This window comes from Halalkalibacter hemicellulosilyticusJCM 9152 (assembly GCF_000513115.1).
Lineage (GTDB): Bacteria > Bacillota > Bacilli > Bacillales > Bacillaceae_D > Halalkalibacter > Halalkalibacter hemicellulosilyticus.
In genome coordinates this window covers 57,672-159,476 of the sequence record NZ_BAUU01000006.1, presented here as the reverse complement: position 1 = coordinate 159,476, position 101,805 = coordinate 57,672, and the positions used below count along the sequence as shown (strand labels likewise).

The 101,805-nt window shown below is 39.5% G+C and carries 81 protein-coding genes and 8 pseudogenes (1 of these 89 cut by a window edge); 17 read left to right on the top strand and 72 right to left on the bottom strand.

Translation table 11 applies throughout. From position 1 onward, the window contains the following. Nucleotides 1-223: 223 nt before the first annotated feature. The 3 genes and pseudogenes from hemQ (at nucleotide 224) to gerQ (ending at nucleotide 2,102) form a co-directional block, all read left to right on the top strand. Nucleotides 224-969 (top strand): annotated as a pseudogene (hemQ, locus tag JCM9152_RS05205) (hydrogen peroxide-dependent heme synthase). A 154-nt stretch (nucleotides 970-1,123) separates the two neighbouring features. Next, entirely contained in the window at nucleotides 1,124-1,555 is a 432-nt protein-coding gene (locus JCM9152_RS05200) for a cell wall hydrolase (protein WP_035341672.1), read from the top strand. 40 nt (nucleotides 1,556-1,595) lie between these two features. After that, nucleotides 1,596-2,102: a spore coat protein GerQ gene (gene gerQ, locus JCM9152_RS21760; protein WP_081727898.1), complete on the top strand. Its 507-nt coding sequence runs from the start codon at nucleotides 1,596-1,598 to the stop codon at nucleotides 2,100-2,102. A 279-nt stretch (nucleotides 2,103-2,381) separates the two neighbouring features. Here gerQ and JCM9152_RS05190 read toward each other — a convergent pair whose 3' ends face one another. From JCM9152_RS05190 to JCM9152_RS05165, 6 genes are all read right to left on the bottom strand, one after another. Next, nucleotides 2,382-2,753 carry a DUF423 domain-containing protein gene (locus JCM9152_RS05190; RefSeq protein ID WP_035341670.1) on the bottom strand — a complete coding sequence of 124 codons (372 nt, stop codon included), beginning with the start codon at nucleotides 2,751-2,753 and terminating at the stop codon, nucleotides 2,382-2,384. Between the two features lie 183 nt (nucleotides 2,754-2,936). After that, a complete protein-coding gene (locus JCM9152_RS05185; RefSeq protein ID WP_035341668.1) occupies nucleotides 2,937-3,254 on the bottom strand; it encodes a YxeA family protein in 318 nt (105 codons plus the stop codon). Nucleotides 3,255-3,276: 22 nt separating this feature from the next. Then, on the bottom strand, nucleotides 3,277-5,187 hold the full coding sequence (locus tag JCM9152_RS05180; RefSeq protein ID WP_035341666.1) for an FtsX-like permease family protein: 1,911 nt from the start codon (nucleotides 5,185-5,187) through the stop codon (nucleotides 3,277-3,279). Then, nucleotides 5,184-5,963, bottom strand: coding sequence for an ABC transporter ATP-binding protein (locus tag JCM9152_RS05175; protein ID WP_035341664.1), 780 nt, complete (start codon nucleotides 5,961-5,963; stop codon nucleotides 5,184-5,186). Before JCM9152_RS05175 ends, JCM9152_RS05180 begins: the two co-directional genes overlap by 4 nt. 185 nt (nucleotides 5,964-6,148) lie before the next feature. Then, nucleotides 6,149-7,186: a sensor histidine kinase gene (locus JCM9152_RS05170; protein WP_035341662.1), complete on the bottom strand. Its 1,038-nt coding sequence runs from the start codon at nucleotides 7,184-7,186 to the stop codon at nucleotides 6,149-6,151. 8 nt (nucleotides 7,187-7,194) lie between these two features. Next, on the bottom strand, nucleotides 7,195-7,872 hold the full coding sequence (locus JCM9152_RS05165) for a response regulator transcription factor (RefSeq protein WP_035341660.1): 678 nt from the start codon (nucleotides 7,870-7,872) through the stop codon (nucleotides 7,195-7,197). 142 nt (nucleotides 7,873-8,014) lie between these two features. Here JCM9152_RS05165 and JCM9152_RS05160 point away from each other — a divergent pair, with 142 nt between their 5' ends. Then, a complete protein-coding gene (locus JCM9152_RS05160) occupies nucleotides 8,015-8,635 on the top strand; it encodes a GNAT family N-acetyltransferase (RefSeq protein ID WP_035341658.1) in 621 nt (206 codons plus the stop codon). On the opposite strand, the gene JCM9152_RS05155 is transcribed toward JCM9152_RS05160, so the two are convergent. The 5 genes and pseudogenes from JCM9152_RS05155 to JCM9152_RS05135 all read right to left on the bottom strand — a co-directional run bounded on the left by JCM9152_RS05155 (nucleotide 8,632) and on the right by JCM9152_RS05135 (nucleotide 12,292). Next, nucleotides 8,632-8,919: a DUF5327 family protein gene (locus tag JCM9152_RS05155; RefSeq protein WP_035341656.1), complete on the bottom strand. Its 288-nt coding sequence runs from the start codon at nucleotides 8,917-8,919 to the stop codon at nucleotides 8,632-8,634. The genes JCM9152_RS05160 and JCM9152_RS05155 overlap by 4 nt on opposite strands. A 94-nt stretch (nucleotides 8,920-9,013) precedes the next feature. After that, nucleotides 9,014-9,253: pseudogene (locus JCM9152_RS05150) on the bottom strand (MerR family transcriptional regulator); the annotation flags it as partial. Nucleotides 9,254-9,282: 29 nt separating this feature from the next. After that, nucleotides 9,283-10,020, bottom strand: coding sequence for an exonuclease domain-containing protein (locus JCM9152_RS05145; RefSeq protein ID WP_052015610.1), 738 nt, complete (start codon nucleotides 10,018-10,020; stop codon nucleotides 9,283-9,285). Then, entirely contained in the window at nucleotides 10,017-11,012 is a 996-nt protein-coding gene (locus tag JCM9152_RS05140; RefSeq protein ID WP_158318424.1) for a DUF294 nucleotidyltransferase-like domain-containing protein, read from the bottom strand. The genes JCM9152_RS05145 and JCM9152_RS05140 overlap by 4 nt, the downstream gene beginning before the upstream one ends. An 11-nt stretch (nucleotides 11,013-11,023) precedes the next feature. Continuing rightward, nucleotides 11,024-12,292, bottom strand: coding sequence for an ammonium transporter (locus tag JCM9152_RS05135; protein ID WP_035341652.1), 1,269 nt, complete (start codon nucleotides 12,290-12,292; stop codon nucleotides 11,024-11,026). A gap of 391 nt (nucleotides 12,293-12,683) precedes the next feature. Between JCM9152_RS05135 and JCM9152_RS05130 the strand changes: the two genes are divergently transcribed. The 3 genes from JCM9152_RS05130 to JCM9152_RS23145 are packed head-to-tail and all read left to right on the top strand — an operon-like array spanning nucleotide 12,684 to nucleotide 15,563. Next, complete coding sequence (locus JCM9152_RS05130; protein ID WP_035341650.1) at nucleotides 12,684-13,376, top strand: response regulator transcription factor; 693 nt, start codon at nucleotides 12,684-12,686, stop codon at nucleotides 13,374-13,376. Further along, nucleotides 13,354-14,343, top strand: a complete 990-nt coding sequence (locus JCM9152_RS23150) for a hypothetical protein (protein ID WP_052015607.1) — start codon at nucleotides 13,354-13,356, stop codon at nucleotides 14,341-14,343. The genes JCM9152_RS05130 and JCM9152_RS23150 overlap by 23 nt, the downstream gene beginning before the upstream one ends. After that, on the top strand, nucleotides 14,295-15,563 hold the full coding sequence (locus JCM9152_RS23145) for a sensor histidine kinase (protein WP_052015606.1): 1,269 nt from the start codon (nucleotides 14,295-14,297) through the stop codon (nucleotides 15,561-15,563). Before JCM9152_RS23150 ends, JCM9152_RS23145 begins: the two co-directional genes overlap by 49 nt. A gap of 617 nt (nucleotides 15,564-16,180) precedes the next feature. Here JCM9152_RS23145 and JCM9152_RS05115 read toward each other — a convergent pair. After that, nucleotides 16,181-16,861, bottom strand: coding sequence for a uracil-DNA glycosylase (locus tag JCM9152_RS05115; RefSeq protein WP_035341646.1), 681 nt, complete (start codon nucleotides 16,859-16,861; stop codon nucleotides 16,181-16,183). Further along, the gene (pgmB, locus tag JCM9152_RS05110; protein WP_035341644.1) at nucleotides 16,854-17,534 is read right to left on the bottom strand and encodes a beta-phosphoglucomutase; all 681 of its coding nucleotides are present in this window, start codon (nucleotides 17,532-17,534) and stop codon (nucleotides 16,854-16,856) included. The genes JCM9152_RS05115 and pgmB overlap by 8 nt, the downstream gene beginning before the upstream one ends. A 173-nt stretch (nucleotides 17,535-17,707) precedes the next feature. Here pgmB and rarD point away from each other — a divergent pair, with 173 nt between their 5' ends. Next, nucleotides 17,708-18,634, top strand: coding sequence for an EamA family transporter RarD (rarD, locus tag JCM9152_RS05105; protein WP_035341642.1), 927 nt, complete (start codon nucleotides 17,708-17,710; stop codon nucleotides 18,632-18,634). Between the two features lie 164 nt (nucleotides 18,635-18,798). Here rarD and JCM9152_RS05100 read toward each other — a convergent pair whose 3' ends face one another. From JCM9152_RS05100 to JCM9152_RS05055, 10 genes and pseudogenes are all read right to left on the bottom strand, one after another. Continuing rightward, nucleotides 18,799-19,437, bottom strand: a complete 639-nt coding sequence (locus JCM9152_RS05100) for an ABC transporter ATP-binding protein (protein WP_035341640.1) — start codon at nucleotides 19,435-19,437, stop codon at nucleotides 18,799-18,801. A 1-nt stretch (nucleotide 19,438) separates the two neighbouring features. Next, the gene (locus JCM9152_RS21270; RefSeq protein WP_052015604.1) at nucleotides 19,439-20,305 is read right to left on the bottom strand and encodes a hypothetical protein; all 867 of its coding nucleotides are present in this window, start codon (nucleotides 20,303-20,305) and stop codon (nucleotides 19,439-19,441) included. Further along, nucleotides 20,298-21,071, bottom strand: coding sequence for a hypothetical protein (locus tag JCM9152_RS21265; RefSeq protein WP_052015602.1), 774 nt, complete (start codon nucleotides 21,069-21,071; stop codon nucleotides 20,298-20,300). Before JCM9152_RS21265 ends, JCM9152_RS21270 begins: the two co-directional genes overlap by 8 nt. Next, nucleotides 21,068-22,243: a hypothetical protein gene (locus JCM9152_RS05085; protein ID WP_035341638.1), complete on the bottom strand. Its 1,176-nt coding sequence runs from the start codon at nucleotides 22,241-22,243 to the stop codon at nucleotides 21,068-21,070. The genes JCM9152_RS21265 and JCM9152_RS05085 overlap by 4 nt, the downstream gene beginning before the upstream one ends. Before the next feature lie 79 nt (nucleotides 22,244-22,322). Beyond that, nucleotides 22,323-22,718, bottom strand: coding sequence for a hypothetical protein (locus tag JCM9152_RS05080; RefSeq protein WP_035341637.1), 396 nt, complete (start codon nucleotides 22,716-22,718; stop codon nucleotides 22,323-22,325). 400 nt (nucleotides 22,719-23,118) lie between these two features. Next, a complete protein-coding gene (glnA, locus tag JCM9152_RS05075; protein WP_035341635.1) occupies nucleotides 23,119-24,477 on the bottom strand; it encodes a type I glutamate--ammonia ligase in 1,359 nt (452 codons plus the stop codon). A 564-nt stretch (nucleotides 24,478-25,041) separates the two neighbouring features. After that, nucleotides 25,042-26,519: pseudogene (gene cshA / locus JCM9152_RS05070) on the bottom strand (degradosome RNA helicase CshA). A 301-nt stretch (nucleotides 26,520-26,820) separates the two neighbouring features. Next, nucleotides 26,821-27,999 carry a Ger(x)C family spore germination protein gene (locus JCM9152_RS05065; protein ID WP_035341633.1) on the bottom strand — a complete coding sequence of 393 codons (1,179 nt, stop codon included), beginning with the start codon at nucleotides 27,997-27,999 and terminating at the stop codon, nucleotides 26,821-26,823. Next, a pseudogene (locus JCM9152_RS05060) lies at nucleotides 27,983-29,085 on the bottom strand (spore germination protein). Before JCM9152_RS05060 ends, JCM9152_RS05065 begins: the two are co-directional and overlap by 17 nt. A 29-nt stretch (nucleotides 29,086-29,114) precedes the next feature. Next, nucleotides 29,115-30,683 (bottom strand): spore germination protein, encoded by a 1,569-nt coding sequence (locus JCM9152_RS05055; protein WP_035341631.1) that lies wholly within the window; start codon nucleotides 30,681-30,683, stop codon nucleotides 29,115-29,117. A gap of 386 nt (nucleotides 30,684-31,069) precedes the next feature. On the opposite strand from JCM9152_RS05055, the gene JCM9152_RS05050 reads away from it, so the two are divergent. Then, the gene (locus JCM9152_RS05050; RefSeq protein WP_035341629.1) at nucleotides 31,070-32,602 is read left to right on the top strand and encodes an FAD-dependent oxidoreductase; all 1,533 of its coding nucleotides are present in this window, start codon (nucleotides 31,070-31,072) and stop codon (nucleotides 32,600-32,602) included. Between the two features lie 380 nt (nucleotides 32,603-32,982). On the opposite strand, the gene JCM9152_RS05045 is transcribed toward JCM9152_RS05050, so the two are convergent. From JCM9152_RS05045 to JCM9152_RS04945, 21 genes and pseudogenes are all read right to left on the bottom strand, one after another. Then, nucleotides 32,983-33,222 (bottom strand): LPxTATN C-terminal sorting signal domain, encoded by a 240-nt coding sequence (locus JCM9152_RS05045; protein ID WP_035341627.1) that lies wholly within the window; start codon nucleotides 33,220-33,222, stop codon nucleotides 32,983-32,985. After that, nucleotides 33,209-35,893 (bottom strand): lipocalin-like domain-containing protein, encoded by a 2,685-nt coding sequence (locus JCM9152_RS05040; protein ID WP_148296435.1) that lies wholly within the window; start codon nucleotides 35,891-35,893, stop codon nucleotides 33,209-33,211. Before JCM9152_RS05040 ends, JCM9152_RS05045 begins: the two co-directional genes overlap by 14 nt. A 406-nt stretch (nucleotides 35,894-36,299) precedes the next feature. Beyond that, nucleotides 36,300-36,698, bottom strand: coding sequence for a VOC family protein (locus tag JCM9152_RS05035; protein WP_035341625.1), 399 nt, complete (start codon nucleotides 36,696-36,698; stop codon nucleotides 36,300-36,302). A gap of 156 nt (nucleotides 36,699-36,854) precedes the next feature. Next, nucleotides 36,855-38,966: pseudogene (locus tag JCM9152_RS05030) on the bottom strand (glycoside hydrolase family 52 protein). A 33-nt stretch (nucleotides 38,967-38,999) separates the two neighbouring features. Beyond that, nucleotides 39,000-39,713: an SDR family oxidoreductase gene (locus JCM9152_RS05025; RefSeq protein WP_035341623.1), complete on the bottom strand. Its 714-nt coding sequence runs from the start codon at nucleotides 39,711-39,713 to the stop codon at nucleotides 39,000-39,002. Continuing rightward, nucleotides 39,714-42,386, bottom strand: coding sequence for a family 43 glycosylhydrolase (locus JCM9152_RS23940; protein WP_081727896.1), 2,673 nt, complete (start codon nucleotides 42,384-42,386; stop codon nucleotides 39,714-39,716). 132 nt (nucleotides 42,387-42,518) lie between these two features. Next, the gene (locus JCM9152_RS05015; protein WP_035341621.1) at nucleotides 42,519-44,066 is read right to left on the bottom strand and encodes an extracellular solute-binding protein; all 1,548 of its coding nucleotides are present in this window, start codon (nucleotides 44,064-44,066) and stop codon (nucleotides 42,519-42,521) included. Between the two features lie 58 nt (nucleotides 44,067-44,124). Then, nucleotides 44,125-44,982 carry a carbohydrate ABC transporter permease gene (locus JCM9152_RS05010; RefSeq protein ID WP_035341619.1) on the bottom strand — a complete coding sequence of 286 codons (858 nt, stop codon included), beginning with the start codon at nucleotides 44,980-44,982 and terminating at the stop codon, nucleotides 44,125-44,127. 12 nt (nucleotides 44,983-44,994) lie between these two features. Beyond that, entirely contained in the window at nucleotides 44,995-45,951 is a 957-nt protein-coding gene (locus JCM9152_RS05005) for an ABC transporter permease (protein ID WP_035341617.1), read from the bottom strand. Between the two features lie 289 nt (nucleotides 45,952-46,240). Next, nucleotides 46,241-47,179 carry an AraC family transcriptional regulator gene (locus JCM9152_RS05000; RefSeq protein WP_052015600.1) on the bottom strand — a complete coding sequence of 313 codons (939 nt, stop codon included), beginning with the start codon at nucleotides 47,177-47,179 and terminating at the stop codon, nucleotides 46,241-46,243. A 176-nt stretch (nucleotides 47,180-47,355) separates the two neighbouring features. Continuing rightward, nucleotides 47,356-49,404, bottom strand: a complete 2,049-nt coding sequence (locus JCM9152_RS04995; protein WP_035341615.1) for an alpha-glucuronidase family glycosyl hydrolase — start codon at nucleotides 49,402-49,404, stop codon at nucleotides 47,356-47,358. A 19-nt stretch (nucleotides 49,405-49,423) separates the two neighbouring features. Next, a pseudogene (locus JCM9152_RS04990) lies at nucleotides 49,424-52,838 on the bottom strand (glycoside hydrolase family 2 TIM barrel-domain containing protein). Between the two features lie 371 nt (nucleotides 52,839-53,209). Next, nucleotides 53,210-55,374 (bottom strand): annotated as a pseudogene (locus tag JCM9152_RS04985) (DNA topoisomerase III). Between the two features lie 50 nt (nucleotides 55,375-55,424). Further along, the gene (locus JCM9152_RS04980; protein WP_035341709.1) at nucleotides 55,425-55,736 is read right to left on the bottom strand and encodes a CHY zinc finger protein; all 312 of its coding nucleotides are present in this window, start codon (nucleotides 55,734-55,736) and stop codon (nucleotides 55,425-55,427) included. A gap of 62 nt (nucleotides 55,737-55,798) precedes the next feature. Next, the gene (locus JCM9152_RS04975; protein ID WP_158318423.1) at nucleotides 55,799-57,115 is read right to left on the bottom strand and encodes an ABC transporter substrate-binding protein; all 1,317 of its coding nucleotides are present in this window, start codon (nucleotides 57,113-57,115) and stop codon (nucleotides 55,799-55,801) included. Between the two features lie 157 nt (nucleotides 57,116-57,272). Next, on the bottom strand, nucleotides 57,273-58,085 hold the full coding sequence (locus JCM9152_RS04970; protein WP_035341611.1) for a putative bifunctional diguanylate cyclase/phosphodiesterase: 813 nt from the start codon (nucleotides 58,083-58,085) through the stop codon (nucleotides 57,273-57,275). Between the two features lie 79 nt (nucleotides 58,086-58,164). Beyond that, the gene (locus tag JCM9152_RS04965) at nucleotides 58,165-59,922 is read right to left on the bottom strand and encodes a GGDEF domain-containing protein (protein WP_035341609.1); all 1,758 of its coding nucleotides are present in this window, start codon (nucleotides 59,920-59,922) and stop codon (nucleotides 58,165-58,167) included. Between the two features lie 166 nt (nucleotides 59,923-60,088). After that, the gene (aguB, locus tag JCM9152_RS04960) at nucleotides 60,089-60,964 is read right to left on the bottom strand and encodes an N-carbamoylputrescine amidase (RefSeq protein ID WP_035341607.1); all 876 of its coding nucleotides are present in this window, start codon (nucleotides 60,962-60,964) and stop codon (nucleotides 60,089-60,091) included. Between the two features lie 36 nt (nucleotides 60,965-61,000). Next, on the bottom strand, nucleotides 61,001-62,044 hold the full coding sequence (locus JCM9152_RS04955; protein WP_035341707.1) for an agmatine deiminase family protein: 1,044 nt from the start codon (nucleotides 62,042-62,044) through the stop codon (nucleotides 61,001-61,003). A 100-nt stretch (nucleotides 62,045-62,144) separates the two neighbouring features. Further along, nucleotides 62,145-63,125, bottom strand: a complete 981-nt coding sequence (locus tag JCM9152_RS04950) for a Gfo/Idh/MocA family protein (protein WP_035341605.1) — start codon at nucleotides 63,123-63,125, stop codon at nucleotides 62,145-62,147. Nucleotides 63,126-63,307: 182 nt separating this feature from the next. Next, the gene (locus JCM9152_RS04945) at nucleotides 63,308-63,721 is read right to left on the bottom strand and encodes a GNAT family N-acetyltransferase (protein WP_052015598.1); all 414 of its coding nucleotides are present in this window, start codon (nucleotides 63,719-63,721) and stop codon (nucleotides 63,308-63,310) included. A 127-nt stretch (nucleotides 63,722-63,848) separates the two neighbouring features. Between JCM9152_RS04945 and JCM9152_RS04940 the strand changes: the two genes are divergently transcribed. After that, on the top strand, nucleotides 63,849-64,388 hold the full coding sequence (locus tag JCM9152_RS04940) for a YpiB family protein (RefSeq protein WP_035341603.1): 540 nt from the start codon (nucleotides 63,849-63,851) through the stop codon (nucleotides 64,386-64,388). A gap of 275 nt (nucleotides 64,389-64,663) precedes the next feature. Here the strand turns inward: JCM9152_RS04940 and JCM9152_RS21260 are convergent, their stop codons facing one another. The 5 genes from JCM9152_RS21260 to JCM9152_RS04925 all read right to left on the bottom strand — a co-directional run bounded on the left by JCM9152_RS21260 (nucleotide 64,664) and on the right by JCM9152_RS04925 (nucleotide 71,170). Beyond that, nucleotides 64,664-66,541 (bottom strand): carbohydrate binding domain-containing protein, encoded by a 1,878-nt coding sequence (locus JCM9152_RS21260; protein WP_052015596.1) that lies wholly within the window; start codon nucleotides 66,539-66,541, stop codon nucleotides 64,664-64,666. 68 nt (nucleotides 66,542-66,609) lie between these two features. Then, nucleotides 66,610-67,758, bottom strand: coding sequence for a glycoside hydrolase family 26 protein (locus JCM9152_RS21255; protein WP_052015594.1), 1,149 nt, complete (start codon nucleotides 67,756-67,758; stop codon nucleotides 66,610-66,612). Next, a complete protein-coding gene (locus JCM9152_RS23640) occupies nucleotides 67,701-68,078 on the bottom strand; it encodes a glycosyl hydrolase (RefSeq protein WP_052015593.1) in 378 nt (125 codons plus the stop codon). Before JCM9152_RS23640 ends, JCM9152_RS21255 begins: the two co-directional genes overlap by 58 nt. A gap of 314 nt (nucleotides 68,079-68,392) precedes the next feature. After that, nucleotides 68,393-70,582 carry an NEAT domain-containing protein gene (locus JCM9152_RS21245; protein WP_052015591.1) on the bottom strand — a complete coding sequence of 730 codons (2,190 nt, stop codon included), beginning with the start codon at nucleotides 70,580-70,582 and terminating at the stop codon, nucleotides 68,393-68,395. Between the two features lie 186 nt (nucleotides 70,583-70,768). Next, on the bottom strand, nucleotides 70,769-71,170 hold the full coding sequence (locus tag JCM9152_RS04925) for a hypothetical protein (protein ID WP_035341601.1): 402 nt from the start codon (nucleotides 71,168-71,170) through the stop codon (nucleotides 70,769-70,771). A 557-nt stretch (nucleotides 71,171-71,727) separates the two neighbouring features. Between JCM9152_RS04925 and JCM9152_RS04920 the strand changes: the two genes are divergently transcribed. Continuing rightward, complete coding sequence (locus JCM9152_RS04920) at nucleotides 71,728-71,988, top strand: hypothetical protein (protein ID WP_035341599.1); 261 nt, start codon at nucleotides 71,728-71,730, stop codon at nucleotides 71,986-71,988. A 106-nt stretch (nucleotides 71,989-72,094) separates the two neighbouring features. Here JCM9152_RS04920 and rpiA read toward each other — a convergent pair whose 3' ends face one another. Then, entirely contained in the window at nucleotides 72,095-72,589 is a 495-nt protein-coding gene (gene rpiA, locus JCM9152_RS04915; protein ID WP_235715629.1) for a ribose 5-phosphate isomerase A, read from the bottom strand. 53 nt (nucleotides 72,590-72,642) lie between these two features. Next, complete coding sequence (locus tag JCM9152_RS23140; protein ID WP_235715626.1) at nucleotides 72,643-72,792, bottom strand: hypothetical protein; 150 nt, start codon at nucleotides 72,790-72,792, stop codon at nucleotides 72,643-72,645. Between the two features lie 153 nt (nucleotides 72,793-72,945). Here JCM9152_RS23140 and JCM9152_RS21745 point away from each other — a divergent pair. From JCM9152_RS21745 to fumC, 3 genes and pseudogenes are all read left to right on the top strand, one after another. Next, nucleotides 72,946-73,074 (top strand): annotated as a pseudogene (locus JCM9152_RS21745) (IS1595 family transposase); the annotation flags it as partial. 32 nt (nucleotides 73,075-73,106) lie between these two features. Further along, entirely contained in the window at nucleotides 73,107-73,490 is a 384-nt protein-coding gene (locus JCM9152_RS04910) for a hypothetical protein (RefSeq protein WP_035341597.1), read from the top strand. A gap of 232 nt (nucleotides 73,491-73,722) precedes the next feature. Beyond that, complete coding sequence (fumC, locus tag JCM9152_RS04905) at nucleotides 73,723-75,099, top strand: class II fumarate hydratase (protein ID WP_035341595.1); 1,377 nt, start codon at nucleotides 73,723-73,725, stop codon at nucleotides 75,097-75,099. A gap of 242 nt (nucleotides 75,100-75,341) precedes the next feature. On the opposite strand, the gene bioB is transcribed toward fumC, so the two are convergent. The 7 genes from bioB to JCM9152_RS04875 all read right to left on the bottom strand — a co-directional run bounded on the left by bioB (nucleotide 75,342) and on the right by JCM9152_RS04875 (nucleotide 82,845). Then, the gene (gene bioB, locus JCM9152_RS04900; protein ID WP_035341593.1) at nucleotides 75,342-76,355 is read right to left on the bottom strand and encodes a biotin synthase BioB; all 1,014 of its coding nucleotides are present in this window, start codon (nucleotides 76,353-76,355) and stop codon (nucleotides 75,342-75,344) included. A gap of 103 nt (nucleotides 76,356-76,458) precedes the next feature. Next, the gene (locus tag JCM9152_RS04895) at nucleotides 76,459-77,112 is read right to left on the bottom strand and encodes a FusB/FusC family EF-G-binding protein (protein ID WP_035341591.1); all 654 of its coding nucleotides are present in this window, start codon (nucleotides 77,110-77,112) and stop codon (nucleotides 76,459-76,461) included. Nucleotides 77,113-77,336: 224 nt separating this feature from the next. Next, on the bottom strand, nucleotides 77,337-77,978 hold the full coding sequence (locus JCM9152_RS21240) for a hypothetical protein (protein WP_052015589.1): 642 nt from the start codon (nucleotides 77,976-77,978) through the stop codon (nucleotides 77,337-77,339). Nucleotides 77,979-77,989: 11 nt separating this feature from the next. Then, nucleotides 77,990-80,026 (bottom strand): ABC transporter ATP-binding protein, encoded by a 2,037-nt coding sequence (locus tag JCM9152_RS04885; RefSeq protein ID WP_035341589.1) that lies wholly within the window; start codon nucleotides 80,024-80,026, stop codon nucleotides 77,990-77,992. Further along, the gene (locus tag JCM9152_RS04880) at nucleotides 80,026-81,774 is read right to left on the bottom strand and encodes an ABC transporter ATP-binding protein (RefSeq protein ID WP_035341587.1); all 1,749 of its coding nucleotides are present in this window, start codon (nucleotides 81,772-81,774) and stop codon (nucleotides 80,026-80,028) included. The genes JCM9152_RS04885 and JCM9152_RS04880 overlap by 1 nt, the downstream gene beginning before the upstream one ends. Nucleotides 81,775-82,055: 281 nt before the next feature. Further along, entirely contained in the window at nucleotides 82,056-82,322 is a 267-nt protein-coding gene (locus JCM9152_RS23935) for a hypothetical protein (protein WP_369384524.1), read from the bottom strand. Beyond that, the gene (locus JCM9152_RS04875; protein WP_369384523.1) at nucleotides 82,297-82,845 is read right to left on the bottom strand and encodes an RDD family protein; all 549 of its coding nucleotides are present in this window, start codon (nucleotides 82,843-82,845) and stop codon (nucleotides 82,297-82,299) included. Before JCM9152_RS04875 ends, JCM9152_RS23935 begins: the two co-directional genes overlap by 26 nt. A gap of 335 nt (nucleotides 82,846-83,180) precedes the next feature. On the opposite strand from JCM9152_RS04875, the gene JCM9152_RS04870 reads away from it, so the two are divergent. Further along, complete coding sequence (locus tag JCM9152_RS04870; RefSeq protein ID WP_035341585.1) at nucleotides 83,181-84,158, top strand: stage II sporulation protein M; 978 nt, start codon at nucleotides 83,181-83,183, stop codon at nucleotides 84,156-84,158. A gap of 421 nt (nucleotides 84,159-84,579) precedes the next feature. Here the strand turns inward: JCM9152_RS04870 and JCM9152_RS04865 are convergent, their stop codons facing one another. The 7 genes from JCM9152_RS04865 to JCM9152_RS04835 form a co-directional block, all read right to left on the bottom strand. Continuing rightward, complete coding sequence (locus JCM9152_RS04865) at nucleotides 84,580-85,938, bottom strand: DUF58 domain-containing protein (protein WP_235715625.1); 1,359 nt, start codon at nucleotides 85,936-85,938, stop codon at nucleotides 84,580-84,582. Beyond that, nucleotides 85,889-86,818: an AAA family ATPase gene (locus tag JCM9152_RS04860; protein ID WP_035341583.1), complete on the bottom strand. Its 930-nt coding sequence runs from the start codon at nucleotides 86,816-86,818 to the stop codon at nucleotides 85,889-85,891. The genes JCM9152_RS04865 and JCM9152_RS04860 overlap by 50 nt, the downstream gene beginning before the upstream one ends. Further along, a complete protein-coding gene (locus JCM9152_RS04855) occupies nucleotides 86,815-87,945 on the bottom strand; it encodes a DUF4350 domain-containing protein (protein WP_035341581.1) in 1,131 nt (376 codons plus the stop codon). Before JCM9152_RS04855 ends, JCM9152_RS04860 begins: the two co-directional genes overlap by 4 nt. Before the next feature lie 7 nt (nucleotides 87,946-87,952). Continuing rightward, a complete protein-coding gene (locus JCM9152_RS04850) occupies nucleotides 87,953-88,594 on the bottom strand; it encodes a DUF4129 domain-containing protein (protein ID WP_035341579.1) in 642 nt (213 codons plus the stop codon). 15 nt (nucleotides 88,595-88,609) lie between these two features. After that, on the bottom strand, nucleotides 88,610-89,530 hold the full coding sequence (locus tag JCM9152_RS04845; RefSeq protein WP_035341577.1) for a glycerophosphoryl diester phosphodiesterase membrane domain-containing protein: 921 nt from the start codon (nucleotides 89,528-89,530) through the stop codon (nucleotides 88,610-88,612). 389 nt (nucleotides 89,531-89,919) lie between these two features. Then, nucleotides 89,920-90,978 carry a dual-specificity RNA methyltransferase RlmN gene (gene rlmN / locus JCM9152_RS04840; protein WP_035341575.1) on the bottom strand — a complete coding sequence of 353 codons (1,059 nt, stop codon included), beginning with the start codon at nucleotides 90,976-90,978 and terminating at the stop codon, nucleotides 89,920-89,922. Nucleotides 90,979-92,023: 1,045 nt separating this feature from the next. Continuing rightward, nucleotides 92,024-92,725, bottom strand: a complete 702-nt coding sequence (locus JCM9152_RS04835) for an inositol monophosphatase family protein (protein WP_439644191.1) — start codon at nucleotides 92,723-92,725, stop codon at nucleotides 92,024-92,026. 205 nt (nucleotides 92,726-92,930) lie between these two features. Here JCM9152_RS04835 and JCM9152_RS04830 point away from each other — a divergent pair, with 205 nt between their 5' ends. Beyond that, nucleotides 92,931-94,994, top strand: coding sequence for a methyl-accepting chemotaxis protein (locus JCM9152_RS04830; RefSeq protein ID WP_035341573.1), 2,064 nt, complete (start codon nucleotides 92,931-92,933; stop codon nucleotides 94,992-94,994). 64 nt (nucleotides 94,995-95,058) lie between these two features. On the opposite strand, the gene JCM9152_RS23930 is transcribed toward JCM9152_RS04830, so the two are convergent. The 3 genes from JCM9152_RS23930 to JCM9152_RS04820 are packed head-to-tail and all read right to left on the bottom strand — an operon-like array spanning nucleotide 95,059 to nucleotide 96,934. Further along, a complete protein-coding gene (locus tag JCM9152_RS23930) occupies nucleotides 95,059-95,940 on the bottom strand; it encodes an MATE family efflux transporter (protein ID WP_369384522.1) in 882 nt (293 codons plus the stop codon). Further along, nucleotides 95,934-96,470, bottom strand: coding sequence for an MATE family efflux transporter (locus JCM9152_RS23925; protein ID WP_369384521.1), 537 nt, complete (start codon nucleotides 96,468-96,470; stop codon nucleotides 95,934-95,936). Before JCM9152_RS23925 ends, JCM9152_RS23930 begins: the two co-directional genes overlap by 7 nt. Then, nucleotides 96,470-96,934, bottom strand: a complete 465-nt coding sequence (locus JCM9152_RS04820) for a MarR family winged helix-turn-helix transcriptional regulator (RefSeq protein ID WP_035341571.1) — start codon at nucleotides 96,932-96,934, stop codon at nucleotides 96,470-96,472. Before JCM9152_RS04820 ends, JCM9152_RS23925 begins: the two co-directional genes overlap by 1 nt. Nucleotides 96,935-97,373: 439 nt before the next feature. Between JCM9152_RS04820 and JCM9152_RS04815 the strand changes: the two genes are divergently transcribed. Then, nucleotides 97,374-97,580, top strand: coding sequence for an NUDIX hydrolase (locus JCM9152_RS04815; protein ID WP_035341569.1), 207 nt, complete (start codon nucleotides 97,374-97,376; stop codon nucleotides 97,578-97,580). A 127-nt stretch (nucleotides 97,581-97,707) separates the two neighbouring features. Here the strand turns inward: JCM9152_RS04815 and JCM9152_RS04810 are convergent, their stop codons facing one another. The 4 genes from JCM9152_RS04810 to JCM9152_RS04795 all read right to left on the bottom strand — a co-directional run. Then, the gene (locus tag JCM9152_RS04810; protein ID WP_081727901.1) at nucleotides 97,708-98,460 is read right to left on the bottom strand and encodes a carbohydrate ABC transporter permease; all 753 of its coding nucleotides are present in this window, start codon (nucleotides 98,458-98,460) and stop codon (nucleotides 97,708-97,710) included. A gap of 65 nt (nucleotides 98,461-98,525) precedes the next feature. After that, nucleotides 98,526-99,416, bottom strand: a complete 891-nt coding sequence (locus JCM9152_RS04805) for a carbohydrate ABC transporter permease (protein ID WP_081727900.1) — start codon at nucleotides 99,414-99,416, stop codon at nucleotides 98,526-98,528. A gap of 191 nt (nucleotides 99,417-99,607) precedes the next feature. Further along, nucleotides 99,608-100,951 (bottom strand): ABC transporter substrate-binding protein, encoded by a 1,344-nt coding sequence (locus JCM9152_RS04800; protein WP_035341564.1) that lies wholly within the window; start codon nucleotides 100,949-100,951, stop codon nucleotides 99,608-99,610. 227 nt (nucleotides 100,952-101,178) lie between these two features. Beyond that, nucleotides 101,179-101,805: the 3' end of a response regulator transcription factor gene (locus JCM9152_RS04795; RefSeq protein ID WP_035341562.1), read on the bottom strand. 963 nt of this gene lie beyond the right edge of the window; 627 of the gene's 1,590 nt are visible here — the last part of the coding sequence; its start codon lies off the right edge, out of view — the gene reads right to left on this strand; the stop codon is at nucleotides 101,179-101,181.

Here is a 101,805-nt window from a genome sequence, read left to right as displayed (position 1 = left end):
TATGAAAAAGTGTGATATATTAAAGGAGCCTATTCAAAAATACCAAAAAATGTGGCAATGGCTCCGTTCGCTACGTGCCTTGTGGTCAGAAAACCGCTCACCACAAGACTTTTAAAAAGATGTAGCGACTACGCTCATTGCTTCGGTGGCGTTCAAAAGGGAAAAACACCCTTTTTGAACAACCTTTAAAAGTAATTTACAGAAGAAGAGGAGTGTGTATATCATGAGTGAAGCAGCAGTAACATTGGATGGATGGTATTGCTTACATGATTTTCGGACAATGAATTGGCCGGCTTGGAAAACTCTTACTCAAGAAGAACGTAATGAAATTTTAGATGAATTCCATTCGATGATCGCTTCTTGGCAAGAAACAGAAGAACAAGAAAAAGGAAGTCATGCCCTCTATTCAATAGTCGGTCAAAAGGCTGACTTGATGATGATGATTTTACGTCCTACAATGGAAGAATTAAACGAAATCGAAACAGCTTTTAATAAATCAAAGCTAGCTGAGTTCACGATTCCAAGCTATTCGTACGTCTCGGTTGTTGAATTAAGCAATTATATGGCTGGCGATAGCATGGTGACCCTTATCAAAATCCTCATGTCCGTAGTAGACTATACCCGATTTTACCAAAGGCCAATCATATTTGCTTCTATCCAATGGACAAGCGCCGTGAAGGAAATGACAATTGGTATATGCTCCCGATGGAAGAGCGACGTTCCCTTATGAGAAGCCATGGCTTAATTGGCCGAAGCTACGCTGGTAAAGTGAAGCAAGTCATTACAGGTTCTGTCGGCTTTGACGATTGGGAATGGGGCGTGACATTATTCGCTGACGACGTTCTTCAATTTAAGAAGCTTGTTTACGAAATGCGCTTTGATGAAGTATCAGCTCGCTATGGAGAATTCGGCACTTTTTATGTCGGAAATCGATTAGATGTCGAGCGTCTACATACGTTTATGAACTAAACTATTCTCTATTTTGAATAAGTCCACTTAAACAGATAACGGTTTAAGTGGACTTTTTTGCATAAAGAAAAGAAGTCAGTCATATAGTGAAGTAACTGTACAGCCTGCGTCATATCCAACGTAGATTGACAACTTTTGAATGAGGGGTGAGTAGATGGCAGTTATCAAAACAAATTCAAATGATATTGATACACTTGCCCGTTTAATGAGAGCGGAAGCAGAAGGCGACGGCGAGATGGGAATGCTGACTGCAGGAAACGTTATGGTCAATCGCGTCCGAACACGCTGTCTTGATTTTGGAGATATTAACTCGGTTCAAGCGATGACCTTTCAATCACCAGGGGGGTTTGAAGCTGTCCAGAAGAGTTACTTTTACCAAAGTGCGCGGGAGCGAGATAGACGATTAGCTCAGCGGGTAGTCAACGGAGAGCGCTTTCGACCTGCCGAGAATTCATTATGGTTTTTTAGACCTGATGGCGCTTGTCCTGAACAGTGGTGGGGACAGTGGAACTCAGGTCGCTACAAAGCTCACTGCTTTTATTCACCATTAGCTTCAGAATGTCCAGATGTGTATCGTACTTATTAACTTTTCACGACAATGAATACTTAACAAAGGAGAGGTATACATGAGCCAACAATGGTATCAACAGCAAGGACAGCAGCCTATGCAAGCTCAAACTCAGCAAGGTCAGACTCAGCAAGGTCTACCAGGGCAACCAGGGGGAGTGCCTTATTTCTCATCTCAGCAATATCAAACTCCAGGCTTTGCTCAAGCACAGCAATTCCAACCATTAGGTGGAGCGGTTCCAGGGTATGCACAGCCTCAGCAAACACCAGGCATGCTACCGATTGAACAATCCTACATCGAAAACATTCTACGCCTCAACCGCGGGAAGGTAGCTAGCTTTTATATGACATATGAGAATAATGAGGAATGGAACGCGAAAATTTTCAGAGGCATTGTTGAAGAAGCAGGCCGGGATCATATTATTGTCAGTGAAGTTGATGGAAGTCATTATTATATTTTGCTAATGGTAAATCTTGATTACGTGGAGTTTGACGAGCCGATTGAATATGACTATCCTTTTGCTTACGGACCAGTTTTAACACAATACTCTCCACGTCCTGAATAAGAGCCTTTATGCGAAGAGACTGGGACAAAAGTATATGAACAACTACAGAGCGGTGCACATGAACCGCTCCTGAAATATACTTCGCTTTCCGTCGGAAGTCGGTGAACCTCCTCGTGCTACGCGAGGCCACTGAAAAAGTGCAATTTTCACTTTTTCAGTGGCCTCCTTTTCATCCCACAGAAGTCTGCGTATATTTCACCCGCTACGTTCTCTACATGCTCAGATTCCCAGCTAAACACTTTTGTTATACCCCAGCCTCTTAACCTATACGCATACCTATCATATGTATCGCAGTACGGCAATTCCTAATAAGACCCAGCCTACGATAAAAGCCAACCCACCAATAGGTGTAATCGCACCTAGCTTTGTGATCCCCGTTAGAGCCATGACATATAAACTACCTGAAAACAGGACAATCCCCACGACAAAGCTCCATCCTGCTCCTGTTAATACGCCACTCGTCATTTTCAACGCTAATAACCCTACTACAAGCAATCCAATACCATGAATCATATGATACTGCACACCCGTTTGGTAGTTCTTCATCATTCTCTCTGAGAGCTTCCCTTCTAACCCATGGGCACCGAACGCTCCAATGACAACAGATAACGCCATGATCATACTACCTAAGAACAAAAATAATTTCGCCATATTTCTATACACTCCTTCTTCTTTGCTCAAAGATTAAAGTGTCAAAAGATACCTTTTGACACTTATTTATTATGATTTCCATTTTATCAGATTTTTTTATTTACTAGAAACAAAGAAAGCATGGCACACGTCCAATATAACTTGGTAGGTGCCACACTATCGACTAGCCTCTCTCTTTCCAGCCTAATTTTTGATCATTTCACTCTCCTCAACAAACTCCCAATATTGTGTGTACGCTCCTTTAGCCAATACTTTCACATACGTACCTTCTTCTAAAATGGAACTAGTTGTAAAGGTGACACGTTTGCTCGTACCTTCCTCATTCGTACCCGTTAAACGATATTTATACCTACCATTATCCTCTTTTGGATCTTCATTTATTTCAACATACACATACTCTTTTGACATAAATGGGTTAAAACGATCTAGATCCTCACGCATAAATGCATATCCTAATAGCACAATACTTGCTAGTATAAGAACGATTAAAAATCTTTTCATTATGGTTTCCCCCAATCTAACTTTAAATTACTTTCTTCACAATTTGTCGATAATAGCTGACCGTGAATAAGGCGAACAGCAAATAAACCATTGCATATAAGACTATTCCTACCAGAGTAGGTACTAAAATACTTGAGCGCACTAAGATTGACGCAACTCTAATCGCAAAGACTGCATGGGAAATTCCAATTAAAAGAGGAATAATAAACACAAACAACTGTTTCAAGGCAATACCTTTCAATATGTCATTCACATTAAATCCAAGTTGTCGCAAAGTTTTATAATATCTTCTTTCCTGTTCAGCTTCAGTCATCTGTTTAAAGTACAAAATGCTGCCCATTGATATTAAAAAGACCAACCCTAGAAAAGCGGTAATAAAAATGAGGACTCCGAAAAATTGAAATGCTTCATTATAAACCGAATGGTAATCGGGCATATATACATCTTCTTCAACATACGGCATATACAGGAGAGAAGCTTCCTCTAGCTGATCCTTATCTTCAAATTGAAATGTATCAATCTGAAGAAATTCAATGTTATCCCTACCCTGCACCTCTTGCTTAAAATCATCAAATGTAGCTTGAGATACAACAAGTTGCATACCCAACAAATTGAAATTCATAATATTCTTCAATTCAAGATCAGAGACTGTCAAGGTCTCATCCTCAAACCCCACCTGTATCGGATAGCTATACACATTTTCTTCAATGATCGCTTGAGAATCATAATGAAAGGCTTCACCATAGGCTGGAATGTTAATCTCTAGACCGGCTTCCTGCAAGGGTTCTGCCGGAAATACCATTATGTTTCGTTGTACCACTTCCCACTGATTATCATGCTGAGTGAATTCACCAACAAACCTCATACCTTCCACTTGGTGATTATAAAAATCAATCCCTTCCTTATCAAGGTCGGTGAGGAATGATTCTGCTTCACTTTGCATATTTTCAAAAGCTATATCAAATGGCATCGATAAGCGGGTATCCTTTTCTACCGAATAATACAAAGAATATGACAATGAAACCATTGTAATGGTCATTGCTGACAACACTGTTATAATCGTTAGTGAATTGGCATCCCCTTTAATTCTGTGCATGAAAGGAGCAATAGATAAACTGTTAAATAACCCAAGGTTCCCTTTCTTACTTCTTCTATAGAGGTAGAGAGCCCAACCAATAGTCATTCGAAATATTAAATACGTCCCAAGTATTGTTGTAGCTAGAACGATGAGCATATAAGCAAACAAAGCATCTATGTTATCAACCATCTTTGTCGATAGATCATATCCAAAAGCTACAAGCGCCAATCCTACAAAGGCTAGGAAACCTGAAATAATAGGATGGATCGTCTTAGATTCATCTTTTTGATTTTCTGCATAAAATAATTCTTTTAATGTACTTCGAGAAACCTTGATCACTATTTGAATAACCGTGATCGCAATTAATATAGTAAAGATTAGCAGTGTTTGTCCAACAGCAAATATGGAAAAAGAAAGCTCGAAAACTTTATTCACCTCTAAAATACGCATAAGAATAATGAGAAAAAAACGAGATAACAGGACACCCACAACAATACCTACAATTAACGCACCTGCTCCTAGTACAATGTTTTCAACGATCAAGAGCCGACCTATCCAAAATTTCGAAAGGCCACTGATCTGATAAATCCCTAATTCTTTACTTCGACGTCTTAAAAAAATATCATTTGCATAAATGGTGAACACACCTGTAATGACCATTAATAAAATACCTGCAACTTGAAATGCACTAGAGAAACTAACACTACCAAAAGTCAATGTTACAATAGACGAATCATGTTGTAGAGTCGCAAAGATATAGTAGAGGCTAACACTGAAGATCATTGAGAAAAAATAAAGATAATACATCTTTAGATTTTTTCTCATGCTACGAATAACTAATCTATTCGTTGTCATTCTGGACTTCCTCCTCCAAGCACAGCTTGCACATCCATAATTTCTTTAAAAAACCCTACTCTTGTCTTGTTTCCTCGATATAACTCAGAGAATACTCTGCCGTCCTTTAAGAAAACAACCCGACTACAATAACTTGATGCGACTGGATCATGTGTCACCATAACAATGGATACATCACGCTTTTCATTGATATCATTCAAATTCTCTAGCAGCGCTGCGGCCGTTTTTGAATCCAATGCACCAGTAGGTTCATCAGCAAAGACGATCGAAGGTTTATGAATTAATGCACGTGCTGCAGATGTACGTTGCTTCTGTCCCCCAGAAATCTCCGAAGGATACTTATTCGCTACATTTGTTATTCCTAATATAGTAGCGATGTCATTAAATTCTCTTTGTGCCTCACTCGCACTTATAGGACTTAACGAAACAGGTAATAGAATGTTTTCCTTTACTGTTAACGTATCGAGTAAGTTATAATCTTGAAAGATAAACCCAAGGTGTTTGCGTCGAATATTTGCAAGCTGTTTATCCTTCAGCTTAGAAATATCGTCATCATTGATCAAAATAACGCCATCTGTCGCGCGATCAATGGTCGCTAATACATTCAGTAACGTTGTCTTGCCAGATCCAGACGGACCCATAATCCCGACGAATTCTCCTTTTGCCACACGAAGATTTACTCCCTGTAGCACTTGCTGAGCGCTCCCTTTAGATCCATACGACTTATACACATCCTGTGCATTTAGAACCGTCTTTGGCATCGTTGATTGATTCATGTAATCCCCCATTTCATCTTTATGTTGACAATTATAAACTTCTTACGTTTAATAAATCGCAAGCTTTAGGTGACATTTCACTAGACTAAAGTGATATTTTTGTCACATTCACCGCTACTCTAATTCGATTAAACAACCTTATACAAAAAAACAGTAGAAGTAACGACTCCTTCTACTGTTTTTTCTTATAGTCGATTTCGTCTAATCGATTCCATTTCATTTTCTTTTAAGAAAAGGATGTCCACCGCCGTTCCTTTACCGTATATTGAAGCTACCTTAAGTGTTATGTTCAACTTGTTCGCTACAGTTCGAGCTAAATACAACCCTAGACCAGTTGCAGCATTTTGTACTCTTCCATTTTCTCCGGTAAATCCCTTGTCAAAAATCCGAGGAAGATCATGTACCTGTATACCACGGCCTTCATCTTTAATCGTTACGAAAACCCTTCCCGTATCGCTTTCACCTATTGTAATAACGATATCCCCTCCATTTTGACTATATTTTATCGCATTGGTTAACAGCTGCCTTATAATGAATCGACACCACTTCCTATCAGTCAATACTCGCTGTTCTCCCTCTGCTTTCACTTCAACACCGATATCCTTTTCCATACACCAAGAAGCTAAATCACGTACTTCTTCCTTTAAAAGTGACTCAATCAAGACAAATTCCACGACATAATCAGATTCCAACGTAGGAAGCCTAGAAATATACAATTGCCTATCAATAAGTAGGTGCATCCGTAACCAATTCGTCTCAATCTTCTGAGCTAATTCATTGCTTCTATGTGCGTCAATGGTCATTTTCATCACTGTAAGAGGAGCTTTGACCTCATGAATCCACGAGGATAAGTAATCATTTTCTAGCAAATAGCTTTGTCTCAAATCAGTAAATTTCCTTCTGTAAAAACGATCTACTTCGCATAAAAGCTCATACACCATTTGATCTGGAAATCTATAAATATGCTCTGGCAAAGACTCGATCCAATCTGTATCAATTTCATCTATTAGTTTTCTTAATTTGCTAAAATAATCTGTCTCCCTTTTGAATCGCCAAATAAAAAAAAGGCAGAAGGAAACAAAAGTGATAAGATTTAAATATACGATAGAGGTTATACTTACCGTGATCCCCTGATCGAATAGGAGGAGTAGATTCGTCATCCCCCCTAGAATAACAAAGAAAAAAATCCAGCTTTTTTTGTAAACAAGATAGCGAAAAAGCATACTTCCTCCTATAACGTGATAGCCATATAACCTAGCCCTTTTTTTGTCACAACCGCTTCAGAAATGCCTAAAATAGACAATTTACTCCTTAAACGAGCCATATTAGCTGTGAGAGTATTGTCATTAATAAACTGATCATCCTCCCATAGCATTCTCATTAATTCATGTCTAGAAATAATTTGATGATTCGCTTTCACAAGTGTAGTAAGGATAAAAAACTCATTCTTAGTTAAATCTACTTCTTCCCCATCTTTCCTAATGACACCTCGCTTTAAGTCAATTAAGGCTTCATTCCATTCAAGCACATCATTTTCTCCTTCTTCATAAGCATATGCTCTCCGGAGAATAGCTTGAATCTTGGCTAATAAAACGTCCATGTTAAATGGCTTTTGGATATAATCATCTGCTCCCATATTCATCGCCATGACCATATCCATCGGATGATCCCTTGAAGATAGAAAAATAATCGGTACTTTTGAAACCGCACGAATTTCCCTGCACCAATGAAATCCATCATATTTAGGAAGTTGTATATCTAATATGACCAGTTGAGGTTTTTCTTTTATAAATGCATTCATGACCTGTTCGAAATCAACAGGACTAGACACATGTAAAGACCAATGACTTAATACTTCTTTTAATTCTTCCAAAAGATAATGGTCATCTTCAACAATTAGAATATTCATCCCTAATGAACCCCCTTCACAATATGACACTTTTATGAATAAACAGCATAAATATGATTGCTACATCCAGTTGCTCTAATAGACTCAGATGGCCTTCTCCCGTTATAATCATCTTAACTACTATCAAATAAGGAGCGAGCAAATGTCTAACATTAAGACACGTATGTATACATTAGATGATTTCGAAGCTTTACTTACTATTCAGAAGGAAGCCTTTCCTCCGCCATTCCCTGAAGAACTATGGTGGTCAAAGGAACAAATCACCGCACACATAAACACCTTTGCAGAAGGAGCTATCCTAGCTGAAATCGATGGGGTCATTGTCGGATCAGCGACATCAACATTAATTCATTACACAGGAAAGCCTCATACGTGGGAAGAAGTAGCCGATCAAGGAGACATTACAAATAGCTTTGACCCTAACGGTGATAGTCTCTATGGTATTGATTTATGCGTACGCCCTAGTTATCGCAGTAAAGGGATAGCTACGGCATTGTACGAAGCAAGAAAAGAGCTTGTGCGTCAAAATGGGTACAAACGATTTTTAGCCGGGTGCCGTATTCCAAATTACCACCAGTATGCCAACGAACTCGACGTACAAGCCTATATACAAGCCGTCCAAGCAGGGGAAGTCAAAGATTTAGTGCTTACCTTTATGATAAAACAAGGTTTGACTCCCCTTAAAGCTCTACCAAACTACATTGATGACGAGGAATCACGGCATTACGCTGTACTGGTTGAATGGAAAAATGACCAGCTCTAAAAATCAAGTAAATTGGATTTAGGAGACGTAGAAGAAGAAGATTCCATTGATGAAGCAGGAGACGCGACATGCGTTTGTGCGATAGACGGCTGCGATTGGAGAGGAGGCAATGGTTGCATAGGACGCGCAGAATCAGCATCCGTCCCCTTTAACAGCCGACAATAAGTTTCAATCACTATCGCTTTCTCCTTTACAATATTGGCTTGTCCATGTTCCGTTGCTCGTTTCAGAAGTGCTAATTCCTGCTCTAATTGTTCTACAATCTTCTTAGCTGATACATTCATAGGAAGGTCCTCTCTTTCACTCAATTCTCTTCATAGAATAACACAACTCTTTAAAGCTATAAAACACAAATAAGGATCAGGCATGTTCCTGACCCCTTGATGCAAAGATCGCCTTAATACCGGCAACATTCACCCCTTGTTTAATTAAAGCTTTTACTTCCAAGAGCTTCTCGATGTCCTCTAACGAAAACATCCGCTGGTTCCCATCATTTCGTACCGGCTTAACCAACCCTTGCTCTTCGTAATACCGAATTTGTCGGGCAGTTAAGTTGGTCATATCCATCACAACTCGGATGGGTAAACATGCTTGCTTGCGTGGAATTTCTGACTTCACTCCGCCCCCTCCTCCTGTCATTCATCCAATCATGTTGATCGGTGTTGGCGAGCTAAATACGTATATATTTCCTGCAACGTTTCATACCCTAGCTCTTTCGCAAACCGTATATTCTTTTGCCATAGCTTCGCAGTGACAAGTGCATCTTCCATTGCATGGTGGCGTACGTGAATTGGAATTTGATAATGACGACAACATTCATCTAATGTCACCAGCTTTAACGAAGGATGGACGACCTTCGTTAAAAAAGATGTATCCAAAATTCGATGGACAAAGGTCGTACGTAACAATTGCCAAGTAGCGTGCGACATAAAACGCTTTTCATGACTAGCGTGGTGAGCAACCAATGTCGATTTGCCTATATATTCATAAAATGTAGGCAACACATGAGACAACGGTTTCGAATCGTTCAACTCCTCTTTCGTTAACCCTGTTAATCGAAGGACATCTTCCGGAGGATTTTCACTATACACCGTTGAGTAGAATGTTTCCTTCTCAAGGATTTCATCCCCCTTCATTTTAACAGCACCAATTGATAAGATACTGTCTCCTTTATCAGGCGAAAAGCCACTCGTCTCAAAATCAAAGATGACAAATGGCAGTTCAGAAAGAGGGCGCTCTAACACATCGTCTTTTTTCAACTCTCGCTGTATTTGTCGTAATTGTGAATGCCTTGCAGCAGCGGATTGCTGCTGCAAGGACGTATACACGCTTGGACTTAATTTGCCAGATAGTTGCTTCACTAGTTGAACCATGTTGTTCATCATGTCCATTCACCCTCTTTAAATGCCCTTTCGATTTCTCGATACAATTGGTGACCTTCTTTAACCCATTTCTTCAATAGCTTTTGATCCTCTGCACGTATATCCTTCAAAGATACATGATGCACACGATCATATTCCTTCACATGTTTTGTCCACTCGATTCTTTTTTCTAGTAGCCTTTCATACGATTTCTGCTTATTCTTAATCGCTTGATGAATTTGGGGCAACTGCTCAAACCGTTCAAGAGTCGAAGGTTCATAAATCTGATGCTTCAAAGCAAGTAATCGCATTCCATTCACATAAGGGAAAAGGACAATTTGCTTTAAGTCAAACATCCCTTGATGCTTCCCTTTCGTTTCGACTAGCAATTGATTGAATAATCCAGTTCCTTTACGAAGTCGCCCCGTATTTTCCGTAAATCGTTTTAACAGAAATGGGTGCTCTTCAACATAAGAAAAAAGATAACTCTTCAATGCATGTAACAACTTCTCTTCACCGATTAATACACGGGAGTCAAAGAAGGTAAGCGTATACCTGAGTGATTCCCATTTATTCTCCTTCAGCCAACCATTCAATTGAATCTTCCATTCATCAAGCGACATACACCATTTTCTATTTGAGGCCATCACATGGCCATCACACGGCTCATACCCTACTTGACTAAGCGCATCAACGATGTTTCGGCCTAGCCGGACAAAATAATCTCGATGCCACTCACTCTCTCCTTCATAAATGATGCCATGATCCTGATCACTCCAAAAGGCTTGTTCTAGCCTTGCTCCACTGCCCATAAGAAAGAACGTAAAGTGAGTGGGACTCTCTCCCCACTCACCTTCTGTCCTTTTAAGAGCGAGACAGACCGCTTTTTTCATAATCAAATCATGACTTCGTTGTAAAGAAGCTGAGGTATGTGTGTGATCATGGATAACCTTCATTCGTTCATCAAGAAGCTCTTTCAAATGCTGATCCCATTCACGTTGTAAACCCTCAGACATCTCATTCATCATTACGCGCCTGTGTTCGTACCTTGACCAGGCATATTTTCTGGGTAACCGTAGCTACCATGCTCACTTAAGTCAAGACCGACAATCTCTTCCTCTTCCGATACGCGTAATCCACCCGTAATCGCTCCAGTAACCTTAAGTAGAATGTAAGAAGCAACGAATGCGAATAGACCACAAGCTACAACACTGACAATTTGTACGCCTAATTGTGTGAAGCCACCACCATAGAATAAACCAGCGCGACCACCAACCATATCAGCTAACTCCTGAGTAGCAAAGAAACCTGTTGAAATCGTACCCCAAATACCTGCAACACCGTGGACAGATAAGGCAAAGATCGGATCGTCAATTTTTGCTTTATCAAAGAATCTCATGCTTGCATAAACGATTAGACCTGCAATTAAACCAATGACAACAGCTGCCCAAGGAGCAACGAACGCACACGATGCTGTAATCGCAACTAAGCCTGCTAATGCACCATTTAACATTGTAGGTACATCTGCCTTACCAGATACAGCCCATACGATGAACATCGCTGCAACCGCACCAGCACCTGCTGCTAACTGTGTATTAAGCGCTACATAACCGAAGAATGCATCGGCAACTTCTAACGTACTACCTGCGTTAAATCCAAACCAACCTACCCAAAGAATCATGACACCTAATGCTGTGTATACTTGGTTGTGCCCAGCTAAATCATTCGAAGATCCATCTTTGTTAAATTTACCAAGACGCGGCTTCAATAGAATTGTAGCTGCCAATGCTGCCATCGCACCCGTTAAGTGAACAACTGTCGAACCAGCAAAATCTTGCTTACCAAGCTCTGCTAACCAGCCATCTCCCCAAATCCAGTGTGAAACGATCGGATACACGAACGCTGAGAATAAAACTGCAAAGATAATATAAACAGATAATTTCGCACGCTCAGCAAACCCACCAAACGCAATCGTTAAAGCGATCGCCGCAAACATCATTTGGAAGAAGAAATCGACTGAACCAACTAACCCTTCCTCAGCTGTTGAGTAATCACCATAGAAGAAATCAGATAAACCAATGAATAAGTTCCCTTCACCGTAGGCAAAGCCCCAACCTACTGCCCAATAAACAAGTGATGCGATCCCAACTGTAAAGATCGTCTTACCAGCGATGTGACCCGCATTTTTCATTCGAGTCGAGCCTGCTTCTAGTAAAATAAAGCCCCCTTGCATGAATAAAACTAAAACTGCACAAATCATGATCCATAAATTATCCATAAGTGCTATTTCTGGCATGATATTCTCTCCTCTCAAAATTAAAAACGAGTCAGCGTTAAAGAAGCTAACATCATTTGTTAACTCTTATTATACGTACCTGACATATCGCTTCTACAATGTTGTCAGTTTATCTGACACAGTAATTCGATTTGAAGAGATTTCCCACTTACATACGTTTCATTTCTATCATGATTTACTTAGAGTAGAGGAAACAATGCTATAATACAGTGTCCTCATTTGCGGCATTTCGCAATGTATTGATTTTCGTCACTTCAAGCATAGAATTAAGGCCAATAAAATTAAGGAAATCTTAAGATTTAACAGCAGTAAATATTAAGGTTTGATGTTTACGATAAAGACACTTCATTAGTAAGCAATGACAGAAAAAATAGCCGGGAGGAGGAAAACGATGAATTCATTTACCATTTTAGTCGTTGATGACGACAAAGAAATTCGAAATGCTATTGAAATCTATTTAAAAAACGAAGGTATTAAGGTCGTTCAGGCTCAGGACGGAATTGAAGCGTTAGAAACATTAAATGAGCACACGATACACTTAATCGTACTAGACGTCATGATGCCACGGCTTGATGGGATTGCAACAACATTTAAAATTAGAGAACAGAAGAATATCCCTATTATTATCTTGAGTGCAAAAGGTGAAGATACGGATAAAATCCTAGGCTTGCAAGTTGGCGCTGATGATTATGTGACAAAGCCCTTTAACCCCCTCGAATTAATCGCTCGAGTAAAATCACAACTAAGGAGATATGTCACCCTTGGTACATATGAAGGAACAAATAAAGTGATTGATTTATCTGGATTAACACTCGATCCAGAGGCCAAGGAAGTGAAAGCGCATGGAGAAGTCGTCAAACTAACACCAATTGAATTTAAAATTGTTGAATTATTAATGAGAAATGCGGGACGTGTATTTTCGATTAACGACATTTACGAACGAGTGTGGAACGAACCGAGCTATAATGCCGAGAATACGGTCGCCGTTCATATTCGAAAGATACGAGAAAAAATCGAAATCGATCCGAAAAATCCAAGGTATTTAAAGGTGGTATGGGGAATTGGATACAAAATGGAAAAATAGGTTACTTGTCGCTAGCTGGCTTCTTTTACTCACTTTTGGCCTTAATGGTGTCGTCATTCTGTTTTCACATGGACCTTATTATGTGAAGAATTTTTTTCATACAGCAGAATTCGAGCATCAGTTTGAAGAATTCATTACTAAACTTAGTATATATGAATTAAATCAATTGCCAAAAGAGCAAGTGAAAGCCCTCATTACAGTAACGAATGATGAAATAGAAGAGTATCGTTATCGCTATGGAGATCTTTCTACGCAACTCGCTAGTATACATGATCAATACGAGAGCCGAATTACAGAGGCACTTGACAACGACAACCAAACCGTAGCAGATGCATTGATAGAGGAAAGAGAAAAAAAAATAGAGGATATCTCTAGCAATTTCTCAAATGATGATTACGTTCGGGAAAAGATTATTAAAGAAAAGGAACAAATCATTGATGACTATTATCGACAATTAGAAAACAATCGCTCTGAATTTGACAACCTATCATCTAGCTTTCACTATTATTTAACCGATATTCAGTCAGGGGAAGTGTTTACGAATGTTGAGTTAGTTCCTGATGAAATGAACCGCTTCTTTAATGCGAATGATATGCATTATATCGAACATTACCCTTCATCTAATAATCGTTATTTATCTACGACAAATTATAGTATAGCAGATGTATATTACGATATCGATATAAGTGTTATAGAACTACCAAATCGAGAATTCGAAGGAAAAATTGCCGTCCCTCAATCACTACAAAGCAATAGTATCATACAGTCCCATTTTGAAAGCTACCAAAAATGGAGAATGTATTATTTAACACTGGGAGCACTAGGATTTTCAGCTTTATTTTCTGCTTTTTTTATGTATCGAAGACGGAATCCTATTCATTCCATCGACCTATCTCGCCTAAAAGGTATCATGATCGCTTGCCAATCGATATTCAATTATTATTATTTGGATTTTTTGCGATCGTAGCCGCTAGTAGTATTACTCAAACCATTTTCTTACCTTATGACTTAATGAATCAACTCTATTCGTTTCTGTCGAGAGGGATAAAATATTTATTGCTAAACACTTTTTTTATAGCAGGTACACTCGTTCAAGCTGTCTTACTAAAAGATTTTATGAAAGATCCATTTAAAAGAAACGAAAAATGGGAAAAAGCATTACTATATAGAGGCTGGTTAACGTTACAAGAAGCTTTTGCCAACAGACACCTTACAACAAAAATTATTCTCTTACTTGCGATTACGTTCGGGTTTGGATTGGCATTCTCACTTGTGTTTTTTGAGCCCATCTTTATCATTCCATATGGGATCGGTTTTGTTATCATTGGTGTACCAGTGCTCTTTCTACTATTTAAACAAATTGGTTTCTTTAATCGAATTGTGAAGCATACTGAGGAGCTCGCAAATGGCCGGCTTGAAGCCAACCTTCCTGAAAAAGGGAAATCGATGCTGGCTAAGCATGCGCAACACATTAATATCCTTAAATCTGGTGTGAAAACGTCCCAACGAGAGCAAGCCAAAAGTGAACGTTTAAAAACCGAGCTGATTTCTAATGTCAGTCATGATTTGCGTACACCCCTTACTTCAATTATCACGTATGTTGAATTATTAAAATCGGCTGATCTTAATAAGGATGATCGTGATGCATACACTGAAATAATTGATCGCAAATCGAAACGATTAAAGGTGTTAATCGATGATTTATTTGAAGCATCTAAAATGGCCAGTGGAAATATCGAATTAGTAAAGAAACAGGTCGACCTTGTTCAACTACTTCAGCAGGCTCTTGCGGAATATAATGAGGCTATGAATGAATCAAATCTGCAGTTCCGTATTTCTACACCAGATACACCGATTTATGCAAATGTTGACGGTCAGAAAATATGGAGAATGTTCGATAATTTAATCGGTAATATTTTTAACTATTCACTTGAGCATACTAGAGTGTATATTTCAATTGAACAAAAAAAGGATACTGCCATGATCATTTTTAAAAATGTCACAAAATATGAATTAGGTGGAAGTGTCGATGAACTGTTCGAACGCTTTAAACGAGGGGATACGTCCCGACATACAGAAGGGTCTGGTCTTGGGCTAGCTATCGCTAAGTCTATTGTTGATTTGCACGGAGGTCAATTAGACATTGAGGTTGATGGAGATCTCTTTAAAGTTATTGTTGTCATTTAAGAAAAACGCGACAGTGCCTTTTCTTAATTGCGTTGTGTGAAGCCGTTACAACGTGTTTAAATGGTTTATGAAAGCGGAATTCTTTCCTAAATGGGGGAAACGAGTGAGGCCGACGAATTCTGCGAATATCCTTGTATCCAATTACAAAATTGCTTCTAAGTGAGAAGGATGAGTTCGATTAGAGAAAGAAAACCATATACAGTCTGACCCTGCCTCCACTGTCCGAGGCCACTGAAAAGTGAAAATCGCACTTTTTCAGTGGCCTTCTCCTTTCCATTGGAGAGACTAAGAAAGCGCACAAAAACAAAGGGAACCCACATTCCTCTAAATCGGGGAAACTCCACTTCCTAAGAAGAAAAGGAATCCTCCTTCCGCTATTCGGGCTAAATGAGGCCAAAATGAGGAATAAAAGCCAAAATAGAGGAACAAGGAACCGTATCGACATCAAAAAGGGAAATAAAGCAGAAATAGAGGAATGAGGAACCGTATACAGCACGTAACCTTTGCTCCCAGTCTCCGTCTACCATCTCCAGTCCATCAGAGAGAGAAACTTATACATTCTGATTCTATAAGAAGAACTACATAGCAACCTTTTTTAATCGGACACCCTTTTCCATCTATTCACTTGGCATTTCCCACTTAATCTCCTCTTCTCCACGTGCCACTAATAATTGATTGACCTTTGAGAAAGGCTTACTTCCAAAGAAGCCTCTTCTAGCAGACAATGGACTAGGATGAGGAGCTATTAACACATCGTGATGTGGTGCAATAATCGCTTGCTTCGTCGCAGCTGATTTCCCCCATAGTACATAGATGACCGGCACTTCTCTGTTATTAAAGGATTGAATAATCGCATCGGTCAACCTTTCCCATCCTTTCCCTTGATGAGATTGAGGCTCTCCCTCTCTAACTGTTAGGACGGTATTCAATAGTAGGACACCCTGCTGCGCCCAATGAGTCAAATCTCCTTTACTAGGCGCTGAACATCCAACATCTGCTTCTAATTCTTTGAAAATATTTCGCAGTGACGGCGGTAGCTTAACACCGTTTCGTACAGAAAAGCTCAAGCCATGTGCTTGACCTGGTTGATGATAGGGGTCCTGTCCTAAAATGACTACCTTCGTTTCATGATAAGCTGTTTGCTTCAACGCTTGAAATAGATCATTAGCGTTCGGATAGACGGTATGGTTTTCGTACTCTTGCTGTAGAAACATTTGCAATTCGTTCATATAAGGCTTCCTCAGCTCTTCGGCCAATACGTCACGCCAATCATTATGAACATCCACCCATTTATTCATGTAACGTCCATCCCTTTTGATTTAAATGCTTTTCTAACGCCGAAACCGTCATTACCTCCGTTGAACGAAAGTGAGCATCTGCTTCTTTTAAATACTCATAATTACCAACACCAACCGCATACATATCTGTTTGGAGAATCGCTTTTAACCCAGGTGCTCCGTCTTCAATGGCGACACACTCATCCGGTGTTACACCTGCTAACTCGGCCGCCTTTAAAAAAATTTCCGGATCAGGCTTACCACGCTTTAACGTTGTCACATCGACAATGTCTTTGAAGTAGTCTTTTAGCTTCAACTGCGTTAGCACAAAAGGGGCATTTCGGCTTGCTGAAGCGACAATCAATGGAAGACCAAGCTCACTTAACTGCTCGATAAAGCTACGAATACCAGGCTGTGCGTCATCGGCTGTCAGCTTTTCCAATAAAGAACGATAATGTTTATTTTTTTGCTCACATAATTGTTCAAATTCTTCCTGCGTGATCTTTTTTGTAGATGCTGCTACAATTTCTTTTACGGTATCCGTACGACTTAAGCCTTGCATGCTCATATTCCATTCATGGCTATACTCTATCCCTAGCTGATCCGCTACACGTTTATTCACAATATAATGAAGCGGAATCGTATTTGAAATCACTCCGTCCATATCAAATATAACTGCCTTTATCTTCTTCATTTTCTACTCCTTTTTTCAAGTCATTCTTATCGTCATTTACTTATTATTTGTGTACAATAGTTTCAGCAAGAGCGCCTTAACTATATTACGCAGAACTACTACACCCTTTTCATATTGCGGAAAAATACGAAACCCATACTTTGACGGGTCGTTCACGAGAGGACAAATACATCATGACACAATCTGATTACAAAACAGGTATACTCGCAGCAACCTTCGCCTATATTTTATGGGGGATTCTCCCACTTTACTGGAAGCTACTTGAACCCGTTTCAGCAGCAGAAGTACTAGCACACCGAATCATTTGGTCCCTTCTCTTCATGCTCCTTATCTTAACATGGAAACGACAATTACGAGTAGGCCTAACCGAATTAAAGCGTATTTTCTCAAACTGGAAACCCGCAATCGGGATGATACTCGCTTCATGCTTCATTTCATTGAACTGGTTTGTATTTATTTGGGCTGTTAGCCATGATCGTGTCATCGAAGCAAGTCTCGGCTACTATATTAATCCTTTATTAAATGTCATTCTTTCCTTTCTATTTCTAAAGGAGCGTTTTACTCGTTATCAAATGTTCGCCATCGGATTTGCTTTTATCGGCGTCACGATTATGACAAGCTATTATGGTGTTGTTCCATGGGTGGCCTTTGTGCTTGCTTTATCGTTTGGAATCTACGGTCTAATGAAGAAGCTCGTTCAAGTTGGAGCAATGGTCGGACTGACGATCGAGACGCTCTTAATGACGCCTTTTGCCCTTATATTCATCATATGGCTTTATCGTCAACCGACGTATACACAAGCTTTCACAATGGAAAATCTAACAATGAGTGGACTGTTAATAGGGGCAGGAGCAGTTACAGCGATCCCTTTATTACTTTTCGCGATAGGAGCAAGGAGAATTTCGTTATCTCTCATTGGTTTTTTACAATATATCGGACCGACGATTATGCTCTTTCTCGGTATTTCCCTTTATAACGAACCGTTTAGCCTTGTTCAATTTATTTCTTTTATCTTCATATGGATTGGTTTGTTTATTTTCACAATATCGAAGGTTAAGCCATCACCCAAAAATATAGTACAAACTCAAAATGCGCAGTAGCTTAAGTCCAAAGGTTATTATAGAAATGTTCGCTGATAAGTAGAGTATAAAAGAGTATCTTCATACAATTGGTACGGAAGAATAAGGGAGACCCCACCATAAACATTCTCAACTTCAAAAGAACAAAACCTACATAGCCCATTCTATGTAGGTTTTGTTCTTTCTCAAGATATTTTCACTAATCTCCCGTTATCCATTTCGCAAACTGTTTCACATAGGGCTTCAATATCCTCTGCATAATGAGAGGATAAGATAATGGTGATTCCTTCCTTGTTTAATTTTTTAAATAGCTCCCGCATTTCTAAAACGCCATTTTTGTCTAAACCATTCATAGGTTCGTCTAAAATTAATAATTTTGGTTTTTCCATAATAGCTTGGGCAATTCCGAGTCTATGGCGCATACCTAACGAATATTTGCTAACATGCTTTTTACTATTAGGATCTAATCCAACTAATTGAATCGTATGACGAATTTCATCATCCGAGATTTTCTTTTTAATAGAGGCCAAAAGCTTTAGGTTTTTAAATCCGCTTAACGAACCTATAAAGCCAGGTTCTTCTATAATTAAACCAATATCCTGGGGTGCATGAGTCTTGACTTTTTTTTCATCAACGACAATTTCTCCAGAATCAAGCTTCATAAACCCACAAATCGCTTTGAACAGAACGGTTTTTCCCGACCCATTTCTACCAATAATCCCGTGAACTTTACCTTTTTCAAAATTAACGGAAACTTGATTCAATGCAGTAGTTTCTTTAAATTTTTTTGTCGCCATTTTTACTTCAACCATATGGTCAGTCATTTTAATACCTCCTACTTTGTATATCTATGTCTTTTTGTATAAAGATTAATATACTAACGATGCTCATGATGATCATTGCGATTAGTAACGTCACTAGAGCAAAGGTTGGAGAAGGAAAGCTTCCACTATAACTCCAATCTACATAAGAAAGGCTCATCCAGCTGATTGGTGAGAAATAATAAATCCCTATTCCAAACAATAGAGTGCCAATATATACTGAAAAAAAGGAGAGAAAAACGAAGATGCCACTTATAAGAATGCCTAACATTTTATCTGCTAGAAGATTAAAGCTTAAAATAACTAACCCAATAAAAATAGCAACGAACCAAAAATGTAAAAGACTTAATAAAGTAGCTTCTATAGGTGATAGAATAGCCATCCACTCTGGATTAAAAAAAATCGTAACGGAATCCGGTGCATACATAGGATCATTGGCCAAGGTTTGTAATAAAATCCCCCATTCAAAGGTCATTTCAACATTAGGAATCATAATTACAATCGAAGATAAAAAACTAAATAAAGTGTAGATAAATGCAGCAATGAAAATATAAAAAATCTGTCCGATTATCCAATTGCCTCGCCCTGTCCTCACGATCAAGAAAGGGGTATGACGATCTTTAAAAGGAGCATCACAAAAAAGGAGAATAATTAAGAATGCAAAAACTTGCATGACAGGTGGTGTTGTTAAATGGGCAAATATCCAAGGTGAGACTGGATATCCAACTTCAGCAGAAAATTGTGAAAGCCCAAAAGAATGATAAGCTAAAAAAGCGATCGTTAAAGTGAATACGACATAGATACGTGGGTTAATCATCCATTTGCGAAAGTTCACTTGTGTGCATAGAAAGGTCCTTCTTATATCAATCATGCTGTGCTCTCCTTTTTATATTTCTTATCGACAAATAGCTTAATAATAAAGTAATGGCCATTACAGTCGCTAACTTTATGGAAAGACTAAGAAAAGGTGAACCAGCGTCGTAATAGCCTTCTACAATCGTTAAAGCTTTTAGATAGACAGGAATATCTAACGTTGTCGTCAAACGATGAGCAACAAAATACAATACGACGGGTGTAGCTAGTGCTACAAATTTATTTGGAATCATCGTAGAGACCCATAGTGCGATGATTGCGAATATTACTGATGATAAAGAAAAATGAGTAATATGAAAGAAAAAGTATAGAACAAGTTTCCCATCCACTAAAAATGTATGATAAGCTCCAATTCCATCATCAATTGAAAGAACGGGTAGCCAAGTGCTCATGATACCAATAAATAAAGCGATTCCAAGTGAAGTGACCAAAAAAGCAGAAACAGCGCTTATTAAACACTTATTAAGAGCATATTGAAAGACTCCAGACCTGATCATCCAAAAGCTTGTTACCTTTTGTTCCCAGTCTGTCGCATATGAAATAGCAAAAGGTAAAATAGGCAAAGTCCCTAAAGTTAACATAAGAATTCCAGTTGTTCCCCCTAAAGCTAAGCTTAATAGCTGCATGACGTTTTGCCCTGGTTGAATAAAACCAAAGGAGACGATGAACATAGCCAGTGCTACAAAACCAATACAGTAGAGAAAACGAGTAGAAAAAATAGCTAGTTTGCTATTCGTTTGAAGTAAATAAAAGAAAGCTTTCATTGCTTATCATTCACCCCACTTATTCGTTCGCCATTTATAGCATTGATGACAAAATAATCATATGTATGAACATCGTGCTTAGAATGATCTATCGGGTCCTCATAAACATCGTCGATTTTTAGCCTAAATACCCAAGATGGAACCAGTTCGAATTCATTTTCTCCGTGAACTGCTACATAATTTAGCTCCATTGATTCAATGACTGTTTGTTTATTTATAATAAACGAAGAAAAGTGATCGATAATGAGATCGAGTGCCTCTACTTCCTTTATTAAAGGGAATTCTTCTGTACTTTCTAAAATATGATAAAGATACGTCGCATCTATATGAACCATTCCATTATGATTGTATAGAACCATTATCGATGGTTCATAAGGGTCTACTGCTTCTCTAGTATCAAAACTCCAAACTTCATTTATAATTGGAACATTATCTATTACTTGACGAAAGAAAAACAAATATGCTTCATCATCTTTTGATAGGTCAAATACAGTAAGTTCATGTTCATCATTAGTTGATTCTAAAAAACGCTCTTGGTGTATATCCATCATCTTTTCGTCTAATGCAAAAACAACATCTAATTCTATTTCTGGGAACCCTACAGTAGATAGCTGTTCTTTGATTTCTTTTTTCGCATCTAAATAAGGAAGGAAATCTAAATCAATAAATGTTTCAAAGTCACTATTTAAATTATATTCATACAATTGAGTGTTCAAATCTGGACTATCAGAACTAAGCGAAGCAACTCGTGAATATAGAGTGTTGTGTTCTAAATCATTGGTATATGAAAATCCACCATCGACTCCATTAGCTGTTCCAAAAGCTTCCCCTCCATCATATACAGTTAAGGATTCATTTTCATTATCAGATCGAAATTGGATCCCAAAGGCATTGGTTTCTATGTTCATTTTTTCGTTTCTAAAAAAGGTTTCTGCTAATATATCAGGATCTAATGTAATATAATCTACCGTATGTTTTTTTGCCTTTTCTATAGACTGAATTGTAGAAGGGTCAATTTCTATAAATAAATGATTTGGTAGAGAGATAGAGTCAACATACTGAACTAAATCTAGGTCACTACTTGGAGGTGTTTCCTCACTTTGGCAGCCTATTAATAAGAATAGAAAAAATAAAGTTATTAAAAATTGGTTTATAACTCTCAATATATTCATCTACTTTCTCTTAAAAATAATGTAAGTAGGAGGCGAGTACTCCTACATTAATCAATTTTTTATGGAGACCAAGTCCCACTTACTGAATAACGGACAAAGTCCCAGTTGGTAGGATGGCAGATAAACAATAGCTTTGTCCCGAACCACCGTATCCAGAGCTGTAAGAGAACCCACGTCTTCCAGATGTAGATATGTTAGAGACAATATTTGTTGCTGTAGTTGAAGAGAATCTAGTTGGTGATAGAAAATAATTCGTAGGTGTAGAGGAATGACTCGGGTTAACAAAAGGACTCGTACCACTTGATTTTGTTACCAATGTAGTCGATTGTAAACTACCTGCAAAAGGAGGATTGAACGTAAAGCTATAATTTGCTGCTTCTGTTGAATCTGGAAGTAAAATTAAGATCCCAAAAACCGATGCTAATGCAATAATAAATTTCTTAACATTTCTCAAATTATTTGAAATCGCTCTCATTTAATTACCTCCTAAAAATAGTGATTTATAGCAATTCATATATCTTAACAGGGACTCGCATGAAAAAGATTATGAATTGGTACCAAAATATAGTATATTACTTGTATAATTACATAATATCATAAAATTTCAAAAAAAATATATAAAATTTAATATTAGCACTTATCATTTTTGGAAAATTTGTAAAACTATAGTTTGAAATAAATATATTAAAAAAAGAATATAAATTTTTTTGAACTACTTAAATAACTTCTACTAAGGTAATAGAAAAGCCTACATTTAAAAAAGGTAAATTTGAGTGTTCTCAAATTTACCTTTTTCTATTTTGAAGCTAGTTATGTCCTAGCCTCTTTATCTATCTCATTAGGTTTTAATAACGTTGAACGTGTTCTTTATTTCATTAAAACTTAGCTTGATAAGTTGCTACTTCCCAATCTGTTACGGCAAGACGGTAGTCATCACACTCTGCACGCTTAAGCGCAACATACTCACCAAACGCATGCTCACCTAATGTCTTAGGACCGATTTCTCCGTTAGCAAAGCGCTCTACTGCAGCCTCTAAGCTTGTAGGAAGATTTTCAATTCCACGTGCTTCTATTTCCTCTTGGCTCATGCTGAAGATATCGGCATCTGTTGAAGGAGCTACGTCCAGCTTACGCTCAACTCCGTCTAATCCAGCAGAAGCGACTACTGCAAATGCAAAATAAGGATTGGCAGATGGATCTGGACAACGGATCTCAACACGCGTACCTGCTCCACGAGTAGCCGGGATACGAATTAACGCTGAGCGGTTAGATGCAGACCAAGCAATGTAGCAAGGTGCTTCATATCCAGGAACTAGACGTTTATAAGAGTTCACTAGAGGGTTTGTAACCGCAACGAAATCCTTCACATTTCCCATTAAACCAGCGATAAATTGGTATGCTGTCTCCGATAAACCGAGCTTATCAGACTCATCGTAAAATGCATTCTCTTGCTTCTCAATGTCAAATAGAGAAATATTTGTATGCATTCCACTTCCATTTTCACCAGAAAGCGGCTTAGGCATAAACGTCGCATGGTAACCAAATTGCTGAGCAACCGTTTTAACAACCCACTTGTAAGTTGTTGCTGCATCAGCAGAACCTAATGCATCAGAATACTTGAAGTTAATTTCATGCTGACCAATTGCAACTTCGTGGTGAGACGCTTCAATCGTAAAGCCCATCATTTTCAAAGCTTTATAGATTTCAAGACGAACCTTTTCACCGTAATCCTTCGGTGATGTTTCAAAGTAACCACCAACGTCTTGTGTACGCATCGTTGGTTGACCGTGCTCATCTGTTTCGAACAAGAAGAATTCTAGCTCAGGACCTACGCTAATGGAATAACCGTGATCTTTAGCTCGCTCTACTGTTTTTTTTAGGACATTTCGCGGATCGCCTTCAAAGTCAGAACCATCAGGCTTCTTTACACTACATAAGAAACGAGCTTCAGAATAACCATCTTGCTCTGTCCAAGGTAATACTGCAAATGATGTTAAATCTGGATCTAAATATAAGTCTGATTGGTTAATAGGTGTGAAACCCGTAATAGATGAACCATCAAACATTGTTTTCCCTTCAACTACTTGATCGATCTGATCAGATGTAACCGTAACATTCTTCAACGTTCCTTCGATATCAACGAATTGTACGTGTAAAAGCTCAACGTGCTTCTCTTTAATTGTCTCCTTAATAGACTCAATTAAACTCTCTCTTGTCGGTGTAGATACTGCCATCCTCTAACACTTCCTTTTCATGTAATGTTTTGTGACATCGATTTGTTACGTCTACTTTATGACTTTCTTGGCTTTCACGCAACGGGTATGTCAGATAATCTAACAAACAAATATTATTCAAATGTCTATACAATGAAAATATTCTGAATTTGTTAGAGGGGGATTTTTTGGATAGCAGCAAGGATGTAAGAGCTTACAAAGAAGGGGAATTAATTGTGAACGAAATGTGAACGACAAGGGAGATTTCATTTAAGAAAAAGGCGCAATAGCAACACTTACATGTTAAATGATGGTTGAATCTGACATTATCTATCAGAGGCAGCATCTTTCCTTATTCTAAAAAAAGAGCTATTCGACCCGCTTGCAAACGGATCGGATAGCTAACTCACAATAGCATGACTACTGTGTGGTCTGCTGGTTATTGCAGCATTCCAATAAAAGGGTAAGGGGATAACACTTGCACTTATAATGTAACAAGACCCTTAGTCGCTGACAAGCCATTCAACCATTTCTTTATAATCATTAAACAATTTCTTAACATTCTTCATGTGTTTTTATACACAACTATGCATTTTTAGAATAGGTTCGCTTTTTATTTGGACGTCCACTACTTTGTCTTCTATTCCCACGGTCATCTTTGCGTGAATAAGAACGACGACGATCATCTCGACGACTACGGTAAGGTTTACCGCCACCGCCACCACCGTCACGACGCTTTTTCACTCGTAATGGTGATTCAGCAGTTAAATGAACCGGTGTTACATCAGGCTCTTTCGTTAATAACTTTAATGCTGCAGCTAAAGCCGTTGTTGCATCCGTTTCCTGTAATAAGCCTTTTGCGACGGCACGATACGCATCACTGTCATCATCGTTAATCGCCTTTCGAATTTCTTCAATCGCAATTTCCTGTTGACCAGCAACAGCCTCATCATGCGTTGGCTTATGAAGCTTTGTCATTTTCTTCTTTGACATCTTCTCAATCACTTTCACGTGATCCATTTCACGCGGTGTAGCGAATGTAACCGCAACACCCGATCTCCCTGCACGCCCCGTTCTTCCAATACGGTGAACATAGCTTTCAGGATCTTGTGGTAAATCGAAATTATACACATGAGTGACACCGCTAATATCTAAGCCACGAGCTGCTACATCAGTAGCCACTAAAACATCAATTAATCCAAGCTTGAATTTGCGCAAAACACTATCACGCTTAGCTTGATTCAAATCACCATGAATGCCTTCTGCACGATATCCGCGCTTTCCTAACGCTTCAGCTAATTCATCGACACGTCGTTTTGTCCGTCCAAACACAATCGCCAGCTCAGGATTATGGATATCGAGCATACGAGTAAACACATCGAACTTCTCTTTCTCATGAACTTCAACATACCCTTGCTCAATGTTTTCCATTGTCACTTCTTTTGCCTTCACTGCAATAGTTTCAGGGTTGCTCATAAACTGCTGAGCAAGCTTCTCAATTCGCTTTGGCATCGTAGCGAGAAAAGCAGTGTTTGTCTTTCTGTTGGGACTTCCTTCAAAATCGTTTCAATGTCTTCAATGAAGCCCATATTTAACATTTCATCTGCTTCATCAAGAATAACGGTGTCCACCTGCTGTAAACGTACCGTCTTTCTTCTCATATGGTCCATTAAACGACCTGGTGTTGCCACGACAATATGCGGTTTTCGCTTTAAATCGCGAATTTGCTTACGCATGTCCTGGCCACCATACACGACAACCGTACGAACGCCTTTATGCTTACCAAATGAAACGAGGGACTCTGCGACCTGATTCGCAAGCTCTCGTGTAGGGGCAAGGATAAGTGCTTGAACATGCTCTTCATCAACATCAATGCGATGGATTAAAGGAATACCGAAGGCTCCCGTTTTACCTGTTCCTGTTTGGGCTTGCCCAATAATGTCTTTCCCCTCAAGTGCTTTAGGGATGGTTGCTGTTTGAATAGGAGTCGCTTCACTAAAACCCATGTCTGTTAATGATCGAACGACTCTATGATCTAACTCAAATTCATAAAAAGTTGCCAAATAAATAATCTCCTTTAAATTTATATTAATAATAGCTATACGCCACTATTTAGAAAACATCTTTAATCATACCACTCCTACTAGCAAGACACAATTTATTTTTTTCTTCTTATTTATATATCCTCCCTTTCTTAATGAAGAATATGCAAACGAATATGAACCATTTCCAAAAAATTAGTGATTTCCTTTTTCTACTCATACTCCCTAATGGAATAAAGCATGTAAAGCACAAACGTCAGTAAACTTGTAACGAGAAGGTCGTTATTCTTTTACTCATTTAGCGTAAAACTTTACTTAAACCTTACTGAACTATAGTTAGTGTTACGTCAACAGTGATGGGAATGTCACTAAACGTACGGTCCCAATCCCCTTTGACGGTTTCCCATATTCTAGGGTGTTGGATTCGTAAATCTTCCCCAAAGTCAGCAACGTCGACTTGATATTCCTTTTGCATCTTTTCCAGTACACCCTTCACTAAGCGCTCCACCTCTTTTTCACCTGCTTTTTCGAGCCTTTTTAGAAACTCATTATCATCTGCGTTGTCAGTAATAACCCAATTTTCAGATAACCTCCCTTCTGATTTGATGCTCACATCAAAGGAGATCTTGTTTTCATCGACATTCGAGGTAATTTTGCTTTTCATAACATCCACCTCGAATAAAACGATCTGTCCTGACTGCTCATCGAATGTTTTTAACACTCCTCCTTCTCCCTCTCCCTTTAACCATGTTAACCCTTCTACGTCTTCTTCATTTAAAAATCCATGCCATTTTTTTGTTTCGCCATTAATGATCGCAGCACCTGCAAACTTAACTTCTTCATTTGCTGTTGCTACATTTTGTATGAGAAAACTGGAGTCCGATTGCAATTTACCCTTTAATTTTGCTAGTGAGAGAGGAGGCAAAATCTTTGTTGTTCTATGTCGATTCTCTGTAATTCCATGCAGATGAAAAGCTGGAATGTCCGATGCTGATGTTACTTCCAGTGCATCACTCGCTTTTCCTTTGCTAACGAGTAGACGAGAGCTTAATCTCAACGAATCATCATGAAGAAAAAAATCGAGTAACTGTTGTAAACTGAGCGTGCTTAGGAGCTCTTCACTAATAACTACTACCTTTAAGTGCGGAGTGAATACAGGGCGATCCTTTCTCAGTGCCATTTCACGAACGATTTGATGGATGGAATCACCAGTTTGAGAAAGATTAATGTAGGAATTTAAAGTAGGGCCATCACCATTATTCTGTTCAGCTGAATCTAATGGATTAATAAACTGATATGTCAATGTGACTAGATCCCTTTCCGGGAATCCCGCACCCGTTTCTTCTAACTCATTTTCAATTTGCGTCTTCTGACCTTTATCAAAGGCCACAGCTACTCCAAAGCTCCGATCTTCAATTTCATGACTACTCCAACAACCTGTTAGAAAAAAAAATGAACCAAGAGCTAGAAAGAAGCAACTATATTTATGATTTTGCGTCATTTTTTTTCCTCCTTAATCTAGTGATAATCAGAAGCAGTAATGGTAGGATACCAAATAAATACATCGCAGCATTGCCGATCCAATCTCCTAATGTAAATATGTCATTGAGATTTTCCGGTGTCATAGCAATGATATAGATAATCGGGAGGATTCCAAATGTAAATGGGAGCAGCTTTTTTTTAAGGAGTTGAGCTAACCCCAAAGAAGCTGCAAAATAGCAAATGACAAAGGTAGCAAATATTTGCATCACCCATACCGCAAGTAACAATGAGTCAAATCTTTCAAATATCAAACCTCTAAATTCATAACTTCGAATAAGATCAATTGTTGGCCACGTACTTGTTACTACACCATCGATTGAAAATGCTCCGATAACCATTACAACCGTGATGACGTAAAATACTAAGGGAATAACCGATGCAATGAGTACAACCCGTACAGATTTATCTGGTTGTTTCATAAAAGCTAAAAGGAATATTAGCGTTTCAAAAGCTGTATAGCTAAGAGCCGTTGTCTTGACTCCTTTTAACGCAGGCATTACACCTAATCCTAATACGGGACGTAAGTTATTTATTTCAAATAGCTCGAAGCTCATGAAGAGAACGAGTAAAAAAATAATAACTGTAATAGGAAAAATAATTTCGAGCAGACGAGCGATCGAATTGATCCCCCCCGAAATCAAATAGATACCTACCACATCATTGGCATAATGATAGCCCATGTAGGGGTATCTTCCAGTAAATAAAAACCTGTAACTTCCGCAAGTACTCGAATCTCGAAAGCGGATAACGTTAAAAAGTAAAAGATGATAAGGAGACTAAGCAACCAACCGATCACCTTTCCAACAATGTCCTGACTAAATTGATAAAAGGTTCTTTCAGGGAATTGTTGACACAACTTCCCTAATACAATCCCTGCTATCATCGCGATCAGTCCGCCTATAATAACCGTTATCCAAACATCAGGGGAATTTGCCTCCTCCACAGTTACTCTAGGTAAGGTAAGAATTCCAATTGCTATAATATAGCTAACAATAAAGATAACTGCTTGTACAGTCGAAATTCTATCTTTCGGATTAGAGATCATCACTTTCAATCACTTCCTTTACCAAGGAGTTATCCTTTGCGTGTTGAATCTTTCGTATGCATCATATTCGGTCTGCGTTTCATCATATGGAGCGGCATACGAAAGATAAAATCCTTCCAATCCTTAATTTGATAAGGAACAGCCGGACTAACATAAGGGACACCAAAACTCTTTAGCTTCACCAGGTGACTACAAAGGAAGAGAAGAAATAAAACGAGCCCATACAAACCATAAACAGCAGCACAAAACATGGCTACAAAGCGGAGGATGCGCAACGTTATTGCTGCATTATACTGAGGAATTGCAAAGGAAGAAATGGCCGTTATTGCAACGATGATCACCATAACAGGGCTTATAATCCCTGCTTGTACGGCAGCTTCACCAATAATTAGCCCCCCTACAATCCCTATCGCTGGACCAATAGGTTTTGGTAAACGCAGTCCTGCTTCCCGCAAAATTTCGATCGCAACTTCCATAAACAGTGCTTCTATAAGAGAAGGGTATGGGACGGCTTCACGTGCTCCAATAATAGATGTAGCTAGTTTAGTTGGAATCAAACCTGGATGAAACGAGATAAAGGAAATATACAATGCAGGTCCTATTAACGCAATAAATGCCGCAACAAAACGCAATAAACGAATGAGCGTCCCAGGTATCCACCGTTCAAAATAATCCTCAGGTGACTGTAGCATCATGCTAAATGTAACCGGAATAATCAAGGCGAAAGGTGTCCCATCCAACAAAATAGCGACACGTCCTTCCAGCAATGCAGCGATCACGCGGTCTGGACGTTCTGTACTCTGTACTTGAGGAAAAGGACTGAGATGATTATCTTCGATTAACTGCTCTACATAACCTGATTCCAGAACATCATCAATATCGATTTTCTTAATTCTCTTCCTAGCCTCTTCCACTAATTTCGGGTCAGCTATATCTTTAAAATAGGCAACAACTAGGTCCTTTTTTGATCGTTTTCCCACTAAAAACTGTTCGAGTGATAAATGCTCATTTTTGCCATGGCTTCTTATTAGGGCTGTATTATCACTTAAAATTTCAGTGAAACCCACCCTTGGACCTCTAACGAGCGGCTCTGAAATCGGCTCTTCAATAGTACGCGACTTCTTTTTTGATGTACCAAGAATTAAAACTTCCGGCGAACCATCAATCAACAAGGCCGTCCAACCTTTTAAAACCTCCAATAATAATTCTTTAACTAGTCGTTCTTCTTTTATTTGACTGATTGACAGCACATGATTTTTAATAAAATCTATTGATACAGAGTCTCCTTCTAAGTATTGTGCCGATTTATATTCTCCGGAAAAACCTTGCATGAGTGAATTGATAATATGTTTATCAATGAGTTCTTTGTCTGACAGACCTTCCACATAAATAACAGCAGCCCGAATATCTGTATGACCGAGCTTAAACTCCCGAAAATGAACATCTAAATTATGACCAATCTCTTGCTTAATCCGTTCTAAATCTACTTGTAAACAGCCCGAAAAATAAGTAGTGGAGTCTTGTGATGGTTCAGACTCCTGATTGTGATCAATGTGAGAGACAGGTTTTTGTCTGGATTTTTTCGTTAACCACCTCATATTCATTACTCTTTCTCAGTTACAGGGTTTCGCTTGTATAACTTGTATATAAGATAAGGAACTAAAAATACAAAAAAGGCTTGCATATACACTTTCCAATCAGGAAGATATTGAATAATATGGTTCATAATTTTATCCCACCTTATAATGTTCGAAGAGAATACCCTCATTAAGATTTTATGTTATTTTTATCTAGGCTGAGTATTTCTATTCATTTTAACCATAATATTCATAACACCTGTTAACCTTCATATATTTTTCCAACCACCACTCCTTACCTTAACTCATGCATCCATATCTATAAGAGATCCCACATGTTTGATACATGGAAACGTTATAAAGGGGAACAGTAAAACAGCAAAAGAATTAGTTGGAGGTCATTATAAATGGAGAAATCTCATTCACTTGAACAACTTTCACCAGAACCTTATTGGCAACAATCATGCTCTATGTCATCTTTCCCCTCCTTAAATGAAGACCTCGATGTCGACGTAGCCATTGTAGGCGGAGGAATAACAGGTTTGACAAGCGCTTACCTTTTAGCGAAAGAAGGAATGAAAGTCGCTTTACTTGAAGCAAGTGAGCTAGCTAACGGAACAACAGGCCATACAACAGCAAAGATAACCGCTCAGCACGGACTTATCTATGATGAATTCCGCTCACATTTTGATGTTGACACTGCACGTTTGTATTATGAAGCTGAAAGCGACGCTCTACACTTTATCGAAAATCTCATTACAAATGAGGGGATTAGCTGCCATTTCACAAAGGAGGATGCTATTCTCTACACGACGATGAATCGTGGCGTCAGTAAGCTCGAAAGGGAATTTGAAGCCTATAAACAAATTGGTGTCAAAAGCGAATGGCTCGACACATTACCATTAAACAACATCCCTGTTAAAGCAGCACTTAAAATGGATCAACAAGCTCAATTCCATCCAATTGAATATATTAATCACCTCGTTGAAATGTGCCGTTCGCTAGGTGTCCATATGTATGAACAGACCGTCGTGAACGATGTTAAAAAAGGTCAAAAACAAACGGTACACACTACAACTGATCATTTAGTTACTGCTGACAATGTCATAATCGCTTCTCATTTCCCATGTATTGATGGAAATGGACTATATTTTTCACGGATGTATGCTGATCGTTCGTATGTCATCGCGGGATTTGTTCCTGACGATGAATGTCCAAAAGGAATGTATTACAGCATTGATTCACCAACTCGTTCATTACGCTACACAACGGTCGACAATCGGAAACTAGCGATCATTAGTGGAGAATCACACAAAACTGGACAAGAAGTCGATACGGCTTTTCATTATGAAGCATTAGAGCAATTTGCGTATGAATTATTTTCAGAGTTTGAGCTTACGTACAAATGGTCAGCACAAGACTTAACAACACTTGATAAGATACCTTATATAGGGCGAATCTCCCGTGGATACCCGAACGTCTTTGTTGCGACAGGCTACCGGAAGTGGGGCATGACAAACGGTACAGCCGCTGCCCTTCTATTAACAGACCTCATTATGAAGCGTGAAAACCGTTATGAATCCCTCTTCCGTCCATCACGTTTTGCTTCACACCCTAGCTTGCGACAATTCATGACGCAAAATGCCGATGTCGCCAAACAACTTTTAAAAGGCAAGCTCGATCAAGTGAACCGACAGCCTGAGGATGTTCATGTAGGAGAGGGAGCTGTCGTTTCTGTAGAAGGTAAGCGAGCTGGAGCTTATCGGGATGAGCAAGGACATCTTCATGTCATCGATACAACGTGCACCCATATGGGTTGCGAGCTTCATTGGAATGACGGAGAGCACAGCTGGGACTGTCCATGTCACGGATCGAGATTTTCCTATACAGGCGATGTGCTAGAAGGGCCCGCGAAAAAGCCATTAAAGAAATTAGAGTAAGAAAAGCTAAGCTGCGCATTTACAACTTTAATCGAGTACTCAAGTTAAAAGAAACTTCGAAAAACACAGAGTTGATATGACTCTGTGTTTCTTGTTTGTCTTTCAATCGGAGAGTTATAAGGAGCGTACAAAAACTAAGGGATTCCTCTTTCCTCTAAATCGATGAAATTCCGCTTCCTGAGAAGAAAGAGGAATCCTCCTTCCACTATTTGAGCTAAATAAGACCAAAAGGAGCAACAAAAGCCGAAATAGAGGAATGAGGAACCTCATACAACGTTATAAGGGGAGATTTTCTTTCAGATCAACGTTTAACGAGTAAAGCCAACGTCACCTTTAAAAAGAGGTGCTCCCTCTGCTCAGCAGAGAGAACACCTCGACCATCACTCTTTCACCGTAACTTTTCGTCTAATCATAAATACAATCATCCCAACGATTAGAAGCAATGCCCCGATTAGAAGCGCATTATAAGCATTTGTAGCTGTTTCAGGTAATCGTTCACCATCACTACCATCTGCCCCTAATTTCTCTTCTTTTTCATCATCATTCGTTAACTTCTCATCATTATCATCATCCGAAACACCGTCGCCATTTCCTGTCCCATCCCCGTTAGTGTTCTCCATTATCTTCTGGTTTTGGCTCTTCCCCTTCAGGATCGCCACCATTTCCTTCAGGTTCTCCTCCATCACCATTAGGATCTTCTTCTACTGGTTCTTCATCGCTCGGACGCCAGCTACCTGGATTTTCATAAAGCTCTTCAACCTCTGCCGCCGTTAATGCAGAACCATCGAAAACAATCAATTCATCCATATACCCTTGATAAGGTATATCCCAGTAATTCACACCGAGAGCAAAAGCCGCATCTGTCGTAGTAAAGATATTCGGGAAGTCATCTCCAGTAAAGACTGACTCTCCATTCAAGTATAACGTAATCGCACCTTCCTCAACGGTAAATGTAACATGTGTCCATTCACCTGTCGCAATTGTTGTTCCAGCCGGAGCGTCATAGAAGGTGGAGCTACCCGACCAAATCATCGTTTCACCACCCACTGGACCACGTGGAACAAGACTCACCCAATTATTTTCTGTCCGTGCACCAAAAAAGGTTGTCGTAAAGTCCGTTAACTCTTCAGGATTTAGCCATAAGGAAACAGAATACGCACTACTTGAAATTAACCCATTTGGCAATCGGATACCTGAATCTCCATCAAAGTAAGCGGCGTCTCCTACAATCCCTTCCTCATACGAAATTTGACCACCTTCATTATTTATTCGATCTCCCGTTACCGTACCATCCTCAAAGTTGCCAGTTAAGTCACTTAATTGACCATCAAAATCATAGTAGGCCGCTAATCGCCCTTCTGTTTCAGCCAAAACCGTCACCGTCGAGCTCCATTGAGCGATCTCATCATTTAATGAAATCGTCGCGGTTAATTCAACTGGCTCATCGCCTACTTCTGGTCGATTCACATAGCCCTCAGTTGAAATAATCTCTTCATTTGATGAAGCCCATTCGATTTGTGCACCACGAACCGCTTCTGTCGGCAATGATAAATGACTGATGACCGTTTGCGGAATGAGTACGTTGAGTTCCTCTTTAATGGAAGATATCACTTCCTCATCAGAGCCACTCTCTGCTTTACTTCCCCAAACAGTCACTCCTTCTGAAGATAACGCACTAAACGTCATAACCCAGCTTTCTGAAACTGCATCCCATTGTTCAAGGAAGACACCATCGAAGCTGGAACCTTCTCCTTCGATCGTTAACGAGACACGATAGTCGTCATAAAGCTCCCATGTTCCTTCAACAGCACCCGTTATCGTACCATCCTCTTCAAGATTCACCCAGGTCGACTCTACTAATTCGGCTGAAATATCTTTACCGTGATTAATATATTTGTAAGCTCCTGACACCTCATTAGAAGTCACCGCCTCAATTGACTCACCTGCATAACGATGTGGCGTAATGACTGGCCATTGCTCACTATTTTTCACCATTTGATGCACACGTATTTGATGCATCTCGCCTGCCTCAGGAAAACGCGCATGAAACACGTTAAATTCTTTTCCCGTTTCATTATCAATATAATAAGAATTATGTCCAGGTGACATATAACCGACACCAATCCCTGTTCCAGGCTCACCTAGATCACGTTTAAATAAAAAGTTCCCAGTTAATTTATTTCCATGAGCTGCGTGCTCAAATGATCCCCCTCTATTAGCTGGTACTCCATCATCTAATTCATCTGGTAATACCGCCTTCACTCCAGCAGCATCTACATACGGACCTTCTGGACTTTCTGCTCTAAACTGGCGCATATGATATCCACCATCCGCTCCAAGCCAGCCATATGTTACATATAAAAAGTAGTAACCTGTCTCTTCATCATACACAGCATAAGGCCCTTCACCTGAACGACCATACCCACCGGAGATTTTCGTTCCAAAGTAACGGTCAATCATCCGACCATCTTCAGTCACGCCATCTTCACCAGGGTAAATCGGCTGCCCCGTTTGCTTGTCCACTTCTAAAATGAAGATACCTCCAGCCCAAGATCCATAAGTCATCCAAAGCCTTCCGTCCTCATCAAAAAAGAGATTCGCATCAATCGCGTTTGTATACAGGTTATAATTATAACGTCCATCTTCGGTAAACCAGTCCTCGTTTTTCTCATTGAAAACACCTTGCTCGATCAAATCGGGTATATTCGTATTTGTCCATTCCTTATTGACCGAACTATTATTATCATAAGCTTCATGATCAAAAAATCCGGAATACATGATCGTATCAACATACTCATAAGGCCCTTCAATATCCTTCGCTACTGCATAACCAATTGCTGAGCGAATATAAGTAGAGGACGCACTATAATACATCATATAAGCACCCGTCGAACCGTCTTCATGAACATAATGCTCATTCCAAATTACCTCTGGCGCCCATACAGCAAAGCCACCAGCACTATCCGCATCATCTTCTCCAGCCCATTCGAATGAACCGGCTAAGTTCTCTGACAAATCGCCAAATAACGTATTATTCGGTGTCGTATATCCATTTGTGAAATTTTCCCAACTAATTAAATCAGGTGATTTAGCAGCATCAATGTGAGTCCCAAATGCATAATACATATCCCCTACCTTAATAATCGATGGATCATGCGCAGACGCCTCTCTAAATTGTGGAATCGCCTTTCCCTCCTCCCTATTTAAATCATTTGCAAATGAATGAGCAGGAATAATTAACAAAAACATTAATATAAAAAGAACACTTTTTTTGGCATTTTTTCGTTTCAATTTTATAACTCCTCTCCATAATATGCTTATTCATCGGAGCCTTATCATGTTGTTTCTAACATCTTTGCTTTTGGCCACCAAAAAGCAAACGCTTACAATAATTTAATTTATTCACACCTCCATTAATAAGATGTACATTTATTAATATTAATAAATAAATGAAATATTCACTTCAAAATTAACATTACTATAATTCAATTAGAATCTCAAGAGTCTGTTTTCCATTCTTACTCATACCTTTTTCCTAATTTTCATTTTTACGTTTCGCTTTTTGCGTATTAACGGAATGACGTTCCATGTGGAAAAAGAAAAACACGCAACGGCTTTTCTTAATTGCGTTTAAGAGAAAGAACAATAGCAAAAAGAAGCGCTCGGATGCCATGATGTGGTCTCCAAGCGCTAACGATTATAACGATTTTCGAAATTCCTCTTGTGGTACATGTAATTCAATCAAGTACCCATCTGGATCTTGACAGAAGATTTGTGCGAAACCACTTTTACTATAAGGCTTCTCCATAATCTCAATCTCATTCTCTTTCAACCACTTTACCGTTTCATGATAATCTCCTACACGGATAGCAAAGTGGGGGTTTCGCGAATGAGGTTCTTTAGGGTTCTTCGGGATACGGTTCTCATCAATAATGAGGTGTAGCTGACCTGAACCTATTGCAAACCAAGCCCCCTCAAAGTCAAAATCAGGACGTTCTATTTGTTCCAAGCCGATCAAATCACGATAGAATGCCACGGATCGCTGTAAGTCACGACATACAAGGCTAACGTGATGAAGCTGTTTAATTCGAATCAACTTCTTCATCCTTTCTATACAATGTTCATATCTTTAATTATACAATTAATTTCGAGCACAAAAAAAGATCAAAAACCGAAAGCACCGAAAAAGTTAGAAATCAAACTTCCCCAACTCCCTTCCAGACCGATTAGCGATTCTTAGCCTCAGCCATTTCTATTCCTCAAGCAACCATAAAATACTCGTCACTCCACGTGGATAATAGCGACTTGCCGCTATCTCCCCCGCAATGATTTGATCACTCCAGCTCCAGTAAGATAATTCAGGATGCCTCAGCCATTTCACATGTGCTCGATCCGCTGCATGACCTGCTTCACCCCACTCTTGACCGAGAATGTGACGATAAATAAATTGGCACAGGTAAATTTTGCTTAACCATGAATTGTCACTTGTCGATGATAACTTCCAACCACCGTCTTCAAACAAACATACGTCAGGCTTTAACACCGTTTGAATATGTTTGATAAGTGCTTTGATGTAATAAGCATATGGTCCTTCATGACTAAGAGCCTGTTCACAGCCAGTAAAATATGGAAAAACCAATCCTTCAATAGCAGGAATAATCCTCGATTCATTCCCCTCTAAAATGACTCCAGGAATATAGCCTTCATCAGTCATTTGATTGGTTAGCATTGTTGCACACTTCTTCGCTTGAATTTGCGCTTGTTCAGATAAGTCACGCTCACCGAGTTGCTTAAATAGCTTCTCTAGTGTGACATACATCCCCCAGCATTTAGAAGCAATATAGCTGTTATTTCGAGCTTGCCCTAGCGAAACATCTAGACTATCATATGTCGTAATTTCGGCACCCTCTGCTGTTCTTGAGCTATCCAAACCCATAATTCCATTTCGCTTATGCGGATCCGGATGATCACGGTTAAGCATACTCGTAAAAGCTTCCTTTATTAAGCCTTTATGCTTCTCAAGAAATACCTCATCTCCTGTCTGCTCCACGTACACCGTCATACAGCAGAGAAAATTAATCAATTGTTCATGTGTCATATATGAAAAACAACCATCAATGCCCGCTATTTCATAAGATGAATGTCCCGGCCTTGAAAACGAATTGGCCACCCCCATATCATGGGTGAAGCTAATTCCACCAGAATAACGTTCTTCCCCATTTGGAAATTTCACGTCATCATAATAACTATAACGATCTACAAACAGCTCTAGTTCATTTCTCACGGTCCAAGGATTCATTTTCAATTCAAAGAACAATTGATCGACGGTTAAATCAAATGTATTCATCATGCGATACTCGCCTTCATTCACAACCCATATTGCATTCCCTTGACGATCGTCTAAAAGCTGGGTGTTCCCATAGTAGCTTTTTATCGCATGAGCAAGCATAAATTGTTGTTCATCAGAAAGGTGTTCCTTTTCAATCAACGGATTCCTTTCTTCACATATTGATGTGAGCCTATCAAAATGTGACAGGGCATATGATGAAACCTCTTCAATAGAGGAAAAAAAGCGAGTATACATATAGCGCGTGTCAATTCCTGTTGTCACCCAATCACCTTTATAAAAGCTCACGACAAACGTGTATTCCTGCTTCGTTCGCGGAGGTACACTCATTAACAATCCACCAACACGCCCTAAACCAAAGCCGTAATTCACATCGTGCTCAATCGTCAAAAGTTTCTCAATCGAAAAGGCTTGTCCAGCCCAAATGCCTTCCCCTTTCGACACGATCGCCGTCTGTCTCCCTTGACCAACACCAACAAATTCACCATCATTCGTATCCTCTAATCGGCGCATTGCCGTATACGAGTCGTTTCCTTGATAACCAAAGAAAGCTCTTCTTTCCTTGTCACTACTCGTATTATCAATCGTCATCTTGACGAAAACCGCTGGCAAAATAGCGTCTTTCAACTCATCTGCTGATGCTTCTCTTGGATCAGGCACCGATCGAACTGGATTATAAATCGTAAATTGTAAATCTCAAGCTTTCCACGTATCCGTGCCAAGCTTGAGCTCTCTCTTAATCTCATCATCAGCAAAATGACGAATTAGTTGATCTCCTCCGATAGTTTCATCGTTTCCCAGCGCAAATCTAGCTAAATCCTCCGCATTATCCCCAAAGAACGGCAATGCTTCATAATAACCCGTTTCTCTACTTTCTAATCCTATATACACATTTTCATTTGCCGGCTTATCAAGCTCCAGCCCTAATCCACCTTTCGCCCCTTTAAAGCCAAGAGTAAAACTAGCAAACGCTCCAATTGGTGAGTGGTGTGCATTGTAAAATAGATTCTCTCTCATCCGTAATCACTCCATCCGCTACAAATTAAAAAGTTACCATGGGTAAGGTATACCCTCATAGTCAATAAAGATTGACTCTTCAATCTTACCTTTGTTTTGATTAATTGTTTTATAAATTGACTGTGCCGATTCCCTCGGACTTAAAGGTGCCCGCTCTCCACCCATATCCGTTTTCATCCATCCTGGATGAATCGCCAATACCTTCACTTGATCTTCCTTCCATTCGTTTTGTAGGAGCGCACTTTGCATATTAAGGGCAGCCTTTGACATACAATAATCAAACTCACTTTTTCGTTGACAATTCGCAATACTCCCCGCTTCTGAAGAGATATTAACCCAAACCTTCACCTCCCCTTTCTTAATCAAATCAGCAAAATACTTCGCAACTCTTAAAGGACCAAGTGTATTAATGTTAAATGCCTTTATTGACGTATTGATATCTATTTCCGGTAAAGGGAATAGCGTTTCTTTAAAGCGGACAGCCGCATTATTAATCACAATATCTAACTGCTCTATCTGTTTTTTTACTTTGATCGCAGCTGCCTTCACAGATTGATCATCGGAAACATCAACTTGAATCACTTTATATTGTTTAGGGTAGAGATTTTCTAATTGATCGGTCATTCGAGTAGACTGACGAATTCCAGCAAAGACACGAAATCCTTCCTCTAAATACTTCTTTGATAACTCCAACCCTAGACCTCTCGCTCCACCTGTGATAAAGACTGTTTGATGTACATTTACCATTCACATCTTCTCCTCATCTGGATAAATCATAATTTTAATACTCGTAGCCTTTTCTGTTCTAGCCATTTCGACCGCTTCCTTAATATCTTTAAGCGCATATTTATGAGTGATGATTTTATGAATCGACAGGTCCGAGTTTGATAACGACTGTATTGCCGCAGTGTACGTATTCACATAGCGAAATACTCCATGAACATTTAATTCGGCATCAATAAGCTGATTGACATTCAATGGGATCTCATCTTGAACCGGCATGCCGACTAACACAATCCGTCCACCTCGTTTCACAACACGAACCGTGTCACCGATTGCCTTGGCATTACCTGATGTTTCAATCACGACATCAATCCCGTTCCCATTAGTTAAGTCGTTAAGTTGTTGATTGACATCTCCTTCTAACGGATTTAGAACGGCTGTAATACCAAGTTCTTCAGCTAGCTGCCTCCGAAATGGGGCAATGTCACTTGCATATATTTCAGTCACACCAAATAATTTTGCTGCTTGCACAGCCAGTAAGCCTATTGGCCCTAAACCACTTATAAAGACTCGATCAGAAGGCTGAACACTACCACGTACCATCGAATGATACCCAACCGATAGTGGCTCTAATAACGCTCCCTCTTCATAGCTCATTGAATCAGGTAATCTAAAGGCAAAATCTGCTCGAATTTTGACATAGTCAGCCCAAGCCCCATCTACAGGAGGTGTTGCCATGAAGACGACATCAGGACATAGGTTATAACGTCCAGATTTGCAATATTGGCATGTCCCGCACGTCACACCTGGCTCAATTGCGACACGATCACCAACTGAAAGATGATCAACGGCCGCTCCTACCGATACAACATCCCCAGATAACTCATGCCCTAAAATAATCGGCTCCTTCACGACGTAACGTCCAATTTTTCCGTGCTCATAATAGTGAACATCCGAGCCACAAACACCTATACAATAGACTTTTACTAATATTTCATGCTCATCGATCGTAGGAATGTCTCTCTCTTTTATTTCAATATCTAGTGGCTTATTTAAAACCGCTGCTTTCATTTTTCCACTCATGATCCATACTCCCCCCCTACGTTCATCGTATTGAAAATAACCAAAATCAGCATGTTTTTTGCGCCCACTTAAATCTTGAGCACACAGTCCGACAAATGCTCCTGTAAATCCTTGATCAAGAGCCACTCCATCCTTCACCAGTTCTGCATTTTCATCAGAAATAACACTTGCATCTAATGTAGGTCCTGCTTCGATCCACTGATCACCGTCTGTCGAAACAAAAAATTGCAGCTCAGTATGATGAATATCTGCCTTTAAATAAATTCTCTTGCCTTCTTCTATCGAGATCCAATTTTGTATAAGCTCTTCATAGACTCCACGATTTCTCGACATCACCCCTACATATTTCCCAAATTCATCATCATAACTAACAAATACATAATGATAGTTTCTCGTATTGTAATAATAGATGAGTCCCGCCATTTGTTGAAAGCTTTCTGGATTATACTCTATGACCGTTTTTACCTCTATCGAAAACGCTTGTTGTCTTCTCGCAATTAAGCTTTGGCGCTGTGTTGAGGATAACGACTCCCTTCCTTTCAAACGGAGAAATCCTGGTCTATCCTTCAAGGATAGCCAACCTTCATGTTGTGGCTCTCGTAATGATTGAAATTCAATCGGCAGTCGGTCCACAGAAAAATCAACACGCCCCGCTATTGAATGAAATCGATATTCAGGTAAAGAAGGAGCAGCAATTGTAACTTGAGGATCATTGCCACCATTAACTAGTCGAAGCCAACCGTCTTCTGTCCATTCACACAATTGGATCGCCGTTTCCCGACCGAGAATACAGTTCCCTGATGGCTTTACAGGTCGTCCGCATAAGTGAACAAGATAGAGCTCATCATTAGGAGTTGTTACAAGACTACCATGACCTGCCTTTTGTAGCTCTAGCTCAGGCTTATGAGCGGATGTCAGCATCGGACCTTGAGGGTCTACTTCATAAGGACCTGTTAACTGAGTCGAACGAGCAACGGTAATCGCATGATTCCATCTCGTTCCCCCTTCTGCTGTCATTAAATAATAGTAGCCATTATGCTTATAAATGTGTGGTCCTTCCGTCAGTCCAAGCTCAGTACCTTTAAAGATGTTATAGATCGGACCTACTAAGCTCTTTTCTCTCTCTGAGTATTCTTGCATAACAATCCCTGCAAACGAATTCTTATTTTTACGATGATCCCAAATCATATTTAACATCCATTTCTTCCCGTCATCATCATGAAACAATGATGGATCAAACCCACTGCTGTTTAAATAAATCGGCTCTGACCACGGCCCCATTATATTAGTAGCTGTAATCAAATAGTTGTGTGTATCCTTAAAAGGTCCCATATGATGAATAACATTTGTATATACTAAATAATAGACGCCATTATCGTAGCTCAAGCAAGGTGCCCACACTCCACCGGAGTCTGGATTACCTATCATATCAATCTGCTTTTCACTAACAGGGTGGGTAATGACATCCCAATTTACTAAATCTCGTGAATGGTGAATCTGCACCCCAGGAAACCATTCAAAGGTTGATGTTGCAATATAATAGTCTTCCCCAACTCTTATGATAGACGGATCGGGATTAAACCCTTTTAATATCGGATTTGATATTTCTTTCATATTTACACCTACTTTTAAAAATATTATCTAATTTGTACATGAAAAGGTAATATATTCTAGTTTTAAAAGGTAAAAAGAAAACCTGACCAAATGAAATTCACTGACCAGGTCTTTGATTGTCCATTGAACGTTCTATTGACGCTCTGCGTACAACTCTTCTAATTCAGTTCGAATCGTATCTCCACCTCGACTTCTCCACGTATCAACTTCAGCCCACCAGCCATCTTCATCAATTGCACCTGTTACGAAGCGGTACTTCGCATCATTAATTAATTGATCTAAATCAGCACCAAGCTCATTTCGTGTATCAGAAATTAAGTTAATAGCTGGATCCATAACAGCAAATTCATCATTCTCTACTTCAATTTCCCGAACACGCTCTTCAAGCTCTGACAATTGACCTTGCGTCATGACATCATCAATTGGAGCAGTTACTAACGGAAAGCGGTAAGGGAAACCTACATCATTCATATACACATCATAATCAATGTATTGCGGCTGACCATCCACCATCTCATAATGAGTGCCTTCAATACCCCAACCGAGTAAATCAACCATTTCTTGGTCATTTAACGTTTCAAAGAAGCCTAATAACTGTAGCAAGTGCTCTTCTGTTTCAACAGAGCTTTTCGGGAACATAAGAATTCCATTAGAACCCATTGCACCCTCTAACCTTCTTTCTCCATCTACCCCTTCAAGAGCGCTATAAACCCCCAGCTCCGCATCTGGGAAATTATTTAATAACCGGCTTTCAAGCGACACGACGTTATTTGTTGCCGCAGCGAAGAAACCTGTAACTCCATTTTCAAAATCTGCCTCCCTCGTCGAACGATCTGGCGCCACAATATCACTATTTACATACCCATCTTCATACATTTGACGTGAAAACTTTAACCCTTCTAAATATTCTTCTGTTTCATGGTCAGCCGTAAAGTTACCTTCTTCATCAACATCCCAGTTATTCGGCGCACCAAACGCTAAACCAAAATCTAAGCCAAAATCTCCAGGCAAGGCAACACTCGTATACCCTCTCGTATCATCTGACCCTGAGTTATTCGGATCATCGTTCGTAACTGCTTCAAGTGCTGCATAAAACTCTTCAAAATTCGTTGGCTCATCAATTCCTAGATTGTCTAACCAATCCTTACGATAAACAGTTACAAAGCGAGATAACGGACGATATCTTGGAATACCATATAATTCTCCATTTACTTCTACATTGCTATACACAATATCAGTCATTGACGCTAAATTCGGAAATTGATCGAGATATTGTCCAATTTCCCAAAACACCCCATCTTGCATCGCACTTAGCAAATATGGTTGATTCGGTGCTCCACAACTCGGTATGACATCTGGCAAATCACCGGAAGCAATTAATACAGGTAATCGTTCACAGAAATTTGCACTTACCATATGTGTAATGTCTAGTTGTGTATTTGTATATTCTTCAATTAAACGCTCTACTTCATTTCCACTCTCTGGAGCTTCTGTTCCATCAAAGTTCAAGCCCATCGAAATTTCTAAAGGCTCATCTGATTCTACTGCGTTATCATCTGATGGATCACTTGGCTCATCTGTCCCATTCGCATCCTCTCCATTACTACAAGCGGCAAATACGAGCACGGTGAACATAAGCAACAACATTAGAAACGGTTTAATAAAGATCTTTCTTTTCATGACTACCCCTCCATGTATGTTTGTATTTATAAAATGATAAATCATTGATAAAAATGGATTATCCTTTTATCGAACCTAAGAGCATTCCTTTTGCAAAATGCTTTTGAATAAATGGATAAACTAACAGGATCGGCACAATCGAAACGACGACTACAGCCATTTTCAACGATTGACCAATGAAGGAAGAATCAGCATCCATCGCACTTTCTGTTCCAATATTTCCACTTGCCAGAATAACCACTTGCCTTAAGACGACTTGAACCGGCCATTTCTCTGGAGAGTTCATATACATAACCGCTCCGAAATATTGATTCCAAATACCCACTGCGTAAAATAAGGAGATAGCTGCAATAACTGGCATCGAAAGTGGCAAAACAATTCTAATTAAAATTGACAAGTCGTTAGCTCCGTCAATTTTAGCTGACTCAATAATTTCACCAGGAATATTTTGAAAGAAGCCCCTCATAATAATTAAGTAGAATGCCATAATTAAATTGGGAAGCATTAAAGCCCAATACGTATCAATTAACCCAAGACTTCTGACAACGATATACGTCGGGATCATTCCTCCGTTAAATAACATCGTAAAAATAACTGCGAGCATGAGCCATTTTCGTCCTGGCAAGCCTTTAAATGAGAGAGCATATGCCATTAACGTTGTTACTAAAATACTTAAGAATGTTCCGAGCAACGTAATATACGTCGAAACTCCTAAACTTCTAACAAACGTAGCTGTTGAAAAGATATACTTATATGCATCAAATGTAAAACCAGATGGAATCACACTGTTGCTAGAGGAAAAGGAAGCGATCACAACATATATAAATGGCCCAATACAAACGATTGAAAACATAGCAAGAAACACATAGTTGAGACCATCAAATATTCGCTCTGACACTTTTGGTTTATGCTTCATGAGAGACACCTCCTAATAAATACCTTCTTCGCCGAATTTCTTCGCAATCCAGTTCGCCCCCACAACTAACACGAGGCCTACAGCTGCTTTAAATAACCCAACCGCCGCACTGTAACTAAATTGCCCTTGCACGAGTCCGACTCGATAAACATACGTATCAAAGACTTCCCCTACTTCTCGATTTAATGAGTTAACCATTAAGAAGATTTGCTCAAAACCGAGATCAAGGAAATTCCCTAACCGTAATATTAGTAAAATGATAATAATATTTCGAATGGATGGTAACGTAATATGCCAAATTAATCGAAGTCGATTTGCTCCATCTAATCTAGCTGCTTCATACAGTGCTGGATTCACTCCTGTAAGCGCCGCCAAAAAAATGATCGTCCCCCAACCTGCATCCTTCCAAACCATTTGCATGACAATAAGTGGTCGGAACCAATCGATACTTGTTAAGAAATCAATACTTACTCCAAACGAATTGAATAAGAAATGTTGAACAATCCCGCCTTCTGTTGAAAGTAATATGTGCGTAATCCCAACGATAACAACCCATGAAAGGAAGTACGGAATATAGACAATTGTTTGTACACTCTTCTTAAACCACTCTCTCGTTATTTCATTTAACATAAGCGCTAAAAGGATTGTCAGAGGAAAGAAAATAATTAAATCGTACAGCGCCAGCAACAAAGTGTTCCGAAATAACATCCAAAAGTCAGGTAAAGTAAAAAAACGCTCGAAGTGCTTTAACCAAACCCACTCACTTCCAAAAATGCCTAAGTGAGGGCGATAATCTTGGAAGGCCATTACGAGTCCCCACATTGGGGCATACCGGAACGTTAGGAAAAACAAAACACCTGGAAGCATAAATGCATAAAGCCAGCGATACTTCCAAATATTTTTAAATCGGCCATTTGTCAATTTAACGTTAATTTTGTCACATTTTGTTTTGATAACGTTTACATTCATGTCAATGAACACCCCCAAATTCTATATCCTACTAACGACTGAGGCTTTTATTTTCTTGTAGTAAGGCTAAGTCACTTGTTCATTTCATTGTAACAAGGCAATAAACCCACCGTCTATGTACCTTTCTGCAAAACGATTTACCCAAATCTACACAAATCATGACAGCATTATACGAATCACAGTCTTCTTGATAAAATATGGGCAGATCTTACTACAATCAGATGCTAGACTTTTTATATCCTGCATAATAAGCCCCTATTTTTACAAAATAGGGGGCTTATTTTATCCATTACTGAACTTGTTCTTGAGAAACAATTAAATTCTTTCTAAATTGACTCGGCGTTAATCCTGTCCACCTTTTGAATTGACGGCTAAAATGAGCCACATCATAATAACCCATTTTCTCTGCCACTACCTCAATGGAATCCTCCCTTTCGAGAAGGTTCTTCTTTGATTCATTTAATTTTTTAAACGATAAATACTGACGTGGTGACATATTATAGACCGATTTAAATATTCGATGACAATAGGAGCAGCTAATATTAAGCTCTGTCGCAATTTGATCAATTCCCATTCTCGCATGATCCTCATCGGAAAAAGGGTGTACAACTAGTTTTTCAATTTCTTGTGCAATTCGATAAGCTAATTGCGCAGCTCGTTCTGATACTTTTTCTTTTTTGACCGGTTTGTTTTGCAATCCACCGACAAGCGCAGCTAAAAGCTCAAACATAATGGAATGCATATGCATTGTTTCTGCCAACCCAAAGTCAGATTTATTCGATAAATTGATTAACCGTTCTAAAAAAGGGTAAATTCTACGGGCTAATAAAGACTTAGCAGGATAAAATAGTTCACAGGAATCTTTTAAATACGGAAGAAAGAGCTTATCATCAATTGTAAAGTGTAGGCAAAAATACGTAAATGTTTCACTACTTCCACCTTTACTAGAATGAGACTCCCCCGGACGACAAAGAACAATATCACCGGCATACTGTTCATACGTTTTACCATTTACGATAAACGTTTGGTGCCCTTCTGTTACTAGATTAATTTCATACATTGGGTGCTCATGCTTAGGGTAGCTCCACATTTGATTCACTTCTCTTACATGCATTCCATATAGCTCAAACCCTGTTTTAATATCCGGATAAATATACTCCTTGATCGAATAAGGCTCTGTAATCTTATGATTTCCTGAAATCCCCTTATCTTCAAACGTAAAATTCATAGCTAGCTATACCCCCTTTTAATCAACTCCAACAACAACCTCTGTTCATACGGCAACATAACATTAGAATTGTTTAACTTTGCTCATTTTTAGTTGGATGATCATTAACGGTATGCAATTCTATTTTATACATTCATCATAGCATGTTGGTCCATTAACTCTTTTACATAAAACGATTAATAAATCGTCCGTTTCTTCTCATCAGTAATACCTGATTTCCGATAGAAGTACGTATTCACCATATCACGCCATTCCTTGGCATTTGAAAGCTGCATATCAAGTCTTTCACGAACATTATGATAGCGCTCTCCATCTATCCTTCCTTTCACCTTTTCCCAAGTCGAGATCAACTCCTCCACTTGCTCCACCCCTTTAAAATGAGTGTTATAAATGTGCTGTATAACCGTCTCGCCAGATTTCAGTCGATGTGTATATGGGACATGGTGGAAAAAGAGAATCAATTCATCTGGACAAGACTCAATCGACTCATACATTTTCGCGTTCGGTGAAAAATATTGTCCAGCATAGCCTGTTCCACTCTTCACTGTGCGGTCGACACCGATACCTTGCCAATCAGCAAAATGGTACGTTCCCCAAACGGAATATTCATAGCCATCAATATTTGGACCATAGTGATGATTTGGATTTACCATCCAACCAATTCCGAGCGGTGCTGTATAATTTTCATAGATCGACCACGAATGTAACAGCATTGGATAAACGGAATCATTCACTTGACGATCTTCTCCAAACGTGAGTCTGATCCATTCGTCGGCAATTTGTTCAGAGGAGAGCTCTGGATCCCAGATTAATCGCCCATATCCATATAAATTCGCTTGTGCTAACGTATGTCCCGTCCAATTTTCATCATCACCAATGTTGGATACAGCGGCAATTCCACTATACTTATTGTCATACAGCGAGCCGTCTATAATCGATTTAACAGATGCATTTCCTCCATTAGCAAATGTGTTAAAGTCGAGTACTTCTTTCCATAGCGGTACAAGATAACATAAGTCCTTTTGCTGTCCTGTATATTCTTGTGTCACTTGAAATTCTAACACTTGATTTGTTTGCTCCATTGCACCGAATAAAGGAGATACAGGCTCTCTCACTTGGAAATCCATCGGACCATTTTTAATTTGCAAGACGACATTCTCACGGAACTGTCCATCTAGCTTCTTGAAGTGATCATACGCTGCTCGTGCTCGATCTGTCTTTCGATCACGCCAATCTTGCAAGCAATTGTATACGAAGCAGCGCCATATAACGATCCCATTAAACGGCTCTAACGCTTCCGCTAACATATTCGAGCCATCTGCATGATCACGTCCATAGGAGAACGGCCCTGGACGATGCTCTGAATCAGCTTTAACGACAAACCCTCCAAAGTCCGGTATGAAATCATAAATTTCCTGCGCTTTAGCCTTCCACCAAGCTTTTACTTGTTCATCTAACGGATCAGCAGTTGCGAGATTACCAATTTGAATGGGACTTGCATAATTAATGCTTAAAAATGTCTTTATACCATATGCACGAAACACATCTGCTACCTCAGCAACGTCTGGTAGGAATCGCTTCGTAATTAAATGGGTTTCCACTTCAAACACATTCACATTATTGATTGAAATGGCGTTAATCCCTACAGAAGCAAGTAATCTAGCATAGTCCTTAACCCGCTCTAAATCTTTTCGAAATTCGTTATCTTTATAAAAGATCGACTGACCTGCATAGCCTCGTTCAATACTACCATCCATATTATCCCATTGATTCATCATTCGAATTTGATTTCGTGGACGGTCGATGACATTGAATGAATGAATTTCCTGATCACGTTGAATATCTCGTAAAAAACGAAACACGGCATACAGCACTCCAGTTGGACTGTTCCCAACTAAATAAACAGATTTTGTTTGTAGATCACTTTCAATGATAAACCCTTCATCATTTAGATCCTCTAACCGTTGCGCCTCAATGTGAATAGCCTCCTTTGGAAGCGTTTCACGAGTTGATAGTACAATAGCATGATTCACAGAATTAGATATTTGCGGTTTAATACCGACAATCGATGTTAAACCTCGTACTAGCTCTTCTTTCGCTGATTTCACTTGCAGCGACTGATCGTATAAAGCAATATTCTGACACCACTCTGCCAACTTATCTTGCTTTTTTACATCCTTGATCGCGTCATATTGTAGCCAACTTTTATAGCTTGCTGAGTTCATTATTGAACACTCCTTTATTTTAAAATTGATTAAATTTGAACCATCCAAAATCAAAATGACACCCTGGTAAAAAGACAAAGGTAACTTTCTGAAGACCCTTAACCTTTTCTAACTCAAATGTTTTTTCTTTATAGTTAGCTGATTGATCAAACTCAACAATTTGACTTGATTCACCTTCTTCATTTTCAAACCGGATTTGGATCGTATTTTTATCAACAGGAGCACGTCCGTAAACCGTAATAGACGACGTCCCTTCTGTCGTAAAATCAATTGAGTCATATGTTAACGAAACATTATTTCCGATTCCTTCTACCGTTTGACCCTTCAACTCAAAAGAATCTCCATAAATATGATCAGCATCAAGCGCCAAGTTCGTTTCAAATGCACGATTTTGCTTTTCAAAAGAAAAGCCTTTAATGTGCACCTTTTTATTTAACACAAAACAAAGCGACGTAATCCCTTTTAACTTCTTGTTCAACTTAAATGTTTCTTCTTGATACACATTCCACTTTGATGGCTTTTGGTAAACGACATCTGCTACTATCGAGCTCCCTTCTTCCTCAGGCATTCCTTCCCAAATTTGAATAGGATAGTCCTCACTCGACAAGGCGAATATCGGAATCGTTATCGTATCAGAGCCACTTTCGCCAAAGTCGATATCTCGAAAGCCGACTTGTGTTTGACCATCTCTACTTGTCGCTACACCTCGTTCGTTTCCATTTGTCACTTCACCTTGGCTATAATCATAAAGCCCTGCCGAAATAAATCCGTACGCATCTTTATAGGCAGTCCCTAGTCCTACTGCTTTCAGTTCTAATTGCGAGATAAGCTTCGTCTTTTCTGTCCCATTTTTGCTTGTACAGCGTATGCGAAATTCTCCATCCCCTAATGCAGTAACGTTCGCACGATGACCATTAGACTCTACCTTAGCTATGTTCGATTCACTACCGTTGTCTGTTACTACACTCCATTCCACCTCTTGATACGACGTATGTTCTGGATGCAGTATAGCCGTTACAGTCAGCTTTTTATTATTCGGATCTAACTGTTGGCCATCGTCGCTGACGATCTCTATTTTACGTAATGGAATTTCGTCATCATTACCCATTACAACAGGCATACGTTCATTTTCCATAAATGCTGAAACGCCTACCACATCTTCATCTGTTGCAATCGACTTTATCGTTATTTGTTCACTTTGTAACCCTTTTGAAGATACATTAATATGAACATCTCCTGGTTCTAGCTTTGCTGCAATGATCGCCATCAGCTTTCCACTAAATAACCGGCGACTTGTTCCTTTATATTGATCATAGTCCGTGCTATCACCATTATCGAGTCCGACTAACCGTCCGCTGCCAGATATCGTTACTTCAACACGGTTATTAGCATTTTCGACTCGGTTGCCATCTTTATCAATCATTGATATTTCCATAAAGGCCAAATCTGTCCCATTCGCTTTAAGCTGGTTCTTATCTAGCTCTAACCGAATGTCCTTTCCTTCTCCAAATGACCTTCTTATATCTGTTGCAATCACCTGATCCTGCTCATCATAGGCAACCGCTTTTAACTCACCTTCTTCATACGGGATCTTCCACCAACCGACAAGGTCCGTGCCATTTTCATGATCAATATGATGCGTCCCAACCGTTTCTCCATTAAATTGCAACTCAATTTTTGGAGCATTCGAGCAAACACGAACATCGATAATCTGACCTTTATTAAAATCCCAGTAAGAAGATGTGCACCATCGGTCTTGTTCGATAATCGGTCCATTCAGCTTGATAAATATAGTACGCATCCTTCTTAAACGTAGCTGTATCTATTTGCCCAAAGTATGAATTCTTCGTATGATATGGCGTCGGCTCACCAATATAATCAAAGCCCGTCCATAAAAATTGCCCTAACGAAAATGGCGTGTCTCTTTCTGCAATGATACACGCTTCAGCTGATTTAGCCCCCCAGCTCGTTGAACTATTCCCAAGAGAAGAGCACTGTTCATTGTCATCAGCTAAAATCGATTGCTCAAATGGAAAATGATAAACTCCCCGACTTTGCACAACCGAAGACGTTTCACTTCCATAAATAATCCAATCAGGGTACTCCTCATGGTGCTTCTCATAATATTTTTCTGCATAGTTATAGCCAGCAACTTTGACGATGTCAGCGCATTTCTGAGCATTTTCCCATGGCATGTAGTTTGAACCAATTGTCACATAGCCATTTTGTTTCGGATCAAATTCTTCTACATATTCCATGAACTGCTTTGTGATTTCCTGACCTCTTTCATCCGCATGAGTATCATAAATTTCATTCCCTATACTCCACATTATTAAGCTTGGATGATTGCGATCTCGTCTTACCCAACTCCTTACATCCTTATATGCCCAGTCTTTAAAGAAACGTGCATAATCGTATTTCGTCTTCGGTCTTTCCCACATATCAAACGCTTCAGAAACAACTAAAAATCCCATCTCATCTGCTAAGTTCATTAATTCTACAGCTGGCATATTATGAGCCGTACGTATTCCATTTACACCCATATCTTTCAAAATGACGAGTCTCCTTTTTAATGCCGTCTTATTGAAAGCCGCGCCTAATGCCCCTAAATCATGGTGCTCGCAAACACCATTTATTTTCACCTTTTCCCCGTTCACAAAGAGCCCATATTGTGAATCTAATTGAACAGTCCTAAATCCGACTGTAGTCGAAACCGCTTCCAATAGCTTCCCTTGACGGTTTTCATCAGCTAAAGAAAGCGTCGTTTCTAGCTCGTACAAGTTCGGTTCATTCACACTCCAAAGCTTTGGATTTACTACAAATAAACTCTGTTCATTTATTTGATTAGTTGACGACACTTGTTCAGCGGTCGTTGTGATCACCTTTCCCTTATACAACAATTGATGGGAAACGATAACGTCATTTGCCACCTTGAGCTCCGTTTCAACCTCAACTTTCCAACCGCCATCCATTTCACTAGTAGAAACATAAATTCCATCTGACTCGATGTAATGATCACTTCTTGATTTCAACCATACATTACGGTAAATGCCTGCACCTGAATACCACCTACTATTAGGTGCCTGAAAGACTACTTTGACAACGATTTCATTTTTACCATCTACAAGCGCATTTGTTATTTCGTATTCAAAGGAGGAATAGCCATTTTTCCACTCTCCGACAAATTGACCGTTTACATAGATTGAAGAATCCATATAAATTCCTTCAAAATACAGGAACATTTGTCGATTCCTTTGACAATGGAATGTTTTTCGATACCAACCAATACTCGTTTCATACAAGTTTGACGTATCGTAAATTAACCAATCATGAGGAAGATCAATAGGCTCAAATGAAAGGTTTTCATCCTCCGCTACATCTAAACGACTCTTGGCAAACTCCCAACCATCATTAAATAGAATTTGCTTATTCAGCATAACAATCAGCTCACTTTCTACAGCTTTAGACTGTACTTTTGTGCTTCGATTATTGTCCCTTTCACATTATCATTTAAACCTTTTCCTTATGAACTCTCCCATTCACCATACTAGTATGGTAGTTAAGATTGTCTTTTCATTATAAGGAACTTAATCTCTTATTTCAATAAAATATTCATAAATTACGATTATTATGTGCTATAACGATTAAGACTAGAACACGACAATAGTGTTTAATTGAGAATCGGAATGTAGAGAACGTAGCGGAAAAAAATATATGTAGTCTTCTGTGGGATGAAAAGAAGGACACCGAAAAGTTAAACATCAAACTTTTCAGTATCCTTTAAACACTTCTTTTTTCAATACTCTTATTTATCTAGCTTCAGCTTCGAAAGCGCATCTGCTAAAGCTGAATTCGTAAAATCACTTTCCTTTTGCTTTTTCATATATTGATTCACTTCTCGCTTTGACACTTTTTTATGTTGATTGTTTTTCCGTTTTTCTTGGAAGGTCGACATTTTTTCTCGATGACCACAAACGCAAGCAAACATTTGACCTTCTCCCTCACCCCATAGCTCCATCTTCTTTTTACAGTTAGGGCAACGGGCATTAGTCGTTTTGGAAATGTTTTTCTTATATCCACAGGCCGGATCCTGACATACACGTCGTTTCCCGTGCTTGTTTTCCAACTCAAGTAATAGTTTTCCACATTGTGGACAAGGGGTTCCTGTGACGTTATCATGCTTAAAGCTTTGTTTGCTCTGTTTAATTTCTGACACAATCGTTGTCGCATATTGCTTCATTTCTGCAATAAAGGCTGTTTTATTTAGCTTTCCTTTCGCAATTTGGTCAAGCTTTTGCTCCCACTGTGCCGTCAATGCCGGTGATTGTAGCTCACTTGGAACAAGCTCAAGTAGCTGCTTCCCTTTTTTCGTTATAACTAATTCCTTTCCGCGTTTTTCCATTAATTGTGTATTTAACAGCTTTTCAATAATATCGGCGCGCGTAGCTACTGTCCCTATTCCACCTGTTTCACCTAACGTCTTAACAAGGTCGGCACTTTCTTCTTCTAAAAAGGCTGCTGGCTTTTCCATCGCACTTAATAACGTCGCTTCCGAAAGCCTTGCAGGTGGTTTGGTTTGCCCTTTTTCTAGAGAAACCTTTTTAATAGCTAGCGTGTCACCTTTTGTCACCTGCGGCAGTATTGTCTTTTGCTCTTGGTCTTCCTGATCATTAACGACCTTCCATCCTATTGTTAATGGGCGTTGTCCTTTAGCCGTAAAACGTTCTTTAGCCGCTTCGGCTAAGATTGTCGTTTGTTCATATTCATAGGCAGGTAATAAATTAGCTAAAAAGCGTCTAACAATTAAACGATACAGTTTCGCTTCTTTATCTGGTAACGAAGCTGAGACAGCTGCTCAGTTGGAATAATCGCATGGTGGTCGCTCACCTTCTTATCATTGAAGCACGCTAAGCGGGATGAAAGCTTCTGCTGTTTCACTTGTACGACCGCTTTACGAAATGGCTGAATATCACAAGCTTTAATACGTTCTACGAGTGTATCGACAAGATCTGACGACAAAAAGCGTGAATCAGTACGCGGGTACGTAATGACCTTATGCTGCTCATATAAACGTTGTAGGCTCGAAAGTGTTTCTTTTGCAGAGTAGCCGTAACGCTGATTAGCCTCTCTCTGTAGCTCAGTTAAATCATAGAGAGCAGGAGCATAGGTCTTCTTCTTTTTCACATCAACATTCGTGATCACTAATGAGTTCTTCTCAACCTTCTGCTTAATAAGCTGAGACTTCTCTCTGTCAAACATTCGTTTTTCATTTGATTGTGCATGCTGCCACTGTAATGAAAATCCGTTACGAACCTCAATAAATAACTCTTCGTACGTCGTCGGTTTAAAGCTTTGAATATCACGCTCTCGTTTAGCGACCATCGCTAATGTTGGCGTTTGAACACGACCACATGATAATTGTGCACGATATTTCGTTGTTAACGCTCGTGTTCCGTTTATCCCAACATACCAATCAGCTTCCGCTCTAGCGACAGCCGAATCGTATAAACCTTCATACTCACGGCCATCCTTTAATCGTTGGAACCCTTCTTTAATCGCTCGATCGGTCACAGATGAAATCCATAAACGTTTAATCGGCTTTTTCACACGTGCCTTCTCTAAAATCCAACGAGCCACAAGCTCACCTTCACGTCCAGCATCGGTCGCGATAATAATCTGATTCACATCTTGACGATTCAACTGAGCTTGCACAGCACGATATTGTTTGCTCGTTTGCTTAATGATTTCAAGCTTCAGCTTTGGCAGCATCGGCAATGTCTCAAGCTTCCATGTCTTATATTGTTCTCCATATTTCTCTGGCTCAGCTAATGTGACTAAATGACCGAGCGCCCACGTCACAATATAACGGTCCCCTTCTATGTATCCATTCCCTTTCTTATGACATTTCAGCACACTTGCTATATCTCGTGCCACAGAAGGCTTTTCCGCTAAAACGACCATTTTACTCATGTAAACAACTCCAACTATTATTTATGTGATTCTATACCAATCTTACCATATTAACCGTTCCTACTATCGACCTCAAAATATTCGCCATAATGCAAAGAACATCGTTCATTGAATTCATGTTTACAATAGGGGCATTGGAACTTTGATGCCATGTACTCGTTGATCGACAATTCTGTTTGACACACTCCACATAGCACAGCCTTCTCATTGAATTGTTCTTTTTTCCAGATAGCCGGTTCATGATTCGCTAATTCAAGATGACATTTGATACACGCATAATACGTTTGACAGCATCGATGTTTAATCGCAATAACATCCTTCTCGGTATGATAATGCACACACCTTGTCTTTTGATCAACCATTACGCCTAACACATCTATTGAATCACTCAACACAACTCCCCTTCTTTCTTATTGTATGATGATTAATCCAGATTCGCATGTCTTCTTAAAATACTAATTTCTCTACTTAACTCATCTTCTACTCTCATTCGTATTTCTTCCATAATTTCTTCAGAATCAATATCCCATGCTACACCTTGCCCTAAATAATCATGCCATATTCGCTCTGCTTGTTCGTCAATAGGTGTTAAACGTGGCATCTCAATGTTTTCCATAATATCAAGATAGAGACGCTGAACCTGTTGTCCACCAAGAATCTCACTTTGCTGCTCTAACGTTTCAGGAACCTCTTGAGCTGGAATATAACTTGGAACGACACCGTATGTCCCATGCATAGAATGCTCGAAGGCAACATATTCCATAAAAGCCCACGCCGCTTGCTTATTCTCACTTGCGGACGGAATCGCTAAAATCGTACTACTGTCTAATGCATATACATCAAGGGGAAGTCTCGTTGCTTTCCATTTCCCTTCTTGCTCAGGAGCAATATCTCCTATTTGATATTCACCCCAGCTTCCTTGATAGAACATCGCAAATCGATCGTCTCGTAAAGCATCCTGTCCATTTGATTCATACAAATTATACCCTGGACTTAACCCTTCTTGTTGAATCACTTTCGCTAATTCAATAACCTCTTTAATATCTTGATCCATTCTAATGAAATTCATCTCTTGATCAAACAAACCGATATCTTTCGCTGTCAAGTCAACGATTTCTGTTACCCATTGCATCATCCACCGTCCATCCTGCTTAAGCGTCCTCGCCATTTCCAGCCATTGTTCTGGATCAGCCATATACTCTGCTAACGCCTCAGGTTCAGTTGGATATCCAAAGGACTCTAGTATATCCGGCCGATAGAAAGTGACAATTGGCGATGCCGATATCGTTAAGCCATATATCTTCTGTTCATTAAAAGATTGTCCAATAGCCCTAAAAGACTCATCTATATCTTGCTCATATTCCGTTAAGGTATAGGGAGGCTCAGCTAGATTTTCTAATCCTTCTAGGTCGATAAACTTAGAAAAATGAGTACTCTCAAAAACCATAATATCAGGAACATTTCCATACAATAGGGCCTGTAAGTAGGTATCTGCATAACTATCATAAGGGAATGATTCCACTTCAATTGAAACATTCGAATACCTTTTCGTAAAATCAGCAATCGAATACTCCCAACCGCTATCATAAAATGACCATAATGTTAATTGAACATCCTCCTCCATCCACGACTGAGATCTCTCATGATCTAATTCTTGCCCTATTTCATCATCAACCTGAAGTTCGCCTACACAACCGCTACACAGGAATAACACTATAAGCGCAACCATCCATTTCCTCATTATAATCCCTCTCATTTAATACAAAGTCCATTAAGAAAAACGCGATAGTGGCTTTTCTTATTAACGTTGTGTGGAGCCGTTACAACGGGGTTTAGTTTTGTGTAACGAACTCACCACTGAATCCCTAAATCGTTTCATATCTAAATCACTCATATGATTACACTTGCTTTCCTTTTAAGAAATTAATGATCTCTTGCTCGGGCAACGGTTTACAGTAGTAATAGCCTTGAAGTTCATGACAGCCTAATTCGTTTAGAATCTGACTTTCCTCTTTTGTTTCAATCCCTTCTGCTACAACATTTAATTGTAGTGTCTTAGCCAGATCAACAATCATTTTGACAACGGAAGCCTTTTTGCTATCATGGTGAATGTTTGTAATAAACTGTCGATCTAACTTCACTTCATTAATTGGTAAATGTAACAGTTGATTCAAGGAGGAATATCCAATTCCAAAATCATCAATAGAAACACTCACACCTAATTGTTGAATTTGATCCATTACTGAAATAATTCCTTTAAGATCCTTATTAAAAACACTCTCTGTTATTTCAATTTTCAAACGCGAAGGATCCAGCTTGGATTCTGCTAATGCTTGTTTTAAAATGTCTAGAATATGCTCCTGATGGAAATGTTTAGCTGAAATATTAACGGAAACAGCGATTGGATTATTTAATTCTCGTTCGATCTCCTTCGCTCTTTCGCATGCTTTAAATAATCCCCAACGGTCAATTTCATAAATAATACCTACTTCTTCAGCCACTCTAATAAACTTATTTGGAGGGACTGTTCCTAAAACAGGATGCTTCCATCTCATCAGTACTTCTAAACTTGTTATACAACCATTGTCAGCTGCTACTTTCGGCTGATAATACAATTCTAACTGATCATGCCGCAACGCATCTCTTAACCCATTTTCGATCAGCATTTTCTCTTCAAATTGTGACTGCATACTCTCATCAAAGAAGCGCATTGCCGTGCCTCCTTGGTCCTTAGAGCTATACATAGCCATATCTGCAAACTTAACAAGCGTATCAACATCTTTTCCGTTATCAGTACATACTCACCCCCATACTCGCACTAACATAGAGGGTCATATCCATCACATCGATCGGATCAATAAAGAGATCCTCTAGCTTTTTCGCTAATTGCCTTAAATCTTCATCTGAGACGGGATGAACAACAACTGTAAATTCATCACCGCCTAACCGAAACACTTTCACATTATCAGACACCGTTTCCTCAAGACGTTGAGCCACTTTTTTCAATAGCTCATCCCCAGCTACATGACCTAACGTATCATTAATTTGTTTGAATTGATTTAAATCGACAAATATAACCGCAAACCGATCTTCACCATACGTTTTTATCAATTCCTGTAAATACTGCTGAAAGTGCAAGCGATTAGGTAAACCTGTTAGCATATCATAATAGGCATATTGATGTAATGACTTCTCCGACTCTCTCAGCTGTGATGCCTGTTCCTTTAATTGCTCATTCATGTCCTCCTTTTCATTAAACATCGATACAAGCTTCGTCGACATATGTTTGAAATTCCGAACAAGTGAATGAAGTTCATATACCCTTGTATTCGGCCAATGTATCACGCTCTTTTGCTGTAATTTTCGCGGAAGTCCCGTCGTCGTTGCCGCTAAATTGTTTAAACGGCGAATTAACAAGCGGTTTAACAAATAAGCAATCCCCATAGCAAGAACGACAAACACAATAAACGTTTGAAATTGGTCGATATATGTATCAAACATTCTTTGTTGGAAATAAGATAAAGGGAATACGACAACAGCCGACAAATTGCTAACGTTTAAATCACGCCAATAAAGATAATAACCTTCTCCCCATCTCATTAATTCATTTTCTGATTCATACGGAATATACCGATAAAAGTAAGGCGAAATTTCCCTTTTTTCATACATCTCTTCATATTCTTTCGCAGAATGTATATCTCCACTTGATAGACCGCTCGCAATAATCACATCACTATCATTATCAAGAACAACAACGTTATACCATTCATCACCTGCATACTTTTGAATGATATCTTCTATGTAACCTCTTTGTACTGCCCCATGTAATTGTAATCGCCTTAAATCATCTTGACGCCAATTTAAAAGCTCCAGTTCAAAGCTATTAACGGTATTTACCGCAATTTGTCGCGCTTGCCCCTTCTCCAATTGATGGGAATGTAAGTTCGTAATACCGACAATAAGTAAAAAGGGAACAATAATCATCGTAATAGAAAAATGAAAAAGTATCTGATGAATATACATTTCTCCTCTTCGCTGATCACGGCGACTTGTCATCCATTTATGAAACGGAATATAGGCTAATAGAATGTCGGCTAGCAATGCATTTAATAATCCGTTCGTCACATTGATCATCGACTGAAAATAAAATACATTTTCAATATGTTGAACATACATCAAATGATAGATAAGAACGGAAAGCGGCCCGCCGACAAAAACCCAAAATAATAAGTCCCAAAAAACAAGGTTACCCCGCTTCATAAATGTCGCTAGAACACTTACACAAATAATCTCCAAAATAAAAACAATATCGAATACTGACGTTTGAAAAAATAAAACGAATAGAAAATGGATTATTACCGCGGAAATAATCGCTTTTTGTACACCATATAATCTTAAAATTAAAAACAACCCTACACTCGCTAAACTAATCGTAACACCTAACATAAAGGGGAGGTTGTACAATTTCAATATAAAAGTAATAATAAACAACAGTGAAAAATTTACATAATGCCCTAACGAATGGGGAAGGAATTGCTTTATATTCATAGTTGTACCTCCATTCCCTATATCCATCTAGATTAATAGTACCTAATAACTAGTTAATATTCAATCTAACTAGTTAATATTGTTGTATAGGTTCAAAAAAAATAATAAAGACCTATTAACAAAGCACCCTTTGATCATTCAGGTCTTCATTAACAGGTCAAATACGTTACTTATTTAATTCACCATCAGAGCTTGTTAGTACTTTATACAATTCTGGTCGTCTATCACGAAACAGTCCCCATTCTGCTCGTAATAAGTCAAGCTGATCCAAATCAAACTCTTCTACTAATATTGACTCATCAGTTCGATTCGCCTCTTTTAGCTTTTCCCCTTGTGGACCAACGATAAAGGACGACCCGTAAAAGGTAATGGAAGAATCCTCTTCTTGCTCCACTCCGATACGATTGGATGCAATGACAGGGACAAGGTTACATGCAGCATGTCCACGCATACACATTTGCCAATGATCCTTTGAATCAATCGACGAATCATACGGTTCTGATCCGATAGCCGTTGGGTAAAATAATAATTCTGCACCCATTAGCACCATACTTCTAGCCGCCTCTGGGAACCATTGATCCCAGCAAATTCCTACACCTATTTTCCCATAAGCCGTTTCCCATACTTTAAACCCTGTATCACCTGGGTTAAAATAAAATTTCTCTTCATAACCGGGACCATCAGGGATATGGCTTTTTCGATAAATACCTAATAAACTCCCATTAGCATCAATAACAGCTAATGAATTGTAGCGAGCATTGTTCTTTCGTTCGAAGAAGCTTATCGGCAAAACAAGCTTTAGTTCCTTTGCCACCTTTTGAAAATGGCGAATCGCCAAATTTTGTTCAACCGTCGTAGCTAGTTGGTAATAGTCGACCTTTTCCTTTTGGCAGAAGTACGGTGTTTCAAATAATTCCTGAAGAAGAATGATTTGTGCACCTTGGCTAGCAGCTTCCCTGACTAGACGTTCCGCTTTTGTAATGTTTTCTTGAATATGCTGTGTGCAACTCATCTGCGTTGCTGCTACAATCACTTTTCTCACCTTAGCTTCACCCCTTTATCAAGGTCACTAAAAAAGTTAAAAGCCAAACTTTTTCAGTCCATTTATCATTTGTTGGGTTGTACAATGGACATTTCCACCTTCCTTTATAATGGCACGCCCATCCACGGTTCGCACACTTCTTGTCGGAAATGTCTTTTGCAGTATCACCTGCGCTTGACGATCAGTATCTGTCGCTTCTCCTCCAAACACGGGTAAAATAATTCCATTGTTAACAAAGTAAAAATTAATATAACTTAATGTTAGACGTTGGCCATTAACATAAGCTGCAGGTGGTTGTTCAATCTCAATCACCTCAAGTTTTCGCCCCTGTGCATCATGTTCGTCTTTTAAAATCGCCATATTCTCCTGTGTAATGTCGTAATTTTCATCTTGAAGGTCGTTACATACTTGCATCATTACCTTCCCAGGTGCAGCAAAGCAAGCAATGTTATCAACATGACCATCTGTTTCATCACCACTTAGGCCACGCTTTAACCAAATAATCTTTTCAATTCCTAGCACGCGCTTTAACGTGCCTTCAATTTCCGCTTTCGTAAGATGTGGATTACGATTTCGATTTAACAGGCACTCTTCTGTTGTAATCAATGTCCCTTCACCGTCAACGTGGATCGATCCACCTTCCATGACAAGAGGAACATCAAGCTGATCTATACCAAAGTGAGTCAAAATATGCCCAGCAACCTCATTATCTAAATCATATGGGGTATATTTCTCCCCCCAAGCATTAAATTTCCAATTCATACCAAATATTTGATTATGCTCATCCCTTACAAACGTCGGCCCATTGTCTCGAAGCCACGCGTCATCATGCTCCAATGCAATGATATCAATTTGATCATTATGGAAATGTTCACGGACTTTCTCAAGCTCTAAAGGGTGAGCTAACACAGTAACCGGCTCAAATTCTGCAATCGCATCAATGATTTCTCTATAGCCATCCATAACCTTCTTATAATCACTCGGATAAACCATTGATTCTCGAACTGGCCATGAAATGAGTGTACGCGCATGTGTCTCCCATTCTGGCGGCATGAAATATCGTTTACTCATCTTATCCATCTCTTTCTCAGTCAAAATACTTGCAAGCAACATCTTACCTCAAAATAATAAACGATACAATAAGGAATACATGCCAATCTTACTCTCATCGGTTTCTTCTTTAACACTCATCTTCTAACGCTACCGTTGCCCCACTATTTGCTGAATGTAAAGCTGCTTCTGTCACTTTAAAGGTCTTGTAAGCATCTTCATAGCTTGATAGAATGCGTGATCGATCCCCTGTTTGAACCGCATAAATAAACGCTTCACTTTCCCGTTTATACGGATTGCACGTATTATCGTGCTCGTGAACATGTTCACCTATACACTCCTTTAAACGTTCAGGTGTCCACTCTAAAATCCCTTCACTCGTATATATCGATAGAGCGACATCAGACAAGTTCCCTGGAACGATACACGTATTTATAATCGTGGCAACACTACCATTTTCAAGTGTTAATATGACAGATCCAACATCGGCAACGGAGACACCGTCGTACTTTTTGTCCATCGCTCGTGTTGCATAAGACGCATAAACTTCCTTCACTTCTCCAGCAACATACCTTAAAAGATCTACGATATGAGTCGTTTGTTCGATAAATTGACCGCCAGAACGCTTTTGGTCTCGCCACCAAGCCACCTCTGGCATACTTCCGATCCATCTTCCTGTCGCCATCCCTATGGTTTTGGCTTGTAAGTATTCCTTCATATGTATAACGGTCTCCTGATAACGAAAGTGGTAGCCCACCGATGTAATCAGATTGTATCGCTTGACTTGCTCTTCAATTCGCTGAGGCTCTTCACCTTTTACTCCTAACGGCTTTTCAACGAAAAATGGTATCTTGCGGTCAATCGCCCTCTGTTCAATTTCGCCATGAGCAAATGGTGGCACACATATATAAAGAGCGTCGATCTCCTCTTCAGCGAGCATCTGATCTATGTTTTCATAAGGTGTAGCATTAAATTCCTGAGCAATAGAAGCTGCTTTTTTCATACTCGTCCCACAAAAAGCCTTAACACAAACGTCATTCATTTCTGCTAAAATTTCCGCATGCATTCGACTAAATCCACCAGTACCTACAATTGCTACATTTACATTCATTGTCATTTCCACCCTTCAGGATCATTTAGCTATAGGATCATCTTAACAGACCTTAACAGCAAATGGATGATATCGTTTACAAATATCCTTATATGTATGGTTACTCATCGATCATTCCTATAAATAAGAAGCACTATGTATAGAAATGATAACGAGCAAACCTTTTAATGCAGGATTATCCGTTATAATTCAGTCTCCATAATCGTTGAAATTTCGTCAAAACCTAAACGTTTGTAGAGTTCCTTAGCTCGATTGTTCGCAAACACGTTAAGATGCGCTGTTCGGTATCCTCTTTGCCGAAACTCACCTAGTGCCGCTCTCATTAACATCTCTCCATAGCCTTTCTTCCGATAACGCGGTAAGACATATAACTCAAAGACCATAGCACTCACAACATTTTTAAATGGTGCCAGCGTCTCCCCAATGACGATCCATCCACAAACTCCGTCACGATCGAGTACCCAATATTCACAAGGTCCATATTCATTCATCGGTGTACTCGTTTGCAAATAGCCTAAGGTCGCCTCCTTTTGAACCGTCTCACCATATTCTTTAATACGCATTCGCTCGTAATCAGTTGCCCTACGTATAACCATGACAAATACCCCTCTCCTCTTGTTGATTTACCTTATTCAATCAAGAACAGAGATGTTAGCGTCTTTTTTTAATCTTGCTCAAGAACATGTTATGATAGTATTAAAGATTTCGATAGGGTGGGGTTCTATGAATTGGGTATCTGCTTCAGAGAAAAGAAGTTTCCTAAGGTGGTTTCTAGATCAGCACCAGTTAAAGCATAAAGACGCACGAATGCTACTGGATCACATCATAAAAAAGCATCACATTCTTGAAAATGTCACATTTACAGAAACCATTCAGCAACGGGAGCGTACGATAGTTATTTCGAGTACTAGCTCAGACGAGGTCGGTTTTGTATATTATTACCACAATCAAAAGACAGAGGATGTATCCAAAGCACTCGGAGATTTATTAGCCAATCCCGCCGACAAAATCTATTTAATTCTCCATTTCTACGGAAAACAATCGAATCAACGTTACGTACAGTTAGTCGAAACACCGAGGAAAGATTCCTTTAAGCGATACAAGCAATTTAAACAAGATAGTAATGAAGTTGACGCACTCATTGAGTTAACCATGTTAAAGAATCAAATTAATGAAGCACTCGACAATCGTGATGAAGCTCGTTTTCGCGCACTCGTAAAAAGGCTAGAAGCATTACAAAAGCAAACGGAATTCCAACGATAAGAGCGAGAGACTGAAACACTCGGTCTCCTCACAAATTTCAATACCTTAGGCAAGATCCGTAACTTTTGCATGTTTAAAAGCCTGATTCGAGCCGTCATGAACACTCGAAACAAGCAAAGAGGCTGGGACAAAAGTATTTTCATTAGTGAGATACCGAACAAATCTAGAGTGGAGCACATTCACCGCTCCTGAAATATACTTCGCTACGTTATCTAAATGGTTCGGATTCTCAGCTAAACACTTTTGTTTTGTCCTAGCCTCTTTATCTCAAGCTATTAATTTGCAACCGAACGTTTTCTAATTAAAATTGCTAACCCTCCAGCAAATATTAACAGCAAACCTGCTAGTAAAATGCTATAAATATTTGTTGCTGTATTCGGTAGTTCATCTTCCGAATCACCTTTAACGACTTCAAGCTCTTTGTCATCTATAGTCTTTTCACCCGGATCTCCTTCCGATGGTTTAGGAGTTTCACCAGACTTACCTTTCGAACCTCCATTATCATGATCATCTTCGTCCGTACCTTCTTTTTTCTTACCTGGGTCAGGATCCGGGTCGGGATCTACTTCAGGATCTGGATCTATACCAGGATCGGGGTCAACTTCAGGATCTTCTCCACTCCCATTGTCAGCTTCTTCTGGAAGCTCATCTAAGCTTGTTACAATGGCAACATAGTCAATGTAAGCATTCGTTGTTCCTTCAGATCCAGTAGGACCGATAAATTCAATCCCAATTTCTTGGATAGACTCTCTCGAATTTAGTTCACTTATATCATAAATAATTTGGGAATATCCATCTCTATTAATCTCTTGCTCACCAGAATCAGACCAGCTCCAGTCACCGCCAGATTTCACAAATAGCTTTCCTAACAATGCCTCATCAGCTATCGTCCCTGATTCATCATGTGTTACATTTGCCACAATGTAACGATAATCAGTTAAATTGTAACCAGATGTCTTCTGAACCTCCGACGTGATGCCGTCACCTAACTGCACAACAGCTTTCATATGACCATCTACAATTTGAGCCTGCGAACCACTCCATCCTTCTAGGTCTGTTTCAAACTGATATATTATAGGCTCTACTTCCTTATCCTCCGAATCTGGCGCTTCAGGTACTTCTGCTGCATTTTCATCATATACAGCTCGTAAGTCATCAAAATAAAGCACTCCTTCACCTTGACCTCCACCTACATAAAGAGCAAACTGGCTCACTCTCTCCAAACGGCTTTGATCAATTATAGCTGTTTGATTGGATTCCCATCCAGCAGGTGCAAAGTCACCAAAAGGTATACGAACCATCCCTTCATAAGGCTCGTCCAATTCCACGTTATATTCAAAGCTCACGCCACCTATTTGAATTTGCACCGTTAAATGATGCTCTGTGCCATCATGTTTTAGCCAAAACTCAAACGCATTCGCACCCGTCCAATTAACAGGTCCAAGAGATGTTTGTCTCCCTGCGTAACCCATACTACCGATCGTATAATCGTACTCTAACCCATATTCACCATTATTCTTATACTCAGAAGAGAGTCTTAATGTAATCGGGTCACCATTGCTTGAATAATTACGATGTAGCAGGGCATCATCACCCAAATACCCTTCGAAATCATCAACCAGCCATGGATCTAACGGCGTCTGAACATACGCATTTAAAAGCTCAACATTATCAATATAGAAAGCATCTAACATATTTAATTGACTACCAATTAACGAAAATGCAATTGACTCAGCTTGACCAGCACCCGTTACATCAATCGAAACCGGAAAATGCTTATACTGGGTACCACCAATCTCTACATCTTCTAACTCGCCTAACGAATGGCGATCTGTGGCAAACTTCGTCTCCCAATCAGGAGGTAATTGTACGGAAGCCTCCACATCCCCTTCACCAGCAGTAGTAGGAATAAACGCATCAAACTTCAGCCTCGTTACGTGAGCAAGTTCCTCCCCAAGCCCGTCTAACTCAAGCTTTAATTCCTGCCACGTCTCATCAACCGGCATTCCATCGACTTCAAACTTTAACATACCGTTCCCATCCACAACCGCATGTGACAATTGACTATCTAAGTCTTCCGGCCAAGTACCATTGCTTTTCACTCCATCAAGACCTTCATCAAACGTTAGCTTCTTAATCGATATTTCTGGCACTTGAAGATAAAGCCTTACTTCCTCGGAAACGATTAACTCGTCTCCAGAATGGTAGTTAATAACGATATCTACAGAGCTCCATTCTTAGGAGCAGTAGGAATATAATCAGCAGAGTAATACCCATTTTCATCTAAAGTCATCTCATAGACTTCTTCAGAACCCGCCACTTGATACGTAACGGACGGATCCTCATCGTTAACTACTTTCGCTCGTAAGACAACAGACGAGCCTGTTATATATGTACCTGTCGTAGGGGAAACAACATACATAAATGGCTCATGATCCGCAACAATATAACTCTCATTACGATTGTAAACACTTTCATTTATATCTTCACGAAATGCTGAGTATTCATCTTCATAAAACTGTACAAAGTCAGGTAATAACTCATGATCTCCACCTAAATCCCCATTCACATCACGATACGGAACAAATATATTATTAGGCCACCCAAAGTTAGCCCACGTTAGCATGTAGGATATGTTTCGCGCATCTTCATCTGCTTTTATCGCATTTAACACACGTGTATACCAATCTAACGCATCACCCGTTTGACTCATCCCTTCAGCGCTGTATCCAAATTCAGTAAAGGCTGATACCTTCCCTCTTTCCTCTGCTAATTTCGAGATCATCGCTAAATCTTTTACCATTCCAGATAACCAAGCGTCTGACCCCGCATTTGACTTACTATCATAATTATCAATACCTAAGATATCGACATAATTATCACCTGGGTACGTTTCTAAATATCGATCTAGATCGCCAGCAGGACCCGCACCAGGGGAGAATCCATATAAAAAGTTATGAACACCCTTTGCATCTCTTAAGTATTCGACTGTATATCGAAAAATCGCTTTGTATTGCTCAGGAGTTGTTGTGCTCGCACCCCACCAAAACCACGAACCTGTTTGCTCATGGAATGGACGGAAGATAACCGGAATAGGCTCTCCATTATCATCAACTAATTCATGTGCTAGGGCAGCAATATTATCTAGCCAAGCGTTAAATTCATTGTGCTTGGAGCCACCTGGCAATATTTCTTGAACGACGTTACCATCCGTATCGCCATAGTAATGACCGGTAACAAAGTTATCCGGATGCATACTTAATGTGATGATCCCTCCTAATTCATGTGCCACTTTCATCGATTCTGCTGTATTTAAAATTCGTTGCTCTTGACTTTCCACATCTGTACCTGGCTTTTCACGACCATCCAAGCTGTTCGTATCCCACCCAAAACAGCTGGATAATCACCTACTGCATTCTTCACCTCCGACTCAGTTGAACCAATTCGATTTCCTTCACCTGTCAGAGTCAACCCTTCATCTGTTGCATGCTGTTGCCCGAACAACACTTGCTCACCACTCACGTCTTGAAGAAACGCAAACAATTCCTTCGTATAGCGTGTCGCATTCGGATCAGATAAATTTAGCACTCTCTCATTAGTAGAAGCGCTTTCAGAAAATGCCGTTGATGTCGTAGGTAACAACAATAGTAAGGCCAATAGTACAAGTACACACTTTCTTAATATATCCACAACAAAACCTCCTCCATAATTTATCTAATGTACAAACACCTTCCAAATGTAAGCGCTTGATAAAAACTATTATACTTAAATTAATTTATAATTCAATATTTTTTTACTTAATTATTTATATTTTATTAAGTATAAAATAAACAAAACAATAAAAAAAGTGATGATTCCTCCATTAAAAACGTTCATTTTCTTAATTATCTTTTATTCAGCAAAAGTAAAAACGAACTTAGAAAATAATATATTAACTTATCGTTTAGGTTCTAGGATATGAAAAAGTGCTTCAAAGTATATATTCTTGAAGCACCTTGCAATTATTATACTAGCCTTTTCCTCATATACAAATAAGCGAATCCTCCCAACAAAATCATCGCCGAACCAAGCAACAGTAACATATACAGATTAGTAGATGTCTTAGGTAAAACTTTACCTGAGCTCTCATTAGACGATTCTCCAGTCGCTTGTTTCTCACCATTGTCAGGAGACTTTTCTTGAAGACGATCCTCATCTCCGTTTACTTCTTCTTCATTTTCTAGTTGACCACCTCCATTACCTGGTGGGTCTTCTTCGTTACCCGATTGGTCTCCTCCATTGACTGGAGGCTCTTCTTCGTTACTAGGTTGGTCTCCTTCATCACCTGGGGGTTCTTCCTCGTTACTAGGTTGATCTTCTTCATTTCCTGGCGGTTCTTCCTCGTTACTAGGTTGATCTTCTTCATTTCCTGGCGGTTCTTCCTCGTTACTAGGTTGATCTTCTTCATTTCCTGGCGGCTCTTCTTCAACAACCTGACTAGAAATCATAGCAAAATAAGTAACAAACACCTGCTCCTGACCACCTTGATGTTGTACAGTCAATTGGTAAGCATTTGTTAAATCAATATTTGAGAACAAATAGGTGCGACCACCTTCATCACTGGAAGCAACCGCTTCTCCATCCTTTTGACTGACTAGCTCAACTTGAGTTGTTTCTTCTCGTCGTGTCACTTCAAGATCAATCGTTCCATCCTCGTCGACATTCATATAAATAGAATCAACGTAATCTGCTAGCTCCTCACTTATATCGGCTAATTGCAGCTCATATTGACCAGCTTCTAATTGCTTTTTACTCAAAAACTCAGTGATTGCCTCATCCAAACGTTCATAAGCTTCGGCAATTTCCGGTCTAGTCGCTGCAAGATTACTCGATACTCGCCCTGCTTGTTCCATTGCACTTTGTAAGTTTTCTTGCACATCATGGTCCGCATCAAATTGACCATTTGCTGTGCCAATTTCTGCTGTTTCATTAAAGGCTTCAGCTAATAAGAATAACTCTTCTAATTCATTTAGCTGACTCACATTAAAGCTCAAATAAACCTCTTTTTCCACACCTTCATCGCTATACCTTAAAAAGGTTAATCCTTGCCAAACACTGTCGTCTGCATTCGCATGCCTAACACTCGCTTGATACCAGATAATTTCTTCTGTTTCTTTACGTACAAATGGTATTGGGGCAACAAACGTTTCTCTAACCTCACCATTAGCAGGAGCCATTGATGAACGAATATCTAAATCATCAGACATTCCTACTACAGGAATATTCACCCAAGCTTGGTGAGTTCCAAATTGTTCTAATATAGCTACCTCTTCACCAAAGTCTCCAGTGTGTTCAGACAATGCTGCATCTTCCTCCATTGAATCTAATACGATAAAACGTAAAGTGCCTGTCTCAAAGTACTGATCTCTCTTCACAGAATCCATAGCTACTTGCAAATTATTAGACACAGCTTCAACTTCAGCTTGTGACGCACTTGGATCATTAACGACATTTTTAGCATTCGTTAATCGATTATTGATTTGAGACGTACTATACGTATGCTCGCCATCAGAGATCACATTAGGAATGAATGTGCCACTCGGTGGGATCGCTTCAAATAGCGCCTCTGCTTCAGCGATCAAATCGATTAATGATGTTTTGTCAGCTTCAACTTCAATCGGAAGTGTGCTCGTATCAATTTCTAGTTGCACATTATACCAATAATCATACACTCCACCAGGAAATCCAGGGACACCTTCCATATACACATGAATTAAGATATCTGGTGCCTTTGTTACCTCTTCCAACTCATACCGAACGACATAATTTCCATTCTCGTCAGCTTGATCAACTAAACTCGGCTCCACTTCCTGATAACCATCCATACCGGTTATATCAGCACCAGAAATCGTTGCCTTCGGATAGCCTGGTAGCCTGAAGCCAATATAAGGAATATACCCTTCATTTTCAGCCGTTATCTCATGCTCGAAGAAAATTTGCTCCGCTTCCACAATAAATCTGCCTGTATTCTCGACGTATAAATACCCATGCGCAGCAGATGTTTCTGATGATCCATCCTTTAAATATCGGTAGTCTGCTTCATATACTCCATCTGGTAAGTCGCTTTTCTCAGCGTATGTAGTCGCTACTCCGGGAAGTAGTTGTGAAATGAGCAGCATCACAATTATAAAACTAGCAAATGACTTTTGCTTCAATGTGCTCCCTCTCCTTATAAAAAGTGTCATTGAAAAATGAGCGATATGATAGAGGGTGTTGACCTTTTGAAACACCCTCTCGTGCAATGAACAAAGCTACACCTTTAAATATCTTGAGAGGTGCAACTCCCTCCTCTCAAGATACCTAGCAGACATTGCTATCTCTGCTCATTACTTCTCATTAAATTATAGCCATTCAATAAAGAGCGTCATAAAACCACTATGCGGTCCTGCATTTACATATAATTGAATTTCTAAGTTGTCCAAATTGGCGATATCAAATGTAAATTGAACATTTCCATCTCCATCAACAGCACGATCAGCTGCAACAAAGCTACTTCCGTCCCAAACTAATAAATCACCTAAAATCGTAGCATCCTCTAACGTAATTGTTACCGTTGAACCACCATTAAATATTGCATCTCCAACAATAAATGAACTAGCATGAGCTGAATAATTCTCATTATCATCTAAAAATTGATAATTGTATGATGCTGCAGAGCTAGGAGTCGCTAGAGCTAAAGTCAATAAAAGCATCACAAAAAACAAGGCAACAGCATTCTTCATAGATACGGTAGATTTAATCATTTACAAACATCCCTTTCGATTTTAAGATTAATTTTTCATACGTCTTAAATAACTAAAGCTTGGACATTGATTAACCACAACGAACCTAACACAAACCTTGTTCATACAGGTGGGCTTCTCAAATGACTGATCTCCTTTCTTTTATGTGACCATTGCAGATAAACCATCAATGATAATGAAAATTATTATCAATTAATGTTGGTTAAAAAAGCGAGCTGAAAGCACGCTTTAAACGTTAATGAAAATCATTATCATTATAACTTTAAAAAAATAGCCTTTCTGCATTGGAAAGGTATCTTGCTGTTGAAATCTATAATCCTTTCAAAAATAAAATACCATTAATACCCATTGGTGTCAATAGAAAGTGTCGTTATTTATCTACACTCATACACCTCTAACAAACTGAAGCTCCTTTGCCCCAGGTAATACTTGATCTCCCCTAATTAATGACCCATCAATATCAATGATTTCATCTATGCTCCTCCTATCCTTGTATATATTTTAATAAAATGACATATAGTAACTGTTGATTTCATCCGTAAAAAAGGAGTGTTTCGATGAAAAATAACATTTCAAGTACACAAACTCAAAATTCAATTTCACAAGCACAGCAATCAATTGAGCATGCTCATCACGCAATTAGACAGGCACAATCACACCCTAATCCCGAAACGATTGAACACGCTCAAAACTCATTAGCGAAGGCTGAGCATTCAGTACAGCAGGCTGCCAATATTGATAATGAAGCCGCTTACCAACTTCTTCGCGAAGACCTAGCTCAGGAAATCGAAGCCCTGCAGCAGCTAAAGTCTCATTAAGAAAAGCATGAAACGAGCAAAGCCTATCGCCACCTGGATTGGGCGTCTTCATTAATAGTGAAAAAAGGTATGAGTGGCGTTACAATCTCATACCTTTTACCCTTCCTTATGTTGTCAACACTTCAATTGGGAAGCCAATAAATAACCCTGTTTCAATAACGCCTGGAATCGCTTTAATATCTCGCTCATATGTAACAGGTATTTCATCAAAATGAACATCTAAAATCAAGTTTCCCGCTTCTGTAATAACAGGTCCATCTTTACCAACAGCCATCCGTAACGTAATCTCAGTCGCATCTAATCCTTCAAGCTCTGTTTCAACTAAGTGTAGAGCACGTGGATCAACCTCAACTGGGACTGGGAATTTCTCCCCTAACCTCGATACAAACTTAGATTGATCGACTAATATGTAATTTTCCGTACAAGCCTTCATCACAATTTTCTCAGCAAACATCGCTCCTCCGCGACCTTTAATCAGGCTTTTCTTTGGATCAACCTCATCTGCACCATCAAAAGACCAATCTGGACGAGCATTAAGAAGTGTTGTCGTTGGCAAGCCTAATGTCGAACATGCCATCGACACTTCTTGCGAGGTTGGAATTCCAACAACATTCAGCTTTTCCTCGCGAACCTTTTTACTTATCGCTTGTAATGCTAAAAAGAAGTTGAGCCTGAACCAATTCCGATTACGTCGCCTTCCTTTACACGTTCTGCGACCTTATCGGCAACCTTTTGCTTCGCTTCCAAGTTCGAAATTTTGGCTGACCATTGAAGCTGAGTCGCTAATTTATTTTCCCAAATCACTGTAATCCCTCATTTCACGTCTTGTTATACGTACAACTTACAAATAGTATAACACAATTAGCATAGAGGAAAGCGTTCACTCGATAAATTCTTCTTTGAGTTTTGCCTACACCCTCTATGCTTTTCCCACATGTCTCCCTCGAATTTTATACTTTCTTATTTGCGGATAGTCGTAGTAATGAAAGAACTAATCAACATATTAAAGAATTCCTATTAACATCATTTGTAATTGAAATGACGGACAGATATGATAGTTTGAGGTTATCACAATTTAATATGTAGCCCTTAATCATTGAAAAGAAAGGAAAATAATAATGGATTGGAATGACAATTACTTAGAACGAGAAAAAACTAAACTCTTAACTAAAATTGGTTGTTTATTTGGTGTAGTCATTTTAGGTCTATTGGCTATTTTAGTAGTAGTTTGGTATATCTCAAATACTCAAGAAACACAGTTAAAGGTAAGCCATTCTCCAAACAATATAAACTCAATCGAAATTGTTAAGAAAAACGATTTTCCCGACCCTACCCTTAGAATTAATTACGATAATAGGAGTATTATGAAAACAAAAATACCAGACAAAATATCTGTCGAATGGGAAGATGATTATAAAGCTATCGTCATCCTCACAAAGAAAGGAAGAGAAACAGATATTGTTAATATAGAGTTTGCGGTAAATCCAAACACAGAGGAATAAACCATAAACAAATTTAAGAATAAGAAGACTAATTCACAGGAACCCCTCATTTGTTAGGGTTTCCTCTAATTTTGTTTCATGATCAACAATAAACTTTAACAGAGCCTATTTTTTAAAAAGTTCAAGGGCACAGAAAACATGTTGATGTTTATCTACATATATTTCGTTCTGTCTGAATAGGCATGACAATCGCTAATATACTAAGAAAAAGCAGCATAAAGGGGGACATACGATGAATACTCGAATCGAAAAGGATACAATTGGTGAAATCTCCGTACAAGCGGATAAATATTGGAAGTCCCAAACACAAAGGAGTTTAGAAAATTTTAATATCGGTAGTGAAATGATGCCACTTGAACTCATTTATGCTTACTCGATTGTTAAGGAAAGTGCAGCACAAGTCAACCATTCACTAGGATTACTAACAAAAGAAAAAATGAAAGCAATCTGTGACGTAACGACTAAAATACGAGCAGGAGAGCTTGATGAGCATTTCCCATTAAAGGTGTGGCAAACAGGTAGTGGGACTCAAACGAACATGAACGTCAATGAAGTCATCTCCTATTGTGGGAATGAATGGTTAAAGCAGCAGGGATACAATGAATCCATTCATGCTAATGATGATGTTAACCAATCACAAAGCTCAAACGATACCTTTCCAACAGCGATGCACATTGCAATCTATACGAAAATTCAACAACAGTTACTCCCAGAATTAGAAAGGTTCAAGCAAACACTTTCCAAGCAAGCAAAAGCCTTTCAATCACTGATTAAAATCGGACGCACGCATTTGCAAGATGCTACACCGTTAACACTCGGACAAGAAATTAGCGGCTGGCATCGGATGGTGGAAAAAGACGCGCATATGATTCAAACAAGTTCTAAAAGCTTACTCGAGCTTGCTATTGGCGGAACGGCTGTCGGAACAGGAATCAATGCACACCAAACGTTTGGCGAAAAAGTAGCTGAACGCATTGCGACTACCTCGGGGTACGATTTCCAAACAGCCATAAATAAATTCCAAGCCTTAACGAGCCACGATGAGCTTGTTTACACTCACGGTGCACTTAAGGCTCTAGCAACAGACTTAATGAAAATAGCCAATGACGTCAGATGGCTTGCCAGTGGACCACGCTCAGGAATTGGCGAGATTACGATTCCAGCAAATGAACCAGGAAGCTCCATTATGCCTGGGAAAGTCAATCCTACGCAAAGCGAGGCACTTACTATGATCGTTTGCCAAGTAATGGGCAATGATGCCGCGATTAGCTTCGCTGCGAGTCAAGGGAACTTTGAGCTTAATGTATTTAAACCAGTCATTGCTTACAACATGCTACAATCCATTCAGCTATTGAGCGATGGCCTGCGCTCCTTTCATGACAAATGTCTCATAGGAATAAAACCGAATGAGGAAAGAATAAAAGAATTGGTCGATCAGTCTCTCATGCTCGTAACAGCACTCAATCCACATATTGGTTATGAAAACGCAGCAACGATTGCAAAACTAGCCCATACCGAAGGACTATCATTGAAAGAAGCCGCGATTAAAAGCGGACACCTTACAGCTAAGCAATATGATCAATACGTCAATCCTGAAAAAATGGTCTAAGAAAAACGCGATAGCGTCTTTTTCTTAATACAAAGAGGGAATCCTCATTCCGCTAAATCGGGGAACCTATGCTTCCTGAGAAAAAAAGGATTCCTCATTCCGCTATATGAGCTAAATGAGTCCAAAAGGAGCCATAAAAGCCAACATAGAGGAATCAGGAACCGTAAAAACATGAAAAATTGAAATAGCGGAAAAATAGAGGAATGAGGAACCGCGTACAGCACGCGATCTATACGGCAAGGCTATAACTTCGCCTCCACCACACTCGTATCACGCTCAAACGCATTCTCTTCAATTTCAAACCCAAGGTCACGAACCATGTCATAATCCGCAAGGTTCGGCTGCCCTTGCGTTGTTAAATAATCACCAACAAAGATTGAATTAGCAATGAACAGACCCATCGACTGCAATGAACGCAGATTGACCTCACGTCCACCTGAGATTCGTATTTCCTTCGTAGGATTTATAAAGCGAAACAGTGCCAAAATTTTCAAGCATTGCATCGGAGTAAGCTCATCTTTATTAGCAAACTTTGTCCCTTCAATTGCATGAAGGAAGTTAACCGGTATGCTATCAGCATCCAATTCCCTTAACGCAAAAGCCATATCAACAATGTCCTCATCTGTCTCACCCATCCCACAAATCACACCAGAGCACGGGGAGATTCCGTGTTTTTTCATCGTTTCCAACGTTTCAACACGTTGATCGTATGTATGTGTTGTGACAACTTCACTATGATAACGCTCACTCGTATTAATATTATGATTGTAACGATCGACACCACTTTGCTTAAGCTTAATTGTCTGATCTTCGGTAGCTAAGCCTAAACAAGCACAAATTTTCAAATGGGGGTGTTCTCTCTTAATTTCCTCAACTGCACCCGATATCCGATCGACTTCTCGATTCGTCGGTCTTCTCCCGCTCATCACAATACAGTAGGTTCCTATTTTTCCACGGGCAGCTGTTTTAGCCCCTTCTACAATCGTTTCTTCATCGACGAGGGCATATGTATCACAATCACTCGTTGCTTTAAACGACTGCGAACAATACCCACAATCTTCAGGACAAAGACCGCTTTTGGCATTTAAAATCATATTCAATTTTACTTTTTTTCCATAGTAATAATGTCGAATACGATACGCCTCATGAACAAGCGCGATAACTTCTGTATCAGACGTTCTTAAAACAGATAACGCTTCTTCTTTTGTTAACAAATATCCATTAATAATTTTTTCAGAAATTTGACTCCAACGCATAAAAAACCTCCTATTGTTAACCTTAGATTCATTATAAGTTAACAATAAGAGAAGTGGAAGAGTCTTTGTTAAATCAACATAGTCATAATCTCCAAAAACCCGATTATTTATTTAATATTTTTACGAAATGATTCAATTGATCTAATGTTGTTAGGTTCTCATTACATTTGAAGCTATCTGCGCAAATATAATTACCTCTATTTGTATATGTTTCTTTTCCGGACTTCACTTTAGCCATAAACAAACCAACATCTTCATTTCCATGACACAATGCACAAATTCCCTTTGCACTCTTCTTAAAAGATCCTTGAATCCCGATTAATGTTCCATCGTTGTCTATAATAAGGAATTTTCTTTCCGAACGAATATCATACCAACCTAAGTACGATAAATTCCTAAAGTCGATCTCTTTAAGAGAAGGCATTTTCAATTTTTTTACTTTAGGAAAGAGTTTAGTTATCGTCTTTTCATTGATCGCTTTAAATGGAACGACATCATTCTTCAGTTCAAGCAAAAAACGCTCTACTTGCTTATCCTCTTCAATATGCATCATTTTATTTAATACAGCCTTTTGTTCTTCATTCATATTTGATATTTGAGAAAAGACTTTATCACGAGTACTATATTTCAAAGCGTTAAGAACTTCTTTATCCTTCGTTATTGAATAAGCATAGACGAGATTTTTCAATTGAAATTTAATATAATTGTATTGGTCATTTTTTAGAAAAGGTACATTCTCTTCTACTGAATTTATCATTTCTGGTCAGCTCCTTATAATTTATTGAAAGGGATGGTAAAAAATAAGGCAAAGCTGTTTATCAGAAATATAATTAGGCGATCCGATCCTTCACCTCATACAAATAATCGCCCCTCTAATAACAACTTTGCATGAGGCACTACAAAAATCTGGCGGGAGATGAACCATTTGCACCATTTGATATCACCACCTTTAGGAATTCCCACATCTAATATGGGACAAAACTATTCTTTATACAGCAACCCCTTTACGAGCGAACGTAAGTGAGGTTCGTTCTCATCATGCCTCTTCACTTGATTACGAAAGATGAAATCCTCAGGCTTCACCGCCAGCTTTGCCACAGGGGACACTGGATTCTCTGACACCCATTCTGCCTTTGCTCCACCTCGAACAAAGGAATCACTCGGCAATACATAAATCGTCCCTTCTCTCCATAGCGTTCCCGACCAATCACGATTAAGTGAAAAATAGTAGTATCGTTTATTCTTTGTTACAATACAAAGGTTTTTTAAAGCCCCATCATATTCCAACCGATTAACAACCGCAAAGAACAACGACCAAAGGCCATCTGATGAAGCAAATACAGCTGTAACCGGCTTACCGTTATACAATGTTTGTTGTCTCGGTTCAAACATCGAAATGTTCGCATAATTCGATCCGTGAACGAGGCACCCTTTCTCGACAATGAGATAATGGAGAAGGAGGTACAACGGATAAGGGCCGTTGTATCTCTCCAACTGATTCTTTCGTAATTGATCGTAAGCATCTTCAAAGTTATGACGCATATCGTTTGTAAAAGGAAGATACACCATTGTAGAAAAAGATAGACGATCTAATAGCCATTGTTGCAGCTTTTCTTTCATCATCCTCTCACCCTCTATGAAATGATCTTCTGTTCCGTCCTATGCTGCATTTGATACATTTGATAATACTTTCCCTTCCGTTCTAATAGCTCTTCATGCCGTCCTCTTTCAACAATTTCTCCTTGGTCTAGTACGAGAATTTGATCGGCTTGTCGAATCGTTGATAGGCGGTGAGCGATTATAAATGTCGTACGCCCTTCTTTTACAACATTTAAGGCCTGTTGGATAAGCGCTTCTGTTTCTGTATCAATATTAGCGGTAGCCTCATCTAAAATAAGGATCGCTGGATTATACGCAAGAGCCCGCGCAAAGGATATAAGCTGCCGTTCGCCCGCTGATAAGGTGCTCCCTTTTTCTAATACAGGCTCATCATAACTGTTTGGCAACTGCTCAATGAATCGATCTGCGCCAACATCCTTTAAGGCTTGGAGAACGTGATCTCTTGAAATAGCTGGATTATCTAAGCTCACGTTAGAGGCTATCGTACCCGAGAATAAAAATGGATCTTGTAAAACAATTCCCATATGCTTACGTAACTGCTGTTTGGACATCGTTTGAATCGGTGTATCGTCAATTGAAATGATTCCTCGTTCTACATCATAATAACGGAACAATAAATTCATAATCGAGCTTTTTCCAGACCCTGTATGACCGACTAAAGCAACCGTTTCTCCCTTCTTCGCTTCAAAGCTAATATCTCTTAGCACATCCTGCTCTCCGTCATACGAAAAGCTAACTTGGTCAAATTTTACATAACCCTCGTAACGAGCAATTGAATCATCAACGACATCTTCACCCTTTTCATCAAGTAGCTCGAACACGCGAGCGGATGCAACACGCGCCTGCTCTAACTGGGCCAACTGATTAACGATATCCGTTACTGGATGAAATAATCGGTTTAAATAATCAACGAAAGCATATAACAATCCGATTGATACAATCCCAGCGGCTGTCATCGATTGACCCCCAAAATACCAAATCAGTGCAACAAATGTGACATTTCGCAACACATTAACTAAGTTATGAGACGTCAAGGCGTTTAAGCTTAAGAGCTTATTCTCATATGTGAAATGTTCTTTATTCAACTGTTCGAATTCTGCGGTCATTTGCTTCTGCCGACGAAACGCGCGAATAATTGGCATGCCTTGAATCGTTTCATTAATCATTCCATTAATCTCACTTATCTTTGTCCTAATAAGGTAATTATACTTTGCAGCGAGCTTACGATATACGATGACCCAAACGATTATAATAGGCACAACCGCTAACGTAACCAAAGCAAGATACACATCTAAAATAAATAAAGCAACGAAAATTCCGATCATATAAATACCACTTGTAACAAAAGAAGCTAATACTTTCACATACAGCTCACGAATCGCTTCTGTATCGTTCGTCACCCTTGAAACGATGCGTCCTGCAGGCTGATTATCAAAATACGTAATTGGCAATCTTTGAATATGTTCAAAGACATCTGTACGCATTTTTTGAATAATTCGATTCGCTGCTTTTTGTAATAACAATGACTTTCCGTATTGAAAGAAAGCCGCAAAGATAAGTAAAGCGACATAGACAGCTAATAACACGATGATCGGTCTTATTTCAGGCTGGTAAAATTGAATTAACGTTGCCGTTGCTAGCTGCTCTGCTTCATAACTAACTTGCTCATTGCCACTACGTATCGTAACGACACTTCCTTCGACCACCCTCTCCCCATCAAACATGAGGTGCTCTTCGATGGCATAGAAGGAGCGCCCTACTTGTAAGAGCTGCAGCTTACCTTCACCTACTACATCCTCGTCTGATACGTAGGAGCTACGCTTGTATAGATTCCCCTCATACATAACCGTTTGCTCTGTTTCTTCTGCTACCTCAAACCACGGCTCCTCAATCCCCATAATATGATCATCTATTACTTTCTTGGCAATAAAGGGGCCGACCAGCTCAGCTGTAACAGCGACCGTAAGTAGTACTAACGCTACTAGAATCGTCTTTTTAAATGAAAGAGCATAGGCGACGAGGCGCTTCCCTACTTTTTGTTGTGATTTCATTAGCTCACCTCCCCGTAAGAATCATTAGCCTGCTGGCGATCATATTGTTCTTTGTACCAGCCACCAAGCGCCAATAATTGCTCATGTGTCCCTTCTTCAATCACTTGACCTTCATCTAGTACGATAATCCAATCTGCATGCTCTATTGCTGACAGACGATGTGTCGTAATAAAGGTCGTTTTCCCTTTCCGAACAGAGCGAATATTCTCGATCATTTTCGCCTCTGTCTTTCCATCGACTGCTGACATCGCATCATCTAATAGAAGAATTTCAGGATCTTGAATGAGAGCACGCGCAATCGATAATCGTTGCTTTTGCCCTCCAGAAAGAGCCACTCCTTTCTCACCAACCAATGTCTCAAGCCCCTTTGGCAACTGATGCACCTGGTCAAATACAGCTAAACGTAACGCTTCCTCGATCTCACTTTCGGAAACATGTTCTTTTCCGAACATTAAATTCTCACGAATCGAACGGGAGAAGAGGATTTGCTCTTGCGGAACATAACCAACCCAAGAGAGCAAACGGTCTAGTGGGATTTGATCAATAGCCACGCCCGAAATCGTAATCTCTCCTTCACCAAGTGGGTATTCGCGAATGAGCTGTTTGATTAATGTCGACTTCCCACTTCCTGTCTTTCCAACAATACCGACCGTCTCTCCTCTTTCAACTGTAAAGTTCACATCCTTCAATTGTTTACGTTCTGTTGAAGGATAACGAAAGGAAACATGCGAAAATTCAATTGTATGAGGTAATGGAACATCCACAGTTTGTTGACTATCCTTCACATCAGGTTCATATGCTAACGTCTCATTCACACGATCTAATGACGCACTTCCCCGCTGCAATATGTTAATCAATTCACCGATGGCGAACATCGGCCAAATGAGCATGCCTAAATAAATATTAAAGCTCACAAGCTGACCGAGAGTAATAGCTTGTTGAAACACAAGGTAAGCACCGTAGCCTAAGCCAATCACATAGCTGAAGCCGACTAATATTTTGATCGTTGGCTCAAACAACGAGTCCACACGAGCAACGTCGATATTTTTAGAGTAAACGTGCTCGGTTTGCTGCTGGAATCGTTTCTCATCCGCTCGCTCCTGTACGTAGGCGCGAATAACACGAACTCCGGCAATCGATTCTAATACTTGATCATTCAAATCACCAAATGCACCTTGAGCCGCTGTAAATCGTTGGTGTATCATCTTGCCATAATAGCGAATTGCTAAAGCCATAAGCGGCAACGGTATAAGTGCTGCTAACGTAAGCTGCCAGCTAATCGTAAAGCCCATAACAGCAATAATAATCATCATAAACACGGTCGAATCAATTAACGTTAAAATCCCGAATCCTGCCGTTAACGAAATCGCCTTCAAGTCGTTTGTCGCACGAGCCATTAAATCACCTGTTCGATTTCTTTCAAAGAAACGAGGCGTCATGAAGAGAAAATGACGCATTAAACGAAATCGAAGCAAGCGCTCCAGCACAAATGCTCCACCAAACAGCTGATACATCCAGACATACGTGATTAAATAACTGGCCACAATGAGCCCTCCATAGAAGAGTAAAAGCTCACGTAATCGTTCCGGAGTTAGCTGGCGAAACTGAATATCATCAATCGCCATCTCAATAATTTTCGGTGGAATAACATCGAGCACACTGACAATAAGTAAAAGAATAATCGCGATCGTATAGCGTTTCCAATATTTCTTGAAAAACCAACCTAGTTTAAATAAAATCGTAAACATGACCTACCCCGCCCTTCTCATCCACATTCCCTGTCTTTTTTCACACAAAAAAATACCGCACACGAATGCACGGTATCTAATCATACTACCTATAGATAAGGTGCAGCTACATACGTAACCACACCGATTTTGCTCCTAAAAAAGTAGCTTCTTATCCGACCGGTAGGGTTACATTTCTATTTCGTTTTCTTCTACGACGATTCACGTTATCCATTTTGTAACCCTCCCTTCTATTTTGTATAATGTATTGTAGTATTTTCCAGTTGCAATTGTCAATGGTTTTATTCAAATTCCCATTCTTCTTTTAAATGTAAATAGAGTGTAAATAGCATTCTTTCAAGCTCTAGCGCTGTTTTTCCACTTGTATCAATGCCAATTTTTTCAATAAGAATATTAGAAACCTTATTCGTTAGCTGCTCACGCTCGTCTAAAGGTAATTGTAAGTAGCGCTCTACATACGTTTTCAGTAGATTCCAATCCTTTTCCTTGAAGCTCTTGATCGTCCATTCATCTAGCTTCCAATCATCTTGTGATGCCTCTTCGTTCAATCTCCTTCTCGATTGCTGTTTTTTTCTTTCTCTTTCTTACCCGTCTTTCGTGAACGACAAGTGTCCCAGCAGCAAGATCTCCTAAACGCTTATGCTTTGAATGGAAGAAGATCATTAATATTCCAAGTAAATAGCCTGCAGGCAGTTGATCCACAATGCGTAGCAAGTTTCGGATAAAGCTTGATAATAGTGTAATACTATGGCCATTTTCCTGCATCACTCGAATACCGAGCATCTTTTTCCCTAACGTTCTTCCACCTGTGAAATACTCTAAAAAGAAGAAATAACCCCAATTTATGAGAAAAGCAAGAATCGTTACAATAGCGATCGGAACCCATGATGTCCCCATGAAAAGCCCCATAAAATCCATTAAGTAAATCGCACCAATTAAAATCGTAATGTTGGCAATCATAATAATCGCTTGGTCGATAATAAAGGCAGATGCACGACTTCCTAAACCTGCCGATTGAAATTGTAAGGATACATATTCTGGTGTTTTGACTTGTACTTGTTCCTGATTCATAACGTCCTCCATCTTTACTTACTACAATCATTTTACTTCGAGGCATATAATCGCTTCTTTAGAGAAAATATTCATTTAACCTGTTTCTATTTTACCATTATTACTATAAAATAGTAGTTATGAGTTTTAAATAATAAAACGCGACAGCGCCTTTTATTAAATGCGTAGTGCGCAGTCGTTACAATCGATTGAAGTTATTCTGATGTGGGGTTCTTTCAGAATATCGTGTAACGAGCGGAGCCGACGCACAGAGTCTGCTTTCGTCTCCTTGATTCCCCCACAGTACTTCTAATCATTTTATACTTTCTTATCTATTTAAAAAGGTGTGGCTCAAAATGAATATAAAACAATTTACACAACAGCATCGTGAAGACTGGAACAATCTAGAACAACTCATTTCGACTCTACAAAAGAATCATAAAAGCAGAACAGGAAGTCAGCACATTCATGATTTCCATCATACCTATCAAAAAGTGGCTCAGCATCTTTCTTATAGCCAAACAAATTTCCCTTCTACTGATGTGACTTTTTATTTAAATGGTCTTGTCGCAAAAGCTCATAATCTACTATACCGTGACCAACTATCAAGTTGGAAGCAGATCAGCTATTTTTTGAGCACAAAATTTGTTCATTTGTTATTTGATCAATGGAAGTTTGTACTCGTTGCGATGCTGCTTTTCACACTCGGTGCAATTGGAAGCTTCTTTGCTGTTATGCAGGATGAATTAAGCCTTTATACTGTATTACCGGCAGAGTTAGCAAAAGCATTTGATCCAACCCAAGTCGGTGCAGCAGAAGGCACTGTAAATGCACCAGTTATGTCTGCTGAAATTATGGTGAACAACATTCAAGTGGCTATTCTTGCCTTTGCCGGCGGAATAACATTTGGTCTATTAACCGTCTATATTTTAATTTATAACGGAATTATTATCGGTGCCATTGCCGCTCTCTTTTGGCATTATGGCAACAGCTATGAATTTTGGGCTTATATCGTCCCTCACGGCATTGTTGAACTAACGGCGATTTTTATTGCTGGAGGCGCTGGTCTATTAATGGGCTACCGCTTGTTTGTTCCTGGCCATTATTCACGAGCTTATCAACTAAAAGAAAACGCCAAACGCTCCGTTCAGCTCTTACTTGGAACGATTCCATTATTCGTCATTGCTGGTGTGATCGAAGGTTATATAACACCTGCAGGCGTTTCTTTAGAAGTGAAATACGCTATCGCCCTAATTACTACCATCGGTTTAATCCTATATGCTCTCATTGGTAAAGCGTTCATTCTCAAGCGAGAGCAGACCAACCTATCTTAGCTGGAACCATTGAAAGCAGCTGGGACAAAAGTATTTTCATAAGTGAGATACCGAACAAATTTAGAGTGGAGCACATTCACCGCTCCTGAAATATACTTCGCTACGTTATCTAAATGTTCAAATTCTCAGCTAAACACTTTTGTTTTGCCACAGCCTCTTTTTAAAAGCGATGTTCGCATTCGTTATCGATTATAAGGACGCTCCTTTTGATCGATTCGTAACGTTGAACATCGCTTTTTACATTTAACAAAGACTCAAACTCGATGCATCCAAAAAGGGAAGAGCACCCTTTTGGGCACGGCTTCGTTCGCTACTCGTCTAGTGGTGAGAAAACCTCTCCCCACTTGACTTTTCATTCAGGTAGCGACTTCGCCATGCCTCGATGCATCCAAAAAGGGAAGAGCACCCATTTTGGATGCATCTATAACAGTCCGCGGTTCATGACGTCAAAGTAAGTCGAGACAGCGGCAACGGTTAATCGCTCTTCCTCCGCTTCAATCATATGAAGCCCCTGCCTCTCCCATTTTGCCTTTTCCCGTTTTTTCACAAGTATTTGCTTCATCGCCATCGCTTTGACAACAGCTGTCCTCACTTCTTCCGGATCATCTCCCACTCTCGACTTTAGCATTTCATCCTCGACACCAATCATGAAGAACAAATGCCGTTGACGTAGACGTTGCAAATACACGAGGGCGCTTTCCTCATGTAAAAAGGTGCGAACATCACTAAATAGAAGTAGTAAGCTCCTCTTTTTCTGAACCGTTTCTAAATAACGAAGGACATCGGCATAGTTTGATTCGACCCCGTCCACCTTTACATCATAAATTGCTTGTAAAATCGTCTGTAAATGTGCCATTCCTTTCGCCGGTGGAACAAATACTTTAACTTGACTAGAAAAGGCTAATACGGCTACTTGATCCCCTTTTTGCAAAGAAGCGGCAGCAACCGTTATCGCAGCCTCAAGGGAACGCTCTAAACGGTTCCCCTTCTTCAACTCCGCTCCCATCATTCGCCCACAATCAATTAAGAGCGTGACATGCTTTCCGTGTTCAGGCTCATATTCATTTGTCATTAACTCCTGCAGTTTTGCCGTTTGACGCCAATTAATCTTCCTTGGATCATCACCAACAACATAATTTCGAATTTGAGCGAATTCTCCAACGTCACTCCTGCGTTTACGAATATCCTTTCCTTCATGCAGTAAAAACTTTTGCGCATTTTCAAGAAAATGTCTCGTATCCGTCAAGTCAGGAATCACTTTTACTTCATCTTCAATCACTTGAGCCATTTGCTTCTCCCATAAACCGTAAACACTTTTATAACGTATGTACAGCTTTTTAACGAGGTATTTCCCACGAACGGGTGCTACAGTTTCATAACTGATAGAAGATGCACTTTTTGAATCTGCTTGTAACTCAATTGGAAAAGGACGGACGAACGATTGAGGTAAATCATCAATGATCCGTACCGTGACCGAATAGTGTGATCGATTCGTAATGACAACCTTCCCTTGATACGCTATACCTCTCTCCAGTTCTCCATCTAGTTGCCGTGAAACATTCAATTCCTTTCTGTTTGGCGAAAGAAGCAGATCGAGCAAACTAATGAGCAACACAACCCCGTTCCCTATGATGATCCATACCCATGAAACACCGAAGAAGCCTAAGATGACAAAGATAACTGAAATCACGATAAAAAAGAAAAGCAATCGTTTCGTCGGCAATATGCCTTTATCGCGGAACAGGAATCGACCCAACAAGCTCGTTAATAATTTGGTCAACAGTCGTTCCCTCCAATTCTATATGTGGAGATAGTTGAATTCGATGTCTTAATGCTGGTTTGGCGACAAACTTAATATCGTCTGGTGAAACGTAATCACGTTCGGCTAAGTATGCCCATGCCTGTGCAGCCTTCCCGATTGAAATCGCTGCACGTGTACTCGCTCCAAAGCGAAGGGCTTCAGACTCGCGAGTTTTACGTACGATCTCAACCATATATGCATACACATCATCACTAATCGTTACTTGCTCAATTTCTTTACGTATCGAGATAAATGTTTCAAGGTCTAACGCAGAAGCTACGGCAGCTGTGTTCATTTTTTTCTCAATGACTTGTTTGAGCACTTGCTGTTCTTCTTCAACTGATGGAAAATCGATGATTAGCTTAAATAGAAAACGATCCTGCTGTGCCTCTGGAAGTGGATATGTCCCTTCATATTCAATCGGATTCTGTGTCGCGACAACAAAGAAAACCTCTGATAAAGCGTAGGTTTCACCTTGAATCGTTACTTGCTTTTCTTCCATAGCTTCAAGCAAAGCGGCCTGTGTCTTTGCTGGAGTTCGGTTAATCTCATCTGCTAACAAAATATTCGTAAAAATCGGACCCTTTAACGTTTGAAATTGACCATCTTTCATATTGTAAATCGTACTTCCTGTAATATCACTCGGTAGTAAATCAGGGGTAAATTGAATGCGGTGGAAGTCACCACCAATAAGTCTAGCAAGCGTCCGAACCATTTGTGTCTTTCCTGTTCCTGGCACCCCTTCTAAAAGAACATGCCCTCCTGAAAGGACAGAAGCCAATAACAATTTAATATTCTGACTTTGTCCAAGTATCGTTTGCTCATAAGATTCTAGTAATGCCTTTAATTCTGCTCTCACCTTTTCTCCACGCCTTTCTGTAATTCATTTAACTTTTTTGCCCAAAGAAGGTATTCTTGCTTGCTTACCGTTTCTTTCCTTAATACCCCCTCAAGCTCATATACAAATGTTCGTGTTTCTTTTTCTGTTTTCTCATCCCACTTTTGCATGAGGTTATCAGCAATATCGGTCCACTCTTTCGTCAGAGGAATCCCCCATTTTTCTTGCATTCGTGTACGTACATAGTCATTTTGAATTTGCAGAGCCCCTGAGTAATGCTTCCCTTTAATAAACCATGCACTTAGAGCATGAAGAGCCTCATCACTAAACCGGACGGTCTCCTCTCTTTCTACCAAAATCGGTCCAAACCTTTTGCCCTGGTAGAGCAACCATAATAATGTGAAGACACCAAGCTGTAGCATAAGAATAATAAACCATAGTGGATAGACAGCCAGCATACTTGTTGAGTTATCTTCACCATGAACATATTCATCAAACCATAGTTCATCAGCATTGGCTTCCTCTATTAATGTCAGAATAAGCGGGATATGATCCTCATCTAAAATAAATTGGTTCATAAGCCAGTACGGTTCATTGACAACCATTAAGGCTCCCTCACCAAACTCACGTTTAAAGGCGACAACTCCTAATTCATCTTCTAGTAAAATCTCATCTTCATCTGCTGGCACCAACCGTAAAGGGGATCGTTGTTGTGCAAAATACGTCTCTTCTCCCCAATAAATAGGCTCATCTTCTAGGAAGCGAGAGCTCGGATCATATCTTAATCCAAACATCCCAGCTGGATTTTCGCTAAATAAGACAATCGTATTTCCCGCTTCCATAAATGCCTCATACTGAACCATTTCATTCCCCGTTGGTACGAACGCTGGTTCAATCATCAAGAGAGCACGATTTTGTTCATGCACTGGTAATTGATCTGGAGGTCGTTCCCAACGTTGCACCTTATCTCGTTCCTCTTCCAAATATGTATACAAAGCCTTGATCCCCGTTGGAGAAGGAGAATGAGAGACATAAGGCGGATATTCACGTGGTGGCTGTCCGATAGCAATGAAACTACTAGCAAGAAAGATTAGAAATAGAATTGGAATCCAAAACCACGCTTTAAATCTAAATTTTTTTCTATCCAAAACGACCTCATTCCTCCTTTCCATTACGTTCATCTTGATTCGATTGTATCCAAGCCATCACAACCTCTTTGTAATGGAGGTACTCCTCATTCTTCACACGAACATTCCCATATGTAACACGATCAAACAATAACGCGACATCTCGGAAGAGTGCGGATGTCTCCTTATCCACCTTCTCTAATTCATATACATATTCCCAGTTTGTCTTCCAAATCCGTGCTTCGAGCCATGATTGTTCATGAAAATACAGCAAAAACCCTAAAAACAAATGCCGTAACGCTTGCGTATCGTTCCCTCTTTCCTCTTGCACCTTCAACTGTTGAAAATGCATCTGAGAAGACCATTTCATTTCATTTTCAGACCGAATCGGAGGCAAATCTTGAAAACGACGCTTTCTCTGTAAATACCTTGCTACGAATATTAATGCTACAATTAGCGCGATCGTCCCGACAATAACAAGTCCAATAACGACTAAATTAGCCGCTTCATGTGAGGCTCTCATTGCAGGAAGCAATTCAATAATAAACTCTATTAGCCATTCCCAAACGATACTAATAACACGTTCTAGCAACGTTCTTGTCTCTTCATAATATACCGTATACTCTCGTCCATCTAATATTTCGGCAATACGCTCCCTTGCCCGTTCCATAACCTCACCTAACCTTTATTCCGAACTAGGTTCATCTGTCTCATATTCATCAATTAATCCTTTTAAATCATCTGCCTCATTACGAACCTTTAAATCAAAGTAAATAACAGCATATCCAACCGAGAAGATTAGTGTCGTAACGAGAGACACCGAATTGATAATTAACGAGTAAAGAACGCTATTTCCAAGAAATAACATAGCCGTAACCTCAATCGCACCGGTCACAATCCCTATAATAAGAAAAAGAACAAGGTATAATCCTATTAACGCCCACACTCTTTTCTTCGTTAGCCGCCAGCTTTTTCTTAAACCTGGTTTACTTTTATCAATAATAATCGCCCCAAAATAAAAGCTCCATCGAATCGTAAAGTAAAGAAAGGTCACAAAGAGAGCGATCATGAATATAGCTGATATAATTACTCCAACCCCACCGATTACTTCAATGATAAGAGCTGAGAAAAAGCTCATAATAATAACCGGAAATACAATCATTCCTATTAAAATCACAATATAAAGTAACGTCCCACCAAGAGCTGGCCAAAACTTTGAAAATGCTTGCTTAATCACTTCTTTAACCGTATAATCCTGCTGCAGACGAATCCGACTTACGATAAGCATAATTGCCGCTTGAGCGACAATCAATAGAACAAAACTCGCCATCGATATAATGTTTAACCAATTATCAAGCAAAGTTGGAGGCGCCAGAAAGTCCTCCTCAAAACCAGCTATGAAACGATCAATCCAGGAGCCACTACTTCCTACCTCCTGAAAGAAATTAACCCCAAATATAAGCTGAATCACTGCTTGTAAGGCAAATAACGGCCCTAATAATATAAGCACAACCTTAAACAACTCAGAAAAATTCGTCTTTGTTATTGTAAATATATGATCCAAAATCTGCCCGAATCCTTTAGGCTTTGAAAATGTCACTCTCACTATTAATCATCCTCCAAACAATAGAATAGTACGATATCCACATAAGCTCTATTTTAACATTTTTTCCTAAACACATGTTAGTAAATATGAAAATCATTTCTAAGAAAAGCACAGTCGTTATGTCATTCCCTTACGCAATGTGCGAAACTGTTGCCCTTTTTTAAAAGCTTGATACGATTGGAGTTCTCATATCAAAAGAGCAACGAGTGAAGCCATTACTCGTCAATCAAAGGCACTGGAAAAAGTGGCCTTAGCCTTTTTCAGTGGACTCAAAGTGACGTGTGTGTCCGAAACACGATCAGGTCAGATTGTCCATGTATATGTTTGATTATTTTTCCAAAAAGCAGTGGATAAAAAGACTGTTCGCTTTTTATCCACTGCTTAAGCACTTATTTCGCTTTAATTTGTTTACTTCTTAACTGTCCACAGGCTGCATCGATATCCGTTCCATGTTCAAGCCTTACACCGCAATTAATACCCTTTTTCTTTAATGTATCAAAAAAGGTTCGAATCGCTTCATTTGTACTACGCTGATACTGCCCATGTTCATCAACTGGATTATACGGTATTAAGTTAACATAAGATAGTTTACGCTTATCGGCAATTAATTCTGCAAGTTCAAGCGCATGCTCTTTCTTATCGTTAACATCCTTTAATAAAATGTACTCAAACGTAATCCTCCGATTTGTCTTCTCTAAATAATAATCAATCGCATCCATGAGCTTTTCAATTGGAATCGCGCGGTTAAGCTTCATAATTTGTGACCGAAGCTCATTATTAGGTGCATGTAAAGAAATGGCTAAATTCACTTGCGAGTGAACATCAGCAAACTTTCGAACCTTATCAGCAAGACCACTCGTAGATACGGTAATATGCCTTGCACCAATGGCTAATCCTTTTTGATCCTTCACTACATCTAAGAAATCAATTAAATTTTCAAAGTTATCAAATGGTTCTCCAATTCCCATGACTACAATGTGACTCACTCTCTGTTCCTGGCCGAGCCCATCAAGATAGTGCTGAACATTCATAATTTGCTCAACGATCTCCCCACTTGATAAGTCTCGATTCTTCTTCAAAAGTCCACTGGCACAGAAGCTACAACCAATATTACAGCCAACCTGTGTCGTCACACAAACCGAATACCCATATTTATGCTTCATTAGTACGGTCTCAATTAAATTGCCATCCTGAAGACGAAATAGAAACTTAACTGTGCCATCTTTAGACTCCTGCTTCACATGCTCTTCAAGTGTTTGGATGTCGTAATGCTCTTCAAGTAGCTGCAAGCAGTCCTTTTTCACATTTGTCATTTCCGAGAAATCTTTCACACGCTTTTGATATAGCCAATCCCATACTTGCTGTGCACGAAATTTTTTATGTCCGTGTTCAATCAACCAATCCGTCAATTGCTCGAACGTTAACCCATATATAGATGGTTTACTCATTCTGTTACCCTCATTTCACTTCGTAAGAATATACTCCCCATTCTACTGAAAGTCAGCGAAAGTAGCAAGAAGAGCCAAATTCCAACATTAGTTAAGAAAAACGCGACAGCGGCGCGCGGAGTTGTTACAGCGATTTCAGTTTTTCTGAAAGTGGGGTCCTTTCAGAAAAACGTGTAACGTGAAGCCGACGCCTCCCGCGAATCCGCCTACTTCCTCCTTGATGAAACTTCTAGAGGTTGTTCAAAAAAAAGGGGGCCCTCGGAGCAATGAGCGTAGTCGCTACATCTTTTAAAATTCATTTGGGAAGCGGTTTTCTCTCCAAAAGGCGCGTAGTGAACGAAGCCATTGCCTTGCTTCTTGAGGTGCTTTTTGAACACGCTCTTCTATAGATTTTATAAATTCTTTTCTTAAAAGCGTTATGTAGAGCCGTTAATAGGGTGTAGTTGTGAATCAAGCACGGACGACAGCTTTTGCAAACCTACTTGCACAGCGTCAACCAACAAAGGTAATCCTCATTCCTCTAAATCAGAGAAAAAACGCTTCCTGAGAAGAAAATGTCGTCCTCATTCCGTTATTTTGGCTTTTTTGGCTCTTTTTGGACTCGTTCAGCTTAAATAGCGGAATGAGAAACCGTAACGACATGAAACATAGAATGTGGGGGGAAATAGAGGAATGAGGAACCCCATAGAGCACGTGACCTTTGCGTCGTGCAGAGTCGTTAAAAAGGTTTGAGTTGATCTGAAAAGGCTCTTCTTTCAGATCAACGTGTAACGTACGGAGCGACGCCCTTCGCTGAATTCATTTATACTCTACTTGGTGGAACCTCATTCCGCTATTTCCTTTATAAAGCTTTGTATAACTGCCCTTCCTGATCCTCGTTCCACTATTTGATCGTTAGTGCTTTGCTTTGCCCTTCTTGTTGAGTATTAACGGAATGACGTTCTATTTGGCATAAAAACCCGCTTAGCATCTACTCATTCATTAATAAGCTTCCGAATTTGGTTCAAAACAGAATTATTACCAGCGAGAACGAAATATCCCTTATTTAATGCTTCTTTACAATTACGCCACCAGCCTCCTTAACAATAAGCACCCCCGCTTCAAAATCCCAAGGATTAATCTTATATTCCCAATACCCTTCAAAGCGCCCTGCCGCTACTTGACACAAGTCCAAAGCAGCACTACCAGTTCGCCGAATTCCACCGATTTGTAAAATAACTGCATTGAACTGTTCGACATTATTAAGAGGATCAGTCGCACGATCATATGGAAAGCCTGTTGCAATCACCGAATCTGTCAACTGTGTACGTTCGGATACAATGATCTTCTTCCCATTTAAATAAGCCCCTTTCCCCTTTAACGCCGTGTAGCTTTCACCTAGCTTAGGCGCATGCACAACCCCAACAACTGTTTCACCTTCATATTTCACAGCTACTGATATTGCAAACATCGGAAAACGATGAGCGTAATTGGTTGTGCCATCAATCGGATCAATCACCCATTCATACCCTGATTCCCCTGCAGAAGCGCCCGCCTCTTCAGAAAGAATGGCATCACTAGGGAAAAATGTACGAATGTTTTCTTGGAAAAACTCATCTGTCCAAACATCCATCTCTGTTACTAAATCAATATTGGCTGACTTTTGCTCAATTTTTAGTTCATCGTCCATTCTTTTCACTTGCTCTTCGCCTGCTATTTGTACCCATTCTTGAATCTTTTCAAATCTTTCATTCCACTGTTTGTTCATAGTATTAACCTCCAAAGAATTTTATCTAAAGAACGATACCCCGAATTCACAACTATCATTATCATAATAATACGCTAGCACCAACTCGAAATTTGTCAAATAACTAATAAAATGATGGACTCTACCCGATATAAAAAGAGTAGAAAATAATTGAAATTTGTCGAATATAATAATTTGACATACACGACAAAAGGAGGTCACACGTATGAAATCATTTATAAATCGAATGCCTACTATTTCAACGACTAGATTACGAACCCAGCTTTTATCTTACTTCATCATTATTACAGCTATCCCATTACTCATTATCGGCTCTCTTTCCCTTTATCAAATGAATCAAACGCAACAATTTGTCATTGAACAAGAACTAGCGGAATTAAATGAGATCGGGGAGTATAACGCTGAATTTATAACCGAATGGATCAATGTCCGCATGGATGAGATGCGTTATTTAGCTAGCTTAGACGCAGCAGGACAGATGAACGTAGGCGAATTAGATCATCTCCTTGATCGGCTCGCCGAGAGCAATGGCTTTTACGATACCATTTACGCCGTATCTCCAGAAGGAATAGGATTAAGTGGTATTACATTTGAAAATGAATCCTCTAGTATTCTTTCTCAAGCAGATGTAAACGACTTCGATGTTGCTGATCGCGACTGGTTTCAATCAGCGATCTCCGGGGAGGATACAATTTCTCAACCACTTTTGTCTAGATCCACCGGAAATCATGTCATTACTCTTGCTACCCCTATATATGATGAGACAAATGGAATTATAGGGGTTATGCGTGGTGCCGTATTATTAGATACCATTTTCGAACGCATTCAGTCTCTTGATATTGGCGAGTATGCAGATGCATACCTCATTGATTCTGAGCAAATGCTCGTTACTCCCGCTCGCTCAGTAGAAGATTCAGAAGCATCTGTTAACACGGTTGCAGCTCAAGCTATTGCTAATAATGAAAGTGGATCATCCTCATACGATGACCCAGCAGGAAACGCCGTATTAGGATCCTATCAATATATCCCATTACTAGATTGGGGACTCGTCCTTGAAGTTGAAGAGCAATCAGCCCTTCAAGCAGAAAACCAATTACAAACGCAAATGATCACACTATTTTCCATCGTCATCGTCGTGTCCATTTTGCTCATTGCATTCATTGCATTTGCCATTGCCCGTTCCTTATCGAAACCGATCATCCAAATGGTAAATGGCGTGCAAAGAGTGGCAAATGGCGACCTCCGGGAAACGATCGACATTCAAGCTCATCAGCTTAAATCGAAAAACGAAATACACCAGCTAGCTCAATTTTTTAATAAAATGACTGAAAGCCTACAACAGCTCGTCTCTCAAGTAGTAGATAAATCACAAAACGTTGCTTCTACATCAGAAGAACTAACGGCAAGTACCGAGCAAATTAGTAAAGCAACAGAAGAAATTACAGAATCGATCCAAAACGTAGCGACTGGAGCTGAGCAGCAAATGAAAACGTCTGAACAAACAACAGCGTTATCCAACAATACGGCGAAAGAAGCTCAACAAGTAGCTACCCACATGGAAAAGATTGATCAATCAACATCAAGGACAGCAAGCTTGTCAGCTGACGGAGATAAGCTCGTTCAAAAAGCAGTACAGCAAATAGAAATCATCAATGAACGAACGATTTCAAGTGAAAAGGTAGTCAAAATGCTTGATGATAAAACGAAAGAAATTGGTCAGATTGTAACAGTTATTACGGAAATCGCCGAGCAGACAAACTTACTATCATTAAACGCATCTATCGAGGCAGCTAGAGCAGGCGAACACGGTAAAGGCTTTGCAGTTGTTGCAAGTGAAGTTCGCAAGCTTGCTGAAAATACAGCAACTTCTTCACAGCAAATTGCTACCTTAATTAATGAAACCCAACTAGAAACTGTAGCTGCAGTTGAAGCGATGATCGAAACAAGAAAAATGGTTCATGAAGGGACCGAGTATGTATCGAGTGCTGGTCATGCCTTCAAAGATATTACAGAGGCTGTAACGGGCGTATCCAAACAAGTAAAAGACATTATGTCTTCCGTTCAATCAATGAACGAAACGATTCAGAAAGTAGTCGAGGCTAACGAAGCCGTGACAGAATTGTCTCGAGAATCAGCTTCGTATAGTGAAAATGTCGCTTCTGCTTCTGAAGAACAAAATGCCACTATGGAAGAAATCGCCTCAGCCGCTAATGAACTTGCTTATATGGCGGAGGAATTAAACAAAACAGTTGAGCATTTTAAATACTAAGGATTCCTCTTAACGACAAAATAAGTGTGCTCATAGGGATCAAACCCTGTGAGCACACCTTATTTTAAACACCACTAGAAGTCACAGCTATTTGTGGCTCTTCCTCACCTTGATCAAGATCTTCATCTTTCCCTTTTACTAAAATCGTGTCACGGTCACGGTAAAGCAAGTAAACTGCAAGAATCGTTGAGAGGAAATCGGAAACAGGAAACGCCAACCATACACCCGTCAAACCGAAAAACTGCGGTAGGATAATGACAAGCGGTATAAGGAAAATGATTTGTCGCGATAATGACAAAATCATCGCAGGCTTTGCCTTTCCAAGTGCTTGATACAAACCACCGCTCACGACTTGGATTCCAACAACCGAGAAGACAATAAACATAATACGCATCGCATACGCACCTTCTTCTAGCACAACTGGATCATTTGTAAAGATACGTAAGAACCATGTTGGGACTAGTAGAAGTAGGGCACTAATGACAACAGACGCAATCGTGACAACCTTTAATGTAAGCCAAATCGTCTCCCTCATCCGGGCAAATTTCTTCGCTCCAAAATTGTAGCCAACAATCGGCATCATCCCTTGCATCACCCCAATAAGCGGCATGACCGTAAACATAATAATTCGTTGAATCAATCCGAATATACCGAGGTACAAATCACCACCATGCTGTACAAGCATCGTATTAATCACAATCATCATAATACTTCCTGATGCTTGCTGAACAAACGCCGGCATCCCAACAACTGTTACTTCCTTTAATATGTTCCAACGAACAATGAGATCTCTCCATGTTAAGGATAGAGAACTCTTACCTGTCAAATAATAATGTAATAAGACGACCGTAACCGCCGCTTGTGAGATGACCGTTGCCCATGCCGCACCAGCTACACCCATGTTCAGTCCGAAAATGAAAATCGGATCTAAAATAATATTTAACACAGCGGTATAATCATCGTCATCATGGCAAATTGGGCATTTCCCTCTGAACGAACGATATTATTTGTTGCAAACGAGAAGGAAAAGAAGATCGTTCCAATCAAAATCGGGAACATATAATCGATCGCATAAGGCAAAATATCAGGAGTAGCTCCAAATAATAGCAATAAAGGCTCTAGAAACGTAAACGCTCCGATTGCTCCAATGACACTCCCTATTAATACGACGCTAATGACCGTTCCAAACACTTGATTAGCTTCGCCTTCACGCCGTTCTCCAAGCCGCCTTGAAATGACCGATGCTCCACCAATTCCTAATGCACCCGCAACAGCCATGATAATCATCATCAGCGGGAACGCAATTGTTACACCAGCAACGGCATCAATTCCGACTCCATATGAAATAAATATCGTATCAACGACATTGTAAAAAGCCATAACAAACATCCCAATGATTGCTGGGATCGATAAGTTTCGCAGCAAGGTTGGAATACTCTCTGTACCAAGCCGCTCACTTTGCATTTTTTGATCCATTACTCTTCATCCTCTCTCGTTGCCTTACTTTCTTTCACACATAGGTTCTCTTTTAACCGTTTCAACCAAACAATAAGAAGCGCCTTCTCCTCTTCCATAAAGCCTTCTTGCAGCTCAGCTTCAAGTAACGTAAGCTTCTTCCAAAAGATCTGATCAATCTCATACCCTTTATCTGTTAAGTGAATCACCTTCGAGCGTTTATCGCTTGCACTAGTACGCCTTTCAATAAACCCCTTCTTCTCCATCGTTTCAATTAAACCATTCATCGTCGAACCTTTTATATATAGCCGATTTTGTAGTTCTACTTGAATTTGAGGGCCGTGCTCGACAAGCAAATAAAGAGCTCTTGCTTGCGCGACCGTTAAATCAACTTCAGCCAATTTCTCATTGTAACGATTTTGAATAAAATGAGCAGCGATTCCAATATGATATCCAACATGCCTTTCAATATCACGCTTCTCCATTCGTTACCTCCCTAACTAAATTAATGCTTTATTATCTTATCAGCTTCTCAAAAATTGTTCAATTAATATTCATTGTAATTATTTTAATTAGTTAACTAATAAACTAACAGCTCAATCGATACGTTTGAAATCATATTTGAATCCAGTTCTTATACCATAGTGTCTAGCGTATTTTCGGTGATTTTAAGCCATTCACGTTACACGTGAAATGCTATTTTACTAGCAAAGCTTTACTTCTTTAATTAATTACTAAACCTATCAAGAGTTCAATATTAATTCCACCGTTTCAACTTAATTAATTGTAAATAATTTGTTAAAATTGTAAATATTTATTTATGATTAAATACCTATTATGTAATATTTTACAAGTATCTTTTGGTATAAAGTTTCTGCTATTAAATGAATGAACTGAGTTTAATTAATTTAGGAGGCTATAAAAATGTTATTGGTAGATTCAATAAAGGTCTATTTAAACGATGAAAAAACGAATGATTTTGATTCTGTTTTAGTAGTTCTATTTAAAGGCGACAAATTAGTAATGGTCAAGAATAAAAAACGAGGATGGGAATTTCCTGGGGGACACAGAGAGGGACACAGGCATTGGGATAAAGTATTGGATCATTCTGATACGGTACATTTATGCTAAATCACTGGACTTTATTGTTGTCAATTTGAGGATGACGTATTAATTGAATCATATGACCTCAATCACCATAACCAAATAGCCCAACAAAGAAAAATTCCTTCTTGGGCTACTCTTGCTTCAACTACCATTAACCTTTCACAGATCCTGCTAATAAACCACGAACAAAATATTTCCCCAGAAAAATATAAACGAGTAATGTCGGTAATGCGGCCATTAATGCTCCGGCCATTTGCACATTCCATTGTACAATCTGGCTCCCTGATAAATTTTGCAAAGCAACCATAACCGGCTGCTGGCTCGATTGAGTAATGGAAACAGCAAAAAGAAACTCATTCCATATATTTGTAAATTGCCAAATTCCAACTACGACAAACCCGGTAATCGACAACGGAAAGATAACATGTCGATAAATTTTCAAAAAACCAGCTCCGTCAATTTGTGAGGACTCAATCATTTCATACGGAATATTGGCATAGAAATTTCGAAACATTAACGTCGTAATTGGTAGCCCGTATACAACATGAACAAAGATTAAGCCTAGTATTGTATTATACAAATTAATCTCACGTAGGAATTGAATCATCGGAATCAAAATGCTTTGATACGGAATAAACATCCCAAATAAAATAAGTGTAAAAATCACTTCTGAACCTTTAAATTTCCACTTTGATAACACATAGCCATTTAGTGACCCAAGTAAGCCAGATAAAATCGTTGCCGGAATAACGAGATATAATGTATTTAACAGATTAGGTGCAAGTCTTTCGAATGCATAAGAATAACTACTAAAATCAAGAACTGAAGGTAATTGCCACATCTGCTCAAGCGTAACCTCATCCATCGGCTTCAGGCTCGTAATTAACATGACGTAAATAGGCATTAAATAAAACAAGCTAAGTGCAATTAACGATGTATACAATATCGTTTTCCCTAACCATTTCCACTTCAAGATCCAACACCCCTTCGCGATGTGATTAAGTATGGAACGATAAAGATAGCGACAGAAACTAGCATAACAATCGCAATAGCTGCTCCATTCGCATAAAAGTTCCCTCTAAATGTCGTCTCAAACATGTAAACGCCCGGCACATCTGTGACGAAGTTTGCTCCTGGACCTGTCATAGAGTAAATAAGATCAAAAATCTTCAAGGAAATATGAGCCATAATAATAATGACACTAACCGTAATCGGACGAAGTAGCGGAAAAATAATTTTACGATAAATTTGCCCCTCTGTCGCACCATCCATTCTCGCTGCCTCCCGCACATCATCAGAAATTCCACGCAAGCCAGCAATATACATGGCTAACGAAAACCCTGTCATTTGCCATACAGCAGCAATCACTACGGCAATCATCGCTAACGGTAAGCCAAACTCAATTTTCCCAATTGCAATCGCCGGGAAAATCGTCGTATTCGTATACCACATCGACTCCATTCCGAAGCGTTCTAGAAATAGATTTACACCTGTTGACGGATTTAAAAGCCATTGCCATACAACTCCTGTTACAACGAACGAGAGAGCCATCGGGAAGAAGAAGATATTTCGAAAGAGCGACTCCCCTTTTAACTGCTGATCTAGCAAAATCGCCAAACCTTGCCCCATCACAATAACCGCACCAATAAAGAAAGCAGTAAAGAAAAGTGTATTTCGCATGTCCGCCTGAAAGCGAAAATCATTGAATAAATAAGCATAATTAGCGAATCCGGCAAAAGAGAAATCTGGAACGATTTGATTCCAGTTACTGACGGATACGTAACCTGTCCAACCAATAAATCCATACACAAAAATCGAAATAAGAATAATCGATGGCAGCACAAAGGCGACAGCGACCATTTTATCACTTATTCGGAATTTGCTTTTTTCTTTGATTGGAGTAGACGTTTTTGATGTAGCATTTGTGTTTGTAGACAGATTACTCACACAGTTCCCCTCCTCATTCCAATCTTTTTCTATCGCTGTAAAAAGAGGTGTCCCAAAAGACTCTAGGCTTCTTCTCGTCTCCTGAGACACCTCGAAAGCATATTTTAAAGATCGCCTGCTGCAGCCTCTATTGCATCAATAAAGTTCTGAACCTCTTGCTGAGTCACAAAAATGTTCATTTCTTGATTCACCCTTGTTAAGTAGCCTTCAGAGGCTGCTGAACCATGTGCTAAGCTAGCTGCAAGCTCTGCTTCTTGGAAATCATTAATCGTATCAACGCCATACTCATCATATTTCGATACATCCGCATCAACACGAGCTGGGATTGATCCTTTTAACACATTGAACGCATCTTGACCTTCAACAGAGCCTAGCACCGATAAGAATTTCTTAACATCATCCGTATTATCAACACCCTTTGGAAGTCCAAATGTATCCGTAACAACCATGAACATGCCCTCAGTTCCAGGTGTTGCTACGTAACCAAAATCGCCATTAACTTCAAGACTAAGATCATTTACAAAGTACCCTTTTGCCCAATCACCCATCACATTCATAGCCGCTTCACCATTTGCGACAAGCTGCGAAGCATCCTGCCAGTTGCGTGAGCTGTGATCAGAGTTAATGTAACCTAGCATTCGTTTGAAAATTTCTACAGCTTCAACAACTTGATCATCATTAAAGGAAAGTTCTTGTGTCCAAAGCTGTTCATATTGCTCAGGTCCAAGTACCCCTAACAACACCGTTTCAAATAAATGTGTTGCCGCCCACGGCTCACGGTCTCCAAGCGCAAGTGGAGTGACACCTGCATCAAGCAAGGCATCTGCTACTTCAAAAAACTCATCAAACGTCGTCGGAGGCTCTAAGCCATGCTCTTCAAAAACATGAATGTTATACCACAACACATTTGAACGATGAATGTTCACAGGTACTGAGTAAATATCTCCGCCCATACTAACCATATCAATTAACTCTTGCGGAAATTTATCCATCCAGCCCTGTTCTTCAAATAAATCATTTAGCGGCTCCATTTTATCGGCAGCTACCCAGCTTTCATTCAGCTCAGCCCCCCCGTGAACTTGGAATGTCGCAGGAGGGTCATTTCCTTGCATCCTACTTGCTAATACTGCCTTTGCATTCGTACCTGCTCCACCCGCAACCGCTGCATTTTCAACTGCGATATCAGGATGCTGCTCCTGAAATAACTCAATTAAAGCAATTAAGCCATCCTCTTCACCTGCACCTGTCCACCAGCTAAAAATTTCTAGCTTTTCTCTACTCGAACTGACAGCACCGTTACTTTCAGTATCATCATCTTCTGATTGCTCAATAGCACCTCCATCATCTACATCGTCCTCTGCGCGATCTGAGCCTGCATCATCACTTCCACACGCTGCCACCGTGAGCAACAATGCCATCATCAATGCTAATAAACGAAATATCTTCATTTGTTTTCCCCCTAATTTTTTATTGTAAGCGGTAACAAATCTAATGTATCACGCTAACTAACTCATTTAAGGAAAAAAAACCTTCACTTTTATACGAAAAACTGTCTTTTTTTGTGATTGTGATTTATATCATGTCGTACAGAGCCAATGCTCCTCACGAATTCTCTACTGTGATTGAATTGTAAAAAACAAAAAACCCACAAGGCACACACCTTATGGGAAATCATTCATAACCTATTTACTTCTCTAGCTACTCGCTGCTTCTCCTTAAACTCTTTAGGTGAATCCTTCGTATACTTCTTGAATGCTCGACTAAAGTAATTCGGGTCCTTATAGCCGACAAGGTAGCAGACCTCTTTTATACTTTGATCCGTTTCAATTAATAGCTGTTTAGCTCGATCCATACGGAGATCCGTGACGTATTGAATGAAGGTAACTCCAAACATCTCTCGGAACAGCTTACTGAAGTAAAAGGTGCTTAACCCTACTTGTTCAGCAACCTCCTCAAGCGTAATCGGATGCTGGTAATGAGATTGAATGTATTCCCTTACTTTCACAAGCATTTTTTGAGAATGATTGACTCGCAACATAACCATCACCTGATCGATATAATGAAGATACTCCTTACCGTAATGGAATATGTCCATTGTATTTATTGTCTGCTTAGCTTCATAACGCTTATCGATTTGAATGCCTAGCTCCTGCAACGTATGGCGTAAAATCACCATCAAATCTTCCACCCTTTTTGCGACAGCCTTAATCGATAATTCACCTTGCTGCAAATCCTCTATATATAATTGGAGAAGCAGTACGGCTTCGTGAAGATGTCCATCCTTCACCTGATGGATCAAATT

Excerpts from the sequence above, each read along its gene's own strand:
- JCM9152_RS05200 (WP_035341672.1), top strand. The coding sequence starts at position 1,124 with ATGGCAGTTATCAAAACAAATTCAAATGATATTGATACACTTGCCCGT.
- gerQ (WP_081727898.1), top strand. The coding sequence starts at position 1,596 with ATGAGCCAACAATGGTATCAACAGCAAGGACAGCAGCCTATGCAAGCT.
- JCM9152_RS05190 (WP_035341670.1), bottom strand. The coding sequence starts at position 2,753 with ATGGCGAAATTATTTTTGTTCTTAGGTAGTATGATCATGGCGTTATCT.
- JCM9152_RS05185 (WP_035341668.1), bottom strand. The coding sequence starts at position 3,254 with ATGAAAAGATTTTTAATCGTTCTTATACTAGCAAGTATTGTGCTATTA.
- JCM9152_RS05180 (WP_035341666.1), bottom strand. The coding sequence starts at position 5,187 with ATGACAACGAATAGATTAGTTATTCGTAGCATGAGAAAAAATCTAAAG.
- JCM9152_RS05175 (WP_035341664.1), bottom strand. The coding sequence starts at position 5,963 with ATGAATCAATCAACGATGCCAAAGACGGTTCTAAATGCACAGGATGTG.
- JCM9152_RS05170 (WP_035341662.1), bottom strand. The coding sequence starts at position 7,186 with ATGCTTTTTCGCTATCTTGTTTACAAAAAAAGCTGGATTTTTTTCTTT.
- JCM9152_RS05165 (WP_035341660.1), bottom strand. The coding sequence starts at position 7,872 with ATGAATATTCTAATTGTTGAAGATGACCATTATCTTTTGGAAGAATTA.
- JCM9152_RS05160 (WP_035341658.1), top strand. The coding sequence starts at position 8,015 with ATGTCTAACATTAAGACACGTATGTATACATTAGATGATTTCGAAGCT.
- JCM9152_RS05155 (WP_035341656.1), bottom strand. The coding sequence starts at position 8,919 with ATGAATGTATCAGCTAAGAAGATTGTAGAACAATTAGAGCAGGAATTA.
- JCM9152_RS05145 (WP_052015610.1), bottom strand. The coding sequence starts at position 10,020 with ATGATGAACAACATGGTTCAACTAGTGAAGCAACTATCTGGCAAATTA.
- JCM9152_RS05140 (WP_158318424.1), bottom strand. The coding sequence starts at position 11,012 with ATGTCTGAGGGTTTACAACGTGAATGGGATCAGCATTTGAAAGAGCTT.
- JCM9152_RS05135 (WP_035341652.1), bottom strand. The coding sequence starts at position 12,292 with ATGCCAGAAATAGCACTTATGGATAATTTATGGATCATGATTTGTGCA.
- JCM9152_RS05130 (WP_035341650.1), top strand. The coding sequence starts at position 12,684 with ATGAATTCATTTACCATTTTAGTCGTTGATGACGACAAAGAAATTCGA.
- JCM9152_RS05115 (WP_035341646.1), bottom strand. The coding sequence starts at position 16,861 with ATGAATAAATGGGTGGATGTTCATAATGATTGGCGTGACGTATTGGCC.
- pgmB (WP_035341644.1), bottom strand. The coding sequence starts at position 17,534 with ATGAAGAAGATAAAGGCAGTTATATTTGATATGGACGGAGTGATTTCA.
- rarD (WP_035341642.1), top strand. The coding sequence starts at position 17,708 with ATGACACAATCTGATTACAAAACAGGTATACTCGCAGCAACCTTCGCC.
- JCM9152_RS05100 (WP_035341640.1), bottom strand. The coding sequence starts at position 19,437 with ATGACTGACCATATGGTTGAAGTAAAAATGGCGACAAAAAAATTTAAA.
- JCM9152_RS21270 (WP_052015604.1), bottom strand. The coding sequence starts at position 20,305 with ATGATTGATATAAGAAGGACCTTTCTATGCACACAAGTGAACTTTCGC.
- JCM9152_RS21265 (WP_052015602.1), bottom strand. The coding sequence starts at position 21,071 with ATGAAAGCTTTCTTTTATTTACTTCAAACGAATAGCAAACTAGCTATT.
- JCM9152_RS05085 (WP_035341638.1), bottom strand. The coding sequence starts at position 22,243 with ATGAATATATTGAGAGTTATAAACCAATTTTTAATAACTTTATTTTTT.
- JCM9152_RS05080 (WP_035341637.1), bottom strand. The coding sequence starts at position 22,718 with ATGAGAGCGATTTCAAATAATTTGAGAAATGTTAAGAAATTTATTATT.
- glnA (WP_035341635.1), bottom strand. The coding sequence starts at position 24,477 with ATGGCAGTATCTACACCGACAAGAGAGAGTTTAATTGAGTCTATTAAG.
- JCM9152_RS05065 (WP_035341633.1), bottom strand. The coding sequence starts at position 27,999 with ATGACGCAAAATCATAAATATAGTTGCTTCTTTCTAGCTCTTGGTTCA.
- JCM9152_RS05055 (WP_035341631.1), bottom strand. The coding sequence starts at position 30,683 with ATGAGGTGGTTAACGAAAAAATCCAGACAAAAACCTGTCTCTCACATT.
- JCM9152_RS05050 (WP_035341629.1), top strand. The coding sequence starts at position 31,070 with ATGGAGAAATCTCATTCACTTGAACAACTTTCACCAGAACCTTATTGG.
- JCM9152_RS05045 (WP_035341627.1), bottom strand. The coding sequence starts at position 33,222 with ATGGAGAACACTAACGGGGATGGGACAGGAAATGGCGACGGTGTTTCG.
- JCM9152_RS05025 (WP_035341623.1), bottom strand. The coding sequence starts at position 39,713 with ATGGTAAATGTACATCAAACAGTCTTTATCACAGGTGGAGCGAGAGGT.
- JCM9152_RS23940 (WP_081727896.1), bottom strand. The coding sequence starts at position 42,386 with ATGAAAGAAATATCAAATCCGATATTAAAAGGGTTTAATCCCGATCCG.
- JCM9152_RS05015 (WP_035341621.1), bottom strand. The coding sequence starts at position 44,066 with ATGAAAAGAAAGATCTTTATTAAACCGTTTCTAATGTTGTTGCTTATG.
- JCM9152_RS05010 (WP_035341619.1), bottom strand. The coding sequence starts at position 44,982 with ATGAAGCATAAACCAAAAGTGTCAGAGCGAATATTTGATGGTCTCAAC.
- JCM9152_RS05005 (WP_035341617.1), bottom strand. The coding sequence starts at position 45,951 with ATGAATGTAAACGTTATCAAAACAAAATGTGACAAAATTAACGTTAAA.
- JCM9152_RS05000 (WP_052015600.1), bottom strand. The coding sequence starts at position 47,179 with ATGAATTTTACGTTTGAAGATAAGGGGATTTCAGGAAATCATAAGATT.
- JCM9152_RS04995 (WP_035341615.1), bottom strand. The coding sequence starts at position 49,404 with ATGAACTCAGCAAGCTATAAAAGTTGGCTACAATATGACGCGATCAAG.
- JCM9152_RS04980 (WP_035341709.1), bottom strand. The coding sequence starts at position 55,736 with ATGGTTGATCAAAAGACAAGGTGTGTGCATTATCATACCGAGAAGGAT.
- JCM9152_RS04975 (WP_158318423.1), bottom strand. The coding sequence starts at position 57,115 with ATGAGGAAATGGATGGTTGCGCTTATAGTGTTATTCCTGTGTAGCGGT.
- JCM9152_RS04970 (WP_035341611.1), bottom strand. The coding sequence starts at position 58,085 with ATGCGCTTCTTTGATGAGAGTATGCAGTCACAATTTGAAGAGAAAATG.
- JCM9152_RS04965 (WP_035341609.1), bottom strand. The coding sequence starts at position 59,922 with ATGAATATAAAGCAATTCCTTCCCCATTCGTTAGGGCATTATGTAAAT.
- JCM9152_RS04955 (WP_035341707.1), bottom strand. The coding sequence starts at position 62,044 with ATGGATAAGATGAGTAAACGATATTTCATGCCGCCAGAATGGGAGACA.
- JCM9152_RS04950 (WP_035341605.1), bottom strand. The coding sequence starts at position 63,125 with ATGAATGTAAATGTAGCAATTGTAGGTACTGGTGGATTTAGTCGAATG.
- JCM9152_RS04945 (WP_052015598.1), bottom strand. The coding sequence starts at position 63,721 with ATGGTTATACGTAGGGCAACTGATTACGAGCGAATGCGTATTAAAGAA.
- JCM9152_RS04940 (WP_035341603.1), top strand. The coding sequence starts at position 63,849 with ATGAATTGGGTATCTGCTTCAGAGAAAAGAAGTTTCCTAAGGTGGTTT.
- JCM9152_RS04925 (WP_035341601.1), bottom strand. The coding sequence starts at position 71,170 with ATGATTAAATCTACCGTATCTATGAAGAATGCTGTTGCCTTGTTTTTT.
- JCM9152_RS04920 (WP_035341599.1), top strand. The coding sequence starts at position 71,728 with ATGAAAAATAACATTTCAAGTACACAAACTCAAAATTCAATTTCACAA.
- JCM9152_RS04910 (WP_035341597.1), top strand. The coding sequence starts at position 73,107 with ATGGATTGGAATGACAATTACTTAGAACGAGAAAAAACTAAACTCTTA.
- fumC (WP_035341595.1), top strand. The coding sequence starts at position 73,723 with ATGAATACTCGAATCGAAAAGGATACAATTGGTGAAATCTCCGTACAA.
- bioB (WP_035341593.1), bottom strand. The coding sequence starts at position 76,355 with ATGCGTTGGAGTCAAATTTCTGAAAAAATTATTAATGGATATTTGTTA.
- JCM9152_RS04895 (WP_035341591.1), bottom strand. The coding sequence starts at position 77,112 with ATGATAAATTCAGTAGAAGAGAATGTACCTTTTCTAAAAAATGACCAA.
- JCM9152_RS21240 (WP_052015589.1), bottom strand. The coding sequence starts at position 77,978 with ATGATGAAAGAAAAGCTGCAACAATGGCTATTAGATCGTCTATCTTTT.
- JCM9152_RS04885 (WP_035341589.1), bottom strand. The coding sequence starts at position 80,026 with ATGAAATCACAACAAAAAGTAGGGAAGCGCCTCGTCGCCTATGCTCTT.
- JCM9152_RS04880 (WP_035341587.1), bottom strand. The coding sequence starts at position 81,774 with ATGTTTACGATTTTATTTAAACTAGGTTGGTTTTTCAAGAAATATTGG.
- JCM9152_RS04875 (WP_369384523.1), bottom strand. The coding sequence starts at position 82,845 with ATGAATCAGGAACAAGTACAAGTCAAAACACCAGAATATGTATCCTTA.
- JCM9152_RS04870 (WP_035341585.1), top strand. The coding sequence starts at position 83,181 with ATGAATATAAAACAATTTACACAACAGCATCGTGAAGACTGGAACAAT.
- JCM9152_RS04850 (WP_035341579.1), bottom strand. The coding sequence starts at position 88,594 with ATGGAACGGGCAAGGGAGCGTATTGCCGAAATATTAGATGGACGAGAG.
- rlmN (WP_035341575.1), bottom strand. The coding sequence starts at position 90,978 with ATGAGTAAACCATCTATATATGGGTTAACGTTCGAGCAATTGACGGAT.
- JCM9152_RS04835 (WP_439644191.1), bottom strand. The coding sequence starts at position 92,725 with ATGAACAAACAGTGGAATGAAAGATTTGAAAAGATTCAAGAATGGGTA.
- JCM9152_RS04830 (WP_035341573.1), top strand. The coding sequence starts at position 92,931 with ATGAAATCATTTATAAATCGAATGCCTACTATTTCAACGACTAGATTA.
- JCM9152_RS23925 (WP_369384521.1), bottom strand. The coding sequence starts at position 96,470 with ATGGATCAAAAAATGCAAAGTGAGCGGCTTGGTACAGAGAGTATTCCA.
- JCM9152_RS04820 (WP_035341571.1), bottom strand. The coding sequence starts at position 96,934 with ATGGAGAAGCGTGATATTGAAAGGCATGTTGGATATCATATTGGAATC.
- JCM9152_RS04815 (WP_035341569.1), top strand. The coding sequence starts at position 97,374 with ATGTTATTGGTAGATTCAATAAAGGTCTATTTAAACGATGAAAAAACG.
- JCM9152_RS04810 (WP_081727901.1), bottom strand. The coding sequence starts at position 98,460 with ATGCCTATTTACGTCATGTTAATTACGAGCCTGAAGCCGATGGATGAG.
- JCM9152_RS04805 (WP_081727900.1), bottom strand. The coding sequence starts at position 99,416 with ATGGTCGCTGTCGCCTTTGTGCTGCCATCGATTATTCTTATTTCGATT.
- JCM9152_RS04800 (WP_035341564.1), bottom strand. The coding sequence starts at position 100,951 with ATGAAGATATTTCGTTTATTAGCATTGATGATGGCATTGTTGCTCACG.